Source organism: Flectobacillus roseus (assembly GCF_030056595.1).
Lineage (GTDB): Bacteria > Bacteroidota > Bacteroidia > Cytophagales > Spirosomataceae > Flectobacillus > Flectobacillus roseus.
In genome coordinates this window covers 1-115,343 of the sequence record NZ_JASHIF010000010.1, presented here as the reverse complement: position 1 = coordinate 115,343, position 115,343 = coordinate 1, and the positions used below count along the sequence as shown (strand labels likewise).

The following is a 115,343-nucleotide window of genomic DNA, read 5'->3' as shown; positions in this document are numbered from 1 at the left end:
TTTAATACTTTGAGATAAAGAAGCATTGCTATGCAAAAGCGTCTCCACCGCAAAATCACCTTCGTTTAACTCTGGAATAAACTCACCACCCAACGAACTGAATAGCAATAAACTACCCGCAAACATCGCCACTGCCGAACCAACTACCACTGCTTTGTGGTGCAATACCCAGCGAATAATAGGAGCGTAGAATCTGTATAAAAAATTGATAATTTTATCAGAAATAGTCTCTTTCAAATTGACTTTTTTACTCAATAACAAAGATGACATCATGGGGACATAGGTCAACGATAAAATCAAGGCCCCGACTATAGCAAAACCAACCGTTTGCGCCATGGGCTTAAACATTTTTCCTTCAATACCCGTCAAGGCTAATATCGGGAAATACACAATCAAAATGATAATCTCACCAAAAGCTGCTGATTTTCGGATATTTACTGCTGAATGATATACTTCATCATTCATCTCTTGTTGTGTCAATGTAAGTGTATGATTTCCTGCCTTTTGGGCTCGTTCGTGTAAATGATGAATAATGGCTTCGACAATAATCACAGCACCATCCACAATTAACCCAAAGTCGATAGCTCCTAATGACATCAAGTTGGCAGATACCCCAAAGAGGTTCATCATACTAAATGAAAACAGCAAACACAATGGAATCACAGAGGCTACCACAAGGCCAGCACGAAGATTTCCTAGGAGTAAAACCAATACAAAAATGACAATCAAACCACCTTCTACCAAGTTTTTCTCCACAGTACCTATCGCCTTATCAATCAACTTACTACGATCCAAAAAAGGTTGAATGGTAATACCTTCTGGAAGTGATTTTTGAATTTCTTTGATTCTGGCTTTTACGTCTTGAGTTACGACCTGAGCCGAAGCGCCTTTGAGTAACAATACCACCGCACCAACAGCCTCACCTTCGCCATTGCGAGTCATTGCCCCGTAGCGCACAGCGTGTCCAAACTGCACAGAAGCCACATCTTTGACCAACACAGGCAGCCCTCCGCGATTAGCTACTACGATATTACCGATATCTTCGACATTTTTCACCATCCCTTCCGAGCGGATAAAATAGGCATCTGTTCCTTTTTCGATATAGCTACCTCCAGAGTTCGAATTATTATCTTGCAGGGCAGTAAAGAGCTCATTTAAAGTAACATTAGCCGCACTAAGACGTTCTGGATTAATAGCCACTTCGTACTGTTTCAGATTTCCTCCAAAAGAACTAACTTCTACAACTCCTTTGATACCAAGCAATTGTCTTTTTACAATCCAGTCTTGAATTGTACGAAGTTCGGTGAGAGAATAGTTGTTTTTAAATTTTGAATCAACTGCTAGCGTATATTGATAAAACTCTCCAAGTCCTGTTGTGATAGGTGCTAGTTCGGGACGCCCAGCACCTGCAATCAGATTGGGCTCCGCTTCCTTAAGCTTTTCAGTTACCTGTTGACGAGCTTTTTCAATAGGTACATCGTCTTCAAATACTACAGTAATAATCGACAAGCCCATTCTCGAAAAAGAGCGAATTTCCTTCGTATTCGGAACGGTTCTTAAGGAGATTTCTAGTGGAATAGTGATAAATTTTTCAACCTCAGTAGCAGGTAAAGCGGGAGATTGAGTGATTACCTGCACTTGGTTAGATGTAATATCTGGCAGGGCATCTACGGTAAGCTGAGTCAAGGAAATTCCACCCCAAGCAATTAAGCTCAAGACAAATAATCCAATAATCAGCTTTTGATTTATGCTGAATCGAATTAATGAATCTATCATTAGTTTATTAAAATAAAGGTAGTGAGGCTGGTTATTGAGCTGATTGGTGATGGAGCGATTGAGTGAGATTATAATCGTTTATGAATCTCTCAAAACATCAATACAAGTAGGAGGGCTGTGTGGTGATTTGAATCGTTGAAACTCATTATTACACTCAAACTTATAGTCATGCTGATTATTGAGAACAGAGTAAATACATGAGATTTTTAAAATCCATTTACGTATTTAACCACAAAATGCTCAATAGCAAATCACTCATTCACTTTCTCTCAATAAAGAGCCGAGAATGTTAATTTTAAATAAAAGGAAGATATTCGATTAGAATCGGGGTGGATTGAGTAGCGACGAGGCTAATAGGAAGTCGTAAAGGTTTTGCCAAACAAAGTTTGGACCAACAAAACCCTTAATAATAGGCTTAAATTTCAGCGAAATTTGCTGAAAAAAGGATGGCAAAAAGGCATGAACCGCCTGAGAGTCCAGACTAGGCAAGTGTGAATGTGAATGTTTAGCAGTTTTGGTATGATTTGAGGCTGCTGAATAGTGCATTGCTAAAAAGCTCAAAAAGCTCATATTGCTTTTTTCGGTCTTACAATGCCACTGGTAATGCTTCACTAACTCGCCTATTTTTGCCAACTGCAAAGTATCCACCTTTGGAAAAAGACTTCCCAAAAGGATAGTGACACTTAGAAATATGGCAATAATTTGTTTCATGAAACAAAGGTAGTTGTTAAATCCAATCTAAAAGTATTTCGCTATAAAAACTTTTCCAGATTGGATTATTTTTATTTTTTGATTGGAGCAAATTAAGACTAAAAAGTTTAATCTTATTACTCATTTTTATAAAAATGTTGAAAAATAGATACTCAAATGCCCTTCCTCATGCATTTTTAATCAAAATATAACAATTTTCCACAAAAGTTATCCACATTTTAAACTTGTCCACTGTGGAAAAGCCCCTAATTGTGGATAAGTCTTTTTTAGCCGATTTTATGTCAAACGTCCTAAATTTGGCTAATTATTTATAACGATTCTAAGGTACGTTTTCTATTCAGGAGTTTAATCTTGTAGAAATAAATAAGCCCCTTGCAAAACAAAATGTTTTACAAGGGGCTATTATATCAACAGTTCATGACTACATTGCTTTCAAACGAGCAATCGTCTCCTCCAATGCCTTAATCTTCGACTCAGCATCGGCTAACTTTTGGCGTTCTTTTTCTACAACATCAGGTTTGGCATTGTTGACAAATCTTTCGTTTGACAATTTTGCTTCCACTGATTTTTTGAATCCTAAGTTATATTCTAACTCTTTAGTAGCATTTGCTAATTCTGCTTCTACGTCTAGTTCTCCTTCGAGACTAATAAAGAATTCATCAGCTTTTAATACAAAAGAAATAGCGTTTTCAACATTGCTAGATACATATTCTATTGCAAAGGTATTTGCGAGCTTCACGATGATTGATTCTAGTTGCTTATAACGAGCTACATCTTCGGTTTTAATCGCCAATGGCAATCCCGTTTTTGGTGAAATTTGTTTTGTATTACGCGTCTCACGAACTTTTGAAACAATACCAAACAAGATTTCAAAATCAGCCAATACTTGTGTATCGATTTCGCCAGCTACTGGATAAGCCGCACGGCAAATACTTTCACCTTCTTGACGCTCTGCAATTGCTTGCCAGATTTCTTCGGTAATAAATGGCATATATGGATGAGCCAAAGCCATCAATTTTTCAAAAATCCCGATAGTCGCATCATATGTAGCTTGGTCGATTGGTGAACCAAAAGCAGGTTTGATAATTTCGAGGTATTGTCCACAGAAATCATCCCAAATCAAGTTATAAATCGATAACAAGGCATCCGAAATACGGAATTTGCTAAAATGGTCTTGAACTTCAAGTACAACCTGACTAATTTTTGAGTTAAACCATTTGATTGCTAATACATTACCTGCTGGTTGTTCGGCATCGGCAATTTCCCAACCTTTTACCAAACGGAATGCATTCCATACTTTATTACAGAAGTTACGTCCTTGTTCGCACAATTTATCATCAAACAACAAGTCGTTACCTGCAGGAGCCGAGAATAATAAGCCCGAACGAACGCCATCGGCACCGTACTGCGCAATCAAATCTAATGGGTCTGGGGAGTTACCCAATGATTTTGACATTTTGCGACCTTGCTTATCACGTACAATACCCGTCAAATACACGTTACGGAATGGCAGTTCTTCTCTCCACTCATAACCTGCGATAATCATACGAGCTACCCAGAAGAATAAAATATCTGGACCTGTTACCAAATCATTGGTAGGGTAGTAGTATTTAATATCTTCATTTTCAGGATTTTCGATACCATCAAATACCGAAATTGGCCACAACCAAGACGAGAACCAAGTATCTAGTACGTCTGGGTCTTGTGTCAAATCTTCTTCGGTCAAGGCAAATAACTGCAATTCGTGTTGAGCTTTGCGTAAAGCTTCACGCTTATTTTTAGCAACGATTACAGTACCATCTTGCAAATAGAAAGCTGGGATTTGTTGTCCCCACCAAAGCTGACGGCTAATACACCAATCATGAACATTTTCCATCCATGAGCGGTAGGTATTTTTGAATTTTGAAGGATACAACTTAATGTTGTCATTCATTACGTTTTCGAGTGCAGGTTTTGAAATGTCTTCCATTTTCAAGAACCATTGCAACGACAATTTTGGCTCGATTACAGCACCAGTACGTTCTGAAGTTTTAACGATTGATTTATATTCTTCAACTTTTACTAAAAATCCTGCTTCTTCTAAGTCTTTTACGATATTGCGACGAGCAGCAAAACGGTCTTGACCAACATATAAAACTGCCTTTTCATTCAAGAAACCAGCGTCATCCAAAATATCGATAACAGGTAATTTATGCTTCAAGCCTAATTCATAGTCATTCAAATCGTGTGCAGGTGTTACTTTCAAACAACCTGTACCAAAATCCATTGCTACGTATTCGTCGGTAATGACAGGGATAGCACGACCCAGCAATGGAATCTCTACTGATTTTCCGTGATAAGCTACATAGCGCTCATCGTTTGGATTCACACAGATAGCAGTATCGGCCATGATGGTTTCTGGACGCGTAGTTGCAATCGTCAAAAACTCACCATCAGCACCAACTACTGGATATTTGATATGGAAAAGTTTTGCCTGAACATCTTTCTCGATTACCTCTTCGTCTGAAAGAGCTGTTTTACCTTGTGGATCCCAGTTTACCATACGAACGCCACGATAAATTTGTCCTTTTCCGTACAAACGAACGAACGTATCGATTACGGCTTCGTACAAAGATGGCTCCATAGTAAAGCGAGTTCTATCCCAGTCACAAGAAGCACCTAGCTTTTTCAATTGATCAAGGATAATACCGCCGTATTTATCTTTCCATTCGTGAGCATATTCCAAAAACTCCTCACGAGTAATATCTTTTTTCTCGATACCTCTCTCTTTCAACATTGCCACGACTTTAGCTTCTGTTGCGATTGAAGCGTGGTCAGTACCAGGCACCCAACAAGCCTCCTTACCTTCCATACGAGCCTTACGAATAAGGACGTCTTGGATGGTATTATTCAACATGTGTCCCATGTGCAAAACGCCTGTGACGTTTGGTGGTGGAATGACTATCGAATAAGGTTCTTTATCAGGATTAGGCTTGGATGCAAATAGCTTGTTGTCAAGCCAATATTGATACCATTTGGCTTCAATTTCTTGTGGAGTGTACGTTTTTGAAATCATATTTTTATGAATCTATTGTATTGGGCAAAATGCTTCAGCCTTCGATTACATGGTTTTGGAATAAAATTTATGAATACCAAAAGCTTAGATTATCTTGCCTAACAAATTTTAGTTTGCAAAGATAGGGATTTTGACGCAATGGCAGGCTAATAAAGTGATTTTCAAGCGTACGCTTTTTGTAAATCTGCGTGTATCTTCGCCAAACAATTACATTTCTTTATTGGTTAAACCTTTAGATTTTAACCAGACATCTACTCAAAATTATGTTACTCAAACTTGGATTGTTCTTCGGCACGTTTTTCTTTATGGAGGGATTTGCATGGTTTACTCATAAATATATCATGCACGGAATCATGTGGAACTGGCATGAATCGCATCATGTGCATCACAATGAAGTACTTGAAAAAAATGATTTGTTTTCAGTTGTATTCGGGCTTATTTCTACCGTTACCATTGTGGTAGGGGATTTAGTACCAGAGTTGTGGTTTTTGTTCTGGATAGGGCTGGGCGTGGCACTTTATGGTACATTTTACTTTATTTTTCATGATATTATCGTACATCGTCGTATCAAAATCAAGTACATTGCCAAGAGTAAATACATGAAAAGAATTATGCGAGCACACTTTATTCACCACAAAGTACATACACGCGATGGGGCAGAAGCATTCGGTTTTTTGTATGCTCCCAAAAAATACGAAGGAGGAAAGGAAAGAATCTGATTGAGTGCGGAGTGCGGAGTTGTGAGTGCGGAGTTTAATAGAATTTTCTCAAACATGAATCATTCCAAATCTAATGACAAGTGCTTAGAACTTCTATTTGAATTTTACTTGTAGAGACGCAATACTTTGCGTCTAAATCGGTAGGATTTTGAATGATAATATCAACAAAAGTCATTAAAAAGCGGTCGAAAATTATTTTTTCGACCGCTTTTTAATATCATTATGCTAGAGTTAACTTGGCTTGGGAAGCAAGCCTTGCGTATCTACAGTTAGCACAAAATTTTACCATAATCATTCATGCACTCAATTTAGAGATAACATACCATGAAATAGATTAGATTACATTCAGAAATCCTACATCAGAAATCCGAAATTGATAATTTCAGCATCCACTTTGTGCCTTTGCTCCTTGACACTTTGTGCCTTTTAAAATTTTACTCCAACAAAAGCAACAACATTTCGGCTGCTTGCCAAGCATTGGTAGGGGCAATTCGTAAATCAACCAAAGTTTGGTCAATGATACCGAGCGATTCGTATTTTAATTCATTTACCTCTGCTTCCCAAGTCAAAGGATATTCACGAGCTGAGATTGGACCTTTATTTTGTTTGAAAAAATGGTCTTCCGCCCACACATATTGTGGCGAGTTCAAGGCTAGGTTATCATCTACCTGATCTCCTTTCACATAGTCTTTCTGAAAATCCCACCAAATCAAGGAAGAGTAAGAGTCATATTGTGAGGGAATTTTGTATTTATCAGGCAATTGCATCTCTTTCAAGCCAAATTTCAACCATTTTGTCTGATAAACAGCGTGTGGAAGCATATCGGCAGTACGCCCTTCGATAAACCCTCCTTTGTCGAAGTTATCAACCTCGTCCAAAATTTTCGTTACTAAGGAATGTTTTTTATCAGCCACTGTCGAAAGCATATATAATACCTGCCCTAGGTTGTCAGCCTCGGCATAGCCAGCATTGTTATTACGGTCAAAAGGCGTATTCAAGCCTTTAATCCAAGCTTCTACCAAAGGTAAATTATTGGTCTTTTTTAGCGCCATTGTAATAATTGCCGCGCTTTTAAACCAAGGTTTGGTATAAACAATCGTATTCACTAAAGGTTTTCCATCCTGAATATTTACCAATAATTCATGATGCAATGTTCTTAATACAGAAGGGAATTTCTTATCGCTAAAAGTTGGTAATGTAATAGGACTTTCGGCAAGAATAATCTGAAGGTTATTCTCATACACATAAACACCTGTTTCATCTTCTTGAATATCGACAGCACGTCCATCTTGCAACTCCAAATGAACCAAATATTCCGAAGGTACAATCAAGGTAGATTTTACTTTCCAGCGGCGAATCACACGTTTATCGCTTAGTGAGATAATTCGTCCGTCTTTGTAAAACATTTTGGCACGATTGCCCATACCAAAAAAGAAAAACTTAGCATCTGGAAGATTACGTTTTTTGGGGTGCTCTTTTCTAAAGCCTAATAATTCCTCACGATAGGTCTGAAGGGCTTTTTCGGCTTTGGATTGTGTATATAACTGCGCATGACTGTAATGAATATCAAGCAGATACAGGAGGCTAGTGATTAAGAGTATATAATGTTTCATGGCTTATTGATAGCATTAAAACATCAAATTTAGAGAATTTAAGGACATGAATTCCATATTACCGATTTTTCGATGTAGATACAGAGGTTGAATAAGTACTAATACTTAGTACTATTGAGTGGTTTGTGATTTAGTGGATGTGATATTTCGGGTTTGGGATTTTTGATTTTGGAAATATGAAAACCCACCTTTATTACTTCCCAAAAGTAGGTTACACGTCCGAAATCCTACATCCCAAATCCGAAACTATTGATATGCTTTAGATTCTTTCAATATTGTCTTCTGGCACTAAAGGAAGATTATGAAATTTGAGATAGAGCTGTGCCAATACAATCACATCTTCTTGACAATATCTAGCAATTTTAGGAAGGTCTTTTTCAATATAGTAGGTGTGATTTACCAAATCGCCACTCAGTTCTACTTTGCTGCTTGGGATATTGAAAATTGCTGCTAGTAAATCTAAGGAAGTATAATTTTTCTTGTCTCCAAACTTCCAAAGCTCTAAAGTATCCAAATGCGGTATTTCCCAAGGCTTTTTACCTGCTAGCTGTAAGGCTTTAGGAATATTCACTCCATTGACCAACATTCGTCTGCATAGGTACGGATAATCAAACTCTTTGCCATTATGAGCACAAAGCATAAGGCTATTGCCTTTGTATTTGGACTCAATCAGCGAAGTAAATTGTGTTAAAAGCTCTGTCTCTGAGTCGGCAGTGAGCGTTTTTACCTTGAAGCAAAGCTGATTATCATCGTCCCAATGAAAAAAGCCTAAACCAATTGCAATCACCTTACCAAACTCGGCATAAATCCCAGCTCGTTCAAAATACAATTTTCCCTCATCATATTGGTGGGGATTTTGCATATAACTTGCCTTTTTTGACCAAAATTCTTGCATACGTGTAGGCACTTCGTCCCAACTACCGTAAGCAGAAACAGTTTCGATGTCAATAAATAAGAGATTTTTTGCGATTTTAGCTAAGTCGAGCATACAGATATTGGTTATAGTGTAGGAAAATATTGAGGCTGTTAGCGAAGCACTTACAGCCCATATTGATTATTCATGCAAAACTCCTTCTAAACCCAATTGGGCAATTGGGATGAGGTTTTCTTCACGGATACTTTCAGGAACAAAGATAAACTTTTTATCAAAAATCTGATTTCCAATATAATAGCTCACCCAATATTCGTTGTTAATATGAAAAACTTCAGGCGAAATAGGCTCTATTTTCACAATTTCTTCTCCTGCAACTTCTTTAAAAAAATAACGTAATGAGGCAGTTTTGATTTTGTTCCCGTCGACATCTACACCATAACCGCTAGATGTAACAAACACTGTATCGATTGGGTGTTTCAGACGATTAATTAAATATACATCCCAAAGGACATTTCCAAGTTCATCCTGACGACGTGCAACAGCCACTTTTACGCCATCGACGGTAGGATGGATGATATCTTTTTTCATAAATGCTTTTGTGTGGTTGGCTGTTTTTAGACAGCTATTAAAACCTAATTTTGCTCAATTTCAAATTCAAATATATCTTTCAAATGCCCTAACATACGACTTTCTACTTCAGCCATTTCTATCTCGCGACCTACTTCTAAGGCAATAGAAGTCACAGCTTTGTCGTCGATGCCACATGGCACAATATGAGAGAAATAGCTCAAGTCGGTGTTTACATTCAATGCAAAACCGTGCATAGTTACCCAGCGACTAGCTTTTACGCCCATTGCACAGATTTTTCGAGGATTTTTTTGTTCGACATAATCAATCCACACGCCTGTAAGCCCATCTATTCGCCCTGCTTCGATACCATAATCTGCACAAGTACGAATCACGGCTTCTTCCATAAAACGCATGTATCGATGAATATCAGTAAAGAAATTTTCTAAATCAAAAATCGGATAACCCACCAACTGACCGTAACCATGATAGGTAATGTCGCCTCCTCTGTTGATTTTAAAATACTGGGCATGATACTTCTCCAAGCCTTCGTCGTCCAACAATAAATGTTCTGGCTTTCCACTTTTCCCTAGCGTATATACATGCGGATGCTGGCAAAACAAAAGATAGTTAGGCGTCGCCTTGGGAGTTTCCTCAGGGCTAATTTTACGGTTTTGTAGTTTAATCTCGACTATTTCAGCATGGAGTTTTTCTTGATAATCCCAAGCTTCTTGGTAATCTATTACTCCTAAACTCTGAAACTTTACTTTTTTATGCTGTTCCATTTTTCACAACACTGTTCTTTCTAGTGCCAAAGAAATTTAAAGTAAAAAATATTTATTTTCTTATCAAACAACAAACCCTAGTAGATAATTCAATGGCCGAACACCTAGACACTGGTCGCGAAGCAGAAGACTTGGCAGCGTCCTATTTAATCGACAAAGGCTACGAAATTGTAGCCCGAAATTACCGTTATGGTCATGCCGAAGTGGATTTAATTATCCGAAAAGGCATTTTTTTAGTCTTTGTTGAGGTAAAATCCCGCAAGAATGTCAAATTCGGAATGCCCGAAGCAGCCGTTAGTAAACTCAAAGTTTCGCTAGTAAAACGTGCCGCTGATTTTTATGTTTACAAAACCAATTGGCACAAACAAATACGATTTGATGTCATTTCGATTGTTTTTCGCTCAGATGGTTTCGAAATCAAGCACTTTGAAGATGCCTTTTATTAGATGTTAGCAAAAGGAGCAAAGCGTATTTACAAAACTTTGCTTTGTTCCTTTTGGTTAGGTTTAAGCTATTTTTCCAAGATAAAAATCATTCTTGGCGATGTTTCTATATCAAAAGCATTGAGGTGATAATCCCCAAAAATTTGTTTGAGTTTTAGTCCCGCCGCAGAGAAGTAATGTTGAAAATCCGTCAGTGAAATAGCCTGTACTTTTTCATGAAAGTGATACTCATGACCCTCATCCTTAAAATCTATATCTTTGATGATAAAGCCATCTTGTAAGGTTTTAGTTATCTCAAAACGAATACCGTCAATTTCTTTTACCTGAAAAGGTAGCAATTGTCTTTTCACGTATTCTGTATTGAAAAAATCCATTACAAAAATACCTCCTTTGCGCAGGTTGCGAGCTGCCGCCTGAAATGCCTTGATATTCTCGTCGTGATTTTCGAGATACCCAAAACTTGTAAATAGGTTTAGGATAAAATCGAAATATCTTTCTTCAAAAACTTCACGCATATCGTGCACAAAAAAATGAAGATGTGCATTTTCGTAAATTTTAGCAAAAGCAATACTCTGTGGAGATAAGTCAACGCCTGTTACCTCAAACCCTTTTTGATTGAGATAAATAGCGTGACGCCCCTTACCACAGGCCAAATCCATAATATGATGTTCTGGCTGAATTTGTAAATACGATGATAGTTGGTCCATAAAAAGCTGAGCTTCCTTGTCATCACGTTCTTTGTACAGAATGTGATAATAAGGGGAATCAAACCACGAGCTAAACCATTCTTTCGTCATCATTGTAAATGTTTGTTACTGGTGAATAGTTATCTGCTATCGGGAAAATTGATAAAATTCCTATGATAACGTCATTACTATTTTACTTAAGTATTAATGCAAACTAAAATTGCATTAATACGCTCTAGGCTATAAGCCGTAGGCATTAGGCAAGCACAACATATTGCTTATGGCATATAGCTTAATGCCTATTGCGAGAAAAATTTATTTAATTTTTGAGCTTTGGGCTTTCAGGTATGGGCATTCGGCAAAAACATATCTATCGTTACTAAAAACATTTTAACACTCTTTGCCTAGTGCCTGTTGCCTTGTGCCTAATACAAAAAATATAATTCTGCGCAAAACCTTAAGATTGTTGAGTAATTAACCTGAAGCTATTTTTACAATCTTAAAGCGTCATGATTGGTCAAGAAATCTTGGTAAGCCAAACCAATTCCCTCTTCTAATTCAATTTTATGTTTCCAACCATAACTATGTAGTTTTGACACATCCATCAATTTGCGTGGTGTACCATCTGGTTTGGAGGTATCCCATACTAATTCACCTTCAAAACCTACTACATTTTTTACGGTATTGGCCAATTCTTTGATGGTTACGTCGGTACCAGTTCCGATATTTACCAACTCACGTTCGTTGTAATTTTCCATCAAATATAAACACGCTTCTGCCAAATCGTCAGCGTGTAAGAACTCGCGCATTGGCGAGCCTGTACCCCAAAGTGTTACGTTAGGAGCGCCATTGATTTTTGCCTCATGAAATTTACGAATCATTGCAGGCAATACGTGAGAGTTTTGCAAGTCGTAATTATCATTTGGACCATACAAATTGGTAGGCATTGCCGAAATAAAATTACAGCCATACTGATTGCGATATTCCTCACACATTTTGATACCTGCAATTTTGGCAATAGCATAAGGCTCATTGGTATATTCTAAGTAGCCACTCAACAAATATTCTTCTTTCAGAGGCTGAGGAGCCAATTTTGGATAAATACACGAAGAACCCAAAAACATCAATTTCGTAACCTTGTTCACATAAGCACTGTGAATCACATTGTTCTGAATCGACAGGTTTTCGTACAAGAAATCGGCACGATAAGTGTTATTAGCTACGATACCGCCCACTTTGGCAGCAGCAAGGAATACATAGTCAGGTTTTTCGGCAGCAAAAAAATCAGCGACTGCCTGTTGGTTGCGTAAGTCTAATTCTTTAGACGTACGAAGCAGAAAATTGGTATATCCTGCTTTTTGTAATGCTCGTAAAATGGCAGAACCCACCATTCCACGATGTCCTGCTACATAGATTTTTGCGTCTTTTTCCACGGGTTAATTGATTATTGATGTTCTGGAAAACAGAATCATTTCCAGCGATTTATATCTTAAATAACATTTTTTTGTAAAACAAAAGTTTACAAATATCTCTTAAATTCAGGAGTTCTACTAGAAGGCTTTCTGTTGAAATTTGGATAACAAGATTTCTCTTCCTTCTTTTGTTTAAAAATAAATAAGCAATTTTTTCGTTTGCAAAAGTAATAGATTAGCCTTTGACTACGTGCTACCCATGAGAAGTTTATCCTTTCCCTCTACTTTTATCTCATTGATTTCCATCTTACTACTTCATAGTACTGTAACTTGTATTGCCCAACAAAAAGACGAATTTAAGTCGAGTAGTAAGCCCAAAACCGATACTACTGCTCGCAAAAAGGGTATTTTGGGTGGACTGATTCAGACAGATGTGCTCGATAATATCAAGAATGCGAAGAAGACTATTTCGGATGTAAAAGACGATATAAAAAATAATAAAGAAAAAGCCGAAGAGTTTTCGACTGACTTGAGCAGTGACCTTGGTCTGAAAGTAAAGAAAGACGCCAAGAAAAGTAAAAAAGTCAAAAAAGCTCCCAAAGATGAGTATTCAGGAATCAAGTTTGAACGCCGTATTGGCGAATATGGTACAGGAAACCGATTTACGGTGGAAGAAATCAATGTACTAAGAAACCCAGACGAAGCTACTCCAAGCATTTACGCCAAAGAAATTTGGTGGTATGACCCCAAACTACGTCGTATTACTAACACCCCACGCAAAGACTTAGATTATGGCGAAGTATGTCATGGTCCTTTCAAGAAATATATCAATGATGAATTAGTAGAAGAAGGATTTTTTTATGTTGGGGTAAAAGATGGACGTTGGGAAACTTACAACCAAGAGTATATTCTTTTGTCAAAAGATAAATACAAAAATGGCTTTCCAGCAGAATCCCATTTTTCGTATTATGACAAAGAACAAAAGAAATTAAAAGAAGTAATACCTGTAAAATTTGGAAAAGTAACGGGTGAATATCGTGCTTTTTACGATGGCGGACAGCTCAAAGAAGAAGGAAAATTTGAAGATAGCATTAAAGTGGGTCGTTGGAGAGAATATCATCAATTTGGTGCTATGGGTCGTCTGAAAAAAGAAACGATGTATCCCAAAGATAAATTCGAAAAAGGCGAGGCAGTTGTTCTTCAAGAAAGAGATAACACTGGCAAATTGATTTATGAAGCACCAAAACAGCAAAAACGTAAGGTTGAGGATGACGATAATTAGCGTATAGTATTTTGAGTTTTGACTGTAGCGTTAAAAATATTTTTTGAGCCTAAGGGGTATCCCTTAGGCTTTTTGTATTTTATCCTGACAGCATAGCGTTGAAATAGGTTATAATTCTATTTGTAAAAGATTACCTTCAGCTAAGAATACTAAATTGCAGATAGGCTGTTAAATTGCTATTCAAATGATTTTAGGATGTCAAAATATGGAAACCATATTTTACCTCTGCATATTTCGTTACATAAAACAAGCTCATGGAAAATCTTCAGCAACATATTGATTCTATTATGCAAAAAGCCGCTGAGGCTTTTAAAATATATCGTAAAGTTTCGGGAAAAGAGAAAGCTCTATTTCTCAGAACTATAGCACAAAACATCTTGGATTTGGGTGATAGTTTAATCCAAATAGCCCATCAAGAAACCAATATCTCAGAAGCTCGACTCATTGGTGAGCGCACACGAACTTGTTTTCAGCTCGAAACCAATGCTCGTTTGTTAGAGGAAGGTTCGTGGGTTGAGGCTCGTATTGATACAGCTTTACCCGATCGTCAGCCGATGCCTCGTCCAGATATTCGCAAAATGTTGATTCCGATTGGACCTGTAGTTGTTTTTGGCGCCAGCAATTTTCCTTTTGCTTATTCTACGGCTGGCGGCGATACCGCTTCGGCTTTGGCTGCTGGTTGTCCAGTTGTGGTAAAAGGTCATCCAGCACACGCAAAAACCTCCGAAATGGTCACAGAAGCTGTTTTAAAAGCTGTTTCAGCTTGTGGTTTGCCAGATGGTACATTTGCACACGTGGCAGGTCACAGTTTTGAAGTTGGTCGCGCATTGGTATTACACCCTGTAACCAAAGCAGTCGGATTTACGGGGTCGCTCAATGGAGGAAAGGCTCTTTTTGATTTAGCCAACCAACGTCCCGAGCCGATTCCTGTATTTTCAGAAATGGGTAGTATCAATCCAGTGGTGTTGATGCCTCAAAAACTCAATGCTGAAGCCTCACAGGTGGCTATTACGTATGCCAATTCGATTACTTTGGGCATGGGGCAGTTCTGTACCAATCCTGGGCTAATTTTGGCAATAGATAATCCCGATTTGGATACTTTTATCGAATCGCTTAGCCAAGCCGTTGAACAAGTAGCGCCAGCCGCTATGCTCAATGCAGGTATTTATCAAAATTTTGAAGGAAAAAGAACTGTAGCTTTATCGCAAGAAGGTGTCAAAACAGAGGTAGAGTCTTTAATTGAAAAGACAGGCATCATTCAGGCTATTCCAACAATAGCCTCAGTGTCGAGTAGTATATTTTTAGAAAATCCTACTTTACATCAAGAAGTATTTGGGCCTTATTCATTGATTGTAAAATGTACCGATTTAGATAACTTATTGCAGGTAATCGAACATTTAGAAGGTCAACTGACCGCTACCTTGATAGCGACTGAGGAAGAGTTACAAGAGAATCCAGCCATTATTGAAACACTGAGAAATATCTGTGGTCGGTTGATTTTTAATGGTGTGCCTACGGGTGTGGAAGTATGTTATGCTATGCAACACGGAGGACCTTTTCCTGCCACAACCGATGCTCGTTTTGGGGCGGTTGGTCCCGACGCTATCAAACGTTGGGTGCGACCAGCAAGTTTTCAAAATTTTCCAGAAAACCTATTACCAGCCGAACTGCAAAGTCAAAATCCGTTGAATATCTGGAGAATTGTCAATGATGAATGGACGAAATAGATATTAGTGCTGAATTATATTTAAGTTTTGTGTTTTAGGGACAAGGCAACAGGCACAAGGCAAAGAGTGTTGAAATGTTTTTTAGTAACAATAGATATGTTTTTGCCGAATGCCCAAAGCTGAAAGCCAAAGGCTCAAAATTAAATTTTATTTTACCTACTGAATTTACTGAAATTAATTACCAACTATCAATAACAATGAAAAAACGTCTGATTACCTCTCTGCTTTTAGGTCTTTCATGTATGACTTTTGGACAAAAAAAGAGTGATACAAAAGAATGGGAGCAACTATTTAATGGAAAAAACTTAGATGGCTGGGACATCAAAATCCGCCATTATGACTTAAACGACAACTTTGCCAATACGTTTCGAGTAAAAGACGGAAAACTGGTTGTGTCGTATGATGGTTACGACAAGTTTGATGAAAAATTTGGTCATATTTTCTACAAAAAGAAATTCTCCAATTACATCATCGCGACTGAGTATCGTTTTGTAGGCGAGCAAGCGCCAGAAGGACCAGGATGGGCCTATCGTAATAGCGGTATTATGCTTCACTGTCAGCCAGCTGCATCGATGGGTAAAGACCAAGATTTCCCCATTTCGATTGAAGTACAATTGCTAGGTGGCTCAGGTAAAGGCGAACGCACTACGTGTAACCTTTGTACACCAGGTACCAATGTAGAAATGAATGGCAAGTTATTTACGCCACACTGTATCAACTCCAAATCAAAAACATACGATGGAGACCAATGGGTAAGAGCCGAAGTGATGGTGTTGGGTGATTCATTAGTGAGACATTATGTCAATGGAGAAATGGTTTTGGAATATCAAAAACCACAAGTAGGAGGGGGCAATGTAGATGCTTATAACCCTGCCTTCAAACCTGATGGAAAATTATTGAACGAAGGATATATTTCACTCCAAAGCGAAAGCCATCCTGTAGAGTTCCGCAAAGTTGAAGTGTTACAACTAGAAGGGTGTATGGATCCTAAGGCATTGAATTATAAGTCTTATTTTATCAAATCTTTACCTAATACGTGCAAATACGCTAAGAAAAAAGGGAAAAAGTGATAAAGTAATAGTGACAAAGTATTAAAGGGACAAAGGCACAAAGTGTAGAATATATTTTCACTTTGTGCCTTTGTCTCTTTATGCCTTTGTTACTCTCTAAGCTATTTCTTCTTTTCTCTGAGTGATTTTGCGATTTTTACGGCTGTCATAATCAGTACTGCAAAAACTAATAAACCAACTACACCCCAAATCCAATCTATGGTATTTTTTAGGATTACTAGGAAAACTATGGCAAAAAGGAATATCGTCGCTACTTCGTTATAAAGTCTTAATTGAAAACTGGTAAAGCGAAATTTTCCTTCTCGAAGTTCAAAAATGATTTTTCGGCAAAGAAAATGGTAAATCAAAAGTCCTATTACAAAGCTTAATTTAAGATGTAACCAGCCATGTTGTGCGAAACTATCCCACCAAGACCAATATACCAACGTTGCACCCGAAATAAGGGTTAACCACATAGCGGGAACCATGATGGCATTGAACAAAACCTTTTCCATCTTCTTGAACTGCTCTTGGATAATATCTCGTTCGAATTCAGGCTTTGTATTGGCTTCGGTATGATAAACAAATAAGCGTGGCAAATAGAATAATCCAGCAAACCAGCTCACTACAAAAATGATATGTATGGCTTTGATATGGTTATAATCCATTTCTGACTAGCGTTTGTATGATTTGAATAAACTCAACCATTTCATCTGTAAAACACCAAAAATCGCCTCCTTAAAGATATTTGCAGACATTTTTGATTCTCCTTTAGTTCGGTCGGTAAAAATAATTGGAACTTCTTCGATTTTGAAGCCATATTTCCAAGTAGTAAACTTCATTTCTACCTGAAAGGCATACCCCACAAAACGAATTTTATCAAGATTGATAGTTTTTAAAACGGTATCACGATAGCATTTGAATCCTGCGGTAACATCCATGATGGGCATTTGGGTAATGAAACGTACATAATATCCTGCAAAATAAGACATCAAAACACGTCCCATCGGCCAGTTTACGACATTGACACCTTTGATATAACGAGAACCAATCGCCAAATCTGCTCCTCCCGTTGCGCATGCATCGTACAAGCGAACTAAATCATCTGGATTATGTGAAAAATCGGCATCCATTTCAAAAATATATTCAAAACCACGAGCCAAAGCATATTTGAACCCATGGATATAGGCGGTTCCTAGTCCTAACTTACCTTTTCGTTCTTGCAAATGAAGTCTTTCACCATATTGCACCTGTAATTCTTTTACCTTGAGTGCAGTCCCATCAGGAGAACCATCATCCACAATTAACAAATCAAACCTTGGTTCCAGACTCATTACTTTGTGAATAATAGCTTCAATATTTTCAATTTCGTTGTACGTTGGGATAATAACGATACGGTTGTTCATTGATAAAACGATTTTTATGGCTCTTTCTCAAATCTCTAGAGCGCTAAGTTTTTGTATTAGTAGAATAGATTTAACGCTAAAATAAGTCCAAATGTATTGTTTCTCTTCAATGTTACTAAAACTTATTTTAAGTACTTTTTAAAAGGTGTTTGAAAATCTTGTGCATTGACACCAGCTTATAATACCATTTTTAGATTGGCTTTTTGACAGTATCAGGCTTTGATGTACGCTGTTTCTTTAGATAACGTTCATTTTTAGCTTCTAAATCTTTCACAACTTTTTCATACATAGCTTTAAATTGCTCTGGTCGAGCCACATAATATTTAAAGCTTGCACGGTAAATAGCCGTATCAATACTGTATTTCTTAAAAATTTCTTTTTCTAGTACCTGATAGACAACCAACGCCGAATCAGCGCTGCCCATGTGTAAATTATTCACTTGGTTTTCAGCGATATGTACCTCTTCCAAAAGGGTTATCATCTTGTCTTCTGGAATCAAATTATCGGGTTTATCGGATGCACTACATGCCGATAAAAGCCCTATCAGTAGAAGAATTCTTGCTCTCACATTTCAAAATTACAGGGATTTTAGGTAGTTTTAAAGCAATTCTTGGATAATTAGGAATTATTAACACTTTTATCTACAAGTACTTGGTTCACTTTATAAAAGTGTGAACTCCTTTCAGCATTTCGAGTTATTTCACTTAATCAGAAATAATTTCATCTACTCAGAAGGCTATGAACCCACAGGCTTTTTTAGCGAAATTACATAAATTTGAAATTCGTATTCGCAAAGCGGTTACTTCCCAAATGCGAGGTAACTTCAACTCTGTGTTTAAAGGTTCTGGACTAGAATTCAGCGACTTACGCTTATATCAATATGGCGACGACGTTCGACTCATCGACTGGAATACCACCGCTAAAGGGCACGGAACTTTTGTCAAAATCTTCAAAGAAGAAAAAGAACAAACCGTTTTCTTTATGGTCGACGTGAGCGCTTCGCAAGATGTAGGGCGTTCTGATCGTTCAAAATTAGATACCGCCAAGGAAATTTGTGGCGTTCTTACACTATCTGCCATCAAAGAAGCTAGTCATGTAGGATTGCTGTGTTTTTCGGACCAAAAAGAAAAGTACATCAAACCTGCCAACACGCTCAAACATGGCTACAGAACGATTTTGGAGCTATTCAAACTCAAACCTGAGTCTGCTGGAACCAACCTCAAGAAAATGATTTTGTTTGGGTTGGAAGTTCTCAAGCGCCGTAGTCTTATTTTTATCGTATCAGACTTTATTGATACTGGCTACGAGGAAAACCTTAAGGCACTTGCTCGAAAACATGATTTGGTGGTAATTCATTTGTATGATCAGCGGGAAACTAATTTACCGAGATTAGGCATTATTCCTGTTTTTGATACTGAAAGCAGAAAAACCATATGGGTCAATGCATCCTCTAGCTGGTTTAGAAATCGAATGAAAAACCTTTTTGAAGATAACTCCAAAACACTAGAACAACTTTGTAAGCAAAATAAAGCCAATTATTTATCTATTGATGCCTCAGAAGACTATGTAAATAAGCTCATCAAGTTATTTAAAGTGAGAAAAAAATAAGTAGGCAAAACTGTTATGAAGCTATTATCCTCTCCAAATATCTATCGTTATGCCAAGCAATTTGGTATGATATGGGCTTTGTTTTTAGCTCATACATCAGCTTGGACGCAGGTAAAAGGTAAATTTATAGAGGATAGTATTGGCATTGGTATTCCTGTCAAATATGTTTTAAGCTTTAAGCATCCAGAAAAATTTGATGTTTTCTTTCCTGATTCTACCTACAACTTTGCGCCATTCGAGCTAGTCAAGAGAGAATATACTCCAACTGTTACTCAAAAAGGCATTAGTCTCGACAGTGTAATTTATACCTTGATTTCGTTTGAAGTAAAACCTGTTCAAAAACTTCAATTACCTGTTTATATCCGCACTACTAGCGACTGTACCAAGGTAATGCCACTGGAAGATTCGGTTTACTTTCAATCCATGATTCCAACCAAAGCCCCAATAGATACCTTACGCCTCAAAATGGATTCTCAGCCGATTCATTTGACGCAACAAGCCAATTACCCTTTAACAATTATGGTTTTTATGGGCTTGGGAGCATTTGGTATGATTATTTTTTGGTTGTTTGGGAAACCCATCAAACGGCAAATTAAGCTTTTCCAATTTCGCAGAAGATTCGACGAGTACCAACGTGTTTTTCAGCGACTTAGCAAAGACACCAATGAACTCAATCGAAGGTTAGAAAACGTAGAAAAAGCACTAGTACTTTGGAAAAAATACATCGAACGTCTCGAAGAAAAGCCCTTTACCACATTTACGACCAAAGAAATTCTCGATAATATCAAAGATGCTCGTTTGCCAGAAGCTCTTCGAGAAATTGACGCAACAATTTATGGAGGTAACTTTTCCAAAAAAACAGTTTCATCATTAGCCATTTTACAAGAACTAGCCGAAGGTCTTTACCGCGAGCATCGCCAAGACCTTATCGATAGTCCAGTTTAATGTTGGCTTGATTTCTTTCAATTCGACATTCATTTCTCAGCAATTAGTAGCACATGGAGGCTTGGTATTCAAAATATTGGTTTAGTATTCAAACCCTTTCATCCTTTGAATGGGCACAACCGTTTTATCTATATTGTATCCCTGCCATACCTTTTTTGTTTATTATTCGTAACTGGATTGTTGGCAACAATGTCCAAAAACTCAACGTAGCATTCCCTGCACAGCAATTTCGCTCTAGCTGGATAAGTGCCTTACGTTTTGTGCCTGGGTTATTACTTGTTTTGAGTATTATGTTAATTTTAGTAGCCCTAGCTCGTCCTCAAAGGGCTATTTCTACGCAGGAAGAAGTTTCGGAAGGTATCGACATCATGTTGGCATTGGATATTTCTGCTTCAATGGAGGCTACTGATATTCCTCCTAGTAGATTGGTGGTTGCCAAAAAAGTTGCCAAAAAGTTTATCGAAGGGCGTTTTCAGGATAGAATTGGCATGGTCATTTTTGCGGGAGAACCTTTTTCTCTTTGTCCCCTCACCAATGATTATGATATGCTCAAAGATTATATCGATGAAATACATCCTTCCTTGATAGCAACCTCAGGTACTGCGCTGGGCAATGCATTGGGTATGTGTATCAACCGAATGAGAGAAATTACCTCTAAATCAAAAGTGATTATTTTGCTTTCAGATGGAGACAACACTGCTGGAAATCTCGACCCTGCACTTTCGGCACAAATGGCACGTGCATTTGGCATGAAGCTATACACGATTGCTGTGGGCTCAAACAAAATCAATACCGAAAAAGTAGATGAAAGTGCTCTCAGGAATATTGCTTCAATTGGTAATGGTAAATTTTTCCGAGCGACCGATGCGCGTTCTTTGGAGAATATTTTTAAAGAAATCAATCGTTTAGAAAAAGTAGAAATCAAGCAGAATCGATATAAGAATCTACGTGATTTCTACCATAATTATCTTCGTTGGGCAATTATGTTATTATTGCTCTCTTTTGCGTGTAAAAACACTTTTATGGGTAATATTTTGGAAGATTAAGGCCCTAATCTTATTCCAACAACGCTATTACATCATCTTTGCTTAGCGATTTTACAAAGTGTTCCTCAGTCGTAATAAGCTCCGAAGCGAGTTTTTGTTTATTTTGTTGTAATGACAAAATCTTTTCTTCCACTGAATTTTTGGTAATAAACTTATAAGTAAATACCGTTTTTACTTGTCCAATGCGGTGAGCTCTATCTACTGCTTGCGCCTCGATAGCTGGGTTCCACCAAGGGTCCAAAATAAACACATAATCCGCCGCAGTAAGGTTGAGTCCCAAACCGCCCGCTTTTAAAGAAATCAAGAAGATTTTTACGTCATCATTTTCTTGAAACAATTGTACCTGAGCTTGACGATCATAGGTACTTCCATCCAAATACGCATAGCGACGTTTTTCGTTGTCTAGTCGCTCTCTAAACAAATCCAAGTGTTTTACAAATTGACTAAATATTAACACTTTGTGTCCTTCCTCTAAGACTGTTTCGAGTTTTTCTAATACATCATCTAATTTGCCCGAATCGCCATCGTACTCATGATCGGTGAGACGTGGGTGATTGGCTATTTGACGAAGTTTGGTCAAACCTTGCAAAACTACCATTTGTGATTTTGCCATCCCTTCGGTATCTATATGCTCCAAGATAAGATTACGATAATAGGATTTTGCCTCTTCGTATTCTTTTTCCTGTAATTCTGTCATTTTTGCATAATGGATACTTTCGATTTTGGGTGGTAGTTCGGTAGCCACTTGCGATTTATGCCTTCTCAGCATAAAGGGCTTGATAATCGAATAAAGGCGCTGTATCTTGAGTTCATCGCTTTTCTTTTCAATTGGAATTTGAAATTCGTTTTTGAAAAAATGTTGCGTACCCAACAATCCAGGGTTTACAAAGGTCATTTGCGACCACAAATCCATGGTACTATTTTCGAGCGGTGTACCAGTCAACACCAACCTGTGTCGAGTATTCAACTGCATGACAGCTTTGGTAATAAACGATGAAGGGTTTTTGATAGACTGAGATTCATCTAAAATAGCATAATGGAAACGATAATTTTTGAGTATATCTATATCAATCCGTACGATGCCATACGAAGTTAAAATCACGTCATAATTGTCAAATTGCTCAATATTTTTATCGCGATATGTTCCCGTATAGGTCAAAACTTTGAGTTCTGGGGCAAATTTGCGTGCTTCTGCCTCCCAGTTATAAATCAGAGAAGTAGGCATGACTAACAACGATGGACTGGCGACACCACTTTCTTTTTGAGATTGTAAAAGTGCTAAAGTTTGAACGGTTTTCCCCAAACCCATATCATCCGCCAAACAACCACCAAAGTTGTAATCATTTAAAAAACGCATCCAATCATAACCCGCTTTTTGGTAGGGGCGAAGATTTCCTGCAAAACCCTTTGGAACTGAATATTCTTGAATTTCTTCAAAATCGCGTAGCTTTTGCAGTTTTCGACTCATGATTGTTGTCGCCAGCGAATCACGTTCCATATCTTGCACCAAAGACAAATGATGCTTTTTCAGGATAAAACCATCATTGTGATGATGCTCAACGAATGCAAATAGCTCTGAATATTGCGTAAACCAAACCTCAGGAATGACTGCAATTTCGCCATTGGGTAAAGCAAATTCTTTCTTTCGCTGAAGAATCAAATTACGGAGTTTTAAGAATGGTATTTCAAAATCTCCAAATTTTACCAAAGTATGAATATCAAACCAGTCGTTGCCTTCAGTGATAGTAACCTCGATTTTAGAATAACCCAAAAAGTATTTCTTTCCGTCGGATTCTACCTGTTGAGAGATTTCAAAACCCGCTTCGATTAGCTGTGGGTAACTAGCTTGTAGCCAAGAAAAAGCTTCCGTTTTGGGTAAAAGTATTTTGCCATTCTTGAGGCTCATGTTCAAATTTTGTAACACTTTTAGCTTCTCTTTCTCGAGGGGCAAATCTCTTTTTACTTTATGGAAAATATAATCATCACCCTTTTTTTCCATACTTACATTGGACGATGCCGAGAAACTATCGAATCGAAAGGTATATTTTCCGTACTGAAAAGCTAGACTCAAAACAACTTGTGTTTCGCTGGTATCTTCTTCTGTCGCACTTGAATCGCTATCCACAAGCACCAGTTGACTTTTCGTTTTTTGTTCTGAAATACTCAACACAGGCACACAACGATAGTTTTCGGAATGAATCTCAAATCCTTTTGCATATACATCAAACATCGTAATGATTGATGTTACGAATTTTCGATAGTAATCCTCTTCAATACTTTTCGGAATAACAATGAACTTTTTGTTGAGAAAAGGACGTAGCTTTTTGCCATCCACGTCTTTTTCAAAATGGTATAATCTGTTTTCCAAAATCATCCACGCAGGCTCTTCGCAAACGATAAAGGCATTTTTGTACTGAAAATCTACTTTCTGTCCTGCATATTTAATCGTTGGAAAATAGTGTGTATTGTCCACATTGCGCATAAAATGAAATAAAACTGTTGCCTTTTCTGGCAGTACTTCCACTTTTTGCCACACAGGATTACCATCACTTCCCATAATGAAAAGCTGCTTATTGAGCAACAAAGGCATGATTTCGGCTTTGACACGCTCGTTATAATCGGTAATTAACTCTTGAAGTGCTTTATCTCCTTTTTGGACGTCATACGTTTTTAGGAAAAAATCTACAATAGTCCGCTTTTTGGTTCCCCCAAATTTTTTGAAGATAGCATCCTGCTGAATCGAGTCGATAAGTTTGACCAACTTAAAGTCATTTTCATCAGGCTGATATTCGGTAAGACCTTCGCAAAATTCACGGATATTTTTAGTAGATATATTTTGATTCAGTAAAGTAAGTTCGCCTTTGGCGTCCAATTGTACTACAAAAGCCTCAAATAAATATCCAAGATACTCATGACTCAGTATCGTATAGATAATTTGAAAAGGCTGTGTTGTAGAAACTTTCATACGATTTACAAGTTGTTTAAGTCCTTGAGGACTCTCAAAGACATCTGTTAATGTTATAAACTTTAAGCTGATTGGCTCTCAGTAAGGAAGACGAAACCTATCAAACTCATTTTAGTAGATTCGGAGGCGAATAGCTACAATCAATCTTTAAACTTTGGGCAGTTGATGAAAATTTTGGCTATTAGGTTTGTTGGTATTTCAAATGACTATTGACAGCCATGTAATTCTTTTATTAACATTTAGAAAGCTTTCAAAAGCAGTGTATTAAACTCAAAATGATTAAATTCTGAATTTGTCTGAATAGTAAATATAAATAAAATCAATTAAATAGCACGATTTATAGCACTAATTTGAGTTTATGGAAATATTTTTTTGTATTCTAAAAAATCAGTCACCATTGCCACAAAAAACAAATTCCTGTAAAAGAAATTCTTTTACAGGAATTTGGGTACTCACCTTCTTAAGTTATACGCAATGTTTATCTACTCTTACGACGTAATTTTTTGGTTTCTGATATCAGCTTTTTAGCTTCGTCATGCTGGCTAGATTTACGTTCGGAATCGTCCAATACTTCCTTGAAATAATCAATCGCCTTGTCATAATCTTTTTCCATAGAAGCAATTTTACCTAAAGTCAGTTTCGACGAAAGATAATACCCAGATTTTGTAGAATTGGTTAAAGTAGCAAAATCAATGGTTTTTTGGTAATATTTCTTTGCTTCCGCATAATCACGGTTATAATTGAAGGCATAATACCCCAAAATATAGCTTGCATAGCGTCCGCTTACACCTTCATAGCCAGGGTAGTGCTCCTCGATTTTTTGTAAAATACTTTTGGCTTCTTTTTCTGCTTCTGCCACACGACCTGCTACAAATGCCGAACGAGCATGAAAACGATGAAAGAATGGATTATCAGGATAGGTCTCATGGGTATATTTCGACAACTCATAAGCCTTTTCATTCATATTTTCCATGCCATAAATCTGAAGCAAGAAATAACGTGCTTCGGTACGCGTATAAAAGGCATTATAGCTTACTTTTTCTAGCTGACCAATACCTTTTGGCTTATCGCCTTTTGGAAATAACCAAAGCACTGGGCGAAGCAAAGGGTAATTATCTTTGACATACTGGAAGTAATAATTATACAAACCATCGCCAAACATCAATTCTGGGCTAAAGTCAGAGAAGCTCCTTGATTTATCTAGATATTTTAAGGCATTTTTGGCCGCCAAAGTTGCCTTTGTCCAATGTTTACGCTCTGAATGCAAACGACCTTTAAAAGCATACGCTGCTGCCATAAAGAAGGCAGCTTCGGGGTTTTCGGTATCATCCCAAATCACTTCTGCTTTTCTGATACTTTCGTCCATATATTCCAAACACTTTTCGTCGTAGAGTACGTTGTCGGTGTTAGGCACAATTTTCCACCATTCCATCAAGCCCAACAAAAAATCAGGTAGAGGATGATTAGGATGTTTGATTTTCAAATAATTAAATTCTCTTTCTGCTTCGTAAAATTTAAAATTATACATGTGATTGATGGCCGTGGTAGCCTCAATCTGCACCTCTGTAGTCAGCAAAAGCATTCCTTTCGAACGCTCTTGTTCGGCTTTTTCGGTATCTTTCCACCATTGAGCTTGGCTCGTATTGATGACCAATAATACACTACACAAAAAAGCAATTAGGGACTTCATCGTATTCACTTGGCTTGGTTGATTGAGTTGGTTTATTTTTCGGATTCAAAATTATCACACTTTTGAAGATATATCGTCCTGTTATCCACAATTAGTCGGTGAATATTGGAATTAACCTTCCTTAGGCATACAACAATCAGTGGGAGGCTTGCAAGCTACTCAAGTAGTTAACGTAAATCTTATTTGAAATATTAAAAACTAATTAAAAAATTTCTTCAAAATCTTGAATATTGCCTGATAGACAGTAATTTCACTTTTTGATTTATTCTATTATAACGAGACCAATCCGATGAAACCAATCATCCAACTTCACGACAAACAGTTCGAAATTTTTATTAAGCAAGAAATCATTGAGGATAAAATACGCCAAATGGCACAAGAAATCAATAAAGATTATGAAGGCAAATGTCCGATTTTCTTAGCGATTTTGAATGGATCTTTTCTATTTGCTGCCGAGCTCATGAAGTCTGTATCTATCGATTGTGAAATCACGTTCTTGCGTGTTTCATCTTATCACTCGACCACTTCGACAGGGAAAATAACAGAAGTATTAGGTTTAAAAGAGGACATCACCGATCGTGATGTAATTATTCTTGAAGATATTATCGATACAGGGCTTACTATGGCGAAAATACAGGAACAACTATTAGGTAAAAATCCGAAATCTCTAAAAGTTGCTTCTTTATTCCAAAAACCAGAAGCACTCAAAACTCCGATTGACATAGCCTATTTGGGCTTTGAGCTTGAAAATCGTTTTGTATTAGGTTATGGACTAGACTACGATGGTTTAGGAAGAAATTTACCAGATTTGTACGTTTTACATGAAGCGTAATAAGCTTATCAGGTAATTTTCCATAGATATTTAGTGGGTTGTGAATTGTGAATTAGTGATTTTATAAAATTTGTGTTTTAGCATGAGAGACACAAATCATTAGTCTCTATGTGTAAAATTCAAATAGAAATATTCACTAATTCACAATTCACTCATTCACAATTCACTAACTCACCATTACCTACGCAATCATATCAAATCCACAGTATGGTACCAATGCTTTTGGAATACGAATACCTTCTGGTGTTTGGTTATTTTCGAGAATAGCTGCCAAGATACGTGGTAAAGCCAATGCCGAACCATTAAGCGTATGCAACAACTGAGACTTTCCTTCAGTTTTCATACGAAGTTTCAAACGGTTAGCTTGATATGTTTCGAAGTTTGATACAGAACTTACTTCTAACCAACGTTTTTGTGCACCAGAGAATACCTCCATATCGTACGTCAAAGCAGATGTGAAGCTCATATCGCCACCACAAAGACGAAGCACACGGTATGGCAATTCTAACTTTTGCAACAAACCTTGTACGTGCAATGACATTTCTTCCAAAGCCGCATAAGAATTTTCAGGCTTTTCGATACGTACAATTTCTACTTTATCGAATTGGTGCAAACGGTTTAGTCCACGAACGTGAGCGCCCCAAGAACCCGCCTCACGACGGAAACATGGTGTATAACCAGCATTTTTAACAGGCAATTCTGCCTCTTGCAAAATTACATCACGATACAAGTTGGTAATAGGCACCTCAGCCGTTGGAATCAAATACAAATCATCTACAGTTGCATGATACATTTGTCCATCCTTATCAGGTAATTGACCAGTACCAAAGCCAGAATCCTTGTTAATCAAGATAGGAGGTTGTACTTCGGCGTAACCCGCAGCAATAGCTTCGTCCAAGAAAAAGTTAATCAACGCACGTTGGATACGAGCACCTTTTCCTTTATACACTGGAAAACCAGCCCCTGTGATTTTATTTCCTAATTCAAAGTCAATAATATCGTATTTCTTAATCAAGTCCCAGTGAGCCAAAGCATCTTCAGCAAGTGTTGGGATAGAGCCATTTTCGAGAATTACTTCATTTTCTTCTGGAGTTTTACCCTCTGGAACACTGCTATGTGGTAAGTTTGGCAAAGTTACCTGTACCTCATAAAGCTCAGATTCGATAGATTTTAACGTCTCATCCAACTCTTTAGAGCGAGCTTTCAAGGTAGAAGTTTCAGCTTTAGCAGCTTCCGCTTCCTCTTTTTTTCCAGCTTTCATCAAACCACCAATCTCTTTGGCCAAAGCATTTGACTTAGCAAGAGTGGAGTCTAGCTCATTTTGGGTTTCGCGACGCTTATCATCCAACGCGATGATTTGTTCAACGGCTTCTTCAGCATTTTTAAAATGCTTCTTTTTCAAGCCAGTAATAGTGGCTTCTTTGTTTTCCTTGATTTGTTGAATTTGTAACATGGATTCTATTTATCTATCGAGCTTTGCCATCAATCGCTCTATATCGTGTTTAATTTTTTGAGCCTCCGCAAGGTATTATTATCTATTAAGTAATAGTTAAGTCTACAAGGGTAATTGCTGATTTACTAAGTTCTTTTGCAAAGATAAAAAAAATAGCCGTGCGTAAGCTTCTGACGACACGGCTATTAGTATTTATTGCTTTTTATCACTTAGGGCGCTGAGAAAATGCTTTTCATAGCATCTTCATATAAAAAACAACGCTCGTTTAGTGCATTTAGCGCTTCTGCCTTGTGCTTGCCGTGAATCAACAAGGAGATATTGTGCTCGGAAGCACCGTAGGATATCATACGAATTGGGATGTTTTTCATGGCATCCAATACTTTCAAGGCAATACCTTCTTTGTCTGCCGAGAAGTTACCTACGATACAAACGATAGTTTGATCGTTGTCGCATTCTTCTAGGTCAGCAAATTGTCTTAATTCTGCCATGATTTCTTCCAAGTGTTCATCGTTGTCGATTGTTACCGATACCGATACCTCAGAAGTAGTAATCATATCCACTGGAGTTTTGTATTTCTCGAATACTTCAAATACTCTACGCAAGAAACCGTAAGCATTCAACATACGAGTAGAGTGGATATAGATAGCCGTAAGGTTATCTTTCGCTGCGATAGCTTTGATTTCACGATCAGAAGTTTTGTCCGCAATCAAAGTACCATAAGCTGAAGGTTCCATCGTATTTTTCAAACGAACAGGAACACCTTTCAATTTAGCTGGAGTAATCGTACTTGGGTGCAAAATTTTAGCACCAAAATAGGCTAATTCAGCAGCTTCTTCGAATGTCAACTCACGAATTGGGAATGTTTTTTTCACAATACGTGGGTCATTGTTGTGCATACCATCGATGTCTGTCCAGATTTGAACTTCATCAGCTACGATAGCGCCACCAATCAATGAAGCGGTATAATCAGAACCTCCACGCTTAAGGTTATCTACTTCGCCACGTGGGTTACGGCAGATAAATCCTTGAGTGATGAAGACTTGTTTACCCTCTAATTGAGAAAGGATAGAGCTCAATTTTTCTTCTGTAAACTTCAATACAGGCTCATTATCCGCATCGATTAACATAAAATCTAATGCTGGCAACAATACTGCGTTAACACCTTCTTCACGCAAGTATGCTTCGAACATTTGAGTTGAAAGCAATTCACCTTCAGCAACGATTTCTTTTTCTTGTTTTACGCTAAAAGGTTTGATGCTTACCAACGAGCGAATGAATGAAAACTCTTTATCAATGATTGCTTTACCTTCTGCGTATCCAGCAGGAGTTTTGTAAAGTTCTTTGATAAATGTTTCATAATGTGCGTACAACTCTTCGATTTTTTGAGTTGCCTCTGCATCATTATTCGCCTTTAATGATTCTCCAATCGAAATCAAGGCGTTTGTTGTTCCCGAAAGAGCTGACAATACCACGATTTTACGTGTGCTATCTTCGGTAATCAAATTTCTAATCGAGTGCATTCGCTCGGGCTTCCCAACAGAAGTTCCCCCAAATTTCCAAACTTGCATTGTTATTGTGAATTATTGATTTTCTGGTTATTATATGCTTGAGATTGTCGTGGTAATGGGTAAAACCTTTTCCCATTTATTTTTTACTCTTAAAACTTCAACATTTTAACTGCTGTAATAGCAGCTTCGTCACCTTTGTTACCATGAATACCACCCGCACGATCAAGGGCTTGTTGCTCGGTATTTGGCGTTAACACACCAAACACAACAGGTTTGTCGTATTTCAAACTTACATTGGTAAGTCCTTGTGCTACAGCATGGTTGATGTAATCGTTGTGTTTGGTTTCACCTTGGATTACACAACCAATACAAATAACAGCATCGATATCCTCACGTTGTGCCATTTTTTGTGCTCCATAACTTAGTTCATAACTTCCTGGTACTGTAACACGTAAGATATTATCCTCTTGTGCACCATAAGTTAAAAGTGTTTTGTGAGCGCCATCTGCCAATGCATTGGTAACTTCTTCGTTCCATTCTGCTACAACGATAGCAAATTTTTTTTCTGTAATATCTGGTAAATTATCTGTCGAAAATATACTGAGATTTTTGTGGGCCGATGACATTTTAGAATTGTTTTGTAAAAGTTATAACAAAAAAGGGACAAGAACTTAAGCTCTTATCCCTTCTGATGTAATCAATATTTTGATTTATTTCTTATTCAGAGACAGAGCCTTCTAACACCGCCTTGTATTTCTTGGCGTTGATATATTCAGCTGACTCTGCGTACTTCTCTACGATTTCGTTGTAAACATCCAAAGCTTCCTTGTTTTGCTTGTTTGCCTCGTAAGCAGCAGCCAACTTCATCAAATATGATGGAGTAAAGAATTTGTTTGCTTTGTATTCAGAAGCCTTTTTGTAATAGTCAATAGCATCGCCGAAAGATTTTTTCTCAGCGTAAGCATCTCCAATTAAAGAGTATGCACGAGCTTGAACCAATAAATCTGAGCTACTGAATGACTTTAAGTGATCGATAGCAGCATCATATTTACCTTCTTTCAACTCTGCAACACCTGCATAAAAATTAGCCAAGTTACCAGCATGTCCGCCGAACTCATTCGCTAATTTAGAAAACTCTTGTGCTGCTACTTTGTTTGAATCAGCTTCAAACTTGTAAACAGCATTAAACATTTTCGCTTGAGCTGCTTCATCTTGAGTAGCAACATAATATTTATAACCGAAATAGCCAATCACTGCTACAATAATCGCACCAGCTACACCAGAAACTAAACCTTTATTTTTTTCTACGGCTTGTTGTACTTTTTCGATGTCGTGTCCTAATTCTTGCTTCAATCCTTCTGGACTCTCCAAAAATTCAAGGTTTTTGTGTTCTTCTTTTTTTGCCATTGGGGTTTTGTAATTATTCGTTTAGGGTTGTTTACCAAATTGGATGAAATGTATTAATAAACAACTTTCTATGTAATTTTGTATTTAGTTGGTAAATGAACCTTTTCCTCTTCAAAGTACTTCTTTTCATCTACCAATTTGACCTTTGTAGGCTAGGAAAAATTTGGACTGCAAAATTATGAATTCTATTGGAATTTTAAAGGTTTTTCTGTAATCTTTTGGGGCATAGCCTAAAAACTGCTTTTTTTTCGCCTTTTCAAGCCCTTTTTTTTCATAAAATCCGTTAAAACTCCTTCTTTATGAATGCCTTATAAAACAGCTTTAGCGATTTCTTAGCCAAGATTCTGGATTCTGTTTGGCATTGTTTTTCCAAACCTGAAATTTGATTTCTGAAGTACCATCGCCATCAGTTGCTACTTGTCCTATTTTTTGACTTGACGATACACTTTGTCCTTCGCGCACGGTAACATTAGATAATTTGCCATATACCGTAAAGTAATCGCCGTGCTGAATAGCTACAATAGTATTCACACCTTGAATATTTACTACTGAACGTACAATTCCGTCATAAACAGCATATACAGAGTTTCCTGAATTAGTTTGAATATCAACTCCGTCGTTGTTAAGTTTAACACCTCTCAAAACAGGGTGATTATGTACTCCAAAACGATCAGAAATAAAGCCACTCTGCACTGGCCATGGCATTCGGCCCTTTAACTGAGAGAAAGAGGTAGCCACTTTTCGTTCCTCTGGACTTAGCTCGATGGTTTTGGAACTAGCCTTACTTTCAGTATTGGCGCTATGGGTATCTTTTTCTCTATTCTTGATTCGTTGTTGCGAACGCTTTATTTCTCTCTCTACCATCTGAGCAATCATATTCTCCAGCTTTTCGACAGCTCTCTTATTGGCATCAAGTTGTTCTTTTAACTGTTGTTCTTTTTGGCTTAGCTCTGCCACTACGCCAGTTTGCTTTACCTTCAAATCTTCAAGATTTTGCGTTTCTTGAATTTTTTCTTTCAACAAATTGGCCTGTTCTTGCTTTTTCTGAAGAATCTTTAGCTGCTCTAAACGTAGTTCTTCTCTTACACTTTCAATCAAAGTTGCTTGTCGTATTCTGGATTCAGAATATTGACGAAGATATTTGTATCTCTTGACAAGCTTATTGAATGAGGGAGCCGAAAACAAAAAGCTCAACTGATTATACTTGTTACTTACTTTGGCAGCATTAAAAACCATTTTGGCGTACTCTTGCTTGAGTTTTTCCAAATTGCCAGAAAGCTGACCACTTTCACGAGTTAATTCACTTACTTCCATATCCAAAAGTTCTTGGTTTTCGGTAAGCAAGTTGATTTGTTTACTCTGTTTATTGATACGTTCGCCCAAGGCGTTGAGTTTGCCAACACTAACCTCCTTTTTTTGCTCAGTTTTAGCAATAATTGCATTCAGCTCATTGATTTTACGAATGTTGGCCTGCTTTTCTGCTTCGAGTTTAGCTCGATTGATTTTCTTGCGCTTGGTTTGTTGCGCATAAGTAGGAGTGAGGTATAACCCCAAGAAAACAACAAACAGTCCTGTGAATACTCTCAGGGCTGCCTTCATTCGGTAGATATGTTGCACTTGTGCTATAATGGCTTTAGGTATTTATGGAATTTTGGAAAACTAAATTTACCAGGTCCATTTCACACTATCAGAAAGTATATCAGTTAATCGTATATCTGTTATTTGAATAAAAATCTGTTACAGATATGCCTTTAAATGAATTTTCCTGTTGCTAAAATAAGTAAAAAAGAGCTTGTCAGTAATAAACTAACCTCAGCATTTACTTACTTAAGGATTTGATTCAATAGTGTTAGTGATATGGGTAAACTAGGATTATCAGTAATATGTTGAATTCGTCAAAAATGCAAGATAAGCTTTAAAGACAATATTGCTTAAAGCTTATCTTATTAAGTTTTAGTTTTTCTTCAAAAGCTTTTCTGGCACTTTGAAAGGAAACTGTAAAGGTTCGTCTAACAGCTCGACTTTGGTATGCTTGATATTGATTACTGTCTGATAAATTTTCTGGTCTTTCTCTGATTTATACTCAACTGTAATCAGATTTGAAAGTGGGAAAATTGTATTATTCAGTGCAGTAAAGTCTGCAAAATCCATTTCGAGTTTGGTATTGGTAACATCTTGCGTTACTAATAGCTTTTTGAGCTTTTTATCCTGACCAATGTAATTATCAATTTGTACTTTGCCTTCGCGTTGTTTGAGCAAAAAGTATTCATTTTCACGAATAACTCTTGATTTATTTTTCTTGAAAGGACGGTTTCCAACAATCAATGCCTGAAGAATATCAAAGGTCAAATTGAATTTGAATTTCTCTGAAAAATGGTCATATCTGTACACATTGTACGAGCCTTCGTACTTGTTGTGAATTTTTACAGAATCCTTGGTAAAAACGGCCGTAGCTATTGACACAGGAAGACCTGGGACAGATACGTTCAACCAAATCACGCTATCCTTTTTAGCACGAATGTCCATATTGACCGTCTGGTTTACATCTGTACTTTTAATACCTACTTTGGCTTTTCCTTTAAGATATTTAAAATCTACTTCGTCAACGCTTACCTTTTCTATTTCAGCATCTTCTGTTTTAGCAGCATTATCCACACTTACTTTCGATGAGTCTGTTGTGGGAGCTACTACAACATTAGAAGTTTCTTTTTTTAAGGAGTCTGTGGTTGTTGAAACAAGTTCAGGAGATTTATTAATTGCTGGTTTTTTACAAGAAGCAATACCCAACATCAATACGACACCTCCAATGATTAGTTTATTCATTTGTCTGTTATCAATAAAGCAATTAAACCTGTGGCTTTAATTTATGCTTGTTGTGAATTATTCTATTAGCTTTTGTTGCGAAATTTTTTGATCAAGATTATGGCTTGTTCCTCCAATAGCTTTTGCCTTTTTCCATTGCTCTACAGCTTTGGAAACTTCGCCTAATTGAAAAAGTACATCTCCATAATGTTCAACGACTGTTCCACTTTTATTGACGTTATTTTCGACAGCTTTTTCTAAGTAAATTTTCGCTTTGGCAAAGTCTTTCATTTCGTACAATACCCAAGCGTATGTATCCAAATAGGTTCCATTGTTAGGATGGCGTTCAACCAATCTATTGGCCATTTGTGCTGCCTTTTCAAGTTTTACTTTTCTCAAAGACAAGAAATAGCTGTAATTATTAAGCACATGATCGTTGTCTGGATCTTCTTTCAAGGCAGCTTCGTATGCCTCATCCGATTTTTCATGTTTGCCAATACTATTGTAAGTATCGCCTAATTGCGCAAATATATGTTGTGCCAACTCATATCCCTCAGGTGCCAATCGCTTAGCCTCTTCGAGCGCTTCAATCGCTTTTTCGTTGTTACGTTTACGATAATGTGCTGAGCCATTCAAATACCAAAAAATGGACTGATTAGGAAACACTTCGATAGCCTCCTCCGAGTGTACGATAGCACTATCTATTTGATTCAAATCAAAGTCTAACTGAATGATTCGCCCCCAAACTTCATTGACAGAAGGATCTAAGTGAGCTGCTTTTACATATTCGTTACGTGCTTCGGCAACTTCTCCTTTTTGAAACAACAAATCTCCATAAATCGCATGAGATTTGGGATCTTTGGGATTAGCTACAATCAAAGACTTTACTAAGTTGAATGCCATTTGTTTCGACTTTTCATCCTTCATCATCGAAACGTAACTCATAAGAATACGAGCTTTGGCATTAACATCCAAGTTAGGATCTGCAAAAGCCAATTCTAACTCTTTGTTGCACTTATCCATATCGCCCTTCTCTTGGTACAACTGCGCCAACATTACGTGCGCTTGCGCATTGCCAGGATTCATTTTCAGAATCTTTTCGAGATAGGGGATAGCTTGGTCATTTCTTTTGTTGGCTATCAATAACTCAGCTTGGTCTATGATATAATCTATTTCTTCAGGGTCGGAAGCAATTAGCTTTTCTCCTTCCTTGATAGCTTCATCTACTTTTCCTACTTTTAATAAAACAGCTTGTTTTTGGCGAGAAAGTTCTTCGCTAATTCCTAATACTTTTTCGGCTCTATCAAATGCCTTCACGGCATCGTCCAAACGATTATCGAAGATATATAAAGCGCCCTGTTGCAAATAGTATTCTGGGTTGTTTGGAAACAGATTTACCAATTTTTGATACACAGTTTGTGCTTCAGAAAATTGTTTATTTTTGACATATAAATCTGCTAAAAGCTCATTATAACTGGCATTACTAGGATCTAACTCTATTGCTTTTTGTATATATCCTATGGCTTTATCCTCAGCCTCCAACTTACGATATACTTTCCCCAAAGCATAAAGAACACCACTATTTTTGGGAGTTATCGACAATGCTTTTTCCAAAGGAGCAATCGCTTTGTCGTAATCTTCCATCATGAAGTACTTCATCCCATCAGTAAAATGCCCCTCTGCCTCCAATTGTTGGGCAGGGGTAATTTCAATCTTTTTGGTAGAGGCATCTTTCTTTTGAGCAAATCCTACCTGATGGCTCATGACAAACACAGCCCCCACAAGGATAGTATTTCTTAATGTAATATGCATATTGTTTGGGTAGTACATTCGGTGGTTCTGTGGTGGCAAATAAAGCACGACAGGGAATCTTTTTCAAAGTTACTAAAATAATTTTCAAGTCCTTGAAATCAAAGCAATTCGCTAAATCATTCGGTATTTTATGGCTTTAGACTTGTTAGCTATTGGCTTCTCTTTTGCTGTAAAATTATCTGAGTATAGTTTAGGGCAATAACGTAGAATTACAAATATCTGGTATAAAAACGTTTGGCTTTGAGCAATCGGTTCTCACTTTAGACAACTCCAATACTCAAAGCCAATCATTTATTTATACTTTTTTTGCGGGGTTACCAAATACCGTTTCTTTGGCTTTTACGTCTTCAATTACGACAGAACCAGCGCCAATTCTAGCGCTTTTGCCAATTTTTACGCCACCTACAATTGTTACACCTGTTCCAATAAAGGCATTGTCCTCGATTACTGCTCCTGCACCAATGACAGTTCCTGCTCCGATTTGAACAAAATCGCCAACCTTTGCATCAACATCGACCAGTACTCTACTGTGTAAAATATTATGGTTCCCAATTTCAGCTCTTGGGTTGATAATTGCACCTGCTGCAATCAAATTACCATGACCAATTGATGCCGTTGAAGCAATAATAGACTGGTCATGAATGGCATTGACAGGCTGTACTTTGCGCACATCATGAAGCATCTCTACGATATTTTTGCGCACCTTTGTTTCGTCAATTGCTACAAAAGCTTCACATTTTTTACCAATCAATTTGGTGTATCCCTCATCGTCGGGCGACCCTAATACTGTAATATCATCTATTTCGGTATTGTGTAACTTCTCGTTATCGTCCAAAAAAGCATATACTACGACATTGTTTCTCTTAAAAATATCAAGTGCTACTGCGCCCAAGCCGCTTGCACCAATAATAATCACTGGATTTTCCATTTGTTTGATTGAATTAGACTGTCTTTAGACTTTTGGAGCTTATTGAATCACTCCATTTTTTATCACATATTTTACTTCGTCATTTTTCAACAAAGTAAAATCGGCTTTCATTCCTAAACTAATTTCTTTTTTTGCTTGTATTGTCAATCCTTTTCCATCGATTTCCTCTGTTCCAAAAAAGACCGACATATCTCCGATTTCTTCGACGGTGCTTGTATTGACAAAGCCATCACCCCCACTAACGGGTTCTTCGCCACGATTGATAGCAATATCTGCGACATAACTTACTTTACCTTTTTGAATAGTTACATTTCTGATAATTAAATCAAAAATCGCCTTTCCATTTACGGGCAAAGCATCATAAGTCTCGGTAGTTTCGTTGACGTAGGACTTTGTAGCAACCGAATTTAAGGCGGACAAAATAGAAATATAATTTAGCTTTCGAATATATTGTTTTTCAGGATCGTTTTTAAACCCTCCAGATTCGATAAGGATGAGCGAAGTTCCCCATTTTTGGATATTATCACCAAAAGCTCTTGGTTCAAAATCTGACGGCCATTTGCCCACACAATTGGGTAAATACTGTTGCAAACCACGATTCATCTGCACAATTACTTGCATAGCCTTTTTGCGAACATCGTTTACTTCTTGAGCCTCGTTGTAAGCCGTTGCCAAAAAGGACATCGTTGCCAAATTGCCCGTCTGACCAGCCGAATACCTGCGGTCTTTGTCATGAAGATTAAAACCAAAATCAGGTTTTAAGGTTTTGACTAAATTTTTCAGTAAACGACCTTCAGGTGTTTGTAAAGCCAAAGCATCACGGTTCATATCTATACCCAAAGCTGTGTATCTCGACCATGCCTCAGCACCGTCAGGATTGAGCATTGGCACAAAATAAAAAGTACATTTTTCGAGTAATGTCTTTTTAAAATCTGAATATGCGGGAGTATCCTTTCCTAAAAAATTGAAAATATCCATCAAGGCCATCGTAGCAGTAGCTTCATTGCCGTGCATCTGCGACCATAAAAGCACTTTGGTAGGTCCATTTCCTACTTTAACTTGATAAATAGCTCGTCCTTCGGTTGATTTTTCAGCAATTTGGACATCAAACAAAGGATTAGACTTTAGTTTTTCTAATAAATTTACCAAAGTAGCATGCCCAAAACGACGTTTGGTAATTGCTTTTTCTTGAAACTGCTCATAAGAATCAAACAGATTTTTCTGTAATTCTTGTGCATTTATCTGGGTAAGTTGTGTCATTAAAATAATTACCAGTATTAAAAAATTTCGCATGAGACGATGGAGGAACAAAAGGGGTTTAATCTAAATTTACCCATTTATTCTCTGAACCAAAACATCTCTGATAAAATCACTTTAGTATTTCTCTAAAAAAACTCATTAATTTCTTTCATCGGAGCCTTATTTCCTCCAACAATCTGAGAAGCATAAATACCCACATGTCCAGAAAATAAATACGCTGTAATACATGCAATAGCAATAAATACAGCCGATTCGGCGCCAAAAAGTTCGATACCCATGAGTGTACACGCCAATGGCGTATTAGATGCGCCCGAAAATACTCCTACAAAACCCATCGCTGCCAACAAACTCAAAGGTAAAGGAATTATCGTAGAAAGTGTATTTCCTAAAGTTGCCCCTATATAAAACAAAGGCGTTACTTCACCGCCTTTAAATCCCGAACCTAGCGTTAGAGAAGTAAAAAAAGTTTTTCCCAGAAAATCATACCAATTAACGGTCTTTTGAAATGCTTCTACAATCACGGGAACTCCCAGACCGCTATATCGCTCTGCTTTGAAACCAATCAAAAGAATCGCCACCAGCACACCTCCAATTACAGCACGAAGGGGAGGACAGGATAATTTTTGCTTGAAAAAATTCCCCCAAGCATGTGTCATTTGGGCAAATATCAAACCCATTAGTCCAAAAATCGCTCCTGCCAACATTGCCCATACGAGTGAGGTTGGTATCAAAGGCGTTTGTTCGCTCACAACATAATGTGTGTGTCCCACATGCCAAACCGACTGACAAACATAGTCTGCTACAATTGCACCCAATAAACTTGGTAAAATAGCCTCGTAGCGCATTTTGCCAATAATGGCCACTTCCAAGGCAAAGACTGTTCCCGCCAAGGGTGTTCCAAATACTGAGGCAAAACCTGCACTGATACCCACAATGAGTATGATTTTTCTATCAAAATGAGTGGTATCTCTTTTAAACCCTAGTTTTCCAGTAAGTTTAGAACCCCAGAGATACAAGTTATCCGCCAATGCTCCACCCATTTGGACAGCGGTACCTTCACGACCTGCCGACCCTCCAAATAAATGCGTGATAACGGTTGTGACCAATATTAAAGGCATCATAAGTAGAGGAATCGTTTGAGTCGATTTTTGTAATTCCTCTATTAATTGGTTATTTCCTTTGGCAACCGAAGCTCCCCAATAATGATAAAGTCCACCTACAACCAAACCAGCCAATGGCAATAGCCAGATAAGCCATGTATGGCTTTCACGATAATGCGTAGCCCAATCTAATGCAACCAGAAAAAAAGCGGATGCACTCCCTACGACAAAACCGACCACGATACATATCAATAGCCACTTGATGACAAACTGAAGTGAAACAAGTTGTAAATTCATATTGCAAAGTTAAGTTGTTGATTCAAAACAGCCAATTTTCCCTAAATCGCCTTATCGCTTTTAAAGATTTAGTATATTTGAACAGCTATGCCATTCAACCACCGATCGTAGAAACAAAGCTCGTCTGATTTTTAATTTTTTAATTTCTATGAAAACACTTCGACTTGAAGAGGTGACTCCTTCTAAACTTCATTTTGAACTCAATACCATGCAGTGGCTAGAAGAACACCGTTCTGAGCAGTCCAACGAAATGCACAAGCACGATTACTATGTGATTATTTGGGTAAAAGAAGGCACAGGAACACATACCGTTGATTTTCAACAATTCGAATTACATCCTCAAACATTTTGGTTTCTTTCTCCAGGTCAAGCGCACGCTTTTCATTTTCAATCGCCTCCTAGTGGGTATGTTATTTCGTTCGATAGTGATTTTTTCTTTACTTATGAAAATAATAGAGAACTCCTGATTGACACTGGACTTTTCCACAATACCTTTCAATTTAAGCCTTTTGCGTTAGATAACTCTCTTACTTTTGGTTTAGAAAACATACTTCAAAACATTCAGGCTGAATACCAAAATCGTGATGGTATTTATCAAGAAGATATGCTAAGAAGCTTAATCAAAATGTTTTTGATACAATGTGCACGATTATTTTCGAGTCAATTAGCTCCGACACACGACGAATCTTCAAAATCTGTTTGTTTGGTCAGACGATTTCAGGATTTGGTAGAACTTCGTTTTAGTCAAAAAAACAAAGTTGCTGATTATGCCGATCAATTGAGTGTTACACCAAGCCATTTGAATGATACTGTCAAAAAAGTGACGGGACAACCAGCCTCCGAACATATCAAGCAACGTGTGATTCTGGAAATTAAACGCAAAGCCAATTTTGGGATGGTATCAGCCAAAGAAATTGCCTTCGATTTGGGCTTCGAAGATGAAGCACACTTTTCTAAATACTTCAAAAACTATACAGGACAAACCTTTTCTGAGTACAAAAAACAGCTTGCCAGCCACTCAAAACGCTAATTTTTTTGATAATCCGTAAAATCGACAAGTTTATCCGTAAATTATATATCATAACATTTAATGTATATACATAGATTTGCATTATCAAATTAAAACAAACAACATTTAAACATACAAAGTCATGGCAACTAACACTTGGGCAATCGACCCTTCACACTCAGAAATCCAGTTCAAAGTAAAACACTTAGTAATCACTACCGTAACAGGTCATTTTGAAGAATTTTCAGGTGCAGTAGAAGCAGAAGAAGGATTTGAAAATGCAAGCATTTCATTCGAAGCTAATACAGCCTCTATCAATACAAAAAGCGAACAACGTGACGGTCACTTAAAAAGCGCTGACTTTTTCGATGTTGAGCAATTCCCAACTTTATCATTCAAATCTACTTCATTTGTAAAAGATGGTAGCGATTTTGAATTGAAAGGTGATTTGACTATCAAAGGAGTAACACTTCCAGTTACCTTGGATGTTGACTTCGAAGGTGTTGCTACTGACCCTTGGGGTAATGTAAAAGCTGGTTTTGAAGTAACAGGTAAAATCAACCGTAAAGATTTCGGTTTGACTTGGAACGCTATTACTGAAGCTGGTAGTGCATTGGTAAGTGAAGAAGTAAAATTAGTAGCTAACATTCAGTTGGTGAAACAAGCGTAATATAGACAAAGAGAGGTTTTTAGCTTTTGGTTTTCTATCTCTCTATGTAATACATTTTATCAATTAGGTTTTCAGCATACTTTCTTGTTTTACAAAAACACTACGCTGAAAACCTATACCCAGAAAGGAGTTTCTGATGAAACCGCTTAAAAAAACCCTCCATCTTGCAGATACAAGAGGAAAAGCCGATCATGGTTGGCTCAAAGCAAAACATACCTTTTCGTTCTCAAACTATCATGACCCTTCTCGCGTCCATTTTGGAGCCTTGCGAGTACTAAACGATGATTATATCGCAGGAGGAATGGGCTTTGGAATGCACCCACATGATAACATGGAAATCATCACGATTCCGACTAGTGGGGTAGTGGCACACAAAGATAGCTTTGGTAATTATGGAACTATAACGGCGGGCGAAATTCAAGTAATGAGTGCCGGAACAGGTATTTATCATTCAGAGTTCAACCATCAACAAAACGAGCCTTTGACTTTATTTCAGATTTGGTTATTTCCTAATCAAGAAAATGTCAAACCTCGTTATGCTCAGCAATCTTTTGATGTAGTGGCTCGTCACAATCGTTTTCAAACGGTAGTGGCCCCAGCCAACGACCAACAAGAGGACGCTCTTTGGATTTACCAAGATGCTTATTTTAGCATTGGTAATTTTGAAGCAGGGCAGGATTTTTCTTATCAAATAAAACGCCCAGGCAATGGCTTATATGTATTTGTGATAGAAGGAGAAGTGCAAGTTGCCGAGGAAAATTTGAAGTCAAGAGATGGATTGGGATTGGAAAATCTCCAAGAAGCACATTTCAAAACCACCACGGGAGTAGAACTGTTGCTGATGGAAGTTCCAGAATAGCTTATGGCTCGGAGCTGTCAGCTTTTAGTTTAGTTTTTTATCCATTCATGGATTTGTGATAAAGTAAAAAGCCTTAGTATTTTGATATACTAAGGCTTTTTTGTTTTACTATTGTTTTATCTTAAAATACTAACCATTTTTCTTGTGCTCGCATTACCTGCTCTATAATGTCACGCACAGCACCACGACCACCATTATGAGGTGAAACATATTGAGAAACGCCCAAAATCTCTTCGCAAGCGTCTGCTGGACAAGTAGCATATAGGTTTTCTCTTGACATTACCTGATAATCGGGAATATCATCGCCCATATATAAAATCTCATCTTCCGAAATCCCAGAATCTTCGAGCCATTGTATGTAAATTTCTAGCTTACTTTTTCCACCCGAACCCATGAATACATCTTGGATTTTGAGATTTTGTAATCTTTTACGTACACCCTCGTGTTTGCCACCAGTAATCACACAGATATGATAACCTGCCTGAATAGCTCTTTCCAACGCATAGCCATCACGAATATAAAAAGTACGGTAATGTTCTCCTGTTTCTAGCACATGAACAGAACCGTCGGTCATTACGCCATCTATATCGAATACGAATGTGGTTATTTTTTGTAATTTTTGAGCGTCAATCATATTGTATTTTTATCAATAATATCTTCAGTAATACTTTCGTAAATCTTTTTATAACCAGAATTGTCCTTTAAAGCTCCCATTTGTCGCTGTATAATCTTTTGATCGTTACGTCTTGCAGGACCTGTTTGTACGGCAAAGATATCTTCCGACTCCAAAGCTTTTCTCAAGGTTTCTTTGATGAGAGGTTCTAATAATTTAAACTCTAAATCATTCTTTTTCATCAAATCCTGTGCAATTCCCCAGAGGTGATTTGTAAAATTACAAGCGTAAACGGCAGCTAAATGTATGCTCTTCCTCTCCTCTGAATTTACAGCATAAGTAACGTCAGAAATGGATTGCGCGAGAGTTATCAACAAGTTTTCCACATCTAAATTACTGGATTCCAGACATATAGGAATTTCAGAAAAATTCACGTGGAACATTTTTGTAAAAGTTTGTAAAGGATAGAACACTCCTGTACGTATAGTCTCATCCAAATATACGTCTACCAACTCTTGCAATTCATTGAGTGTTTTTGAGCCAGAAGTATGCACCAAAATAGCACCAGATGGAAGTGATAAATTACGAATAACTTCCTCCATTGCATCATCTGATACACAAAGGAAGAATATCTCAGAATTAGAATCCAAAAAATCTAAACCTCGATGTACTTGCGCATTGTACAATTGTTGCGTAAGTGCACGAGCATTAGATGGATTTCGACTGTAAACCGTCTCAATATCGTAATTAGCTGTTTCGAGTGCTTGAGAAAGATGCCATGCCACATTGCCAGCTCCAATGAATGATATTTTCACCTGCTTGTAAAGAATAAATGATTAACTGTATCTAACAAAGATAAGGCTATTCAATAGAATTTTATGATAAATAAGTTATGGAACGGTATTTTATCGATTTAAATACTATTCAGTGGTCACTGCGAAAGGATCAATTGAAAAATTAAAGTAGTTGCTGCATGGTATTTTGGCTTCAGTATAAATTACATTTTCAGAAAATACTTTAGCAAAGCGCTGGAAAGGAATATTTTGGCAAAACTAAAAGCAGATAGAAAAGCTTATAAAAGAGAAAAGAGAGTAACCATTGCTGATTACTCTCTTTAGAAGTGGTACCGGGGACGGGAATCGAACCCGTACGAGCGTTGCGGCTCACAGGATTTTAAGTCCTGCGTGTCTACCAGTTCCACCACCCTGGCTTCAGTCAATTTACACCGACCTACTAAACTTAAAAAGCACCAGATTGGTGCTTTAAAGTGGAGCGAAAGACGGGGTTCGAACCCGCGACCTCAACCTTGGCAAGGTTGCGCTCTACCAGCTGAGCTACTTTCGCATTTTCTTTTTGTTATCAACGTTACTTTGTCGCTGAATTGTGATGCAAAATTAGGGGGTATAATTTTACTATGCAAGTGTTTGATGAAAAAAAATTTAACTTTTTTTTAAATTATTTGATAATGTTTCCGTAATTTACTGATTATCATTTTCTTGCAAAACCACTAATTTCTTAACTTTTTTTCAAAAAAATCAGGATAAAAAAGGCATTCAAGCAAATTCCGCCCAAAAAATTCAATATCATGGTATTTTTAAAGTTTGCGAATGCTTCATTTTTCAAAACTTTAATAAACCATAAGTTGAAAAAAAGTAAAACTGGAGATAAAATCAGCAAGTAAATAAGAAAAATAGGAAATCCCATCATCATTTTTCCTGCAAAAAAGAAGTAAAAGCCAACAGTAACTAAAGAGAAAATCCCTGCTGTGAACAAAAATGTTCCTCTAATACCCAATAGTCTACTTATTGTCAAATCTCCGCGTTTTGCATCTTCTTCATGCTGATACACTTGTGTCATTGGATAAAAACCTAAAAGATTACAAGTACTCAAGACTGCTGGTAAAAGGTTATTTGAAGAAAATAATTCTGACCAAGTCAATTGTCCCGCTGATTGTAATACTAACAAATAGGTAAAACCTCCTTGAAACACGCCGACTGTCAACCAACTGATAATTGGATATTTTTTTAAGCGAACTTTATCATAAGAATAGGCTTTGGAAACTGTGCTGTACAAGAATAAGCCCAGTGCCAAAATCCAAGAATCGAAAACCCAAGCTGAAATAATGGCTGCAATATCAAGGCTCCAAGCGGTGTAATACAAGTCCTTGGTTACGGGTGGGGGATTCTCTAAACCACCAATGGAAGACTCATCTTTATCATAAAAGCTATTGTAGGCGTTTGAGGCAGGATATATCAGCAAATGCAAAAGAATAAAGACTAAAATGGCTTTATCGGTATGTAGAGTAGATGATTGGCTAAGTGCAAACCAAAATACTGGCATTAAAAAAAATGAGAAGGGAATTCTCAAATGCAGTAACGTACTTTTCATGAGTTTGAAGGTTAAAATTGTATATTGAATCTGCCTCGATGAGACAGATTCAATGTGAGAGAATCAAAACCTTCATACTTAAAATCAAGGGATAACCTTTTTCCAAAGCTGACGGCTATAATAACGGGTAAAACTCCACCCTTTACGCTGTAATTCCAATGGTAAATACGCAAAAGACTCTTTTACAGAACGTGCATCATAAAACAAATCATCGTCGGTAAGCACAACACCTTGGTACTGTTGCGATGATTTAACTGTCAAATCTGCAAAAGGAAGTTCTTTTACGAACGAAACTACTTTCTTGCTTAATTGTTCTTTCAACAGCCATTCAGCCCAATAGTTTTTTGAAATATGAGGCTGAGGAGAATATAATCCCTCCGAAACTCGACGAGCATATTCTAAATAATGTTTTAATAATTTAGGTCCTTCATGCGTGGCATCATCTACTTTCAATTGCTCAGGAGCAATACTCGTAATGACATACACACGCTCTCTGGCACGCGTTACAGCAACATTTAGTCGGTTTTCACCTCCAGACATATTCAAGGTCCCAAAGTTCATCGTAAAACGCCCTGTAGCATCAGGAGCATAACCTACCGAGAAAATAATAATATCTCTTTCGTCGCCTTGAACATTTTCTATGTTCTTGACAAAAATAGGCTCTTGTCCATTTTTAGTCAATTTCTCTTGAGCATGCAAATGCTGCTCTAGCAAATCTTGAATATAAACTTGCTGACGATAATTGAAAGTTACGATTCCAATGGATTTATCGGGTGTATTTGCCCGTAATTCTTTTACTAAGGTCAAAATAACATCAGCTTCAACGGCATTACAATGATTATTCCAAATACCTTCTGATACTTGAATATACTCAATTGAGGAGTCACTATCATTCATATCCTCAAATCTTGGTAAAAGCTGAAGAGAGTTCTGATAAAAATGTTGATTTGAAAAATCTATCAAATCTAGCGAACGACTTCGATAATGCCCACGCAACTGCATTTGTGGTAAAAATTGACATCCTAAATCCAAGAACGAATCGACTTCTAAAGCAGGAATATCTTCATCCTCATCATCAAAACGGATACGATACAAATCGGAGGGTTGTAGTTGTTTCGAATCCCCAGCAATTACTGTTTGTTTTCCTCTAAAAATCGAAGGAATTCCCTGTTCTGCGTAACACTGAGAGGCTTCATCAAAAATGACTAAATCAAACATAACAGGATGATATCCAGTGGAGTTTTTCTCCGAAATAGCCAAATTATGAGTCGTCAAAGGAAAAATTGCCGAAACTGTCTCTGGTGAAGCCAACCAGCAAGGAATCAGATTGAATACTTCATCTGAAAGCTCTGCAATAAGTTTTCGGATAGACCAAATCTTACGTTTTTTCGAAACCTGATGCTTCAAATCACGATATGTAGTAACATTTTGAAGCCTATTGACTTCTATCGACTGGTACGTTTTTTCACGGAGTTTGAGTTGCAAAATCTCCTTACTAAGCTGCTGCTTTTGCTCAATGGATTTTTGCAAATCTTCTTCTAATTGTTGCAACTTGAGTGTGCTAGCACCTCGTAAAATAGGGTAACGCTGCTCTATCGCCTCAATCCAAGCTAGTTTTAAATTATTGGTAAATAATTCGATAGGCGAATCTTCGAGATTCGCCTCTTTTTCTAGCAAACTAATTAAGTCCATTTCCCTAGAAGAAAAGGAGCGATGGATTTCGTCTGCTTCGAGCATCAAATCAAAATGCTCGTCAAGATAAGCGATGATATCGCTCGCTTCGGACGCTTTAATATTCGCCAACATCTCTAACTGAGATTCACTCAAATAAGGTTGTGAATAGACATGCGTCTCAGCGTACCCTTCAAGCGATGCGTGTATATCTTCTAAAAGATTTTTTACCGATTCGTAATCAAATGATGAAATATCAACTAACAAACTTAAGTGCGTTTCTTGCCAAACCATATCTGTCTGAATCGCCTTGTGCATCATCTCAAAATGGCGTTCAAACCATCGAAAGCCCTTGCCTAGCCAGATAGGACGTTCTGAGGAAATATTACCTTGAGATTTTACCCAAAATAGATGCCCAAACTCTGTCCACCATTCCTCAAGTTGAATACGGTTTTGAATACGCATTTGTAAGCGTCTCAAATCATCGGCAGACATCGTGAGCCCATTGGCTACGACCACGTCTTGTATATCCTTTTTTTGTTTAGAGAAAAGTGACCAAACCATTCCTCCAATCGCATTAGATTTGGCATCTAGTGCCTCAATTAACTTATGTAAAAATGGTTTTAATGCCGAAGAATCCAACGTGATTTCGATGCCTTCTACGCCAAATATTGCTTTGATTTGCTCAAAAAGCTGCGAAAACTCTAAGGCTCGCAATGAGTGTTTTTGTTGTTTTCGATACTTTAGCGCATCAAAATAGCTATTTGAGGTCAAAATAGCGCTAATACTTTTCAGTTCGTCTCTTTCCTGAATAAGATTCTGCAAATCATCATATTGGATTTTTGACTCTAATAAGCTTTCAAGTTCTTGAAATACCGTTTGAGTAGCTTTAAAAGTCTTAGAAAAAAGCTCTTGCCAGTGTTTTACATCAGAAAAAGTCAGGCTATTGAATCGCTTTCTTTTATTCCAAAAATTCTTCCCAATCGAATCATGACGAAATAGACGGGTATATTGACAATATTTTTGAAAACGAGTCAAAAAGTCGTCTAACTGGTCAAAACGATAGTCTTGATAAAAATTGCTTAAATCAACATAGGGGGCATCCGGCTGGCTAGTGAGATATAATTCTTTGACCGAAACACCGCATAAGGAAGTATCAAACAAGGCCGTTTTGAAAGAATCCAACTCCTCTACAATTTTGTCGATCCGACGAGATTCTTGGTCAAAACTACGTTCCAAAAAGATACTATCTAAACTATAATTATGCTTTTTGTAAGCGTCTATTTGCTCTACTTGGTGCAAAATTTGACTGTACAGCGCTTTTCTGTCATTCTTAAAATCGTGAACACTTCCTACAAATTGTTCCATCCCAATTTGACGCAAACGTTCATAAACCACATCGAGCGCAGCACGTTTCTGCGACACAACCAAAACCGATTTGCCGCGTGCAGTAAAGTCAGCGACCAAGTTGCATATCAACTGTGACTTGCCTGTGCCTGGAGGGCCTTGCACCACAAGCGATTTCCCAATCTTTACTTCCCGAATAATTTCTTCCTGTGAAGCATCTATCGCCAGCGGAGTTAATAGCTTCTCTTCTCGGATTTTAGTGGGCTGAATCATACTTAGGCTAGGGTGTAGCCACTGTGCCTCACCTTCACGGAATAATCCAGTAATATTGTTTTGAGATTCTTCTATCAAAAAATCATAATCTGGCACTAAAAACGATCCTGCTTGTGGAAATATTCCAAGCACTGCCTGAGGATATAATTTTAGTTCGCCGTTTTTCTCCATTTGCTCTAAATCAGCCTTGGTACTTTTTTCAAAATACTGTAATTGATTTGTAAAAAGCTCTTGATTAAAATTGACATTTAGTGGCGAAACCTTCAGTAATTCATAGAGTTGTGTTCTAAACTCAAGCGAGGTTTTCGAAAAATCTTCAAAGGTATATTCTAAAAAATTATCGAAAATTTTAATCTCATTGAAGTGCGAATAGGCTAGCAAAAAACTACGATTAAAGGTCACAGGCTCTTCTCGGCGCTGTAAATGCCATTTAATTCCAGAACCAGTATCTGTACTCGAATTGAGCGACAAACGTTGTGCTTTTTGCGTAAGCGTAACTGGGAAAAATAATAATGGACAGCGTACTACAGTGCCGTCCATCAGCTTCCCTTTTACCATCGGATACCCAACATATAAATCTTTGGCTCCACGCTCTTCTTCAATAAATTTTTCGGTACGAGAAATCTTCTTTAGTCTTTTGCTTACCTCGTTAACTTTTACATTTCGAGGGTCGAGCGTATCACACAGAGAAATAGCATTTTTTTGAGCAATAAGCTGCTCAATTAACATAAACGATGGTTGATTATGTAAAAAATCAAGTTCGTGTAAGTCTATAAATTGCTCATTGGGGAGATTTAATAATAGCAAAGACTTATTCTTGGCGCTTAGGTTGGTTAAGCGTTTTGCGTAAGCTTTTAGTATGGTTTGTAAGGAATAATCTATCACGTACAAAATATTTTTAAAGAGTCGTACGACTCCGAAAATTCAAATGAATAATTAACAGGAAAAGATAGGCAATGGTAAACTTTGCAAAGTACTATTTTTGTCAATAAACTAATCTACAAGTTGTTACAAAAATTTACTTACTATACTCGTACTCAAATACGCTTCTAGTGATTCGTAAAAGGGCAAAAAAACACAAAGATAAAGGAATTGGCAACAAGCGAGAGATAAATATAAGTTTGGCCTTGATTTTGTTTAAAATTTAGTAAAATCTTAAATTGCCAAACTTTTAGTCATACCAATATATACCACTTGTAATCTTCGAGCATATTAATAGCTCCATTTCTTTTCACTGTATTGATTTTCAGGTATTTTTGCGACTATTTTTACTTTAAATTTGACTCAATTATTGATTCATAGAAAATTGATTAAAAATGTATAACAACAAAAAAGTTATCGTTGTAATGCCAGCCTATAAGGCTTCGTTGACACTTGAACGAACATATCGAGAAATACCCTTCGACCTTGTCGATGAGGTAATTTTAGTAGATGACCACAGCCCTGACAATACCGTAGATGTAGCTAAATCACTGGGAATCAAACATGTAATTCGCCATGACAAAAACAAAGGCTACGGTGGTAATCAAAAAACTTGTTACAACAAAGCATTGGAGTTAGGCGGTGACATTGTTATTATGTTACACCCAGACTATCAATATACGCCGATGTTGCTTACTGCGATGATTTCTATCATCGGTAATGAGTTATATCCAGTAGTATTTGGTTCACGTATCTTAGGCATGGGTGCACTCAAAGGAGGCATGCCTATGTACAAATACATTGCTAACAGATTTCTAACATTTTTCCAAAACGTTTTGTTAGGTCAAAAGCTTTCTGAATACCATACAGGCTACCGTGCGTTCTCAAGAACAGTTTTAGAGAAAGTACCATTTGAACTTTGCGACGACGACTTTGTATTTGATAACGAAATGGTTGCTCAAATCTTTTGGCATGGATTTGAGATTGCAGAAGTAACCTGTCCAACCAAATATTTTGAAGAGGCTTCTTCTATCAATTTTATGAGAAGTTCTAAATATGGACTCGGCGTACTTCGCGTTTCTGTATTGTACCGTTTAGCCAAGTGGGGCATCAAATGGAATATTCTAGGATAATGAAACATGCTATTATCATTGGTGCTACTGGCTTAGTCGGTAGCACACTTACTCATCAGCTTCTTCAAGATGATTACTTCTCAAAAGTAACCCTATTAGTTCGCAAGCCTCTCCCTATTACACATCCTAAATTAGAACAAGTCATTTTTGATTTTGAGCATCCAGATACTAGCAAAGTAAAAGGAGATGTGTTATTCTGTGCGATGGGGACAACTCTCAAGAAAGCAGGCAGTAAGGGAGCTCAATATTTGATTGACTGCGAATATCCATACCGAGTTGGTCAGATAGCACACTCAAATGGAATCGAAAATTATATCCTTGTATCCTCAATAGGAGCAGATGCCAATTCTTCAAGTTTTTATTTAAGAACCAAAGGAGAACTAGAACAAAAACTTAGTGCGTTAGGATTCTCTAAGCTCGTGAGTGTTCGACCATCATTAATTTTAGGAAATCGAGGAGAGTTTCGTTTTGGTGAGAAATTGGGCGTTGTATTAGATAGTATACTAAGTCCACTGATGATAGGTCCATTGAAGAAATATAGGGGAGTCCATGTAGACAAAATAGTAAGGATGTTGATAAAGGTATCGAAAGAAAGTTTTCCAGACAAAACTACCTCCATCGAGTCCGACGCGATATATGCATTATAAAGCAAAAAGGATGCTTGTTAAACAAGCATCCTTTTTTATGGGTAAAATCGTTATTAAGCTTCAGCAGGAATAACTTCTACGAAAGAACGACCTTTGAAACCTTTTTTGAATTGTACAGTACCACTAACCAAAGCAAACAAAGTATGGTCTTTACCGATACCTACGTTTTTGCCAGGATTGTGAGCAGTACCTCTCTGACGGATGATGATATTACCAGCAATAGCAGGTTGACCACCGTAGATTTTAACGCCTAAGCGTTTGCTATGTGACTCACGGCCGTTCTTCGAACTACCCGCACCTTTCTTGTGTGCCATTTTTTTGTAATGTTTTTACGTTAAGTTATGAATAATACGACCTAAACCAGAAGTCTTTCAACTAATAACTTAAGACTAAATTAGAATGTAATACCTTCGATTAAAACTTTAGTCAAGTCTTGACGGTGACCGTTTTGTTTTTGATAGCCTTTACGACGTTTCTTTTTGAAAACGATAACTTTTTCGCCACGAACGTGAGCCAAAATTTTACCTGATACAGTTGCACCTTCAACGATTGGAGCACCTACTTTAATATCTCCATCATTGTCAACAAGAAGAACCTTGTCGAAAACTAGTGCAGCGCCTTCCTCACCCGCTAAACGATGCGTGTAAAGGTAACGGTCTTTCTCAACTTTAAATTGCTGACCAGCGATTTCTACGATTGCGTACATTGTATTGTATTTTTAAACTAACTAGCTATAATTCAAGCAAATGGATTTTCTGAAGCTAATTAGAGGGTTTGACAAATCCCATTTGCCCCTAAAAGGGATGCAAATTTAACAAGAGATTTTGAATTTTCGAAATCTTATAACGACTTTTTTAGAAATATAATCAACTAACAATCAAAACCTTAGACTATCAGAGAGATGCACTGCCATTTTGCTATTTTTTTTGCTGTTCTATTCATTAAAAAAATGACCATTTAGTAAATATTTTTCTTTTGACCGTACCATTTTAAACAATCCCACGTTTAAAGGTAAAATACTCAATCAAAAATGAACTAAGTCTTTTATTATTACGTATTTGCATTGTAATTAAAGCACAATTTACCTACTCTTTTTCACGCATGTAGCACTTCTCATATCCATTCACAACCAGTCAGATTTTTCAATTCTGGTAATTATCTTGTAGTAATTATTTATTTGTCTGGCATTTTGTACTATTTTGTGCGCTCTTTAATACACTATCTAAAATGAAATCAGTCATTCATCATATCATCAAAAAAGCCCTTTTCGCCAAATCTTTATTCATTATCATTACTCTGTTGGCTACTATTGGCTCTATTAATGCCCAATCTGGTTATAACATTGGGCAAACCGTTAGCGATTTTCAACTAAAAAATATTGATGGTCGCATGTTATCCTTGAGCGACAATCGCAATGTAAAAGGATATATTGTGGTGTTTACTTGCAATCACTGTCCATTCTCAAAGGCTTACGACTCAAGAGTTGTAGATTTGCACAATAAATTTGCCTCTAAAGGATACCCAGTGATTGCTATTAATCCAAACGACCCAAATGCTTACGAAGAAGATTCATTTGCCAATATGCGCCTGACAGCTCCAAGTAAAGGTTTTACATTTCCGTATTTGCAAGATGAAACTCAAGAGGTAGCCAAAGCTTTTGGGGCAACCAGAACACCTTCGTGCTTCGTACTCAAAAAAGAAGGAGATAGATTTACGGTTCAATATATAGGGGCGATCGACGACAATTCACAAGACGCCAGCGCGGTGAACAAAAAATTTGTAGAAGATGCTGTCAACAATCTGTTGAGCGGACGACCAGTGATGGTAAATAATACCAAAGCTGTTGGTTGTGCTATTAAATGGAAGAGCTTCTAATACAGGAAATTAGATACAAAAAAGAGGACATTGCTTAGCGATGCCCTCTTTTTTGTATCTAACCAACGAGAAAATGTATATTTTTTTGAGTTTTATTCCCACAAAACCCAAAAAGTCCTATTATACATTGGGGATTTTATAAATAACTTTCACTAACTTTGTAGGCACAACAACCGTATTGGGAACAGGAAAGGATGGAATTTGAAGCTTTACCCGAAAGAAGAAAAAATCAATTGATGGCGTTTAACCGCCTCTTAACAATCATGGATGAGTTGAGAGAGCAGTGTCCTTGGGATAAAAAACAAACCATTGATTCATTGCGTCACTTGACGATTGAAGAAACCTACGAACTTTCGGATGCCATTGTAGAAGGAGATATGCTCGAAATCCAAAAGGAAATCGGCGATATTATGCTTCACATGGTATTTTACTCAAAAATTGCTTCAGAAACCAATACTTTTGATATTGCTGATGTATTGAATGGTCTTTGTGAAAAATTGATTTTCCGTCATCCACATATTTATGGTGATGTAAAAGCTGAAACCGAGGAGCAAGTCAAACAGAATTGGGAAGCACTTAAGATGAAAGAAGGTAACAAGTCTGTATTGGCTGGTGTACCAAAATCGCTTCCAGCCTTAGTAAAGGCTATGCGTATTCAAGAAAAGGCTCGTGGAGCTGGCTTCGACTGGGAAGAAAAAGAACAGGTTTGGGAGAAAGTCGAAGAAGAAATGCAGGAATTCAAAGCTGAGTTTAATGTAGTTGAAAAATCAGCCATCGATACCGAAAAGGCCGAAGCTGAATTTGGAGATTTATTGTTTTCTCTAGTCAATTACGCAAGATTTGTCAACATCAATGTTGAATCCGCTTTAGAAAGAACTAATAAAAAGTTCATCAAGCGATTCCAGCATATTGAATCAAGAGCAAAAGAACAAGGTAAAACCTTACAAGATATGACCCTAGCCGAAATGGATGTGTATTGGGAAGAGGCGAAAAGGCTGTAATTGAACAAACAACGTTCAAGTCAAAGATTCAAAATTTAATTTTGAGAGTGAAACCAGAAACCCGTTAGCTTGTAGCCTTCGGGTTTTTATTTTTTATAATGCACCCGAAATCTTAAAGACCCAAGCATATTCACTTGGATTGACGTCAGGCGTAAGAGCAGGAGGTGTTATAGTTAGTATGTTTCCTTTTTTCTGAACTTTAATAGCTCCGTTGTATCCCAACATACTTACTGTACCACCCGAAACACCTTCGATAGTAACAGGTGTATTTTTCCATTGAGTTAATAGCACATATAAATCTTTATTTTTCTTAGTAAAGAAAACCTTAGTTTCTGGAGTAACCTTGGGTGATTTTTCCCATTTACGAGTACCATAAATAGCATCTCCGTTAATTTTCAACCATTTTCCTATATCTGCCAAACGCTGTTGCATAATCACAGGAATACGTCCATCGGCTGTTGGACCTACATTTAGTAACAAGTTTCCTCCACGAGCTACTTTGTCAATAAGAATATCTATTAACTGCTTTGACGAGGAATAATCTTCTAAATTTTCATTTCTATTATAGCCAAAAGAAGAGCCAATACCTCTACACTCTTCCCAAGGATGGGCTATTTCCATGCTGCTCGAATTAGCATCATGTACCAGATCATATTCGGTAGTATAAATTCCTCCGTGTTTGCTACGTGTTTCTTTTCCCCAGCGGTCATTTACTACGACCTCAGCCTTTGATGGAGAGTCGTTATAGAGCCATGCCAAAAACTCAGTACTTTTCCATTTTTCTGAAGGATGATCCCATTCGCCATCAGTCCACAAAATATCTGGCGTATAGCGTGTCACCAAATCCTTCATTTGCGGAATCATGTGAGCAGTAACATAAGTATCCACATCCTTTTTGTATAAAGGGTTAAACCATTCGTACAAAGAATAATAAAAACCCATGCGCAAGCCTTTGCCTTTTACAGCCTTGGTCAAATCACCTGCAATATCACGATGCGGATTCAAATCAACAGCATTCCAATTCCAAGCCTGAGCGCTTGGCCAAAGCGTATATCCTTCGTGGTGCTTGGAAGTGAGCACGACATATTTGGCACCAGCATTTTCAAAAATATTTGCCCAATCACTAGGGTCATACATTTCGCAAGTAAACCCTTTGGCAAAATCTTGATACTTAAAATCTTTACCAAAAGCTTTTTCATGAAAGGCTAGGGTAGAAGCATACCCAGGTCTTTTGGAATTAGTTAAGGTTTGCCAATACCATTCTGAGTATCGGTCGTAGATGCCAACATTATTTTTGGCGGTTGGTCCCCAAGCAGGCACAGAGAATAATCCCCAGTGAATAAAGATCCCGAATTTGGCATCTTCAAACCAGTTGGGAATAGGACGCGAGTCTATAGATGCCCAATTGGCTTGGTATTGTTGAGCACTCGATGTGGATAAACCAAGAAGTCCTCCACAAAGCACTGTTAAACAAGTTTTTAAAAAATTTCTTTTCATAGTATAAGGGAATTGGTTTTATTCAGAAAAGTACAAAATACCCATTAATACTCTGTTGGGTTTTGAGTGATAGGTGTATTAAATATTTGGGATTACAAGTCCGAAACCAAAGCGTTTTCTTTAGGGTTATTATTGAATGGGAACTATATTTTAGGAGATTCGATTGGCTCATTATTAGATTACACTTAATTTTATAAACAAAAAATCAAGCGGAATGGAATTTCAACTTTGTTCAGAATATCAGCCTACTGGCGACCAGCCAAAAGCCATTGCTCAGTTGGTAGAAGGAATACAAAATGGAGAGCAAGCTCAAACGCTATTAGGGGTAACTGGTTCTGGGAAAACATTTACTGTAGCTAATACTATTGCTCAAATCAATAGACCTACGCTGATATTGAGTCATAACAAAACTTTAGCAGCTCAACTTTATGGGGAGTTCAAACAGTTTTTTCCTAATAACGCAGTTGAATATTTCATTTCCTACTACGACTATTATCAGCCCGAAGCCTATATCGCTACCACTAATACTTACATAGAAAAAGACCTTGCTATCAACGAAGAAATTGACAAGTTACGTCTTTCGACTACCTCGTCTTTAATGTCGGGGCGACGAGACATTATCGTAATTGCATCGGTATCTTGTATATATGGTATGGGAAACCCAGAAGAGTACCGAAAAAGTATTTTACGAATTGGGGTAGGGGAAATTATTTCTCGAAATCAATTTTTATTTAGACTTGTTGAAATCCTTTACTCCAGAACTGAAGCCGAATTTCAAAGAGGTAATTTTCGAGTAAAAGGAGATACGGTGGATATCTATGTACCTTATGCTGATTTTGGCTATCGTATTATTTTCTTCGGTGACGAAATTGAAGCTATTCAACGCATTGATCCTATTTCTGGAAAAAAATTATCTGAAGAAAAAATGGTGGCTATCTTTCCCGCTAACTTATTTGTTACGGGCAGAGATGTATTGATGAGAGCCATCAACGAAATACAAGACGACCTTGTCGGGCAAATCAAGTATTTTGAAGCAGAAGGTCGAACATCTGAGGCAGAGCGCATCAAACAGCGAACGGAGTTTGATATGGAAATGATGCGAGAATTAGGCTATTGTTCGGGTATCGAAAATTACTCAAGATATTTTGACAGAAGACAAGCAGGACAACGTCCATTCTGTTTATTAGACTTTTTCCCTGAAGACTTTTTATTGGTAGTAGATGAAAGTCACGTAACTATCCCTCAAATCAGGGCGATGTGGGGAGGCGACCGCTCAAGAAAAGAGTCTTTGGTGGACTACGGTTTCCGTTTGCCAAGTGCGATGGACAACCGCCCATTAACCTTCCAAGAGTTTGAAGATATTAGCGGACAAAGCATTTTTGTAAGTGCCACCCCTGCCGATTACGAGCTCCGTCGTTCGGAAGGTGTTGTCGTTGAACAAATCATCAGACCAACAGGCTTGCTCGACCCTGAAATAGAAGTACGACCAAGTTTGAATCAAATTGATGATTTATTGGAAGAAGTACATATTAGAATAGCACGAGAAGAAAGAGTATTGATTACGACTCTTACCAAGCGTATGGCCGAAGAACTTTCGAAATACATGGAACGTGTAGGAGTTAAGTGTCGCTATATTCACTCAGAAGTAAAAACCTTAGAACGCGTTGAAATTTTAAGAGAGTTACGACTTGGGGTATTTGACGTATTGGTCGGAGTAAACCTTTTACGTGAAGGCTTGGATTTACCAGAAGTTTCGCTGGTTGCCATTATGGATGCCGACAAAGAAGGTTTCTTACGGGATATTCGCTCATTAATCCAAACTATTGGACGTGCGGCTAGAAATGACCAAGGGAAAGTACTTATGTATGCCGACCGTATTACGGGTTCTATGCAAAAAGCTATCGAAGAAACCAATCGACGCAGAGCTATCCAAATGGAGTATAACTTCGAGCATGGTATCACGCCAAAAACAATCCTTCGCTCGAAACAGGCCATTATTGAACAAACATCCATTGCCGATGTGATGGGTAAGACAACGAAGACCAACTACTACGTCGAACCACAAGATGTACAAATGGCTGCAGACCCAGTTTTGGCTTATATGTCTAAACCAGAAATTGAAGCACAAATCAAGAAAGTACAAAATGACATGGACAAGGCCGCCAAAGAACTTGACTTTGTGGCAGCCGCTCGCCTAAGAGACGAAATGTTTGGATTGAAGAAATTGTTGGAAGGAAAATAAATAGAGTGCGGAGTTTTGAGTTTTCTTTTGTCCTTACCTAAAAAACTCTATTGACGGACTATATCATCTGGAAGTAAATTTTCATATAAAAAAACACCCCATGTACAAAGTTTACGGAATACCGAATTGTGATACGGTAAAAAAAGCCCTTACTTGGCTTAAGGAACATGATATTCCTTTTGAATTCCATAATTTCAAAAAAGAAGGAATTTCACAGGAAAAATTAGAGGCTTGGTTAGAAAAATATCCTTGGGAAACGCTTGTGAATAAAGCAGGAACAACTTGGAAAAAACTAGACGAAAGTCAAAAAGCAACAGATACTGCTTCGGCTATCCAATTGATGATGGAACAAACTTCGGTAATCAAGCGTCCTGTTTTGGAAAAAGAGGAGATTATTTCGGTAGGTTTCAAACCTGAATTATATAAAGGTATCTTTCAATCATAAAACGATTTGTTGAGAAAAAAATAAAAAAGCCCCAATAGCTTTACTCACGTAAAACTATTAGGGCTTTTATCATACAAGATGATTATTCCACTGGGAATGGATATTCGTCTACATACACATCTTTGTATGCTTCAGAAGCATCTGGCCAAGGAGACTCTTCTGCAAATTTAACAGACTCTTCAACTCTTGCCTTGATTTTAGCATCGATAGCCGCTAAATCTTCTTCTGTAGCAAATTCGTTTTCTAAGATGGCTTGTCTAACTTGCTCGATTGGGTCACGCATTTTGTATGCCTCAACTTCCTCTTTAGTACGGTACTTCTGGGGGTCAGACATAGAGTGACCTCTATAACGGTAAGTTTTGAATTCTAAGAATGTTGGTCCTTCACCTGCACGAGCACGCTCAGCTGCACGAGAAACTGCCTCATGAACTGCTTCTACACTCATCGCATCAACTGGCTCAGATGGCATATCATACGCTTCACCAATTGTGTAAAGATCTGTAACGTTTGACGTACGAGTAACCGAAGTACCCATAGCGTATCCGTTGTTTTCAACAACAAAAATCGCTGGCAACTTCCAAGTCATAGCCATGTTGAAGGCTTCGTGCAAAGCACCCTGACGAACTGCACCGTCACCGAAGTAACAGATACAAACATTACCAGTTTTGTTATATTTTTCAGCAAATGCCAAACCCGCTCCAAGAGGAATTTGAGCACCTACGATACCATGACCACCTACAAAACCCACTGATTTATCGAAAATGTGCATTGATCCACCTTTACCTTTCGAAATACCAGTAGCTTTTCCGAACATTTCCGCCATGATAGTGTTAGGGTCTGAACCTAATGCCAATGGAATACCGTGATCACGGTAAGCTGTTATATATTTGTCGCCTTTACGAAGTGCCGACGCTGCTCCTGAAGAACAAGCCTCTTGTCCGATGTAAAGGTGGCAAAAACCACGAATCTTTTGTTGACCATACAATTGACCAGTACGTTCTTCAAATTTACGTTGAAGCATCATTGACTCGTACCATTCCATGTAGGTCTCTTTCGAGTATTTTACTTTGTTTTCAGCTTTCTTTGCCATTTTTCAAAATGAGTGAATGAGTGATTAACTTGCGTTGAATCTTACGATTAAGTAAATGAGGGAATAAAATAAACGTCTTATTCGCTCTTGCTCACCTGGAACTGCTATCCCATTGTGGGCCACATAGGATTTTGTAATCCCCCGAAACAGGCGTTAATTTGCAATGCGAAATTAGTACAAAACCAAGAACCGACCAAAAAAATATCACAATAGACTCTTGATTATTAGTTATAAACAACTTTATTAGCTATTTACCTGACAGGTATCAGAACTAAAGTACAAATCTAAACAGCTTTGCATTGGATATTGTTCAGCGTTCGGCACGATATCATTTCGCCTCAAGCAATATGTCTTTGGCATTTTGCTCGTTTTATAAAGTCAATTACCTAAGCTTTCTTACTCATCCAAATATGTATTTACAACGTATCAGTCTCACAAACTTCAAAAGCTACGACTTTGGCGATTTTAAGTTTTCTCATCGTGTAAACTGTATTGTGGGTGAAAATGGTAGTGGTAAAACCAATTTGCTTGATGCTATTTATTTTTTGGCATTAACCAAAAGTTCAGTTAGCACACAAGATGCCTTGTGCGTTACTCACGAAGCTGATTTTATGATGATTGATGGGCTATTTGTTGGTGGAGAAAAAGGGGATGTGCAAATAACCTGTTCTTTTCAAAAAGGTCAAAAAAAGGCCGTGCTCCACGATAAAAAACCTTATGAGAAAATTTCAGAACATATAGGACTCTATCCTGTCGTGTTGATTTCACCCAATGATACAGATATTGTAAGAGATGGGAGTGAGGAAAGAAGAAAGTTTTTTGATGGCGTTATCTCTCAAATCGATCGTGAGTATCTTGAAACGCTTATTAAATACAATAAGGTTTTATTACAAAGAAATGCTTTGCTAAAACAGTTTGCAGAAAAAAACTATTTTGATGCTGATTTATTAGATATCTACTCTGAACCAATTATCGAATGTGGAATTGAGTTACAGAAAAAAAGAGCAGTGTTTTTGTCGAAATTTACCCCAATCTTCCAAAAACATTATGCTAATCTTTCAGAAAGTAGGGAGGACGTACGACTCGTTTATGAAACCGACGTAGACGCTGACACTTTCAGAAATGATTTTACCAAAAATCGTCAACGAGATTTGGCGGCACAAAGAACAACCTTAGGGATTCATAAAGATGACTTTTCTTTCGAAATCAATGCTTTCCCACTCAAAAAATACGGTTCGCAAGGTCAACAAAAATCTTATGTAATTGCGCTTAAATTAGCCCAATTTGAGCTTTTGGCACTTGAAAAGGGATTTCAACCGATATTATTACTCGATGATATTTTTGACAAGCTTGATGACAGACGTATTCAGCAGTTGATCAATATGATGGTAGATGGAACCTTTCAGCAGGTTTTTTTGACAGATGCCAGACCTGAAAGAACACAACAGCTATTAAGTCATTTGACAGTAGAGGTACTTTATTTTGATGTGACTCAAGGAAAATAAAAAAGCTGTATGCTTCGAGTAAGATATACCTCCGAGCTTATATCTTGTCTCATGTCGCACACAGCTTTTTTATTAGCAATATATATTTTGAGCGTTTACTATTTCTCCAAAAACTTCACACCACCATAATTTGAGTGAATGACAATTTTGGTTCCTGTACCTTTGCCGATTTTACCTTTATAATTCTTTTGAGGAATGAATCCCATTCGTTTTTGAGAATTTTCATCATCTGGATTTACCGTAAGCGTACACTTATCTGATGGGTATTTGAAATTGGCATAGTTCACCGTAACATCAAAGTCGGCATTGCAGTCTGAAGTCACAGGTAATTTTACAGTCGTATAATTACATTTCAAATCTAGGGACTTCAACGAATTTGGTAATTCACGAAGCTCTAATCCATCTGAATAGCTAATGTAAATTTTGCCATTTTCTTTAATCGTACCGATTTTTCCGTTAGAATACTGAAGATTTCCCTCAATGGTATTGACTTGATCCAGAACCACAGAGCCAAACATATTGGCAAGTTTGATAATATTAGCTTTATCAATATTCAATTTAGAATAAGAAATTTTCAACTCTGCTTCGTCTAATTGCTTGATATTAGCTTTTCCATACTGAACATTGATATTTTTTTCATTGCCAGAAAGTCGGTCACTTACAAAGTTTCCATAAGAAGTAACGATTGACAAAGGAGCTGAAAATTCTGGAACATTCGTATTACCATATCTATTCGACACCATCAGTGGATTATTCTTTGGCATATATACCTGATAGTTGACTTCTACGCCTTGCTTCTCATTGTCAGAGTCTTTGCTGCTGCTTTTAAAAGATAACTTATCCCACCAATCTCCATTATTTTCAGAGGTTATATTGGTTCGTAAGGTAATTTTGTTTTTTACACGAACTTCTGCAATATCTACTCCATCTACATACGCCTGAGCTTTTTCTTCGGTACTGCCGTGTCCTACAATATTGATTTCTATTTTTATTTCATTACGATTCCATAGCTCAACATTTACGTGACCGTGCTGATTATTAATTTGTAACAAATCCTTCGGTTCAACAGAATATACCTTGGTAATCAACTTCTTTTTTTCGACCAAAGCTACAGATTCTCCTTTTTCGACTGAGGCTGCCTCCTGGCAACTAACTGTTGTATTGTTATTAGAATTAACAGTTACGGTAATAGTTCTACTATTTTTATTGCTGGCATATACATTGCCATTAGCAGAGGCCGTAACTCGCATTTGCTGTGCCATACTCGGGGATATAATCAACACCCCGTACATGACAACCACTACCTTAAATAGTTTGCATATTTTTTCCATGGCCTTGTTTTGCTTCTTTTACACGTTGAATGATTGATAATTGTTGATTCAAAATATCTAATTGTAATTGTAAATTTTGAATCATAGCTTTTACTAACTCTTCTTGATTGGGCGTTTGGGGCAGTTCCGCCTTCAAGCTTTGATAGTCTTTGTTGAGACGTTCGATTTCTGATGAAAATTCTTGATACAAAGCAGGTTCGTTATCGGCAATTTGTCGGATTTCATCCCTCTTTGTTTCTATTAAGCTAGCGTAATGTACCATTTGCTTTTTGTACTGATCGCCAACTTGGCTCACGATTATGTCCGAATTGCTCGAAGGTTGATTGGCATACCATAATCCTAATGCTCCAATAATTACAGCCACACTAGCAGCAACGCGCCAATAACGCTGAATCTTAGGAAAAAATGGAATAATGGTATTTTTCTCTACTGGTTGAACCAATGTGGTATCGTTAGGTAATTTTGCTTCTAATTTTTCCCACAAATCCAATGATGGCTCAAGATTTTCAAATTCATCTCGATGGTCTCTAACAAACCTTTCTAAACGATTTGATGCTTTTTTTGACTGATTCATAAGACTATGACATATCTTTTGTTGAAAATAAACTCGACAATCAATTATGCCTTTTTAAGTATTTCTAATAAACGTTTTTTGGCTCTTATATACTGAGTTCTTGAAGTGGATTCTGCTACTTGCAAAATTTCCGCAATTTCTTCATGGTCGTATCCTTCAAAAAGATACAAGCTTAGAACCGTTCTAAAGCCATCGGGAAGCTGATGCATCGCGCGCTGCACCTTAGTTACTTCCCATTCTATTTCCTCGTCATCAAATTGCTCGTCCTCAAAATCATCAGGTACACCATCGATGTCCTGAAAGGCAACTTTACGCTGCCTGAGCTGATTGAGAGCCCGATTGATTACAATTTGTTTGAGCCAAGCGCCAAAGGTACTTGTTTGACGAAACTCATGAATTTTGATAAATGCGTCCAAAAATGCCTCTTGCAGTACATCTTCGGCCTCGCCGACATGATTCAGTATTCGGACAGCCACGTTGAACATAGACTTTGAGTAGAGACGATAAATCTCATACTGAGCCTTGCGTTCGCCCCTGCGACAAGCCTCCACCAAATGAACATTTCTGTCTATGTATAGCGTTTGTTCCAGCGTATTAAATTGTTATTCGTGAATAAACTTAGTTGGTTGGTTAATCGTCAATCTTCGATAGTCTTAGAGGCTTATTTGCGAATAACAATTAACTGAATTTCATACCAATGAAACAGATCGGTAAACTAATGTTGCATGAGAATTAAAAAAATATGATTTTTTTGCAGCATGGAATCTTAACTTTCAAGCAATAATAACCTAGAAGCTAGCTATTGCATTAGTTTTTTTTGATTCTATCTAAATTTTCAACAACCAACCGTCTGATTTTTAACAGAATACAAAGAAAGAGTTTCTGATTAAACTTTGCCTTCTTTTATTCGAAATATCATTGTCAATGAATCAAATTATAAAAAATGCCCAATATTGGGTCGAAAAGTTTAAGATGCTCGAACATCCAGAGGGTGGCTACTTTGCCGAAACTTATCGCTCGACCGAAAGTATTCCTCAGGAAGCTTTACCAGAAAGATTTAAAGGAAAAAGAGTTTTCTCGACAGGTATTTATTTTTTACTAGAAAATCATCATTTCTCTGCTTTCCATAGGATAGAAGCTGACGAGATTTGGCATTTTTATGCAGGTGGCTCTCTTGATGTATTTATGATTAGTCCAGATGGTCAACTCAACATTATTCATTTGGGTAATAATCCCGACGAAGGACAAGTATTTCAGGCGGTAGTTCCAGCAGGATATTGGTTTGCGTCAAAACCCCAAAAAGAATCGGCTTACTCATTAGTTGGCTGTACAGTGGCACCAGGTTTTGATTTTGAAGGATTTGAGCTAGCTGAGCGAGCTAGTTTGCAAGCGCTATTTCCTCAGCATACTCATTTAATTGAAAGTTTAACACGGTAAAAAAGTATTTTGGTTTGGCCAAACATGAGTCATTCCTAATTTAGTGATTTAGCGACTGAATGAATGAGTGATTAATTTTAAATTTATATTCTGTCAGTAGAGACGCAATGATTGCGTCTTAAGCCAAGTCATATCTAGCATAGTAGCATCAAAAAAAGGGGTCGAAAAATATTTCTCGACCCCTTTTTTGATAAAAACGTGGAGAATAATCCCAATCCTAAAAATTCGGGATGACTCATGTTTTACTTTATAGTTAAATGACTAACGAGTAGCCGTCATTTCTTGCTTTGGCATATATCCATAAGCTACCAATTTGTATTCATCAAATATACTGCGAGTAATAGCTTTTAATTCACGCTCTTCTACCAGTTTGTTAGGCTTGATAAAACCCGAAGCCATTCCGAGCCAAACAGACTTATTCAAGTTTTCGTCAATCATTTGAATCATCAAAGTCCCACCGTTGAGTGTGATTCTACGAGTGGCATACTCAGATTTTTCTTCCTCTACTTTACGACTGTCCTTAATTTTTAGTTTAGTTTCAAAAACCGAGCATACCACTACAATATCAGGAGATTTGCTGGTACGCACAAAACCACGAGCCTCCATCTGATTTTCAACTTCATCTTGAATGGCACGTTCGGTTTCTTCTGACAGTTTTGCTTCACTTTGCCCAATAACAATCTGGTAAGTCTGATTGAGATTATTTACCATCAAATGATCATTATTAGCACGAACAGCAAATTTCTGATTGCTACACGACATAGTTATCGTTGCAAGTAGTAATAAAAAGAATAATTGTTTCATCTTGCTATTGGGTTAATGGTCCAACATTTTATTATAGTCATATACCTTAGGAGGTATTGGCGATTGTGTTTCAAACACTCTTTTGCCATCATGACTTAATGATAATATTACAAAAATTTAACAATTATTTAATATTAAATTTTGAAGAAAATTGAAATAACAGGAACCGAAGTGAAAAGTGCCGAACGTAGTATGGATTTTGAAAAACTAAGATGAGTCATTCCGAATTGTAGGATAGGAATTATTCTTCAAGTTTTCATCAAAAAAGCGGTTGAAAAATATTTTCCAACCGCTTTTTTGATACTAAAATACTAGATATGACTCATTTTAAGTTAGTACTCAACATAAAACTTAAGATTGTGCCTTAAGCTTTCAGGTATCGGCTTTCGGCGGTGGGCTTTGGGAAAAATGCATGTCTGTGGTCATTTAACACTCTTTGCCTTCTGCCTGTTGCCTTGTCCCTAAAATAAAAAACTTAAACCTTATTTTGCACTAATATTTGACTGATATTACTTACTTGGAGCCAACACCATAGCTGTAACAGGTTGGTTGGTTAAGTAGTTTTTTGCAAAGATTTTATAATTGTCAAAAATTTGTCGTGTTGCCGAGCGAAGCGCTTTTTCATCTATATCATTGGTTTTCTCTTCGGCAATCCCCGCAGCGTAGCCCATCCAAATAGGGCGATTAGAATCATTTTCGACAAACTGTAATAATAGCGTTCCTTTTCTGAGTTTAATTCGTTTAAGTTCTTCGCTCATATTTTCTTTTCCCAAACCTCTAAAAGAGCGTTGAAGAACTGACAAATTGACTTCTGTTGGAAATAGTGCATAAAATACAATCAAATTTGGACGCTCTTTGGTGTCTTGATACCCTCTGAGTCGCATCTGAGTATCAATCTCATCAATTACAGCATCGAACCTGTAGGTGGTATCGACAAGTGTGAGCTGTTTTTCGATACAAGTAAAAGATTCATAGTTTGGTTTAAAAACCTCATCTTCAATTTCTCGATGACAAGCCGTACCAATTTGAAAGTCGTGGCGATTGCACGCACTCAAAATAAACATAGCAGAAATAGCGATGAAATAAACTTTCCTCATAATTCTCAAAATTTAGCGTGATTACGGAGTGCATAATCACATTTGAAATATAACAAACAGACTAAACAATTTTTATAACCATTTGACTATTAGATTGTTTCAAAAAAGAATTACTAGCAAAAAACAGGAATAGGAATTTAATGAGGCAGATAGGTGTTTTGAGTATAAATAAAATTCAAGAAAATGAATCAAGAAAAATCGAAAATCCGTATAGATGTAGTATCAGATGTAGCTTGCCCATGGTGTTACATCGGAAAACGTAGAATTGAACAGGCTATTGAAAATACGCAAATTTCTGATAATGTGCAAATTATCTATCATCCTTTTCAGTTAGACCCCTCTATTCCCAACGAAGGGGTTGACTTTAATACATACGCAGAAAATCGCTTTGGGGATGGTTATTTACAAAAATTTACACAAGTCGAAAATGCAGGTAAATCAGTAGGACTTGATTTTGAGTTTGAAGCTTTACCAAAAGCGATCAATACATTCCATTTGCATCGCTTTTTGACGATTGCTGCTATGGAAGGCAAGCAAGCCGAACTTAAAGAACTTTTTCTAAAAGCTTATTTTGTAGATCGTATCGATTTGAGCAAAAAGGAGGAATTAATCAATATCCTGAGCCAAATAGGTTGGTCAGAAGATAAAACATTAGCACTTCTTAATTCTGATGAGGCTACCGATAGTGTAAAAGAAGAAATGCACTATTTCAGACAACATGGGGTAGGAGGAGTTCCTTTTTACATTTTTAATAAAAAGTATGCGCTATCAGGAGCTCAACCGAGCGAAGTATTTGAACAAGTATTACAACAAATCTTGCAAGAAGAAGGAATTACAGTTCAGGGTGAAAGTAATAGCTGTGATATCGAAACGGGTGAGTGCTAATTAATCTCTCCTCAATAATATCCAATTTGACATAAGTGTCTAATAATCTTTACAAAAGGAATATTTTTGATTTGCCATACAAAGTTTGACATCATCAGGTCAGATTATTAGCAAATCCGAAGTATTCCTTTTTTATTTGTAAAACAAACCTATCTTAATAGCTTTCCTAAATACGCTAATCACCCGATTTAACTATTCTTTCAATTAGTACCATTATTGAATGAGACGAATTACTTTTTGTTGTTTACTAGTGTCCTCGCTCACGAGTTATGCACAATCAAAAGTTGATAGTGTGTTATCCACTACCTATAGGACTTTTACGGGCAAAATAGGTTCAACGTCATTTAGAGATGACTTTATTAGCCCATTAAGGTATGATTTGCCTGCAATTGGGTTAGAATTTCAACAACAACTTCAAAAAAAACAAAAGTTATCCACATTGTTATCCACAATGTCTTTAGGCATTCCTTCTCGTATAAATACCTTAAAAGTCGCTACAGCAGAATTCAATATCTACTTTGCCAAGCAGTATGATGTGCTTCATTCAGCTAATGCCCATTTATATTTAGGAGGGTTTACTGGGCTCAATATTGCCACAAGATTTTCGGATATTTATAACCTTGGATACGGGAATAATGAGGTATCGGTAGACGCTGGTTTGCGAGCTGGAGTGGCCCTAAGTTATTGGAAATCAATACGTATCTTTCATAGAAAAGTACAATTCAGAAACTTTTTTATGATGCCTCTAATCAGTGTACTAGGGCGTTCAGGATACGCACATGATGCTTACTTCAAAGAAGAATTATGGAAGTACTTGGGTGACTACATATACGTTGGGAGTATCAATAAGTATTTCTTTTTCACCAATAGGGCTACAGTATATTTTGGAGAAAAGGAATGTTCCAACGCCAAACACGCTAACCGAAAATCCGCTTGGCGTGTCGGTATTGAGTGGAGCTTTAGGCATTATACAGCTCCTTCAGAATTATCACTTGGAAATACGTCTTTGACGGTTGGTAAAGTAATTATATTTTAATTTTCTATGAAAAAATTCATTCTATTAATACTATTGGGATTCACATTTTTGAGTTGTGAAAAACTCTTTATTTCTCCAAACCCACCCAATACTCCTACCGAAAACTTTGATTTATTGTGGAAAACGGTCAGAGATAAATATTGTTATTTTGAACTAAAGGGAATTAATTGGCAGAGTATTTATGACAAATACAGACCAAAAGTAAATGACCAACTAACTCAAGAAGCCTTTTTTACTATTGTTAGTCAGATGATGAATGAGCTTCGGGATGGTCATGTCAATCTACAAATTCCTAATACCCGCTATAGTTATACCTATTATTCGTCTTTGGGCTTACTGAGAGGTTATGCCCACAATTTTAATGATAGTATTTTAACCAATCAATATCTCAAATTCGGTTATGGGCAAAAAGTAAGAAGTAGTATTTTTAATGAAAACATAGGTTATATCTATTATGGCAGTTTTTCGACTACTTTAGATGAAAATGAGTGGAATAGTATTCTCAATAAAATGATTATCACCAAAGGTTTGATTATTGATATTAGAGATAACAATGGTGGCTCAGTAGAAAATATTAAGCGCCTTATGCAGCATTTTGTTTCCCAAAAAACCCTTATCGGATACACCAGAAGCAAAAATAGCGCAACTCCTAACGATTTTAAAGATTATACGCCTGTCTATGTGGAACCCAGTGGTTCATTTTATGGGAAAAAAATCATCATACTAACAAATAGACGGGTGTTTAGTGCCGCCAATATGTTTGCATCGGCTATGTCAGAGCAAAAAAAAGTGACTTTAGTTGGTGACATTACGGGAGGAGGAGGAGCGGGACCTATCGGTGGTGAATTACCTAATGGCTGGTTATACCGCTTTTCGGCAGTGGCTTTTTCAAATACCCAAAAGGAGGATATTGAAAACGGTATCAAACCTGATTATCGAGTAAACATTACCACAAAGGATGAAACTGCTAAAATTGATACAATCTTAGAGAAAGCGATAGCGCTCTTGAATTGAGTGAGTTGAGATCGAGTGATGAGTGATTGTTATTTATCACAATCACTCATTTGCTCAAGTACTAAATATATTTCATCAATATTATCAACAATATATCCTGATAACTGATACACTGTTAACAAATAACAAAAACCTTACATATTTACTAAAGCATTACCTCTTAGCACAGGTAAAACATCATATAAATCATGTTGTAAACAGTAAGCAATATCTTTTTGAATACCTAATCTTTGCAAACGACGAACGTGTGATGAAGATGCTACATAAGACAATAAGTCATCTTTTGCATTTTGATATTGACGTAAGGCCATTAACGCAGAATCCTCTTCAATCATAAACGACTCTTTCAATCGCTCTACTAAAGCTCCAGCGAATAAGGTATCTTCCAAGTTTGGCTTACCTTTCCAACCAGCACATAAAATCAATACATCATACTGCTGGTCCTTAAGATAGGTTGCCAAAGCACCTAGGTTAAGGAATGAGCCAACCATTACTTTCACCGCAGATTTTGATTTGGTAATAGCCAAAGTCCCATTGGTGGTTGTCACACAAATTGTTGCATCTTTCACTTTATCGACCATATAACTAAATGGCGAGTTATCGAAATCAAAGCCTTCTGGTGTTTTTCCGTCACGCTCAGCAGCGGCCAAATAGCCTTGTTGTTGATAAGCAACACATTCGTCAATGGTAGCAACAGGGATGATAGACCCCACACCGTTGGCAAATGCTGTTGTCATACAAGATGTAGCTCTGAAAACATCCACAACCACAACGATTGAGTTTTCGATATTATGAAGATGTAATAATTCTGGCGTTAAACAAACATCAATGGTTTTCATGATTGGACAAAATGTTTCGAGCAAAAAGCCCTAAGACTTCTTGCTCGAAAAGGTTAAGTTTCTGACTTGATATTATTATTATGCTTTAGGCTGTAAGCTATATGCATTAGGCAAAAGAGTTCCTGTTATTCTATTAAAAACAATTGTAAACTTTTTGCCTTATGCTTACAGCTTATTACCTAGAACGTAATTACTTATTTAAGAAATGGCAATTTTACCACTTGAGCTTTCAAATATTTGTTGCGGATGTTGATATAAATTTCTGTACCTAATTTACTGAACTCCTTAGCTACATAACCTAATCCGATACCTTTATTCAATGATGGCGACTGAGTTCCTGAAGTAACTTCACCGATGATATTACCTGTTGCATCCATAATTTCATAGTGCTGGCGAGGAATACCACGATCTACCATTTCAAATGCTACCAATTTCTTGGTTGGACCATTTTCTTTGATTTGTTTGTGGAAAGCCGAGTTCACAAATTCTTTGTTGAACTTTGTAATCCAGCCCAAACCAGCTTCGATAGGAGAGGTTGTATCATCAATATCGTTGCCATACAAACAGTAGCCCATTTCAGTACGCAAAGTATCACGTGCACCTAAGCCTACTGGCACGATACCAAATTCTGCTCCTGCTGCAAAAATAGCATCCCACATGATTTTGGCATCCTCATTTTTTACATATACCTCCATACCACCTGCACCAGTATAACCTGTTGTGGCAATTAGTACATTTTCGATACCTGCTACTGTACCTTCTTTGAAAGTATAGTACTCCATAGAACCAAGATCAAGGTCAGTCAATTTTTGCATGGTAGCTACCCCTTTCGGCCCTTGAACAGCAAATAGACTGATTCCATCACTAATATTTTGCATCTCTACATCAAAAGTATTGTGGCTCTGCATCCAGTTCCAATCCTTTTCGATGTTAGAAGCATTTACTACCACAAAGTATTCGTTTTCCGAACGGCGGTAAATCAACAAATCGTCTACGATACCACCTTTGTCATTTGGCAAGCAAGAATATTGCACTTTGCCATCATACAAAGCAGCTACGTCATTTGAGGTAACATACTGTAAAAATTCAGTCGCACGCTCGCCCTTTACCACAAATTCACCCATGTGAGATACATCAAATACCCCAACTGAGTTACGAACAGCAAGGTGTTCTTGAATCAAGTTGGTATATAAAACTGGCATTGAATATCCTGCAAAAGGTACCATTTTAGCTCCTAATGCGACATGTACATCATTGAGAAATACGAGTTTTAATTGTTCTGTTTGTTCCATTTGGTAGTTGGTTGAAAAAGATGCACAAAGGTACAGAAAGTATCTATATCCATCGAGTGTCAAAAGCAAGGCTTTTGCATTTATCCACAAAAAAATCCCAAAAAACACAAATCTGCATTTTTTGGGATCATCAAAATGCTCCGAAAAGCACTATTCTTGATACAAAGCTGTCAAAACTGTTTGACCAACAGCTTTCAACGTATTTTTATCAATTACATTCATATTATCATTATGAGTATGATGATATGAGCCAAAAGTTTTAGGATCATTTGGTCGAAGCTCCACAATATCAATCATTTGAATTTTACCAATATCGTTCACAAAAGCATGGTCGTCGGTTAATGCACCACCATCGGCATCAATAAATAAATTGCCATATCCTAGTCTTGAGGCTATATCCCAAATACTTCTTGTTAAGATAGGAGCATATTGCATTGATAATCCTTCATGTGGAAAAACAGCGCCTTTTGCACCAACCATATCTAACAAGATACCATAATAGGCTTGATAATTTGGCACGTGCTTGTTGGCTGCCCAATATTGTGAGCCTAAGCACCACCATACCTGATTACCAGAATCGCCACGATATTCGTTTGGCTCACCATTGTCTTCGGCATCAAACAAGATAAAGTCAATTCCAACATTAGGTTTGTTTTGGGCATCTTTAATAGCTCTTGCAATTTCTAACAAAACGCCTACACCACTTGCACCATCATTGGCTCCGTCGATTGGCTTATCCTTATCTTTAGTGTCTTTATCTGCAATAGGTCTTGTATCCCAGTGTGCTGCCAATAAGATTCTTTTGGCTGCTCCAGGGTTATAAGTTCCAATGATATTTACAGCATTGAGCTTTTTGCCATCGTAAGTTGTTGCCACAAAGTTTTGATTGATTACCTGACATCCATAAGCTTTCAATTGGTCGGCTAACCATGCTGCACAAGCTTTGTGAGACTTTGTATTAGGAACTCTTGGACCAAATTCAACTTGCTTTTCGACAAACTTATAAGCAGAATCGGCATTGAAGGTAGCGGCTGGTAACAGCCCTTGATCGGCTGTTGGGGCTTGGGTACTTGCTTGCTCGGTTGTTGAACTAGATTTTTCTTGACAAGATTTGAGATAAACTCCTACGCCAGAAAAAACAAATATGCCTAGCAAAACAAGAGCGATTTTAGACGTTTTCATATACATATAAATAAGGCACCTTTGCAGATGCCTTGGAGGAAATTTTATTTTTGAAATATATTGGCTATTTCAGCTAATCCCAAAATCTTCATGGTGAGCTCACCGCTTGGCGAATAGCTTGGATTAGATGAGGCAAAAAGTTGCTCGACTAAAGTATTCATTTCTTGGTTTGATAAACGAGACATGCCAAATCTTCCTGCCGAACGTTTTGCCATCGATCTAGCTAAGTTTTCAACTCTGTCGAGATGCAACTCCGATTCGTTGCGCTTGAATTGCTCCAATAAACCTTCAATCAAAGCTTGTTCATTTTCATCGGGCGAATCTGCAGGGATACCATTAACAATAAATGAGTCATGACCAATTACGCTTAAATCAAAACCAAGGTTACGAACTTCATCTTGGATTTCGACTAATAAATGAAAATCCGCAGGAGTTAACTTAATTGTTGATGGAAAAAGTAGTTGCTGCGATGTTCCATTATTTTTCTGAAGATATTGTACAAATTTCTCATACAAAATACGCTCATAAGCTGCACGCTGATCAATCAATAACATTCCTGATTTTACCTGAGAAATAATGTATCGGTTGTGAATCTGGAAAGTTGTCGCATCTGAATCCTGCGAACTGCGTAATGGACGAGACTCTAACAAATCATTGGCTTTGCTTTTGAGCGTGAAAGGCTGAGACTCGGGATAATCTTCCTCATTTCTAAAATTAAATGATGATTGTTCTACTCTTTTTTGCTCAAAACTTTCAACGGTATTGTCTAGTCCTTCATACAATTTGTTCCAATTTGAAAGATTACTTTTTTCACGAGGTGACATTTCGGGCTTTGCAAAAGGTCTTTCGCTGTCAAAATCAGCTTGATTCATTTTGCTCGGAACAGCCGTTGATGTTGGCGTAGGAGCATTATTAAAGCTAAAAAACTGATTAGAGTAATTGATATTGGTATCAAAGTCGAGTGATGGCGCCAAATTATGCTGGCTCATCGATTTGCGTACAGCGGCTTGCACGATGGCATAAACAGTACGTTCATCATCAAATTTGATTTCTGTTTTAGTAGGGTGTACGTTTATATCAATATGGACAGGGTCTATCTCAATAAATAAAACATAAAAAGGATGAGAGCCTTCGGGCATTAATCCTTCGAACGCCGACATCACAGCGTGATTGAGATAACTGTTTTTGATAAAACGATTATTGGCAAAGAAAAACTGCTCGCCACGAGTTTTCTTGGCAAACTGCGGTTTTCCCACAAATCCACGAACTGTGACAAATGATGTTTCTTCCTCGCAAGGCGCTAATTGCTCACGATAGCTTTTGCCAAACAAATCCACAATACGGCGACTTAATTTGCCAGAAGGCAGATTATAAATCTCGGCATCGTTATGATACAATGAAAAAGCAATATCTGGATTTGACAAAGCCACACGCTGAAACTCGTCGATGATATGACGCATTTCAACAGGATTGGACTTTAGGAAATTACGACGAGCGGGAACATTGTAGAAAAGGTTTTTGACCAAAAGGTTGGTGCCTTCAGGTGTCGAAATAGCCTCTTGTGCTTTTAGCTCAGACGCTTCAATTCTTACCATCGTACCTAGTTCATCTGTGCTACGTCGGGTTTTTAGTTCTACCTGAGATACCGCCGCAATTGAGGCCATAGCTTCGCCTCTAAATCCCATAGTACGGATTTTAAACAAATCGTCGGAAGTACGGATTTTGGAAGTAGCGTGGCGCTCAAAGCACATTCGAGCATCGGTTTCGGACATACCTTTACCGTTGTCGATAACCTGAATGAGGGTTTTGCCAGCCTCTCTCACAATCAATTGAATCTGAGTGGCTTCGGCATCTATAGAATTCTCTAACAACTCCTTCACCACAGAAGAAGGTCTTTGAACTACCTCCCCAGCAGCAATCTGGTTCGCAATCGAATCAGGAAGCAGTTGAATTATATCTAACATTTGTATCAGCTAAATTTTTAGGGTTTGAAAACTCATGTCTTCAAAACATTCATTTTCTACAATCACTCTACTAAGTTCGGCATTATCGGAGGGATTCCCAACAAAAAAACGACATTTGAACTCGGAGTACTTATAAATTAGGTATCTTTTTTCAGGAAAAAAACTTTACAAAAATACGATAAAATCTCATTTTTTGACAGAAAAGATTCTCATTAACAATACATTAACTTGATTGAGTACCCTTTATAAACACAAGAAAAACACCTTTATCAAATACAAATTTTAGTTTATTATTCAGTAAATGTTCATCTCTCTTGTCATTCTTCCTTCAATTAGTCTATAGTCTCATTATCAGATTCTTCCGTAGGATTTTTACCTAAAATCAAATTTTTGAAAGAAAGCATTGGCAATTATCAAACTTTCCAAACTAATTTTGGACATCCTTTGTTATAACAACCATAATAGCTAATCAAACTAAACAGGCATCATGTTAAAATCTCAGATATTTATTTATACAGAATCAACCCCAAACCCTAATTCAATGAAGTTTGTGTTGAACTTTGAATTGGCACCAGAAGGTGCTTCTTTCGATTATGCAACACCTTCAGAAGCAATTTCGGAAGAGAAAAACTCTCCTTTAGCGGTTGAGTTATTCGGTTTTGATTTTGTAAAAAGAGTATTTATTTCTTCCAACTTTGTGACTGTAACCAAGGATGAAGAAACTAAATGGGAAGATGAATTATTCAATTTGAAGCAGTTTTTGAAAAAATTCTTCGAGGATAAAAAAGAAGTTTTTGCTCAATCAACCATAAAAGCACACGAAACAAATCCTTCGGGCGAGCCTGATTCGGATACTGTTATCAAAATCAAAGCTGTTCTTGACCAATACGTGCGTCCTGCCGTTGAATCAGACGGTGGCGCTATTAGTTTCCACTCATTCAACGAAGGTACAGTGAAGGTATTACTTCAAGGTTCTTGCTCAGGGTGTCCTTCTTCAACGATGACGTTGAAGGCTGGTATCGAAAACCTTTTGACAAGAATGGTTCCTGACGTAAAAGAAGTAGTAGCTGAAGGAGTCTAGTAATTGTGGAGTTTTGAGTGCGGAGTTTTGAATGATCAAGGCTCGTAGAGACGAAATACTTTACGTCTATTACTGAGTCAGACATAAGTCATCCCGAATTTCGGAATTGAGATTATTCGCCAAGCTTTCATCAAAAAAGGCGTTCGAAATTAGTTTTTCGAACGCCTTTTTTATACCTCCATGCTAGATTTCATTTGTATTGAGACGTAATCATTGCGTCTCTACTGCTAGGGAACAAATTTTAACATAATCACTCATTCATTAAATCACTCAATTAGGAATGACTCATGCCTATTTTGATAATCGTCTCAAAGTGAAATTTAACACATTTTCAAATCTTCAAATTGACACATCTTCAAATTAGCCCCTATTTCTCTCCATCACTTTTATAAATACTAATTGGTTTTTCGAGTTCTAGTGCTAAAACTGTCATATAAGTATCATTTACTTTTGCAGGAACATCCATGAATACAATCCCTGGCACATTACCCCAAGTCATTTTGCTTTGTACTTGATGAGTTAGTTCGTGATTTGTTCCCACAACCCTAATTTTATTGATTTTATTATTCAACCCCTTCAACATGACTTGCCCTGAAGATTGTGGTTGTAAAAACAAATACAAAGTAGTTGAATCTTTAGACAACGTTGTAGGTCCATAAAAATGCCCTGCTTCGATACCTGCAATAGTTCCAAAAACAGCCTCCTCGTGTTTCTTATTCCATTTTCCTAGTTCTTTCAAAATATGAACTTGTTCGGCAGGAATAGTACCGTCCTCTTTAGGCCCAATATCAAATAGGTAAACCCCACCATTGCTAATCACATCCGCAAAGATTGAAATAACCTGAAAAGGAGTTTTGTAATTGGTATCATCAGGGTGATATCCCCAATTGAGATTAGACGTCATACAAGCTTCCCAGTAAGGAAATTTCTTTGGTCGGGTAGGAGGGATAGTTTGTTCGTAAGTTTCATAATGTCCAAAATCTAAGAGTCGGTCGTTGGCAATTGCCCAAGGTTGAGCTTTTAGTATTTTATCTTTGATTTTTTCAGATTCCCATTCCTTCGAACTATGTTCCCATTCGCCATCAAACCACCAAAGATCTGGATTATAGTTTGCCAATAGTTCATCTATTTGGTTATGTGCAAAGGTTTTGAAGCGTCCCCAGCGAGCCAAATCATCTTGCATTTTATATCGATTACTATCTCTCAGTATAGCGGGGTAATCAGGGTGACTCCAATCAATTAAAGAAAAGTAGGCTCCTTTTTTAATACCTTGTTTTTCTAGAGCTGTAAAAAATGGCTTTATCAAATCTCTTTTGGCTGGAGTGTTTTTTACGGCACTAAAATGTTTTTCTTTAGTTGGCCAAAGTGCCACACCATCATGATGCTTGGTGGTAATAACAGCATATCTTGCGCCACTTTCTTTAATTAAAGCTGCCCATTCTTCAGGATTATATTTACTTGCTGTAAATCCATTGAGCTGATCCATATAGTCTTTATAGGATATTTTGTGGTTGTGAAAGCTCCAACTTTCGTCGACTCCTTTTACAGAATAGATACCCCAGTGGATGAAAACTCCTAATTTGCCATCCTGAAACCATTGCATTCGTTCCTGCAAAGAGTTGGGAGAGGTGCTTTTCTGAGCCTGTAGATTGAAGCTCAACCAACAGAGTGTTGATAAAATTGTTAATAATCTTTTCATAGAAATAAACTAGTTAATGATTGAAAATTGAGTGCTAGCATGCCAAGAATACCGTGTGAATTTCTTAAAAAATCTTATAGTCATAGTCCTTCTTTGCAAGTCTCCTATATTTAAGTATAACTTTGCTATTTAATAATCAACATCTTGTTATACACAGTCATCAGTCCATGGTCGAAAAACGTTGGAATTATAAAAAATTACCATCTTCAGAAATAGTAGATACCCTATCAAAAGAATTAGGTGTTAGTTATGAAATTGCTACCTTGCTAGGTCAGCGAGGCGTTGGTACATTCGATGAAGCTAAGCATTTTTTTCGTCCTAGCTTATCTGATTTACACGACCCGTACTTGATGGCAGACATGACCATCGCAGTTGAACGATTGAGTAAAGCCGTTGAGCAAAATGAGAAAATACTAATATATGGTGATTATGATGTAGATGGTACTACTTCTGTTGCTATGTTTTATGGATTTTTGCAAAAGTATATTCATCAGAATATTGAATTTTATATTCCCGATCGTTATGCCGAAGGCTACGGTGTTTCGCAAAAAGGGATTGAATATGCCGCCGAAAATGGTTTTGCCCTCATCGTAAGCCTCGACTGTGGAATCAAATCTATTGATAAGGTAGCTTGGGCAAAAGAACATGGCGTAGATTTTATTATATGCGATCACCACCGACCAGGCGACGAGTTGCCAGATGCGGTAGCGGTACTAGACCCCAAACGTGAAGACTGTCTATATCCCTTCAAGGAATTAACAGGTTGTGGCGTGGGCTTCAAGCTTTTGCAAGCCTACTGTCAGGTAAAAGATATAGATGTCAATTTATTGCTGCCTTATTTGGATTTAGTCGTGACGAGTATTAGTTGTGATATTGTGCCAATTGTGGGTGAAAACCGAGTTTTGGCTTTTTATGGTTTACAACAACTCAATACCTATCCAAGAACTGGACTAAAAGCGTTGATTAAATCCGCTTCGCTGGAAGGCAAAATGGATATTACCAAAGTAGTATTTGGGTTAGGTCCAAGAATCAACGCAGCAGGAAGAATTCGCCATGCGTACGATGCTGTTGACCTAATGTTATCTGAGGACGAACAAAAAGCTGAGGAATTTGCCCGTGTGATTGGTCAACATAATACCGACCGCAAAGGACTTGATTCATCGATTACGGCCGAGGCGTTGGAAATGATTGCCCAAAATAGTGATTTGGTTGCGGCCAAAAGCACGGTGTTATTCAATGAAGCTTGGCATAAAGGTGTAATCGGAATTGTAGCAAGTAGATGTATCGAAAAATATCATCGTCCTACCATTATTTTGACAGAATCTCATGGCAATGCTGCTGGTTCGGCTCGCTCAGTGCCAGGGTTTGATGTTTATGACGCCATTGAAGAATGTTCGGAGCATTTGATTCAATTTGGTGGACACACTTTTGCGGCTGGTCTTACGTTAGAGCTAAACCAAATTGAAAATTTTAGAAGAAAGTTTGAAGAAGTTGTTTCTCGAAAAATCTTACAAGAACAACTGTCTCCACTAATAGAAATAGACTTGGCATTGCCATTATCGGCTATTACCGACAAGTTTCATCGTATTATGAGTCAAATGTCGCCATTTGGTCCTCAAAATATGACACCTGTTTTTGTCAGTCATAAGGTACAACTGTATGGTGCTCCGATCAAAATGAAGGAAAAGCATCTGAAGTTTCAAGCATTTCAAGAAGGTTCAGCGGCTTTTACCTGTGTTGGTTTTGGCATGGTGGAAGACTTTTTTGATAAATTATTAGAAGTTCAAACTTGCTCTATTTGTTATACCATCGAAATCAATGAGTGGCAGGGTAAAAAGAGTTTTCAACTTATGTTGAAAGATATTAAGTTTGAATAACTAAAAGCACAGATGCTTTCAGTTTGTGTTTGTTTCTAAATATCGTATTCTATTTTAATTCATAGATAAAAACGGCAGGGTTATTTCAAAGGATTTTGCCACAGCAATTATGCTACTAAGAACAGAAAATCTTGTAAAGAAATATGGTCAGCGCTTGGTCAACAACAATGTAAGCTACCAAGTAGAACAAGGCGAAATTGTAGGTTTGCTCGGTCCTAATGGTGCTGGTAAAACGACTTCGTTTTACATGGCAACAGGTTTGGTAAAGCCTAATTCTGGAAAAGTATATCTCGATGATTTGGATGTGACTAACTTGCCCATGTACAAGCGTGCACGTTTGGGAATTGGCTATTTGGCTCAAGAAGCATCTGTTTTCAGAACGCTATCGGTTGAAGAAAATATATTAGCAGTATTGGAATTAACTAGCCTGTCTAAAAAAGAGCAAAAAGAAAAAACAGAGCAATTACTGGAAGAATTTTCATTGACTCATGTTCGCAAAAACCTTGGACAAGTACTATCTGGAGGCGAGCGTCGTCGTACCGAAATTGCCCGTGCCTTGGCGGTTGACCCAAAATTCATTTTGTTAGATGAGCCTTTCGCAGGAGTTGACCCTATTGCTGTAGAGGAAATTCAAGGTATCGTAGCCAAGCTCAAATATCGCAATATTGGTATCCTTATTACCGACCACAACGTAGACGAAACATTATCGATTACTGACCGTGCTTATTTGTTATTTGAAGGAAAGATTCTAAAATCAGGTACACCCGAAGACCTTGCTTCTGATGAACAAGTGCGTCGCTTGTATCTTGGTAAACACTTTGAATTAAAGCGCAAAATCTAGTGCAATATCTCTTTGAGAACAGCCAAAGATTTTATCTCTCCAAAAGTCTCTAAATGTATTTTGTACCAGTGTAATAGGATCTCTACCATTTCATTTCTCGAATGACGATCTATTCTCGGTACTTCTCCATATTCCAAACCCCAAAGGAGTTGAAGCCCAGCTTTAGCTCCTTTGGTTAAAGGGTATCCGTACAAGCTCAATTCCTCTTCCATCTCTTCAAGTGTTTCAGGCAAAAAACCTAAATACGCTGTCATTGACAATAAAAACTGAATATGAAAGCACTCAAAGTGCTTATCGGCACCGTCTAGCCACAATATCGATTGCTCTACAAATTCGAACAGTTGTTCATTCGGGGTTTCTTCCCTTAGCGTTTTGGTCAAAATCTCAGTGACAAAAATCGCTACCGATGATTTGGCTATCTCATAAGGAATAGATTCGAATGGATGATTACATTTGATTTCAGCAATACGATGAATATCCTTCCCTTCCTTATGATATATCACAAGGTCGAGTAAAGTGAGTGGCTGAAAAAGTGCTATTTTGTTTTTGGCTCTTGCACTCCTTACCCCATTCTCAATGTACGATTGTATACCAAACTCTTTGGTATAGATTTTGGCAATAATCGAGCTTTCTTTATACTTCACATAGTTGATGACGATTCCTTGAGTTTTACTTAGCATGACATTATTCTTCTCTTCTCCACTTCAATTTTTCGACAGGTATTTTTTGTTCTATCTGCTCCCGCAAAATATCCATTATCTCTTCAACTGGCATATTGGGGTCAAATTGAATTGGCTCTTTGAATGTAACCGAAAGCGTTGTATTACGTTTTTTAAATAAAAGTCCTTTTTTGTCAAAGGCTCTTCTAAAACCGTTGATTACCACAGGAACCACAATGGGATTGTGCGCTTTTATCAAGTGCGCGGTTCCTTTACGAAGAGGAGCGTAAGGCGTAGTTGTTCCTTGCGGAAAACTCACTACCCAGCCGTATTTTAAACCTAATCCTACCTTATCGTTTGCAGCAGTATCCAATTCTCTTTTTACGTCATGTCCTTTGGCTCTCCACGAGCGATTTACTAAAATAGCTCCTGCTTGTGAGAATATTCTCGGCAGCAAACCTCCTTCCTTCATCGTCTCTGAGGCGGCCACATAAAATAGGCGTGATCTAGGTGCCAATAAGTAAATGGGAAAGTTTATAGAATTTTTGAAGCCCCATTTGATACTAAAAAAAACATGATACAAGCAAATCACATCCATGAAATAAGTTTGGTGATTTGACAAGAATAGGACCCCCGTTTGTGGCAAATTTTCGAGGTGTTCTGTCCCACTAATTTTGGTTTTATTATAAACTCTCAATCTTCCGTAAGTTATCCAGCCTAAAGTAAACATGATGATTCTTTTCAGAAACATCGAATTACCAAAAGGGTCTCTCTCCACAATTCCAAAGACATCAAACATGGATAAAAAATTTCGGATATGTAATTTCATTGCTAGCAGTTTTAGTGTCTTAGACGGTATTTCTGTCTAAGAAATAGTTTGGTTTTTGAGTCGTTTTAGACAATACTTAATTGGTCGAAGATATACATTTTTTTACAAATAATATCAATCACTATTTTGGCTCTCGCCATACCTAACCTGTGTTTATAAATAGTTTAGCCTATCTCATTTTATGAAGAAATTACCAGAAGTAATACTATTCGAACGTTCAATCAAACTATTATATTCTTTATTTTTTATTCAAACAAGCGCTATAATTTGTTTCTATGGTTAGTATATACTCGCCAAATTTGTGTTGTAGGTTTTAGCTTAATTTGCAATCATTACCTAAAAGACAATAAATTAACTAAAAGGATAATATAAGTTTTATTTATCCTTTTAGTTAAACAACCGAACGTTCAATCAAAAATTAAACAATTGATAATCAAAATATTAGCACTCATTAAATTTCAAAATAACCATTCTATTCATTTTCTTGTTTACTTTAATGAAGGATAATTTTACTTCATTTTGGCATTACAACCTTTATTTTTATTGTAAAAACCTAAACTAATGAACATACTAATCACTGGAGGAACTGGGCTTGTGGGCACACGGCTTACTGAGCTCCTCACCGAACAAGGTCATTCGGTTTGGCATCTGAGTCGCAAAGCTCAACAGAGAGGAAACGTAAAAACTTTCGTTTGGGATATAGACAAAGGAATCATTGATGAGGAGGCTCTTCGCGGAGCTGACTATATCATCCACTTGGCAGGTGCAGGGATTGCAGATGAACGTTGGACACCAGAACGCAAAAAAGAAATCATTGATTCTCGAACAAAATCAATGGCGCTGATTGCGCAAAAACTCCAAATGATTCCACACAAAATTCAAGGGTTTGTATCAGCATCAGGGATTGGATTTTACGGCGCAGATACAGGGAGTGCTATCATTACCGAAGAGTCTCAAGCAGGCAATGACTTCGTTTCCGAGTGTTGTATTCTTTGGGAAAAAGCCGCTGACCAAATAGCAAATCTTGGTATCAGAACGACCAAACTCCGCATTGGTATCGTACTAGCAGAGAAAGGAGGAGCACTGCCCAAAATGGCTCTGCCAACCAAATTTGGCTTTGGATCACCACTTGGTACAGGCGAACAATTTCTGTCATGGATACATATTGATGACCTTTGCAGACTCTTTATCCATGCACTATTTACCCCTACTGTTCAAGGTGTTTTCAATGCAGTTGCAGACAATCCTATCAACAACCGAACGTTCAATCAGATTTTGGCAAGCGTATTGAATCGCCCGTTATGGCTACCAAATGTTCCGTCTTTCGTACTAAAAATCATTTTTGGAGAAATGGCTTCTATTGTACTTGGAGGTAATAAAGTACTCAACAATAAGGTCAAACAGGAAACTTCTTTTACATTTTTGTATGATGACCCAGAAGCGGCTTTACGTGATATTTTCAAAAAATAGCTATCATGAGAGTTTAAAAACTGTTATTTTGTGGGACTTTATTCAACAATAAACATTTTTTTGAACACTCTGAACATGAAAAATATCTTGGTGTATTGCGGAGCATCTGTTGGCTTCGATGAGATTTATAAAAATACAGCTGTTGCCGCTGGCAAGCTTTTAGTAGAAAAAAACAAAACGCTTGTTTACGGTGCCGGTAGCGTTGGTATTATGGGAATAATCGCCGATGCAGTACTTGAAAATGGGGGAGAGGTGATTGGCGTAATTCCTTCTTTTATGGAAAAATTTGAGGTTCAGCATAAAGGCCTTACTCAAATTCATATCGTGGAAACTATGCACCAGCGCAAGCAATTGATGGCTGAAATTTCAGATGCAGTGGTAGCATTGCCAGGCGGCTGGGGAACGCTCGATGAGCTTTTTGAAATACTTACTTGGAAACAATTAGGACTTCACCAAATGCCTGTTGGCCTGCTCAATGTTAATGGTTTTTATGACCCCTTGATCGAAATGATTCATAAAATGGTGAAAGAAGGTTTCTTAAAGCAAACCAATTTGGATATGTTGATGATTGATGACAACCTTGAAAGCCTCATCAATCGTATGGAACAAGCTGAATATCCAGATTTCCCTGTTGGTAAATGGGTGAATAAAGCCTAACAATACAGGGACAGCTTTGTTCGTTTGCCTATGATATAAACCCTTTAATATTGGCTATTTTCATGAAAACCTATACTTCGTTGGCTATCGTTTTGTTGTGTATCCCATCTGCATTCTTGATGGCACAAAACAAACCCGAAAACCTTGGTACTGCCATTAATACCGAATATTCAGAATTGGGACCCGTTATGTCTCCTGATGGTAAAACACTTTTTTTTGGACGCAAAAATCACCCTCAAAACAAGTACGGTGTTAATGGTTCTGAGCAGATAGCTGGCTCCCAAGATATTTGGTTTTCAGAAAATACGATGGGTGCATGGACACCTGCTAGACGTATGTCCGAAAACCTCAACAGAGACCAATACAATAGTATTCTGAGTATATCTCCCGATGGGCAAACTATTCTCATGAAGGGTGCTTATTTGAATGGACAATACGAAACACGAGGTTTTTCTATCGCCAAAAAACTTGAAGGAGGCTGGGGACTTCCGCGCAAATTAGAAATTCCTAAATACGAAAAATTAAGCAGAGGTAAAAACGAACATGGCTTCTTGTCTGCCGATGGAAAGGTTTTATTAATGGCCTTTTCAGAAAAGAAAAACTCTGATGAAGATGATATCTATGCTTCTTTTTTAGAAGATGATGGAACTTGGTCTGAACCCATGAATTTGGGTGATGATATCAACACCAACTTTACCGAAACAACACCTTTTTTGGCTGCCGATGGTAAAACTTTGTATTTCTCTAGTAACAGAGAAGGTGGAAAAGGTAGCAATGACATCTATGTTTGTAAACGTAAAGACGAAACTTGGGTCAACTGGACAGAGCCTCAAAACATCGGCGAACCTATCAATACCGATGAATATGATGCCTATTACACGATTCCAGCCTCTGGCGATTATGCTTATTTTATTTCTGGAAAAAGCTCTCTTGGTAAAAAGGATATTTTTCGTTTAAAACTAGACGCCTCCGCTACTTCGCCAATCCAAGCGGGTAACGACCCAGTTGTCGCAACCAATAAGCCTTCTAGTAAAAACACCAAAAATCAACCCGCACCCGATGCTACCAAATCAGAACCTGTTGTCCTAGTAGCAGGGAAAGTGATTGATAGCAAAACAGGGAAAGTACCTAAAAACGCCAAAGTCATTTATGAAGATTTGACCACTGGAAAAGAATTAGGTCAAGCCAGTCCAGACCCGCTGACTGGTATTTACAAAATCGTATTGCCTTACGGTAAAAACTATGGTATTACAACCAAAATCGATGGTTTTGTAGGGACTTCTCAGAATATTGATTTGAGTAAAATTTCAGGAAAATACCTTGAAATAGAAGGAAAAGATATTACCGTTGCCCCAATCGAAGCTGGTACGAAGATAACGATGAACAACATTTTCTTCGAATTTGGTAAAGCTTCCTTACAGCCTGAATCAACTCCTGAATTGAAGCGTATCGCTGAGTTTATCAAAAAGAACAAAATCAATGTTGAAATCAGTGGGCATACTGATAATGTGGGTAGCGATGAGGTCAATAACCGACTCTCGCAAGAGCGTGCAGATGTAGTGCGTAACCAACTCATCGCTTTTGGTGTAACTCCTGAGCGAATTATAGCAAAAGGATATGGCAAAAATCGCCCTAAGGTAGCCAACGATACTCCAGAAAATCAGGCGACTAATAGACGTGTAGAGTTTGAGATTTTGAAGAATTAAAAACTATTTACTCTTTTTTACAGTTATTTTTGTAAAATGATTGCCACAAAGGCTCAAATATTCGGTATTTGAGCCTTTGTGGCTAATTGTGTTTTTCAGAACTGAAAAACTCTTACCTTACGATAAAAACAGACTCTAGCTTTTTTTCAACCATGCTTGTTAAAGATTTCCTGAAGCTCTACCGTGAAGATGGCGTTGTGCAAACTATTTCGGAGCAAACCAAAAACCGAGAAAAGTATCCTCATATTCAATTAAAAGGGCTTTCTGGTAGTCTTGATGCCGTTATTGCCTCAGCAATACATCAACTGAACCCCAAACAAGACCATTTATTCATCCTTGAAGACCGTGAAGAGGCGGCATATTTCCTCAACGACCTCCAAAGTTTACTGGGCGAAGAAGTTCCTATGCTTTTTCCAATGTCCTACAAAAAGGCCTATCAATACCAAGATATTGACAATGCCAATGTATTGATGAGAGCAGAGGTTTTGAGTAAAATCAACAATAATACCAATACAGGACAAATCATTGTTTCGTATCCTGAAGCACTTTTCGAGAAAGTTATCAACAAGCGTTCTTTGATGAAAAATACGCTTACTGTGTCTTTGAACGAACAGTTGGATACAAACTTTTTGGCAGAGGTTTTATTAAGTTATGATTTTGAAAAAACTGATTTTGTATACGAAGCAGGGCAGTTTTCTATTCGTGGAGGTATTGTAGATGTTTTTAGTTTTTCGAACGAACTCCCTTATCGTATTGACCTCTTTGGCAACGAAGTCGAAAGTATCCGTACTTTCGACCCAGATTCACAACTTTCGATTGAATCAGTTTCCAAAATCAATATCATTCCCGACGTTCAAACCAAACTAATTCAGGAAACTCGTGAGCCTTTCTTTCAATTTTTATCGCCCGATACACGCCTTTGGTTTAAGGATGTTGAACATGCTTTAGAAATTGTGGAAAAATGCTTTGAAAAAGTAGAGCAAAGTCTACAAGAAATCTTAGCAAAAAGTGGAGGAATTCAAGTTGTATCTGACCCTAATCAACTGTTTGAAAGTCGCCGTAGTTTTTTACAGTTAGTCAAAGGATTTGGCTCTATTGAATTTGGAAGAAGGTTTTATTTTAAAGATAAAACCGAAAAACTGACCTATCAAGCCAAATCTCAACCTTCGTTCAACAAAGACTTTAAACGTTTGGCAGATAATCTTCGGGAATATCAAGGCTTTTATTTTACGAATATTATCACTTCCGAATCACAGCGTCAATTAGAACGACTGACCACGATTTTTGAAGAAATCGACTCCAATGTGCGCTTTCAGCCTATTACTATTGGACTTCGCGAAGGATTTATTGATGAGCAAAACAAAATTGTTTGTTATACCGACCATCAGATATTTGATAGATTTCACCGTTTTAAAGAGAAAAGTAAATACTCTAAATCAAAAGCCCTTACGCTCAAAGAGCTCAGAACCTTGCAAGTAGGCGATTATGTGACCCATGTCGATTACGGAATTGGGCGTTTTGCAGGCCTTGATAAAGTAACAGTCGGAGAATCTGAGCAAGAAGCTATCCGTTTGATTTTTAGAGACAACGACGTATTGATGGTCTCTATTCACTCTTTGCACAAAATTTCAAAATTTTCGGGTAAAGAAGGTGGGCCTCCAACAATGTCAAAATTAGGTTCGCCAGAATGGGAGAATAAGAAATCACGCATCAAGAAACAAGTTCAGGATATTGCCAAAGAGCTTATTGCTCTTTATGCACAGCGTCGTTTGGCGCAGGGATATGCTTTTTCAAGAGATAGCTTCCTACAAGCCGAATTGGAATCTTCGTTTATCTATGAAGATACCCCAGATCAGGCAAAAGCCACAGCTGATGTAAAAGCTGATATGGAAAAACCAAACCCTATGGATAGGCTAGTTTGTGGTGATGTGGGTTTTGGAAAGACCGAAGTGGCTATTCGCGCGGCATTCAAAGCTGTTGCAGACTCCAAACAAGTGGCGATTTTGGTTCCAACTACGGTATTGGCCATGCAACATTTCCGTACTTTCCGTGATCGATTAGAAAATTTTCCTTGTCGTGTCGAATATATCAACCGTTTTAAGTCAACACAGCAAATTAAAGAAACGCTAAAACGTGTTGCAAATGGCGAAACCGACATCTTGATTGGTACGCACCGCATTGTGAATAAAGACGTTTCTTTTAAGAATTTAGGCTTAATGATTATTGATGAAGAGCAAAAATTTGGGGTAAAGGTTAAAGACCGCCTCAAAGAAATGCGCGTCAATATCGATGTGCTAACGCTTACGGCTACCCCAATTCCTCGTACTTTACATTTTTCACTAATGGGTGCTAGGGATTTATCGGTAATTGCTACGCCTCCTCCAAATAGACAGCCAGTAACTACAGAACTGCATGTATTTAGTGACCAGTTGATTCGGGATGCGGTGAGTTATGAGTTGAAACGTGGCGGGCAAGTCTATTTTGTACACAACCGAGTGGCAGAGCTTGAAAGTATTGGAAATACGATTCTGCGCATGGTTCCAGATGCCAAAATAGGAGTCGCACACGGACAAATGGAGGGCGACAAACTCGAAAAGGTGATGATGAACTTTATTGAAGGTCATTATGATGTCCTTGTTTCTACAAATATCATCGAGTCGGGAATTGATATACCGAACGCAAACACGATTATTATCAACCATGCCAATCATTTTGGACTTTCTGATTTGCACCAAATGCGAGGTAGGGTAGGGCGTTCGAACAAGAAAGCATTTTGCTATTTGTTAACCCCTGCACTTTCTCTATTGACTACAGATGCTCGTAAGCGCCTTAGCTCTTTGGAAGAATTCTCTGATTTGGGCGATGGATTCAAAGTAGCTATGCGAGATTTGGATATTCGTGGCGCAGGAAATTTGCTTGGTGCAGAACAAAGTGGCTTTATTAATGATTTAGGATACGAAATGTATCATAAAATACTCGACGAAGCAGTTCAAGAACTAAAAGAAAACGAATTTAGAGCCTTATTTGAAAATGATTTGGCCGAATCTGCCAACAAATTAAAAGTAGATTGTCAGATTGAGACCGACATGCACGTACTTATCCCAGAAAATTACGTAACCTCTATTTCTGAAAGATTATCGCTTTATACCCAACTCGATGATATGAAATCGGAAGAAGAGTTAAAGAATTTTCAAAGAGCTATTAACGACCGCTTTGGGCCAATTCCGCCAGAAGTGAAGGATATGATAGAAATCGTGCGAGTTCGTTGGAAAGCAGAAGTTTTAGGAATTGAAAAAATTATGCTAAAAAATAATAACCTGCGTTGTTTCTTCGTTTCCTCACAGAACGAAAGGTATTATAAATCAAGTGTTTTTGGCAAGATTCTTGATTATGTGAAAGTCAACCCTAAAAAATGTTCGCTCAAAGAAGCGAAAGGGCGGTTAATCCTTAGCTTTGATAAAGTCACTTCTATTGACGAACTTCAAACAATTCTGACTGACATATACTCTCGAGGATAGTTTTTTGGAAGTATTTTCCCAAACATCGTTCAAAAGCGCAAACAAATTGGGTCGCTTCAGCGCTTTTTATACCAAAAACACTAATTTTGTGTTTAATCAATAACTCGATTTTAGTATTAAATATTTATACAACGACAATCCAAGTATTTAAGAAATGAAGTTGTCTATCAAATCAGTAGCTGTTTTATTACTAGGGTTAGCCCTTGTGAGCAGTTGCAAAAGCAAAAAGCCGAATAGTGTTAAGCTAGGTAAAAACAGTACTGCTACTGGTATTACCTACAACAAAAAAGGAGGATTCCAAGTTGATAAAAAATTCAAAGGCCAACCTACAGGTCCTAACCTCGTGTTTATCGAAGGTGGACGCTTTACGATGGGTGCTCTTGAAGAAGATGTTATCAACACTCGTGACAACTTGGAAAGAACCGTTTCTGTGCAGTCATTCTATATGGATGAGACAGAAATTGCCAATGTTCACTATCTCGAATACCTCAATGCTATTCAAAAAGACTCTTCACAAGAGTTTTATGAATCTGCTCTTCCAGATACATTGGTTTGGAAAGACGAATTAGCGTTCAACGACTCTTATGTTGAGCAATATCTTCGTTATCCAGGCTTCCGTATGTATCCTTTGGTAGGTGTTTCTTGGACTCAAGCGACAGACTATTGTACTTGGCGTACCGCGGCGGTTAACAACGACTTAGCCATGAAAAACCAAAAAGGCAAGAAGTCTACTACCAAAAGAAAGGGAAAAGCTGCTGGTGCTGAAGTAAAAGCCGCACCTGCATTCTCTGCTGGTCAACGCCTTCCAATCGAATCAGGAATTGTATTACCTGCCTACCGTCTTCCAACAGAAGCTGAGTGGGAATATGCTGCAAAAGCTATGATTGGAACGCAATACGAAGATGAAAACCAAGTAAATCAACGTATTTACCCTTGGGATGGTCCTTCAATGCGTACAGCTAGAGGCAAACATAAAGGTGAAATGTTAGCAAACTTCAAACGTGGTCGTGGTGACTATGCTGGTATTGCTGGTAAGAGTAACGATAAAGCCATTATCACAACTGAAGTTTATTATTATCCAGCAAACGATTTTGGTTTGTACCAAATGGCTGGTAACGTAAATGAATGGGTATTTGACTTGTATCGCCCACTTTCTTACGAAGACATGAACGACTTGAACCCTATTCGTAGAAATGATTTCATGGATAATGCTAAAAACTACGATAGAAAAAATAACAACTCTTTAATTGACAACCATTCAAGAGTTTACAAAGGTGGTTCATGGGCAGATGTAGCTTATTGGTTAGCTCCAGGTACTCGTAGATTCCTAGACCAAGATTCGTCAACATCGACTATCGGATTTAGATGTGCGATGATTCGTGCTGGTACTAATAAATAAGAATATTCATTTTGAAAAGGGCTTAAAATTTCGATTTTAAGCCCTTTTTTTATTGTTCGGCACATGCAAGCACCATAATAGAGATTTCTTTCGGATTTACTGCCTTTATAGCCTCAAAACACGACCCTATTGTGGCACCCGTAGTCAAAGTATCATCCACAATAACGATTCTTTTATTTTCAAGTATTTCAGGAGTTATCACCTCAAAGAGTTTTTCTACATTCTCGAAACGTTCCATACGCTTTTTTCTTACTTGTGATTCCGTTGCTCTTACGCGTTGAACAGCGTTTTCCAACACAATACCTCCCAAACTTTCTGCGAGTCCTTCTGCAATACATGTTGCCTGATTGTAGCCCCGCTCTAATTGTCGTTTTTTATGCAAAGGAATAGGAATATATACATCAAAAGTATTTGCCAAACCTACTTCATTGAGATCGGCTCCAAACCATCTTCCAAGCATTTGACCTAGTTCTTGATTGCCTCCATATTTGATGGCATGCATGATATGTTGAACATTACTGGCTTTCTTGAATTTGAGATAGGCAAATTGATGTTGGGGCATAATTCTACCTGCAAAACGATTTTCCAAAACATGATAAAGCCCTTTGTGAGAGTCAGTTTTGGGTAAATCAAACATGCAGTCGGTACAAAGATGTTTTTCTTGGGCTACCAGTGGCTCCTTGCAAGCCACGCATACGTCAGGAAAAAGCAATTGTAGAAATGCTTTGAACATGTTAGGTGTCATCGGTGTTGAGTATTAGGTGTAATAGACTTTGCGCTTTTTATTAGTAAATTAGCGTTCTTTTAAATGAATTAACGATTTTTTTCAGAAACAAACAATACCATTATGAGCTTAGTCACAGAATTTAACGACTACAGAGCTAAAATGAACGAAAAAATTTTAGCTGGTGATAATAAAGTAATCAAACGTATTTTCAATTTAGATACCAATACTTACGCAGAGGGTGCATTATCAGAAAAAACTAAAGAGATGATGGGCTTAGCTTGTTCTATGGTTTTGCGTTGCGACGATTGTGTCAAATATCATTTGGGCAAATGCTTTGAGTTCGGCGTAACGGATGCTGAAGTTCAAGAAATTTTCTCAGTAGCTACTTTGATCGGCGGAACAATCGTTGTTCCTCATTTACGCCGTGCTGTTGAGTATTGGGAAGCTTTACAACAAGAACAATAAACAGAAAAACGGTTCTGACATAAATCAAACCGTATTTTCTCAATACCATGGATATAGAATTAGAAAACCTGTCTCAAGAATGGGATATTCTTCTGGATAAACTAGAAAGAATGATGGAAAAACGTCCTTCTGATCTTAATTCAGTGCTTTTTTTAATCGGAGTACAAGAGCTAGGGAAAGGACATCGTTTTTTTACCAAAGAAGAAAAACAAGACTTGATGCACATTGCCATTTGTAAAGTGCTTAGTTTTTCTGGGATATACGAACTAGAAGGTACCGACCAAGATGGCTGGCCACATTGGAAACTGGTTCAACCTTTGCCTTTTGTGAATCTATTGGAACAAGAAAAGCTTTTAAAGGCTCATGTAATTGAGTATTTCGAAAAAGAGGTTTTTAATAGTTAAGGTATTAGGCAAAAGGCATCAGGCAAATAGGTTAGAAATAGCTAAAGCCTTAATTCACAGAATACCCAAAGCCCAATATTTTAATTTTACCTACTATAGGCATTAAGCTATTTGTTGTGAGCACAAGATAAAAGTATTTCTCAGGTAACCATGAATATGCTTTTATCTTGTGCTTTTGGCTTATAGCCTATCTATTCTGTTCCAACCAATTTACTATATGCAAGCAAATTAATCTGAGGAATAGTAGCATTATAGGTTTGATTGATGGCTTTTATTACTTCGTTGGCAATGACTGCTTGACCAATAGCTGTAGGATAAATCCCATCTGCTGAAAAGAAATTTCCTCTTGTTCCTCCATCAATTTTAAATCCATCGGCTGAGATATATTGGTTGAGGTGGATTTGATGATAAATTTTCTCTAAATCTACAATTGCCAATCCTTTCTCTTTTGCCAAAGCCCTAATTCTGTCGTTATACTGTTTTATAAACTGGGTATTATTGTTCAATATCTGTGTATTCAAGAAGGTGGAAGTGGGCAATACGGTAAACACATCATCGCCCTTTTTAAGATTTCTGAACAAAATATCTACTGTTTGGCTTGGGATAAACAACATATCTGTTGAATTGCCATTAATAGAAATACTTTTTGCCTTAGTTTTTAATTCTTCCAGTGAATACCAGTTAAAATATGCCAAATCAGTGATAATTGGCCAAGTAAAGACTACTCCTTTGTCCGCTTTCGCCTTTTCATACAACATTTCAATTGTTTTTTCTAATATTTTGGGACCATTCGTGTACCTTTCATACCCATAAGAACTGAGAGCATTTCCATTATTTTTAATGAGCGAAATCAACATATCACTATCATCTTCCAATAGATAAAAGTTAATAGGCTGTTTTAATATTTGTTCTCTTAATGATACTGATTTATCGTCAATTCCATCGGGTAAGATGCGACTAGCAAAAACACCACCAACACTCCATCTATTTCCAAGTAAATCAAGCGTTTCGGTATTAACTACTCTGCTTGCAATGGTAAGTCCACCATTTTCGGGTAACCCGTAGTTTTGCGCTGAATTACCTTGATATTTAGTCAATATTGGAGGCGTACCAGCTTTTACCGTTGTTACATTATTTTTTACTTCCTTCCAAGTAGGATAGGAGGAACCATCATCTACAAGGGCTAAATATCCTGTTCCATTTGCCTCTGAAGCAGAAAACAAAGGGCTTTGAAAATTATTCATTCCCATTTGCCATGCTACAAGATTGGGAAACGATGTCATTTGTCCAACTCGATACAATCCCCCATTGCGAACGCCAGCCGTCAAGCCACCACCCATAGCAATCAAATTTAGCTTTTCGCCATTATTGACGATAGTGCCTAGGTTAGGAGTATTATTTCCTTGAAAAAAGGCAGAAATATCTACATTGGAAGTAACAGAGCTTTCTCCCTTGATAAAGTAAGATTTATCAGAAAATGGATATAATGGCGGTAATAAAGTCTCATTACCTGTCGTACTAGGAGGATTGACCACTGGAGGTGCTGGCTGAACCTCAACTTGCGGAGGTAATACTTCGGATGAACAACTTGCTAAAATAGCGATGGTCAATAAAGGTAGAAATCTAATGATCTTTTTCATAGTCGGTGTTTTAAGATGTAAGCACTTGTTTTGTAACTCTTTAATAGTCACAGTTTAATGTAACTAATAGGTATGAAAGAAATGTTGGGTAATACAATTGGGATGAAAAGTGCTTTCTGCATGGAGTAGTACTCTAGGATGTAGCCAAAAATTATCAGAAAAGCATCATGTATGCAAATGTATGCAAAATAGCAACCCTTAGTTTGTTTATTTCCTACTTAGAATATAATAAAATTTCAGTCTTCATTTTCCTCCCAAAAACTATCCTTTCCAGCATAGAATATTGAGGCTTTGCCATGATTTAAGGTTATCTTTGAGATAAAATGTTTGTTAAATCAGCATATTCAACAACAATATCCTTTTTGTTTTATGAAAATCATTACCTACAACGTCAACGGAATTCGTTCGGCTATTTCTAAAGGCTTTATTGAGTGGCTTCAGGCTGCCAATCCAGATATGATTTGCTTGCAAGAATTAAAAGCAGAAGAGCATCAAATAGAAAAGCAACTTCTCACAGATTTGGGATATCATTTATATTGGTATTCTGCTCAGAAAAAAGGCTATTCGGGTGTAGCAATCTTTACCAAAGTTTTACCCAAACATGTAGAATATGGCTGTGGCATAGCAGCTTATGACAATGAAGGACGTGTCATTCGTACTGATTTTGAAGATTTTTCGTTAATGTCTGTATATATGCCATCAGGTTCGAGTGGCGACGAGCGACAAGGATTCAAGTTTCAATGGCTCGATGATTTTCAAGGATATATTAATGATTTGAAAGTACAAATTCCGAATCTTATTGTTTCTGGCGATTATAACATTTGTCATCAACCAATAGATATCCACAATCCCAAATCCAATGCCAATAGTTCTGGTTTTTTACCTGAAGAACGTGAGTGGATGGGGCAGTTTTTAGCCAGTGGGTTTATCGATACCTTCCGTCATTTCAATTCAGAGCCTCATCATTACACTTGGTGGAGCTTTAGGGCAGGAGCGAGGGCCAAGAACTTAGGCTGGCGTATCGATTATCATTGCGCTACTTTACCATTGAAAGACCGTTTAACTCGTGCCTATATTTTACCCGAAGCCAAACATTCAGACCATTGTCCGTCTGTAGTGGAGTTAGATTAAGAATTCTCCACAGAAAGTTATCCACATTTTATAAATTTGTGGATAACTTTCTGTGGAATACTTACCAATTTCCATTTCAGCATGATTATTGGACTTATAATCGTCATATAATCCGCAAAATGATTTTATTACTATGACAAATTCTCCTATTGCCGCACTTTCGTCACGCATTGAAGAATATAAACGAAAGTTTTACCTCAACCGATTAGTCAAAGGATCTATCTTTTCTTTGGCTGTTATTTTGTCTGCCTATCTGGTATTCAACACCTTAGAATATTTTGGACATTTCGGCTCATTTTTCCGTGGAGTACTTTTCTTCGGTTTTATTCTCGCATTTGGGTTATCCACATTTTTCTGGGTAATCAAGCCATTGCTATTTCTTTATGGAAAAAGAACTCCCTTGAGTGATGAAATTGCCGCTAATCAAATCGGTAAATTCTTTCCTGAAGTATCAGATAAATTACTCAATACTCTACAGCTCTCAAAAGCATTGAGTCATGAACAAAATGAATTATTGATGGCCTCTATTGCTCAAAAATCGCAGCAATTAGCCATTATTCGTTTTGCCGACGCCATCAAAATTGATCATAACAAACGATACCTCAAATATATGGCAGTACCAGCTGTCGTAATTTTTGGCTTGTTGCTAATGTATCCTGCCTTCTTTTCAAAGAGTACTGAACGCATTGTCAACTTCAAAAACGAGTACCAAGAAGAAGCCCCTTTTAGCTTTGAACTAGGAAACAAAAATTTGAAAGCGTTCAAAAATGAAGACTTCACGGTAAATCTGGCGCTTCGTGGCAACACCATTCCTGATGCAGTTTATGTGTTGGTCAATGATAGAAAAATGAAAATGGAATCAATTGACAGCCGTCATTATTCTTTTACTTTTTCTAAATTACAAGACAATACAGATTTCACTTTCGAAGCAGCTGGCTTTAAATCTGGCAACTATGAGATAGAAGTTGTGAATAAACCAACCCTTGGGTTCTTCAATGTAACACTTCATTATCCTGCATATTTAAACAAACCTGATGAGCAACTTCAAAATATGGGTAATATCACAGTACCTGAAGGCACGCTTATCGATTGGAATTTTACAGTTACAGATACCGATTCCATTATCTTGGCTTTTGATGGAGATAAAAAGAGATATTTTGCCGAAAAGAAAATACTCGGTGGGGGATATGACTTCAGATTAAAAGCAACGCGCTCAAGTGCCTATCAAGTTTCTCTCAAAAATCAATATTCAACCTCAAATCAAGGGATTGATTTTAACCTGAATGTTATTCCTGACAAATATCCACAAATCAGCCTTGAGCAATACAAAGATTCCACCCTTTACAACTATATGGTTTTGGGAGGAAGTATTGCAGATGACTACGGTTTAAGTCGTCTGGCTGTATTCTATAAAATTTTGCGTGATGGAAAGCCTAATAACGGCAATTATCGCAGTTTCAATATTCCTGTAAACAAAACGCAATCAATCCAAGGATTTTATCAACAATGGGCCATGGATAGCCTTAAATTGAATCCTTCGGACAAAGTCGAGTACTATGTTCAAGTTTGGGATAATGATGGCGTAAATGGCGCTAAATCGACTCGTTCGCAATTATTGAATTATACTATTCCGAGTAAAAATGACATCAATAAGGAAATCGACAATTCTATTGATAAAACTGAGGCTCAGCTAGATAAAACACTCGAAAAAGCCCAAAAGCTTCGCAAAGAATTAGCTGCGCTCGAAAATCGTTTGAAAAATAAGAAAGACCTAGATTTTCAAGATAAAAAGCTCATCGAAGAAATTGCCAAGAAAAAAGAAGACTTGATGATTGAAATCAAAAAGCTTCAAGAGCAAAATCAAAATCTAACAGATAAGCAACAGCGATTCAATGAGCAAAAGCCTGAAATGCAACAAAAAATGGAAGCATTACAGAAAATGATGAATCAATTGATGGATCCTGAGACGCAAAAGCTTTACGAAGAATTGAAAAAAATGTTAGAAAAGAATCCAGAAGACAATCATATCAATGAGCAGATGGATAAACTTCGAAACAAAGAGCGTAATACTGAAAAGGAGCTTGAGCGTATGCAAAACCTTTTCAAGAAACTTCAGGTAGAACAAAAACTCGATAAAGCCATCAAAGAGCTTGAAAAGCAAGCCGAAAAGCAAGAAAACTTAGCTGAGAAAAACGAAGACCTTAGTAAAAAGCCTCAAAGTCAAGATAAATCTCAACAAACAGAGGACTTGAAAAAAGAGCAAGAAAAACTTAGCAAAGAGTTTGATGATGTGAAAAAGGACTTGAAAGATGCTGATAAGCTTAACAACGAGGTCAAAAATTCAGATCCGCTCGAGTTAGATAAACAACAGCAAGAAGATATCTCGGAAGACCAGAAAGATTCTCAGCAGAAGATGGACAAAGGCGATAACAAGTCTGCCGCAGCAAAACAAAAGAAAGCTGCAAAGAATATGAAAAGTATGGCTCAGAAGCTTGCACAGATGAAACAACAAGCTGAGATGAAAGAAAATGAGGAGAATATTGAAACACTTCGTGAAATATTAGAAAACCTCGTTAAACTCTCTTTTGACCAAGAACAACTCATGAAGGACTTTAGAGGAATTATGCCTTCTGATCCAAGATTTGTGAAGTTATCGCAGGAACAAATCAAATTGCAGGACGATGCCAAAGTAATCGAAGACAGTTTATACACCCTTTCTAAACGAGTGTTGCAAATTGAAACTTTTGTAACCAGAGAAATGGGTAATATGAAAACCTATATGGGTGAATCTGTTAAGCTTATTAAAGACCGTAAAATGGCGATGACTGCTTCCAAGCAACAATTTGCCATGACATCGATGAATAATTTAGCTCTTTTGTTGTCTGACGTTCAAAAGCAAATGCAGCAAAATCAACAAATGATGATGGCTGGCTCAGGAAGTGGAAAAGGTAAGAATAAAGGCAACCAAAAAGGAATGGGACAAAGTCAAAAAGATTTGAACCAGAAAATGCAACAAACGCTTCAAAAAGGTTCGCAAAGCAAAGGTGGTATGTCTGAGGATTTGGCAAAGCTAGCTCGAGAACAAGCCCAAATTAGAAAGATGTTGCAGGATATGATGGATAACCAAAAAGGTACAGAGATTGGGAAAAAGCTAGGAGATGAAGTAAAAGACCTTTTAAAGAAAATGGAAGAAACCGAAACTGATTTAGTCAACAAACGACTTAATCCTGATTTAATAAAACGTCAACAAGAACTTCTTACACGTTTGTTAGAATCAGAGAAAGCGTTAAAAGAGCAAGAAGAAGACCAAAAACGTAAAGCTGAATCGGCTAAGAACTACGAACGGAAAGTTCCTCCTCAGTTTCAGCAATATGTAAAGGATAAGCAAAAACAAACGGAATTGCTAAAAACAGTTCCTGCTAACCTTAATCCTTATTACAAACAACAAGTTGATTACTATTTCAAAAAGATTCAATAAAAAAAGGCCAGCGTTTGCTGGCCTTTTTTTATTCTACAAACTTTATTTCGACTCTTCGATTTACAGCTCGTTCACTTTCGCTTCCCATTTTCACTAGCGGTTTTGTACCTCCATATCCTTTGGTATTGATTCGTGTTGGACTTACCCCGTACTTTATCAGATAATCTCTACAAGTATTTACTCGTTCGATTGAAAGTTTAAAATTATCCTCAGCATCTCCAGATACATCCGTATGTCCCTCAAGAAGAATTTTTAACTGCTTATTCTTCAAAAGAATCATCACTAATTCATCTAATTCTTGATAGGAAGCCGTTTGTAGTTCTGACAATCCCAACTTGAATAATATTTTTTCGAGTCTAATACTTTCTTTTTTTGTGGCTGCATCAAGTATTTCCTTTTCTCTTTTTTCATTGATGATAATCCTTGGCTTTTTATTTTCCTTAGCGTTACATCCCGCAATATCTGTTACAATGCCAAATCTGAGCGTATCTATCTTTGTTACTTTAGGTCTATACTCACCATCCTTAAATATCGTGATACCATCTCTCATGACAAACATCGAAACATTTTGTTGTTTATCATTGGTAAACTCATACCAGTCGTTTACAGTAATTGTATTGAAAAAGCCTTCCATATTTTTTGTTTCAAACAAATAAGGTTTGCCTTCTATATTTACCTTATAACTCGTATTCTTCTTATTCTCTTTGATTAAAACCTCAGACTTTTCATTGACATAAAAGTTGCATCCTTCCAAGCAAGTAATTTTATTTCCTCCATCAATTCGATCTTTCGAGTTCCATAACACTTCTACATCGTTGTATCTTAAATCTATCCTTACCATGTATTTCATGGTAGTGGTGGCGAAGTATACTCTACCAAGAGCGTCTGTTCCTCCCGAAATCCACCCTCCATCATTGTGGGAAGGAAGTTTCCATTTAGTGTATTTCCCTGATTTTGTTGATGGGCTAAACTCATAAACGGGTAATGAGATATCCTTATCGGCTTCTACAGCCAAAATCTTATTGTTAAATGTTTTGGTGATGGCATTACAACGAAAGGGTAGGAGGGCTGTCATTTCAGCCTTGTCTGAGTAATTATCAGTTGTACCTAATGACATTATTACCCCAGGCAGGGTTACAACATAAATAATCTTATCACAGTTATTGGGTAGTGGCACATCAAAATCTCGATCATCTCGTCTGAGATTATCCTTCTGTGCCAAGGCTGTACTTATGTGAAAGAGTAATACAAGGAGTATCAGCAAATGTTGGCGTTTCATAAACTTAAATAACTACTTTTCAGAAAAATCTAATATACAAAGTATCCTTCTAATTGTTTGATTTTCACTACGTCAAATTTATGTAGTATCTTTGTAGGCTTTTGCATCAAAGCTCGTACCAAATCGCTTTTACAAACAGCAAATCTTTTGCCTCTCCAATAATAATTTTTCCAAGGTAAATATTTATTGACATGATTACTTTCTTTAATGAGGATATCTCATTCAATTTAAAACATAAATTAAAGACCAAATCTTGGTTGAAAAAAGTAGCTGAATTAGAGGGATTTAGAATGGGTAATCTCAACTATATCTTTTGCTCAGACAACTATCTTCATCAAATAAATGTTGAGTATCTAGACCACGATACACTGACTGATATCATTACCTTCGATAACTCTGAGGAAGAGCAAACTATTGAAGGTGACATTTTTGTAAGCGTGGAACGCGTTCAAGATAATGCGAAAGATTTGAGCGTACCATTCGATGATGAGATTCTTAGAGTACTAGCGCACGGACTTCTTCACTTGTGTGGTTATGATGACCATACCGACGAAGAAGAAGCAGAAATGAGAGTTATCGAATCCAAGTATATTCAGCTATTCCGTACAGACTTTAGCAAATAGGTAGTTTTGAAAAAAGTCTCCACGTGGAACATTTGTAAAAAATCACTATCTCGATTTTCACGTTTCACAAAACATACACATTCCACATTTTGATTTTATTTTAACAAAACGTCAGTAAATAAAATCTTAAAAGGAAAATTTATACCAATCAGTAAGACAAACAATTAGTAAACAACATAAATAAGATGCACAGTAACTATGATATAATAGTAGTTGGAGCTGGACATGCAGGATGCGAAGCTGCACATGCTGCCGCAACTATGGGTTCTAAAGTGCTACTAATTACCATGAATATGAATACGATTGCACAAATGTCATGTAACCCTGCAATGGGTGGTGTGGCAAAAGGACAAATCGTAAGGGAGGTAGATGCACTTGGTGGTATGTCAGGAATTATCTCTGACAAAACCATGATTCAATTTAGAATGCTGAATCGCTCTAAAGGTCCTGCTATGTGGTCGCCACGTTGCCAATCAGACCGTATGCGATTCGCTGAAGAGTGGAGATTAGCACTTGAAAGAAATTTGAATATAGATTTCTGGCAAGAAATGGTTTCAGGATTAATAGTGGAAAATAACCAAGTAGTTGGAGTAAAAACTCAACTTGGGATAGAATTCCGAGCAAAATCGGTGGTACTTACCAATGGAACATTCTTAAATGGCTTAATCCATATTGGCGAAAAAAACTTTGGAGGCGGTAGAACTGCCGAGGGAAAAGCCACAGGTATTACTGAGCAATTAGTGGAACTTGGCTTTGAAGCTGGTCGTATGAAAACAGGTACTCCACCAAGAGTTGATGCTCGTAGTTTGGATTTTTCTAAAATGGAAGAACAAAAAGGAGACGAAAATCCTGCTAAATTTTCCTATTTAGATACAGAGCCATTAAAAGAGCAAAGAAGCTGTTGGATTACCTATACTAATCAAGAAGTTCATGATGTCTTAAAAACAGGTTTTGAAAAATCTCCAATGTTTGCTGGACGTATCAAAGGACTAGGTCCAAGATATTGTCCATCCGTAGAAGATAAAATTAACCGTTTTGCCGAAAAAGAACGCCACCAAATTTTTGTAGAACCAGAAGGCTGGAATACAGTGGAGGTTTATGTAAATGGTTTCTCAACATCATTGCCAGAAGATGTACAATATGCTGCCTTGAAAAAAATTCCAGGTTTTGAGAATGTAAGAATGTTCCGTCCAGGCTATGCTATCGAGTATGATTATTTCCCTCCAACACAGCTAAAACAAACTTTAGAGACAAAATTGATTGATAATTTATTTTTTGCTGGTCAAATCAATGGAACAACAGGTTATGAAGAAGCAGCGTGTCAGGGCTTGATGGCAGGTATCAATGCCCACCAAAAAGCACATGATAAAGAAGAGTTCGTACTTTCTCGCTCGGAGGCTTACATTGGTGTGCTAATCGACGACCTTATCAATAAAGGTACAGAAGAACCATACCGCATGTTTACATCAAGAGCTGAATACAGAACTTTACTTCGTCAAGATAATGCTGATATTCGATTGACGGAAAGAGGATATAATATTGGATTAGCTTCAGATGAACGTTTACAAAAGGTAAAAGCAAAGAAAGAAACAACGGCACAACTTGTAAACGAGCTAAAACATAAAAAAGTAAAACCTGCAGAAGTTAACGAAAAACTGGAAGCCATCGGAACAGCTCCGCTCAAAGAGGGTACTTCATTATTGAATCTCTTGAGACGTCCGAACGTAACACTTGCAGAAATTAAAAATTTAAGTGATGAGATTTCTGAATACTTAGATCAGTATACAGAGGAAACGCTAGAACAAGCCGAAATCAATATAAAATACGAAAGCTATATTGAGAAGGAACAACAGATGGTAGACAAGATGCAAAAACTAGAAGATTTGGCCATTCCAGCAGATTTTGATTATGGCAAACTTTCAGCAATCTCAATTGAGGGAAGACAAAAGTTAAGTAAAATCAGACCAGCAACAATCGGACAAGCCTCTAGAATAAGCGGTGTATCAGCATCAGATATTTCTGTACTAATGGTGTTCATGGGAAGATAAGTTGACGAAACTTGCTTAACATTTATACGCTTTAATTATACAATTAACAAAAGCCACTGTTTCCACGGTGGCTTTTGTTTTTAAAACAGATTTAGATTTTGTTCCAAGAATATAAAAGAAAATAAGAATCACGATCAAATTACATTCTTCCATTTATGAGGAGAAAAATATAGTTCAACACATTTTAGCCTCATCAATTAATCCTACCCAAAGTATAAATAGACTTTTAGTATATTTGTTGTATCAACATAATCCAGAATACGATGCAAGAATTACTAGAGAAGTGTCCAGTTTGTCAGCATACCAAAACCCAAAAATATATTACCTGTGAAGACTTCACTGTAAGTCATGAAAAATTTGATATTGTATCTTGTCAAAAATGTGGCTTCAAATTTACCAATCCAAGACCGACAGCCAACACCATTGGAAAGTACTATCAATCCGAAAACTACATTTCGCATAGTAATACTTCGAAGGGAATCATTTCAAAAATCTACCACCAAGTAAGAAAAATAACGCTTCAACAAAAAGTAGATTTAATCAATAGTCTCAACGGAGGAAAACAAGGGAGCCTACTCGATATCGGCTGTGGAACAGGAATGTTTTTGAATGCCGCAAAATCAAATGGATGGAAAGTTGCAGGAGTAGAGCCAAGCGATGGTGCTCGAACAATGGCAGAAGAAATAAATCAAATTTCTATTCCTTCAGAAATTCTTGGCTCGTATGAGAACCAACAATTTGACATCATCACAATGTGGCATGTGCTGGAGCATGTTCATTTACTGAACGAAACAGTAGAATTCTTAAAAGAAAAATCAACCCAAAAAGGGAAGGTAATTATTGCAGTTCCGAACCATGAATCTAAGGACGCACAAATCTATCAAGAGCACTGGGCAGCTTATGATGTGCCAAGACACTTGTATCATTTTTCGAGAAATAGCATTCAGCAGCTTTTCGAAAATCATGGATTCAAATTGAAAGAGCATTTGCCGATGAAATTTGATTCGTTCTATGTAAGTATGCTGTCGACAAAATACCAACAAGGAAATACCAACTACGTAGAATCATTTTTGAGTGGGCTTAAATCGAATAGGGTAGGAGCGAAGCAAAACAATAATTACTCAAGCATCATCTATATCTTCGAGAAAAAGTAGTTTTCCACGTCATATTCTCTAATTTTCCCACAGATTTAATACTTATTAACATATTTATCAACATCCCTCAGTGATTATATATTGCTGAGGGATTATTTTTGTTGATAATTATAAGTACTAAATACCTTATAAATAAACAATTTCAATATAATAGCAAAAGTTATACACATACGATTCTATTATCAACAAAGTTTTCAACATATTCACATGAAAGTAATTAACATAGTCTTGATAACTTTTCTAGGATTTCTATTCATAGAGGCGTTATTTAGTTGTGCACAGGTTGTAGCTCCTACAGGAGGTAAAAAAGACACCCTGGCACCCAAATTAGTAATGAGTATTCCAGCAAATCAGTCTAAAAACTATAAAGGAAAAAGTATTGAGATTCAGTTTGATGAGTATATCAATGTGGATAACCTTCAACAGCAACTATTAATAACACCAAGCACAGAGCCCTTTTTCACTACAAAGGCAATGCCCAAAGGAGTACGAATCACGTTTGAAGACTCTTTTCAGCCAAATACGACCTATAGTTTCAATTTTAGAGAGGCCATCAAAGACATAACTGAAAGAAACCCAGCCAAAAACGTAAGAATTGTATTTAGTACTGGTGGGATAATCGATTCATTATCTATAGAAGGAAATGTAGAAGATATTGTCGAGAATAAGGGCTTGTTGGACGCAACTGTCGGAGTATACAGATATTCGGATACACTGAAAATCAATAAAATGAAACCCTACTATTTTACAAAAACAGATAGTACAGGAAATTTCAAAATTGAAAACGTAGCAGCGGGTAAGTACAGAATCTATGCCATTACCGATGTTAATAGTAATCTCCTATATGATGAAACAAAAGAAAAAATTGGCTTTATAACTGATACACTGGAACTTAATAAAAGTATTGGTGGACTAAAAATCAAGGTAGCCAAGGCAGATAACTCACCAGTAAAAGTGAGTAAAACACGCACAACCTCCAACTATTACTTTATCGAACTGAATAAAGGTGCTAAGAAAATTGACATCAAGTTTGAAAATCCTCAGGATAGCATTCCTTATCAACTTGTGGAAAAGAATATGATACGTGTGTATAACTTGAAAAAAGTTAGTCAAGATACCATTAAGATTGCATTGACCGTGACAGACTCACTAGATCGGAAGTTCGATTTCAAGCAAAAAATCAAGTTCAAAGCAAGAGGAAAAAAAGAAGATTCGTTTGTAGAAGAGTTCAGATATGAGGTAAGTCCACAGAATAATCAACAAGCTGATTTAAAAGAAGTTGGATATACCATCAAATTCAGTAAACCAATAGGTACATTCGATTGGAAAAAGATTAAAATTTTGAACGATACCCTCAAAAAGGTAGATATTCTAGAAAAGCATTTTACATGGAATGTGGATAAGACAGAAGTATTGTTGAAAATCCCTGAAGCACCAAAACCAAAGGAGTTTTTGGCCCTTGAGATTCCCGTAAATACTTTTCAGTCGATAGAAGGTGATACCAACAAGATTGTCAAGCAGCTTAATCCGCTTCGAGATCCTGAAAATTATGGTTTGATAGAAGGACAAATCAACAATCCACAAGGAAAACAATGTATTGTGCAGATCTTAAATGATAAAAAAGAAGTTGTACGAGAACTTATCCACACTAAAACAGGGAAATACACATTCGATTTCTTGACACCGGGGGTGTATTTGATACGATTAATTGTGGATACAAACAAAAACGGACGTTGGGATGCTGCAATTGTGGATAAAAACACCCCAGCAGAAGAAATTTTGCACATCAAAGACAAGATTAAGCTCAAACAGAACTTCGAACTATCAGGTTTTGACTTCAAAATTGAGGATAAATAGACGAATTGTGGATAAGTGCTCTTTTTCGGTGTAAGACTGTATAAATTCTGTGGATAAATACCCCTATTTTGGGTACAAAAATTGTGGAAAGATTTGGAGCGTTTGTGGAAAGAAAATGAGCCCAAATATCAACGTGCATAACTTCATGAGTTATACCATAGAAAAACGCCATTTATCCCCGAACAAACACACCCTTGAAAAAGCTCAATTTATCCACACAAGTAACCTGTGGATAAGTGGCTTTTTTTGTTAATTAGCTGATAAACAATATTTTAATTGTATATAAATTAAATATTAAGTGTGTATAAAATTAAGGTTATTCACATCTTCTTGTGAAAATCTTTTTTCACGAAAGTAATCCACAAATCCACAGCATAATAAGCATAATAGATATTCTTTCTTTTTAAAAAATTAAAAAAATAAATACTATATATATTATGTTGTGTTGAAAACTGAAATGAATGTCAAATCTTTAACGCCTAAAATATGAAAAGTGAAGTGTGTGTGTTAAATCGTCCTTTTTCCAAATTTCTTTTCTTTGCCTTTATCCTGTTCATGGGAATATCACAGGCAAGTGGACAAGATGTAGAATTGGGTATTGAATATGTAAAAGCTGGGGAATACGAAAAAGCTAAAAGCATTTTTCAAAAGTTGGCTAAGAATAAAGACATCGCTGGAAGTATTCATAAACCTTATCTTCAGACATTGTACAAATTGAAAGAAGTCGATGAAGCGGAGAAGTTTTTGAAAAAGCAAATTAAGTGGTCTGATGGAAATCCGTTTTATCTACTCGATTATGCACATTTGTTAGAGGAACAAAAGAAAAAAGAAGAAGCAGATAAACTCTATAATCAGATACTCGAAAAATGTAAAGTTACAGATGAGTTAACGCTTAAAATGGTAAACGAATTGAGCAATTATCAACAGTATGATTGGGCTATTAACTTGATTGAGAAAAACAGGCTTTATTTTAAGGATATCAGCAAGTTTCCTCTTCAGGTAGGTAGATTGTACAAACTCGCTGGAAAACCTCAAGAAATGCTTGAGGAATACCTAAATTTTGGACGTGATATAGAAAACCGAGAAATACTTCAAGGGATGCTCCAAGATGAACTTAGAGACGAAAACGATCAAGCGCTTTTAGAAAAGGTTTTGTACGCTAAAGTTCAGAAGTTTCCTGAAGATTCTTATTTCGTCGAAATGTTGATTTGGCATCTTACCCAAAAGAAAGAATTCTTCAAAGCATTTGTCCAAGCAAGGGCGTTAGACAAACGATTTAAGCGTGAAGGTGCCCAAGTAGCCGATTTGGGTTTTGTGGCGTACCAGAACAAAGATTTCAGTAGTGCAGGAAAAGTATTTGAATATTTGGTCAAGGAATATCCAAAGCATCAAAATTATCCGTTCTGGAGAAGAGTGTTGATCAATTCGAAAGAAGAGGTTGTAAAAAACACTTATCCTGTTAATCAGAGTGATATTAGAATCTTGATTCAAGAGTATACTAAACTTCTGAACGAATTGGGGATAAATCAAAGGACACTTGAGGCATTAAGGAGTAAAGGTCTTTTGTACGGCTTTTATCTAAACGAAAAAGATACTGCCGTAGCTGTGTTGGAAAGTGCAATAAAGTTATCCACAGGCAATAGGGAGTTTGTGGATAAGTGCAAACTCGACCTTGGCGATATCTATGTGTTGAAATCAGAACCTTGGGAAGCTACCTTACTTTATTCACAGGTGGAGAAATCAGAAAAGGATAGTCCGATGGGATATGAAGCCAAACTTCGAAACGCTAAATTGTCTTATTACAAAGGCGATTTTGAATTGGCAAAGGATGTGTTAGATATTCTAAAACAGGCTACTACTCGCGAAATTGCCAATGATGCCATGAATTTAAGTCTTCTTATTCAAGACAATACAGGTATCGATACTACCGACCAAGCTTTAAAAGACTATGCCAATGTAGAACTGATGCTTTTTCAACATAGAAATGAAGAAGCTATGGCTGAAATGAAAAATTTGGTAATAAAACATAAAGGACATCCTCTCGAAGATGAATTTATGTATCTAATGGCAACTACATATTTGAAAGAAGGAAAGGTAGATGAGGCCATAGAAAAATTGGAAAAAATTGTGGAAAAGTTTCCAACAGACATACTAGGAGACGATGCTCTGTATATTTTGGCAAAGACTTATCAAGAAAAGAAAAATCAGCCTTCAAAGGCAATGAAGCTATATCAGGAATTACTCACAAAATACCCTGGTAGTATTTATGGTGCTGAAGCTCGAAAGAGATTTAGAAATTTGAGAGGTGATACAATAAATTAAATAAAAATCACGTAATTAGGAGGTTCGTATACACATACGAACCTCTTTTTTTTCCTCAAAAAACTTCCTAGAACCTAGTTTAATATCTTATCCACAATGAAGACATTTTATACACAATGTTGTGCATTCCTACTCGGAATAACAGTTTCCACTGGTGTTTGTGGACAAAACCGAACTATATCAACACCACTATTTATTTGTCATTATTACGGTAAAAAAATTAATGAAAGCGATTTATGCAATTCAGTAATGGGATATGGAAGTAGTCGGGCAGAAAGAGAGGTAAAAAAGATTACAGAATTGATGCACCTATCAAGAAATCCATTTCAAATGATGGAATGTCCCAATACCGATAATTGTTATGCTACACTAATGGAAGGTGTGCCCTATATTATATATGATAGAAGTTTCTTGCAGCGAGTTCACAAAGTAACTCAGAAAGACTGGGCTGCTATTTCTATTCTTGCTCACGAGGTTGGGCATTTGGTCTATTATCATCCGACTAGTCAAAAGGGAAGCCAGCATCAAAAAGAACTGGAGGCAGATGAATTTTCGGGCGCAACGCTCTACAAGATGGGCGCAACCCTTGATGAAGCTCAACTTGCTATGCAGTATTTTCAAGAAGAAGTGTGGACAACTACACACCCGCCACGTTCACAACGTATGAAAGCAATCGCAAAAGGATGGCTTGAAGAAAAACAGAAAGAGGAAAAAAATGTGGTAGCTTATCAAAATAAAGAAGTTAATACTTCCGATCAAATTGTTACAGATGATGAAGAAACAATATCTTCAACCACAACACCAACTTATCCACAATTAGAGACGAAAAAAGTAGATTCAAATGTCGAGGTTGGAAAATATGGTTGTGTTGAAGGCGATTGCATCAATGGATACGGATACTTTATCCACAAAACCCAAGGAAGTTATAAAGGAATGTGGAAAGATGGGATAAGAGAAGGTATTGGTGTACAATTCAAAGCAGATGGTAATAAACTATTTGAGGGTATGTATGAAAGTGGCAAACGAAGTGGAAATGGCATATATTACTTTTCTAATAACATTTATTTAGAAGCGGTATTTGAAAACGACTTTCCCACAAAAGAAGGGCGACTTATCAATCAGTCTGGAGCTCAGCCACGCGAGTTAAATTATGTACAATCAAATGGTGAAATAAGCTCCATGAAAATACCAAAATAACGCATACAAAAAGGATAGGGCTTTTTTACCTATCCTTTTTATTTTTTATAAGCTTTTGTAAATAATAAGATTAAGTGAAAAAATATTAAAAAAATTATGCATGCATACTATTTTTAATTTCTACAACCTATTATCTTTGAGAAAATGAATTGTGCTTAATCTTGTTTAAATTGTATTAAAAAAAGATTGGTGTCTCATCAATAAGCAAGCTATCGAATATGAACAATCACCAAACCGCAACACGAGTTTTTGACCTATTAGAAACTAGTGTTAAACCACTGAATAAAGAGGACGTTTTTGCTTGTAAAATCCAAGGTAATTGGAGAAAATATAGTGCACAAGAGGTTATAGATACCGTAAATAAAGTAAGTCTTGGTCTATTAAAACTAGGAGTGAAACGTGATGATAAAATTGCACTCATTTCTAATAATAGACCTGAGTGGAATTTTGTTGAGCTAGGAATTCAGCAAATTGGTGCTGTGTCGGTTCCGATGTACCCAACTATTACAATTGAAGATTACAATTATATCTTCGCTGATGCTGGCATCAAATTGATATTTGTTTCTGATGAAGGTTTACTGAAAAAGTCTACAGAAGCAAGTAAAGGACTCAACTCGGTGGAGGCCATATATACATTCGATCAAATTGCTGGCGCTAAGCATTGGACAGAGATATTAGACCTAGCAAATGGTAATGACGTTGATACATTAGAACCCTATAAAGCAGCTGTTCAACCTGATGATTTGTTGACGTTGATTTATACATCAGGTACGACAGGAAAGCCTAAAGGCGTAATGTTAACGCATAATAACATTATTTCCAATGTAGAAGGGCTTATAAAAGGAAAACACCTCGAGTTAGAAGAGGGTGATAGAGCCTTGAGCTTTTTGCCATTATGTCATATCTACGAACGTACTGATGTTTATGTCTATTTTCGATATGGCGTTTCTATTTATTATGCGGAAAGCATGGATACCATTGCAGATAATCTCAAGGAAGTTAAACCTCATGTTTTTGCAACAGTTCCAAGATTATTGGAAAAAGTATATGATAAAATAGTGGCTAAAGGTTATGAGCTAACTGGAGTCAAAAAATCATTATTTTTCTGGGCATTAAATCTTGGACTAAAGTACGACCCCATGAAAGAAATGGGCTTGATGTATGATATCCAGCTTAAAGTTGCCAGAAAATTGATTTTTAGTAAATGGCAAGAAGCTTTGGGAGGAAATATCAAGTTTGTCGCTTCAGGTTCTGCTGCTTTACAACCTCGGCTATCTAGAATATTTTGGGCAGCTGGTATTCCTATTGCCGAAGGCTATGGCCTTACTGAAACATCACCAGTGATAGCTTCGAGTATTATTACCGACTTCAGAATTGGCTGTGTGGGTTCTGTTTTACCAAATGTCCAAGTAAAAATAGCCGAAGATGGTGAAATTTTGGTAAAAGGACCAAGTATCATGAAAGGCTATTATAACAAACCAGAATTAACTAACGAAGTAATTGACTCAGAGGGCTGGTTTCATACGGGCGATATTGGAGAGTTTTCAGAAGGAAAGTATTTAAAAATTACAGATAGAAAGAAAGAAATCTTCAAAACCTCTGGAGGAAAATATGTTGCCCCACAATTGTTAGAGAATAAATTGAAGGAATCAATCTTCGTAGAACAGGCAATTGTAGTAGGCGAAGGTGAAAAGTTTCCATCGGCATTACTCGTTCCTGAATTTAATGCTTTAAAAGAATGGTGTGTTCGTCATGAAGTTCCGTGTGGCTCAAATGACGAAATGGTAAAACAACCAAAGGTTTTAGAGAAGTTTGATGAGGAAGTAAAACATTTGATGAATAGTGTTGCTAAATACGAACAGGTAAAGAAAGTAGTATTGCTAACAAAACTATTCTCTATCGATAGTGGCGAACTTACTCCAACACTCAAATTGAGACGAAAGGTTATTCATTCGAAATACCAACAAGAAATTTTATCGATGTATGAATAAAAAAAGGATGCCTAATTGGGCATCCTTTTTAATTATAATTGCAATAAATAGTTTTTAAAATCACTAAACTCTGTACTCATCGGAATAGCCACTTTCTCTTTAGACAATAAAGCCGAAAGACGTTCAGGAACTGGTACAGTTGTTCCTAATGTGCCTTCTACTACATCTAAAAACTTCGCATAATGAGCCGTTGACAACAATACACCTGTTACATCTTCACCTAATTCTGCCATATATGAGCTTAATCCACGATAAGCCACAGCCGTATGAGGACACATAATATAACCCGTTTTGTCATACACATCCTTCATCGTTACTCTAGTATCATCGTCATTACTAAAATCACCAGCAATATGTTTAACTACTTCTTCGTAAGCATCACCAGCCAACAACTGCATACGGATAAAATTAGAGGGATTACCCACATCCATAGCATTCGAAATAGTTTCTTGTGAAGGACGAGGCTCGTAAACGCCACTTGCCAAGTAATTCGGAACAATGTTATTGATATTGGTGGCCGCAACAAACATTTTTACTGGCAAGCCCATTCGCTGTGCAATAAGCCCAGCCGAAAGATTACCAAAGTTGCCGCTTGGCACACAGAACACCACTGGCTTATCCACACCCGCTTTTTTCAACTGTGCATAAGCATTGAAATAATAAAACGATTGAGGAATCAATCGGCTAATATTAATAGAGTTTGCTGACGCCAAATTGTATTTAGATGAAAGTTCTTTATCCAAAAAGGCTTGCTTCACCAAGCTTTGACAATCATCAAATGTACCATCTACTTCCAAGGCAGTAACATTTCCCCCTAAGGTCGTCAATTGCTTTTCTTGAATATCTGATACTTTTCCGGTAGGATACAAAATTGTAACCTTGATACCAGGGGTATTATAAAATCCTTGTGCTACAGCTCCTCCCGTATCGCCAGAAGTTGCCACAAGAATGTGAATATCTTGATGAGATTTTTGTAAGAAATAGGACATCAATGCTGCCATAAATCTAGCACCAAAATCCTTGAATGCCATAGACGGCCCATGGAACAATTCAAGCACATATTTATTAGGTTCAATGCCAACCAATGGAGCTTCAAAGTTGATTGAACGTTCGATGATACCTTTTAAATCACTTTCTGGTACATCGTTACCCAATAATGCCTTTGCTACTTCAAATGCTATTTCCGAAATACTTAAATCACCAATCGTGTCAAAGAAGCTTTGGGGTAATGTCGGTATTTCATAAGGCATATACAATCCATTATCAGGAGGAAGTCCTCTAAATACGGCCTCTTCCAACGATACATCTGGACTTGCATGCTTGGTACTATAAAGTATCATATTCTCGTTTTTTGGTTAAATCGTTGCTAACTTCTTTGAAGACAGAGTACTCCTTTAGATGTTGGCAATTGAAATTGATGGACAATTTGTGTTACAAAATTATTTTAAACATTATATAATTCAGCATCTTGACACTAGAAAGTCTTGAAGAAACTTCAAAATGTCTATCCAATTGCATAACTTTCAGTTAAATCTTTACCTAAAACATGTTCTGCCTTATGAAAAAGCAATGGATGCAATGGATTCAGTATGCCTTTGGGTATAATCGTACCGAAGCAAAAGGGTTTATTCTATTACTGATGTTATTATTCACCTATCTTTCTATTCATTTATATGTATGGTTATCGCCAAGCAAAGTTTCGATAGCTTTGACTCAAAGCCAGCTCAATCAAAATACAGTGTTAGTGTCATTGATTGAAACTGCTGAAAATCCTCCTAATCGTTTTAAAAGTTTTGAGAAAAAAGAAGAGGAGGCTCATCCTGTTGTCCCAATGCGACTTCATTCATTTGACCCTAATGTAGCAAGTGTTGAAGAATTTGAAGAATTAGGCATGCCACAGTGGCTTGCCAAAAGAATAGATCGTTTTAAAAGCAAAGGAGGAAAGTTTTTCAAGAAAGAAGATTTGCTCAAGATTTATGATTTCCCAGAACCACTTTATCAAAAATTGATACCATATATTACAATATCAGCTCCTCAAAACGATAAATTTGCCAAACGTTCATTCATTCTTCAAGAAAAAACGCCCAAGACACCTGCAAAATTTGATTTGAACACCGTAGATACCACAAGATTGATACAATTGAAAGGTATAGGCAGCAAATTGGCAGCTCGTATTGTCAAGTATCGAGATATACTTGGCAACTTCGTAAGCACTTCACAGATACGAGAGGTATATGGACTAGATTCATTAGTAGTAGAAGAAATCCTCAGATATGGATACATAAATAACCCTCAAGTTCGAAAAATTAATGTTAATGAATCTTCATTCGAACAAATGAAACATCCCTATCTAAAACCATACATAGCCAAAGCCATTGTTAACTTCCGAAATCAGCATGGAAAATTTCAGTCTATTCAAGATTTAAAAGCCATTAAACTTCTAACGCCTGATATAATCCAAAAGCTAGAACCTTATTTAGCGTTCTAGCATTATTCCTTTATAAATACTTAGTTATGCTAGGGTTGGAGGAACCAAAACAACTCCGTAACTTTGAATTGTGTAATTTAAATACTTCATCAAATGTCCATAGGATTTTTTAATGTACCAACTCCCAAAAACGAACCTATATTAGGATATGCTCCTAATAGTAAAGAAAGAGTTTCTTTGAAAGCAAAGCTTGCTGAAATGAAATCTCAAGTAATCGAGGTTCCTATGTTTATCGGTTCTGAAGAACTTAAAGAAGGAAAGAAACTTCCTTTAACAAGTCCACATGACCACCAACATGTTTTGGGATATTACTATGAGGGTGATGCGTCTCATGTCAACAAAGCAATTGACTCATCCTTGGCTGCACGTGAAAAATGGGCTAATATGTCTTGGGAACATCGTGTATCAATTTTCTTGAAAGCGGCTGACTTGTCTGCTTCAAAATATCGTATGGAACTAAATGCCGCTACGATGTTAGGACAATCAAAAAATGCTTTTCAAGCAGAAATTGACTCGGCTTGTGAGTGGATCGACTTTTTGAGATTTAACGCTCATTTTGCTACTCAAATTTATGCACAACAGCCAGAATCTTCTGAGTACGTTTGGAACAGATCTGAATACAGACCTCTTGAAGGTTTTGTTTTTGCCGTAACTCCATTCAACTTTACGGCTATTGCAGGAAACCTTCCAGCTTCGGCAGCCTTGATGGGTAACGTTGTCGTATGGAAACCTTCTCCAACTCAGATTTATTCAGCTTATGTTTTGATGAAAATCTTAAAAGAAGCAGGTCTTCCAGATGGCGTTATTAACCTTATATATACAGACGGTCCTTTAACAGGAGACATCGCTTTCCGCCATCCTGAGTTTGCAGGTGTTCACTTTACTGGTTCTACTAAAGTATTCCAACATATTTGGAAAACAATTGGAGAAAATATCCATATATATAAATCGTATCCAAGAATTGTAGGTGAAACAGGTGGAAAAGACTTTGTTGTTGCCCATTCTTCTGCAGATCCGAAAGCACTAGCGGTTGGTTTGTTGAGAGGAGCATTCGAGTTCCAAGGACAAAAATGTTCTGCGGCTTCTCGTGCCTATATTCCAAAATCATTATGGGAATCTACTTGGGAGTATTTCTCAAAAGATTTAGCTGAATTGAAAATGGGTAGTGTAGAGGATTTCTCAAACTTTATAACGGCAGTCATTGATGAGAAAGCTTTCGATAAAATTGCCTCTTATATAGAGCTCGCTAAAAATAGTGATACCGCTAAAGTAATTGCTGGTGGAAGCTATGATAAGTCAAAAGGTTATTTTATTCAACCAACAGTTATCCTGACTGAAGATCCTAAGTTTACCACTATGACTGAAGAAATCTTCGGACCTGTTCTTACGATTTATTTATATGAAGACGAACAGTTTGAGGAAACATTGCATTTAGTAGATACCACCTCTCCTTATGCCTTGACTGGTGCCATCTTCTCACAAGATCGTTATGCCATCGAGTTAGCTACCAAAAAGCTTACAAATGCTGCGGGTAATTTCTATATTAACGATAAGCCAACAGGTGCGGTAGTGGGGCAACAACCATTTGGTGGAGGTCGCGCCTCTGGTACTAATGATAAGGCAGGTTCTTCATTAAACTTATTACGTTGGGTTTCTCCAAGAACAATCAAGGAAAACTTTGTATCACCAACAGATTATAAGTACCCATTCTTGGCAGAATAAGGATACTCGGAAATATTTTAAATGAAATCCTCATCTTTTCAACAAGGTGAGGATTTTTTATTTTGTATTATTGGTGGTTATTTTTGTAACTAAAGTAGTCATGTTTAGATTGATTCATTTGAGTGTTTTATACTAGGAAAAAAACTTTCAATAGTATGATTCTACTAATCAGTGACTTACAAAAAACTTTGAAAAATAGTGTTAAAAAGATTTGGATGGTTGGGAATAAAGTGGGAATTTTGCACTCCCAAACGACGGGAAAGGAGTTGTAGCGTAGGAGAGAGGATGTGAGTTGCGAAAATAAATTTAAAAAAATATTTTCAAAAACATTTGGAAGTTAAAAATAAAGCAACTAATTTTGCACTCCCAAACAACGGGAAGCGGTTAAATCGAAAGAGATTTGACAACAATTTTTGAGATAATGTATTGACGATAAGTTGGTTAATTATTTTGAGAAAAAGAGTTCTTTGAAAAGCTGGTAAGAAAAGATAAAAGAAAATACGACATTCTAAGATAGGTTGTGATGTTATAATTCTTTAGAATAAGACAGAACAACATTTCATTTAAAATATTTACAATGGAGAGTTTGATCCTGGCTCAGGATGAACGCTAGCGGCAGGCCTAATACATGCAAGTCGAACGGTGTAGCAATACACAGTGGCGCACGGGTGCGTAACACGTA

92 protein-coding genes, 2 tRNA genes and 1 rRNA gene (1 of these 95 running past the window's edge) are annotated in these 115,343 nt (G+C 37.2%); 45 read left to right on the top strand and 50 right to left on the bottom strand.

Annotated elements, in window-relative coordinates:
- The 3 genes from QM524_RS13015 to QM524_RS13005 all read right to left on the bottom strand — a co-directional run.
- Positions 1-1,776: the start of a CusA/CzcA family heavy metal efflux RND transporter gene (locus QM524_RS13015; RefSeq protein ID WP_283344934.1), read on the bottom strand. 2,553 nt of this gene lie to the left of the window's left edge; 1,776 of the gene's 4,329 nt are visible here — the first part of the coding sequence; its start codon is at positions 1,774-1,776; its stop codon lies beyond the left edge, outside the window.
- Between the two features lie 318 nt (positions 1,777-2,094).
- Positions 2,095-2,487, bottom strand: coding sequence for a hypothetical protein (locus QM524_RS13010; protein WP_095160976.1), 393 nt, complete (start codon positions 2,485-2,487; stop codon positions 2,095-2,097).
- Between the two features lie 421 nt (positions 2,488-2,908).
- Positions 2,909-5,542 carry a valine--tRNA ligase gene (locus tag QM524_RS13005; RefSeq protein ID WP_283344933.1) on the bottom strand — a complete coding sequence of 878 codons (2,634 nt, stop codon included), beginning with the start codon at positions 5,540-5,542 and terminating at the stop codon, positions 2,909-2,911.
- 263 nt (positions 5,543-5,805) lie between these two features.
- Between QM524_RS13005 and QM524_RS13000 the strand changes: the two genes are divergently transcribed.
- A complete protein-coding gene (locus QM524_RS13000) occupies positions 5,806-6,261 on the top strand; it encodes a sterol desaturase family protein (RefSeq protein ID WP_283344932.1) in 456 nt (151 codons plus the stop codon).
- A gap of 434 nt (positions 6,262-6,695) precedes the next feature.
- On the opposite strand, the gene QM524_RS12995 is transcribed toward QM524_RS13000, so the two are convergent.
- The 4 genes from QM524_RS12995 to lipB all read right to left on the bottom strand — a co-directional run bounded on the left by QM524_RS12995 (position 6,696) and on the right by lipB (position 10,100).
- The gene (locus QM524_RS12995; RefSeq protein ID WP_283344931.1) at positions 6,696-7,874 is read right to left on the bottom strand and encodes a hypothetical protein; all 1,179 of its coding nucleotides are present in this window, start codon (positions 7,872-7,874) and stop codon (positions 6,696-6,698) included.
- Positions 7,875-8,133: 259 nt separating this feature from the next.
- Complete coding sequence (locus QM524_RS12990) at positions 8,134-8,862, bottom strand: 3'-5' exonuclease (RefSeq protein ID WP_283344930.1); 729 nt, start codon at positions 8,860-8,862, stop codon at positions 8,134-8,136.
- A 66-nt stretch (positions 8,863-8,928) separates the two neighbouring features.
- A complete protein-coding gene (locus tag QM524_RS12985) occupies positions 8,929-9,336 on the bottom strand; it encodes a hypothetical protein (RefSeq protein WP_166579282.1) in 408 nt (135 codons plus the stop codon).
- A gap of 44 nt (positions 9,337-9,380) precedes the next feature.
- On the bottom strand, positions 9,381-10,100 hold the full coding sequence (gene lipB / locus QM524_RS12980) for a lipoyl(octanoyl) transferase LipB (RefSeq protein ID WP_095160970.1): 720 nt from the start codon (positions 10,098-10,100) through the stop codon (positions 9,381-9,383).
- 23 nt (positions 10,101-10,123) lie between these two features.
- Here lipB and QM524_RS12975 point away from each other — a divergent pair, with 23 nt between their 5' ends.
- Complete coding sequence (locus QM524_RS12975; RefSeq protein WP_310586451.1) at positions 10,124-10,546, top strand: YraN family protein; 423 nt, start codon at positions 10,124-10,126, stop codon at positions 10,544-10,546.
- 65 nt (positions 10,547-10,611) lie between these two features.
- Here QM524_RS12975 and QM524_RS12970 read toward each other — a convergent pair whose 3' ends face one another.
- The gene (locus QM524_RS12970; RefSeq protein WP_283344929.1) at positions 10,612-11,343 is read right to left on the bottom strand and encodes an SAM-dependent methyltransferase; all 732 of its coding nucleotides are present in this window, start codon (positions 11,341-11,343) and stop codon (positions 10,612-10,614) included.
- Positions 11,344-11,720: 377 nt separating this feature from the next.
- Positions 11,721-12,662, bottom strand: a complete 942-nt coding sequence (gene fcl, locus QM524_RS12965) for a GDP-L-fucose synthase (RefSeq protein ID WP_166550921.1) — start codon at positions 12,660-12,662, stop codon at positions 11,721-11,723.
- A gap of 238 nt (positions 12,663-12,900) precedes the next feature.
- Here fcl and QM524_RS12960 point away from each other — a divergent pair, with 238 nt between their 5' ends.
- The 3 genes from QM524_RS12960 (at position 12,901) to QM524_RS12950 (ending at position 16,720) form a co-directional block, all read left to right on the top strand.
- Positions 12,901-13,923, top strand: a complete 1,023-nt coding sequence (locus QM524_RS12960) for a toxin-antitoxin system YwqK family antitoxin (RefSeq protein WP_283344928.1) — start codon at positions 12,901-12,903, stop codon at positions 13,921-13,923.
- 254 nt (positions 13,924-14,177) lie between these two features.
- Complete coding sequence (locus QM524_RS12955; RefSeq protein WP_283344927.1) at positions 14,178-15,650, top strand: aldehyde dehydrogenase (NADP(+)); 1,473 nt, start codon at positions 14,178-14,180, stop codon at positions 15,648-15,650.
- A 197-nt stretch (positions 15,651-15,847) separates the two neighbouring features.
- Positions 15,848-16,720 (top strand): 3-keto-disaccharide hydrolase, encoded by an 873-nt coding sequence (locus tag QM524_RS12950; protein WP_283326378.1) that lies wholly within the window; start codon positions 15,848-15,850, stop codon positions 16,718-16,720.
- Positions 16,721-16,821: 101 nt separating this feature from the next.
- On the opposite strand, the gene QM524_RS12945 is transcribed toward QM524_RS12950, so the two are convergent.
- From QM524_RS12945 to QM524_RS12935, 3 genes are all read right to left on the bottom strand, one after another.
- Positions 16,822-17,367, bottom strand: coding sequence for a CopD family protein (locus QM524_RS12945; protein WP_283344926.1), 546 nt, complete (start codon positions 17,365-17,367; stop codon positions 16,822-16,824).
- A 6-nt stretch (positions 17,368-17,373) separates the two neighbouring features.
- The gene (locus QM524_RS12940) at positions 17,374-18,105 is read right to left on the bottom strand and encodes a polyprenol monophosphomannose synthase (RefSeq protein ID WP_095160964.1); all 732 of its coding nucleotides are present in this window, start codon (positions 18,103-18,105) and stop codon (positions 17,374-17,376) included.
- 190 nt (positions 18,106-18,295) lie between these two features.
- Positions 18,296-18,673: a DUF4296 domain-containing protein gene (locus QM524_RS12935; protein ID WP_141234688.1), complete on the bottom strand. Its 378-nt coding sequence runs from the start codon at positions 18,671-18,673 to the stop codon at positions 18,296-18,298.
- A 170-nt stretch (positions 18,674-18,843) separates the two neighbouring features.
- Here QM524_RS12935 and QM524_RS12930 point away from each other — a divergent pair, with 170 nt between their 5' ends.
- From QM524_RS12930 to QM524_RS12920, 3 genes are read left to right on the top strand one after another with little or no spacing between them, the layout of a single operon-like run.
- A complete protein-coding gene (locus tag QM524_RS12930; protein ID WP_166580270.1) occupies positions 18,844-19,713 on the top strand; it encodes a DUF58 domain-containing protein in 870 nt (289 codons plus the stop codon).
- A 15-nt stretch (positions 19,714-19,728) separates the two neighbouring features.
- Complete coding sequence (locus tag QM524_RS12925; protein WP_283344925.1) at positions 19,729-20,658, top strand: hypothetical protein; 930 nt, start codon at positions 19,729-19,731, stop codon at positions 20,656-20,658.
- Positions 20,659-20,711: 53 nt separating this feature from the next.
- Positions 20,712-21,704: a VWA domain-containing protein gene (locus QM524_RS12920; protein WP_283344924.1), complete on the top strand. Its 993-nt coding sequence runs from the start codon at positions 20,712-20,714 to the stop codon at positions 21,702-21,704.
- Between the two features lie 10 nt (positions 21,705-21,714).
- Here the strand turns inward: QM524_RS12920 and QM524_RS12915 are convergent, their stop codons facing one another.
- The gene (locus tag QM524_RS12915) at positions 21,715-24,669 is read right to left on the bottom strand and encodes a DEAD/DEAH box helicase (protein WP_283344923.1); all 2,955 of its coding nucleotides are present in this window, start codon (positions 24,667-24,669) and stop codon (positions 21,715-21,717) included.
- A gap of 478 nt (positions 24,670-25,147) precedes the next feature.
- Positions 25,148-26,359, bottom strand: coding sequence for a tetratricopeptide repeat protein (locus tag QM524_RS12910; RefSeq protein WP_283344922.1), 1,212 nt, complete (start codon positions 26,357-26,359; stop codon positions 25,148-25,150).
- 289 nt (positions 26,360-26,648) lie between these two features.
- Here QM524_RS12910 and hpt point away from each other — a divergent pair, with 289 nt between their 5' ends.
- Positions 26,649-27,191 (top strand): hypoxanthine phosphoribosyltransferase, encoded by a 543-nt coding sequence (hpt, locus tag QM524_RS12905; RefSeq protein ID WP_310586450.1) that lies wholly within the window; start codon positions 26,649-26,651, stop codon positions 27,189-27,191.
- Positions 27,192-27,372: 181 nt separating this feature from the next.
- Here the strand turns inward: hpt and serS are convergent, their stop codons facing one another.
- From serS to QM524_RS12855, 10 genes are all read right to left on the bottom strand, one after another.
- The gene (gene serS / locus QM524_RS12900; protein ID WP_283344921.1) at positions 27,373-28,644 is read right to left on the bottom strand and encodes a serine--tRNA ligase; all 1,272 of its coding nucleotides are present in this window, start codon (positions 28,642-28,644) and stop codon (positions 27,373-27,375) included.
- 209 nt (positions 28,645-28,853) lie between these two features.
- Complete coding sequence (locus QM524_RS12895) at positions 28,854-30,212, bottom strand: aspartate kinase (RefSeq protein ID WP_283344920.1); 1,359 nt, start codon at positions 30,210-30,212, stop codon at positions 28,854-28,856.
- Positions 30,213-30,301: 89 nt separating this feature from the next.
- Positions 30,302-30,778, bottom strand: a complete 477-nt coding sequence (ribH, locus tag QM524_RS12890; protein WP_283344919.1) for a 6,7-dimethyl-8-ribityllumazine synthase — start codon at positions 30,776-30,778, stop codon at positions 30,302-30,304.
- A gap of 91 nt (positions 30,779-30,869) precedes the next feature.
- Positions 30,870-31,559 carry a tetratricopeptide repeat protein gene (locus QM524_RS12885; RefSeq protein ID WP_283344918.1) on the bottom strand — a complete coding sequence of 230 codons (690 nt, stop codon included), beginning with the start codon at positions 31,557-31,559 and terminating at the stop codon, positions 30,870-30,872.
- A gap of 321 nt (positions 31,560-31,880) precedes the next feature.
- A complete protein-coding gene (locus QM524_RS12880) occupies positions 31,881-33,158 on the bottom strand; it encodes a murein hydrolase activator EnvC family protein (protein ID WP_283344917.1) in 1,278 nt (425 codons plus the stop codon).
- Between the two features lie 354 nt (positions 33,159-33,512).
- A complete protein-coding gene (locus QM524_RS12875) occupies positions 33,513-34,382 on the bottom strand; it encodes a DUF4292 domain-containing protein (protein ID WP_283344916.1) in 870 nt (289 codons plus the stop codon).
- 57 nt (positions 34,383-34,439) lie between these two features.
- A complete protein-coding gene (locus tag QM524_RS12870; protein WP_283344915.1) occupies positions 34,440-36,173 on the bottom strand; it encodes a tetratricopeptide repeat protein in 1,734 nt (577 codons plus the stop codon).
- Between the two features lie 295 nt (positions 36,174-36,468).
- Positions 36,469-37,101, bottom strand: a complete 633-nt coding sequence (locus QM524_RS12865) for an acetyltransferase (protein ID WP_095160951.1) — start codon at positions 37,099-37,101, stop codon at positions 36,469-36,471.
- 39 nt (positions 37,102-37,140) lie between these two features.
- The gene (locus tag QM524_RS12860) at positions 37,141-38,361 is read right to left on the bottom strand and encodes a M14 family zinc carboxypeptidase (RefSeq protein WP_283344914.1); all 1,221 of its coding nucleotides are present in this window, start codon (positions 38,359-38,361) and stop codon (positions 37,141-37,143) included.
- Positions 38,362-38,486: 125 nt separating this feature from the next.
- Positions 38,487-39,758 (bottom strand): voltage-gated chloride channel family protein, encoded by a 1,272-nt coding sequence (locus QM524_RS12855; protein ID WP_283344913.1) that lies wholly within the window; start codon positions 39,756-39,758, stop codon positions 38,487-38,489.
- A gap of 148 nt (positions 39,759-39,906) precedes the next feature.
- On the opposite strand from QM524_RS12855, the gene QM524_RS12850 reads away from it, so the two are divergent.
- The 3 genes from QM524_RS12850 (at position 39,907) to QM524_RS12840 (ending at position 42,296) form a co-directional block, all read left to right on the top strand.
- Entirely contained in the window at positions 39,907-40,788 is an 882-nt protein-coding gene (locus QM524_RS12850) for a helix-turn-helix domain-containing protein (protein WP_283344912.1), read from the top strand.
- 121 nt (positions 40,789-40,909) lie between these two features.
- Positions 40,910-41,437, top strand: coding sequence for a YceI family protein (locus tag QM524_RS12845; RefSeq protein ID WP_095160946.1), 528 nt, complete (start codon positions 40,910-40,912; stop codon positions 41,435-41,437).
- 136 nt (positions 41,438-41,573) lie between these two features.
- A complete protein-coding gene (locus QM524_RS12840; RefSeq protein ID WP_283344911.1) occupies positions 41,574-42,296 on the top strand; it encodes a pirin family protein in 723 nt (240 codons plus the stop codon).
- 121 nt (positions 42,297-42,417) lie between these two features.
- On the opposite strand, the gene QM524_RS12835 is transcribed toward QM524_RS12840, so the two are convergent.
- The 6 genes from QM524_RS12835 to QM524_RS12810 all read right to left on the bottom strand — a co-directional run bounded on the left by QM524_RS12835 (position 42,418) and on the right by QM524_RS12810 (position 49,473).
- Positions 42,418-42,930 (bottom strand): KdsC family phosphatase, encoded by a 513-nt coding sequence (locus QM524_RS12835; protein ID WP_166578262.1) that lies wholly within the window; start codon positions 42,928-42,930, stop codon positions 42,418-42,420.
- The gene (locus tag QM524_RS12830; protein ID WP_283344910.1) at positions 42,927-43,724 is read right to left on the bottom strand and encodes a Rossmann-like and DUF2520 domain-containing protein; all 798 of its coding nucleotides are present in this window, start codon (positions 43,722-43,724) and stop codon (positions 42,927-42,929) included. Before QM524_RS12830 ends, QM524_RS12835 begins: the two co-directional genes overlap by 4 nt.
- A 306-nt stretch (positions 43,725-44,030) precedes the next feature.
- Positions 44,031-44,119, bottom strand: a tRNA-Leu gene (locus tag QM524_RS12825).
- A 58-nt stretch (positions 44,120-44,177) separates the two neighbouring features.
- Positions 44,178-44,253 (bottom strand) — tRNA-Gly (locus tag QM524_RS12820).
- Between the two features lie 171 nt (positions 44,254-44,424).
- Entirely contained in the window at positions 44,425-45,297 is an 873-nt protein-coding gene (locus QM524_RS12815; RefSeq protein ID WP_283344909.1) for a UbiA family prenyltransferase, read from the bottom strand.
- Between the two features lie 84 nt (positions 45,298-45,381).
- Positions 45,382-49,473 carry an AAA domain-containing protein gene (locus QM524_RS12810; protein WP_283344908.1) on the bottom strand — a complete coding sequence of 1,364 codons (4,092 nt, stop codon included), beginning with the start codon at positions 49,471-49,473 and terminating at the stop codon, positions 45,382-45,384.
- Between the two features lie 431 nt (positions 49,474-49,904).
- Here QM524_RS12810 and QM524_RS12805 point away from each other — a divergent pair, with 431 nt between their 5' ends.
- Together QM524_RS12805 and QM524_RS12800 are read left to right on the top strand one after the other, a co-directional pair.
- Entirely contained in the window at positions 49,905-50,642 is a 738-nt protein-coding gene (locus QM524_RS12805; RefSeq protein WP_283344907.1) for a glycosyltransferase family 2 protein, read from the top strand.
- On the top strand, positions 50,642-51,289 hold the full coding sequence (locus QM524_RS12800) for an NAD(P)H-binding protein (protein ID WP_283344906.1): 648 nt from the start codon (positions 50,642-50,644) through the stop codon (positions 51,287-51,289). Before QM524_RS12805 ends, QM524_RS12800 begins: the two co-directional genes overlap by 1 nt.
- A gap of 53 nt (positions 51,290-51,342) precedes the next feature.
- Here the strand turns inward: QM524_RS12800 and rpmA are convergent, their stop codons facing one another.
- The gene (gene rpmA / locus QM524_RS12795) at positions 51,343-51,603 is read right to left on the bottom strand and encodes a 50S ribosomal protein L27 (RefSeq protein ID WP_095160939.1); all 261 of its coding nucleotides are present in this window, start codon (positions 51,601-51,603) and stop codon (positions 51,343-51,345) included.
- Between the two features lie 80 nt (positions 51,604-51,683).
- A complete protein-coding gene (gene rplU, locus QM524_RS12790) occupies positions 51,684-51,995 on the bottom strand; it encodes a 50S ribosomal protein L21 (RefSeq protein ID WP_095160938.1) in 312 nt (103 codons plus the stop codon).
- 521 nt (positions 51,996-52,516) lie between these two features.
- On the opposite strand from rplU, the gene QM524_RS12785 reads away from it, so the two are divergent.
- Both QM524_RS12785 and mazG read left to right on the top strand, forming a co-directional pair.
- Positions 52,517-53,164, top strand: a complete 648-nt coding sequence (locus tag QM524_RS12785; RefSeq protein ID WP_283344905.1) for a thioredoxin family protein — start codon at positions 52,517-52,519, stop codon at positions 53,162-53,164.
- Positions 53,165-53,358: 194 nt separating this feature from the next.
- Positions 53,359-54,165, top strand: a complete 807-nt coding sequence (gene mazG, locus QM524_RS12780; RefSeq protein ID WP_283344904.1) for a nucleoside triphosphate pyrophosphohydrolase — start codon at positions 53,359-53,361, stop codon at positions 54,163-54,165.
- Positions 54,166-54,258: 93 nt separating this feature from the next.
- Here the strand turns inward: mazG and QM524_RS12775 are convergent, their stop codons facing one another.
- The gene (locus tag QM524_RS12775) at positions 54,259-55,662 is read right to left on the bottom strand and encodes an alpha-L-fucosidase (protein ID WP_283344903.1); all 1,404 of its coding nucleotides are present in this window, start codon (positions 55,660-55,662) and stop codon (positions 54,259-54,261) included.
- A gap of 214 nt (positions 55,663-55,876) precedes the next feature.
- Here QM524_RS12775 and uvrB point away from each other — a divergent pair, with 214 nt between their 5' ends.
- Positions 55,877-57,904: an excinuclease ABC subunit UvrB gene (uvrB, locus tag QM524_RS12770; protein ID WP_095160935.1), complete on the top strand. Its 2,028-nt coding sequence runs from the start codon at positions 55,877-55,879 to the stop codon at positions 57,902-57,904.
- A gap of 100 nt (positions 57,905-58,004) precedes the next feature.
- Complete coding sequence (locus QM524_RS12765; protein WP_166578270.1) at positions 58,005-58,349, top strand: arsenate reductase; 345 nt, start codon at positions 58,005-58,007, stop codon at positions 58,347-58,349.
- Between the two features lie 82 nt (positions 58,350-58,431).
- Here QM524_RS12765 and pdhA read toward each other — a convergent pair whose 3' ends face one another.
- Positions 58,432-59,439 (bottom strand): pyruvate dehydrogenase (acetyl-transferring) E1 component subunit alpha, encoded by a 1,008-nt coding sequence (gene pdhA / locus QM524_RS12760; RefSeq protein WP_166550958.1) that lies wholly within the window; start codon positions 59,437-59,439, stop codon positions 58,432-58,434.
- Between the two features lie 410 nt (positions 59,440-59,849).
- Here pdhA and recF point away from each other — a divergent pair, with 410 nt between their 5' ends.
- Positions 59,850-60,944, top strand: a complete 1,095-nt coding sequence (gene recF, locus QM524_RS12755; protein WP_283344902.1) for a DNA replication/repair protein RecF — start codon at positions 59,850-59,852, stop codon at positions 60,942-60,944.
- Positions 60,945-61,042: 98 nt separating this feature from the next.
- Here the strand turns inward: recF and QM524_RS12750 are convergent, their stop codons facing one another.
- Genes QM524_RS12750 through QM524_RS12740 form a run of 3 tightly spaced genes read right to left on the bottom strand, consistent with a single transcriptional unit; the run spans position 61,043 to position 63,439 of the window.
- Complete coding sequence (locus QM524_RS12750; RefSeq protein ID WP_283344901.1) at positions 61,043-62,275, bottom strand: hypothetical protein; 1,233 nt, start codon at positions 62,273-62,275, stop codon at positions 61,043-61,045.
- The gene (locus tag QM524_RS12745) at positions 62,250-62,849 is read right to left on the bottom strand and encodes a hypothetical protein (RefSeq protein ID WP_283344900.1); all 600 of its coding nucleotides are present in this window, start codon (positions 62,847-62,849) and stop codon (positions 62,250-62,252) included. The genes QM524_RS12750 and QM524_RS12745 overlap by 26 nt, the downstream gene beginning before the upstream one ends.
- A 44-nt stretch (positions 62,850-62,893) precedes the next feature.
- The gene (locus tag QM524_RS12740; protein WP_095160929.1) at positions 62,894-63,439 is read right to left on the bottom strand and encodes an RNA polymerase sigma factor; all 546 of its coding nucleotides are present in this window, start codon (positions 63,437-63,439) and stop codon (positions 62,894-62,896) included.
- A 334-nt stretch (positions 63,440-63,773) separates the two neighbouring features.
- Between QM524_RS12740 and QM524_RS12735 the strand changes: the two genes are divergently transcribed.
- Positions 63,774-64,286, top strand: a complete 513-nt coding sequence (locus QM524_RS12735; protein WP_283344899.1) for a cupin domain-containing protein — start codon at positions 63,774-63,776, stop codon at positions 64,284-64,286.
- A 261-nt stretch (positions 64,287-64,547) separates the two neighbouring features.
- Here the strand turns inward: QM524_RS12735 and QM524_RS12730 are convergent, their stop codons facing one another.
- Complete coding sequence (locus tag QM524_RS12730; protein WP_095160927.1) at positions 64,548-65,090, bottom strand: DUF4136 domain-containing protein; 543 nt, start codon at positions 65,088-65,090, stop codon at positions 64,548-64,550.
- A 509-nt stretch (positions 65,091-65,599) separates the two neighbouring features.
- Positions 65,600-66,187 carry a DUF4136 domain-containing protein gene (locus tag QM524_RS12725; protein ID WP_095163559.1) on the bottom strand — a complete coding sequence of 196 codons (588 nt, stop codon included), beginning with the start codon at positions 66,185-66,187 and terminating at the stop codon, positions 65,600-65,602.
- 183 nt (positions 66,188-66,370) lie between these two features.
- On the opposite strand from QM524_RS12725, the gene QM524_RS12720 reads away from it, so the two are divergent.
- From QM524_RS12720 to QM524_RS12710, 3 genes are all read left to right on the top strand, one after another.
- Positions 66,371-67,072, top strand: a complete 702-nt coding sequence (locus QM524_RS12720; protein WP_283344898.1) for a DsbA family oxidoreductase — start codon at positions 66,371-66,373, stop codon at positions 67,070-67,072.
- 451 nt (positions 67,073-67,523) lie between these two features.
- Complete coding sequence (locus tag QM524_RS12715) at positions 67,524-68,108, top strand: hypothetical protein (RefSeq protein WP_283344897.1); 585 nt, start codon at positions 67,524-67,526, stop codon at positions 68,106-68,108.
- 6 nt (positions 68,109-68,114) lie between these two features.
- Positions 68,115-69,122, top strand: coding sequence for a S41 family peptidase (locus tag QM524_RS12710; protein WP_283344896.1), 1,008 nt, complete (start codon positions 68,115-68,117; stop codon positions 69,120-69,122).
- A gap of 134 nt (positions 69,123-69,256) precedes the next feature.
- On the opposite strand, the gene QM524_RS12705 is transcribed toward QM524_RS12710, so the two are convergent.
- From QM524_RS12705 to mutL, 4 genes are all read right to left on the bottom strand, one after another.
- Positions 69,257-69,961, bottom strand: coding sequence for a 2-phosphosulfolactate phosphatase (locus QM524_RS12705; RefSeq protein WP_283344895.1), 705 nt, complete (start codon positions 69,959-69,961; stop codon positions 69,257-69,259).
- 194 nt (positions 69,962-70,155) lie between these two features.
- A complete protein-coding gene (gene gcvT / locus QM524_RS12700) occupies positions 70,156-71,253 on the bottom strand; it encodes a glycine cleavage system aminomethyltransferase GcvT (RefSeq protein WP_095163561.1) in 1,098 nt (365 codons plus the stop codon).
- Positions 71,254-71,403: 150 nt separating this feature from the next.
- Complete coding sequence (locus tag QM524_RS12695; protein WP_166578278.1) at positions 71,404-72,435, bottom strand: M28 family peptidase; 1,032 nt, start codon at positions 72,433-72,435, stop codon at positions 71,404-71,406.
- 44 nt (positions 72,436-72,479) lie between these two features.
- A complete protein-coding gene (gene mutL / locus QM524_RS12690) occupies positions 72,480-74,399 on the bottom strand; it encodes a DNA mismatch repair endonuclease MutL (RefSeq protein WP_283344894.1) in 1,920 nt (639 codons plus the stop codon).
- A gap of 487 nt (positions 74,400-74,886) precedes the next feature.
- On the opposite strand from mutL, the gene QM524_RS12685 reads away from it, so the two are divergent.
- Positions 74,887-75,480 carry a NifU family protein gene (locus QM524_RS12685; protein WP_095163552.1) on the top strand — a complete coding sequence of 198 codons (594 nt, stop codon included), beginning with the start codon at positions 74,887-74,889 and terminating at the stop codon, positions 75,478-75,480.
- Positions 75,481-75,847: 367 nt separating this feature from the next.
- Here the strand turns inward: QM524_RS12685 and QM524_RS12680 are convergent, their stop codons facing one another.
- The gene (locus tag QM524_RS12680) at positions 75,848-77,179 is read right to left on the bottom strand and encodes an alpha-L-fucosidase (RefSeq protein WP_283344893.1); all 1,332 of its coding nucleotides are present in this window, start codon (positions 77,177-77,179) and stop codon (positions 75,848-75,850) included.
- Between the two features lie 167 nt (positions 77,180-77,346).
- On the opposite strand from QM524_RS12680, the gene recJ reads away from it, so the two are divergent.
- Both recJ and lptB read left to right on the top strand, forming a co-directional pair.
- Positions 77,347-79,056: a single-stranded-DNA-specific exonuclease RecJ gene (gene recJ, locus QM524_RS12675; RefSeq protein WP_283344892.1), complete on the top strand. Its 1,710-nt coding sequence runs from the start codon at positions 77,347-77,349 to the stop codon at positions 79,054-79,056.
- Between the two features lie 109 nt (positions 79,057-79,165).
- Entirely contained in the window at positions 79,166-79,897 is a 732-nt protein-coding gene (gene lptB, locus QM524_RS12670; RefSeq protein ID WP_095163549.1) for an LPS export ABC transporter ATP-binding protein, read from the top strand.
- On the opposite strand, the gene recO is transcribed toward lptB, so the two are convergent.
- Complete coding sequence (gene recO, locus QM524_RS12665; protein ID WP_283344891.1) at positions 79,894-80,577, bottom strand: DNA repair protein RecO; 684 nt, start codon at positions 80,575-80,577, stop codon at positions 79,894-79,896. The two genes, lptB and recO, sit on opposite strands and share 4 nt — an antisense overlap.
- Positions 80,578-80,581: 4 nt before the next feature.
- A complete protein-coding gene (locus QM524_RS12660) occupies positions 80,582-81,385 on the bottom strand; it encodes a lysophospholipid acyltransferase family protein (RefSeq protein WP_283344890.1) in 804 nt (267 codons plus the stop codon).
- A 561-nt stretch (positions 81,386-81,946) separates the two neighbouring features.
- Here QM524_RS12660 and QM524_RS12655 point away from each other — a divergent pair.
- The 5 genes from QM524_RS12655 to gldJ all read left to right on the top strand — a co-directional run bounded on the left by QM524_RS12655 (position 81,947) and on the right by gldJ (position 90,135).
- On the top strand, positions 81,947-82,855 hold the full coding sequence (locus tag QM524_RS12655) for a TIGR01777 family oxidoreductase (protein ID WP_283344889.1): 909 nt from the start codon (positions 81,947-81,949) through the stop codon (positions 82,853-82,855).
- A gap of 75 nt (positions 82,856-82,930) precedes the next feature.
- Positions 82,931-83,512 carry an LOG family protein gene (locus tag QM524_RS12650; protein WP_283344888.1) on the top strand — a complete coding sequence of 194 codons (582 nt, stop codon included), beginning with the start codon at positions 82,931-82,933 and terminating at the stop codon, positions 83,510-83,512.
- 62 nt (positions 83,513-83,574) lie between these two features.
- The gene (locus QM524_RS12645) at positions 83,575-85,218 is read left to right on the top strand and encodes an OmpA family protein (protein WP_283344887.1); all 1,644 of its coding nucleotides are present in this window, start codon (positions 83,575-83,577) and stop codon (positions 85,216-85,218) included.
- Positions 85,219-85,370: 152 nt separating this feature from the next.
- Positions 85,371-88,736, top strand: coding sequence for a transcription-repair coupling factor (mfd, locus tag QM524_RS12640; protein WP_283344886.1), 3,366 nt, complete (start codon positions 85,371-85,373; stop codon positions 88,734-88,736).
- Between the two features lie 154 nt (positions 88,737-88,890).
- On the top strand, positions 88,891-90,135 hold the full coding sequence (gene gldJ / locus QM524_RS12635) for a gliding motility lipoprotein GldJ (protein ID WP_095163542.1): 1,245 nt from the start codon (positions 88,891-88,893) through the stop codon (positions 90,133-90,135).
- A 49-nt stretch (positions 90,136-90,184) separates the two neighbouring features.
- Here the strand turns inward: gldJ and QM524_RS12630 are convergent, their stop codons facing one another.
- Positions 90,185-90,868: a ComF family protein gene (locus tag QM524_RS12630; protein WP_283344885.1), complete on the bottom strand. Its 684-nt coding sequence runs from the start codon at positions 90,866-90,868 to the stop codon at positions 90,185-90,187.
- A 114-nt stretch (positions 90,869-90,982) separates the two neighbouring features.
- On the opposite strand from QM524_RS12630, the gene QM524_RS12625 reads away from it, so the two are divergent.
- Entirely contained in the window at positions 90,983-91,327 is a 345-nt protein-coding gene (locus QM524_RS12625) for a carboxymuconolactone decarboxylase family protein (RefSeq protein ID WP_283344884.1), read from the top strand.
- A 47-nt stretch (positions 91,328-91,374) separates the two neighbouring features.
- A complete protein-coding gene (locus tag QM524_RS12620; protein WP_095163539.1) occupies positions 91,375-91,731 on the top strand; it encodes a hypothetical protein in 357 nt (118 codons plus the stop codon).
- Positions 91,732-91,922: 191 nt separating this feature from the next.
- On the opposite strand, the gene QM524_RS12615 is transcribed toward QM524_RS12620, so the two are convergent.
- A complete protein-coding gene (locus QM524_RS12615; RefSeq protein ID WP_283344883.1) occupies positions 91,923-93,371 on the bottom strand; it encodes an SGNH/GDSL hydrolase family protein in 1,449 nt (482 codons plus the stop codon).
- 369 nt (positions 93,372-93,740) lie between these two features.
- Between QM524_RS12615 and QM524_RS12610 the strand changes: the two genes are divergently transcribed.
- The gene (locus tag QM524_RS12610) at positions 93,741-94,502 is read left to right on the top strand and encodes an exodeoxyribonuclease III (RefSeq protein ID WP_283344882.1); all 762 of its coding nucleotides are present in this window, start codon (positions 93,741-93,743) and stop codon (positions 94,500-94,502) included.
- A gap of 133 nt (positions 94,503-94,635) precedes the next feature.
- Positions 94,636-97,980: a DUF4175 family protein gene (locus tag QM524_RS12605; RefSeq protein ID WP_283344881.1), complete on the top strand. Its 3,345-nt coding sequence runs from the start codon at positions 94,636-94,638 to the stop codon at positions 97,978-97,980.
- Positions 97,981-98,008: 28 nt separating this feature from the next.
- Here the strand turns inward: QM524_RS12605 and QM524_RS12600 are convergent, their stop codons facing one another.
- Complete coding sequence (locus tag QM524_RS12600) at positions 98,009-99,259, bottom strand: OmpA family protein (RefSeq protein WP_283344880.1); 1,251 nt, start codon at positions 99,257-99,259, stop codon at positions 98,009-98,011.
- Between the two features lie 191 nt (positions 99,260-99,450).
- Here QM524_RS12600 and ybeY point away from each other — a divergent pair, with 191 nt between their 5' ends.
- The 7 genes from ybeY to QM524_RS12565 all read left to right on the top strand — a co-directional run bounded on the left by ybeY (position 99,451) and on the right by QM524_RS12565 (position 110,451).
- Entirely contained in the window at positions 99,451-99,882 is a 432-nt protein-coding gene (gene ybeY / locus QM524_RS12595; protein WP_166578291.1) for an rRNA maturation RNase YbeY, read from the top strand.
- A 185-nt stretch (positions 99,883-100,067) separates the two neighbouring features.
- Positions 100,068-101,930 carry a tRNA uridine-5-carboxymethylaminomethyl(34) synthesis enzyme MnmG gene (gene mnmG, locus QM524_RS12590; protein WP_283344879.1) on the top strand — a complete coding sequence of 621 codons (1,863 nt, stop codon included), beginning with the start codon at positions 100,068-100,070 and terminating at the stop codon, positions 101,928-101,930.
- A 263-nt stretch (positions 101,931-102,193) separates the two neighbouring features.
- Positions 102,194-103,084, top strand: coding sequence for a methyltransferase domain-containing protein (locus QM524_RS12585; RefSeq protein ID WP_283344878.1), 891 nt, complete (start codon positions 102,194-102,196; stop codon positions 103,082-103,084).
- A 207-nt stretch (positions 103,085-103,291) separates the two neighbouring features.
- Complete coding sequence (locus tag QM524_RS12580; RefSeq protein ID WP_283344877.1) at positions 103,292-104,941, top strand: Ig-like domain-containing domain; 1,650 nt, start codon at positions 103,292-103,294, stop codon at positions 104,939-104,941.
- Positions 104,942-105,427: 486 nt separating this feature from the next.
- Positions 105,428-107,263, top strand: a complete 1,836-nt coding sequence (locus QM524_RS12575; protein WP_095168537.1) for a tetratricopeptide repeat protein — start codon at positions 105,428-105,430, stop codon at positions 107,261-107,263.
- 96 nt (positions 107,264-107,359) lie between these two features.
- Entirely contained in the window at positions 107,360-108,460 is a 1,101-nt protein-coding gene (locus QM524_RS12570; protein WP_283344876.1) for a M48 family metalloprotease, read from the top strand.
- 218 nt (positions 108,461-108,678) lie between these two features.
- Entirely contained in the window at positions 108,679-110,451 is a 1,773-nt protein-coding gene (locus QM524_RS12565; RefSeq protein ID WP_283344875.1) for an AMP-dependent synthetase/ligase, read from the top strand.
- Positions 110,452-110,483: 32 nt separating this feature from the next.
- On the opposite strand, the gene thrC is transcribed toward QM524_RS12565, so the two are convergent.
- On the bottom strand, positions 110,484-111,791 hold the full coding sequence (gene thrC / locus QM524_RS12560) for a threonine synthase (RefSeq protein WP_095168543.1): 1,308 nt from the start codon (positions 111,789-111,791) through the stop codon (positions 110,484-110,486).
- 218 nt (positions 111,792-112,009) lie between these two features.
- On the opposite strand from thrC, the gene QM524_RS12555 reads away from it, so the two are divergent.
- The 3 genes from QM524_RS12555 to QM524_RS12545 all read left to right on the top strand — a co-directional run.
- Entirely contained in the window at positions 112,010-112,939 is a 930-nt protein-coding gene (locus tag QM524_RS12555) for a helix-hairpin-helix domain-containing protein (RefSeq protein WP_283344874.1), read from the top strand.
- A 93-nt stretch (positions 112,940-113,032) separates the two neighbouring features.
- A complete protein-coding gene (gene pruA / locus QM524_RS12550) occupies positions 113,033-114,661 on the top strand; it encodes an L-glutamate gamma-semialdehyde dehydrogenase (protein ID WP_283344873.1) in 1,629 nt (542 codons plus the stop codon).
- Between the two features lie 574 nt (positions 114,662-115,235).
- Positions 115,236-115,343: ribosomal RNA gene (locus tag QM524_RS12545) — 16S ribosomal RNA — on the top strand; the annotation flags it as partial.

Bases quoted from the DNA above. Each gene is read 5' to 3' on its own strand.
- QM524_RS12710 (WP_283344896.1), top strand. From the start codon at position 68,115: ATGAAAAAATTCATTCTATTAATACTATTGGGATTCACATTTTTGAGT.
- QM524_RS12600 (WP_283344880.1), bottom strand. From the start codon at position 99,259: ATGAAACGCCAACATTTGCTGATACTCCTTGTATTACTCTTTCACATA.
- pdhA (WP_166550958.1), bottom strand. From the start codon at position 59,439: ATGGCAAAGAAAGCTGAAAACAAAGTAAAATACTCGAAAGAGACCTAC.
- QM524_RS12940 (WP_095160964.1), bottom strand. From the start codon at position 18,105: ATGAACAACCGTATCGTTATTATCCCAACGTACAACGAAATTGAAAAT.
- QM524_RS12605 (WP_283344881.1), top strand. From the start codon at position 94,636: ATGACAAATTCTCCTATTGCCGCACTTTCGTCACGCATTGAAGAATAT.
- QM524_RS12615 (WP_283344883.1), bottom strand. From the start codon at position 93,371: ATGAAAAAGATCATTAGATTTCTACCTTTATTGACCATCGCTATTTTA.
- QM524_RS12880 (WP_283344917.1), bottom strand. From the start codon at position 33,158: ATGAAGGCAGCCCTGAGAGTATTCACAGGACTGTTTGTTGTTTTCTTG.
- QM524_RS13005 (WP_283344933.1), bottom strand. From the start codon at position 5,542: ATGATTTCAAAAACGTACACTCCACAAGAAATTGAAGCCAAATGGTAT.
- QM524_RS12840 (WP_283344911.1), top strand. From the start codon at position 41,574: ATGAAACCGCTTAAAAAAACCCTCCATCTTGCAGATACAAGAGGAAAA.
- QM524_RS12785 (WP_283344905.1), top strand. From the start codon at position 52,517: ATGAAATCAGTCATTCATCATATCATCAAAAAAGCCCTTTTCGCCAAA.
- QM524_RS12715 (WP_283344897.1), top strand. From the start codon at position 67,524: ATGTCTTTAGGCATTCCTTCTCGTATAAATACCTTAAAAGTCGCTACA.
- serS (WP_283344921.1), bottom strand. From the start codon at position 28,644: ATGTTACAAATTCAACAAATCAAGGAAAACAAAGAAGCCACTATTACT.
- rpmA (WP_095160939.1), bottom strand. From the start codon at position 51,603: ATGGCACACAAGAAAGGTGCGGGTAGTTCGAAGAACGGCCGTGAGTCA.
- rplU (WP_095160938.1), bottom strand. From the start codon at position 51,995: ATGTACGCAATCGTAGAAATCGCTGGTCAGCAATTTAAAGTTGAGAAA.
- mfd (WP_283344886.1), top strand. From the start codon at position 85,371: ATGCTTGTTAAAGATTTCCTGAAGCTCTACCGTGAAGATGGCGTTGTG.
- QM524_RS12695 (WP_166578278.1), bottom strand. From the start codon at position 72,435: ATGAAAACGTCTAAAATCGCTCTTGTTTTGCTAGGCATATTTGTTTTT.
- QM524_RS12845 (WP_095160946.1), top strand. From the start codon at position 40,910: ATGGCAACTAACACTTGGGCAATCGACCCTTCACACTCAGAAATCCAG.
- QM524_RS12720 (WP_283344898.1), top strand. From the start codon at position 66,371: ATGAATCAAGAAAAATCGAAAATCCGTATAGATGTAGTATCAGATGTA.
- QM524_RS12995 (WP_283344931.1), bottom strand. From the start codon at position 7,874: ATGAAACATTATATACTCTTAATCACTAGCCTCCTGTATCTGCTTGAT.
- QM524_RS12915 (WP_283344923.1), bottom strand. From the start codon at position 24,669: ATGAAAGTTTCTACAACACAGCCTTTTCAAATTATCTATACGATACTG.
- QM524_RS12800 (WP_283344906.1), top strand. From the start codon at position 50,642: ATGAAACATGCTATTATCATTGGTGCTACTGGCTTAGTCGGTAGCACA.
- QM524_RS12885 (WP_283344918.1), bottom strand. From the start codon at position 31,559: ATGGCAAAAAAAGAAGAACACAAAAACCTTGAATTTTTGGAGAGTCCA.
- QM524_RS12805 (WP_283344907.1), top strand. From the start codon at position 49,905: ATGTATAACAACAAAAAAGTTATCGTTGTAATGCCAGCCTATAAGGCT.
- mazG (WP_283344904.1), top strand. From the start codon at position 53,359: ATGGAATTTGAAGCTTTACCCGAAAGAAGAAAAAATCAATTGATGGCG.
- lptB (WP_095163549.1), top strand. From the start codon at position 79,166: ATGCTACTAAGAACAGAAAATCTTGTAAAGAAATATGGTCAGCGCTTG.
- QM524_RS12660 (WP_283344890.1), bottom strand. From the start codon at position 81,385: ATGAAATTACATATCCGAAATTTTTTATCCATGTTTGATGTCTTTGGA.
- QM524_RS12925 (WP_283344925.1), top strand. From the start codon at position 19,729: ATGAAGCTATTATCCTCTCCAAATATCTATCGTTATGCCAAGCAATTT.
- QM524_RS12955 (WP_283344927.1), top strand. From the start codon at position 14,178: ATGGAAAATCTTCAGCAACATATTGATTCTATTATGCAAAAAGCCGCT.
- QM524_RS12930 (WP_166580270.1), top strand. From the start codon at position 18,844: ATGAACCCACAGGCTTTTTTAGCGAAATTACATAAATTTGAAATTCGT.
- QM524_RS12570 (WP_283344876.1), top strand. From the start codon at position 107,360: ATGAAGACATTTTATACACAATGTTGTGCATTCCTACTCGGAATAACA.
- pruA (WP_283344873.1), top strand. From the start codon at position 113,033: ATGTCCATAGGATTTTTTAATGTACCAACTCCCAAAAACGAACCTATA.
- QM524_RS12990 (WP_283344930.1), bottom strand. From the start codon at position 8,862: ATGCTCGACTTAGCTAAAATCGCAAAAAATCTCTTATTTATTGACATC.
- QM524_RS12775 (WP_283344903.1), bottom strand. From the start codon at position 55,662: ATGAAAAGAAATTTTTTAAAAACTTGTTTAACAGTGCTTTGTGGAGGA.
- recF (WP_283344902.1), top strand. From the start codon at position 59,850: ATGTATTTACAACGTATCAGTCTCACAAACTTCAAAAGCTACGACTTT.
- QM524_RS12985 (WP_166579282.1), bottom strand. From the start codon at position 9,336: ATGAAAAAAGATATCATCCATCCTACCGTCGATGGCGTAAAAGTGGCT.
- QM524_RS12585 (WP_283344878.1), top strand. From the start codon at position 102,194: ATGCAAGAATTACTAGAGAAGTGTCCAGTTTGTCAGCATACCAAAACC.
- QM524_RS12950 (WP_283326378.1), top strand. From the start codon at position 15,848: ATGAAAAAACGTCTGATTACCTCTCTGCTTTTAGGTCTTTCATGTATG.
- QM524_RS12970 (WP_283344929.1), bottom strand. From the start codon at position 11,343: ATGATGACGAAAGAATGGTTTAGCTCGTGGTTTGATTCCCCTTATTAT.
- QM524_RS12875 (WP_283344916.1), bottom strand. From the start codon at position 34,382: ATGAATAAACTAATCATTGGAGGTGTCGTATTGATGTTGGGTATTGCT.
- QM524_RS12855 (WP_283344913.1), bottom strand. From the start codon at position 39,758: ATGAATTTACAACTTGTTTCACTTCAGTTTGTCATCAAGTGGCTATTG.
- QM524_RS12580 (WP_283344877.1), top strand. From the start codon at position 103,292: ATGAAAGTAATTAACATAGTCTTGATAACTTTTCTAGGATTTCTATTC.
- mutL (WP_283344894.1), bottom strand. From the start codon at position 74,399: ATGTTAGATATAATTCAACTGCTTCCTGATTCGATTGCGAACCAGATT.
- QM524_RS12870 (WP_283344915.1), bottom strand. From the start codon at position 36,173: ATGCATATTACATTAAGAAATACTATCCTTGTGGGGGCTGTGTTTGTC.
- QM524_RS12610 (WP_283344882.1), top strand. From the start codon at position 93,741: ATGAAAATCATTACCTACAACGTCAACGGAATTCGTTCGGCTATTTCT.
- QM524_RS12895 (WP_283344920.1), bottom strand. From the start codon at position 30,212: ATGCAAGTTTGGAAATTTGGGGGAACTTCTGTTGGGAAGCCCGAGCGA.
- QM524_RS12625 (WP_283344884.1), top strand. From the start codon at position 90,983: ATGAGCTTAGTCACAGAATTTAACGACTACAGAGCTAAAATGAACGAA.
- QM524_RS12850 (WP_283344912.1), top strand. From the start codon at position 39,907: ATGAAAACACTTCGACTTGAAGAGGTGACTCCTTCTAAACTTCATTTT.
- recJ (WP_283344892.1), top strand. From the start codon at position 77,347: ATGGTCGAAAAACGTTGGAATTATAAAAAATTACCATCTTCAGAAATA.
- gldJ (WP_095163542.1), top strand. From the start codon at position 88,891: ATGAAGTTGTCTATCAAATCAGTAGCTGTTTTATTACTAGGGTTAGCC.
- QM524_RS12730 (WP_095160927.1), bottom strand. From the start codon at position 65,090: ATGAAACAATTATTCTTTTTATTACTACTTGCAACGATAACTATGTCG.
- QM524_RS12960 (WP_283344928.1), top strand. From the start codon at position 12,901: ATGAGAAGTTTATCCTTTCCCTCTACTTTTATCTCATTGATTTCCATC.
- QM524_RS13000 (WP_283344932.1), top strand. From the start codon at position 5,806: ATGTTACTCAAACTTGGATTGTTCTTCGGCACGTTTTTCTTTATGGAG.
- QM524_RS12745 (WP_283344900.1), bottom strand. From the start codon at position 62,849: ATGAATCAGTCAAAAAAAGCATCAAATCGTTTAGAAAGGTTTGTTAGA.
- QM524_RS12865 (WP_095160951.1), bottom strand. From the start codon at position 37,101: ATGGAAAATCCAGTGATTATTATTGGTGCAAGCGGCTTGGGCGCAGTA.
- QM524_RS12575 (WP_095168537.1), top strand. From the start codon at position 105,428: ATGAAAAGTGAAGTGTGTGTGTTAAATCGTCCTTTTTCCAAATTTCTT.
- QM524_RS12735 (WP_283344899.1), top strand. From the start codon at position 63,774: ATGAATCAAATTATAAAAAATGCCCAATATTGGGTCGAAAAGTTTAAG.
- QM524_RS12750 (WP_283344901.1), bottom strand. From the start codon at position 62,275: ATGGAAAAAATATGCAAACTATTTAAGGTAGTGGTTGTCATGTACGGG.
- mnmG (WP_283344879.1), top strand. From the start codon at position 100,068: ATGCACAGTAACTATGATATAATAGTAGTTGGAGCTGGACATGCAGGA.
- thrC (WP_095168543.1), bottom strand. From the start codon at position 111,791: ATGATACTTTATAGTACCAAGCATGCAAGTCCAGATGTATCGTTGGAA.
- QM524_RS12565 (WP_283344875.1), top strand. From the start codon at position 108,679: ATGAACAATCACCAAACCGCAACACGAGTTTTTGACCTATTAGAAACT.
- ybeY (WP_166578291.1), top strand. From the start codon at position 99,451: ATGATTACTTTCTTTAATGAGGATATCTCATTCAATTTAAAACATAAA.
- QM524_RS12765 (WP_166578270.1), top strand. From the start codon at position 58,005: ATGTACAAAGTTTACGGAATACCGAATTGTGATACGGTAAAAAAAGCC.
- QM524_RS12835 (WP_166578262.1), bottom strand. From the start codon at position 42,930: ATGATTGACGCTCAAAAATTACAAAAAATAACCACATTCGTATTCGAT.
- QM524_RS12910 (WP_283344922.1), bottom strand. From the start codon at position 26,359: ATGAAGTCCCTAATTGCTTTTTTGTGTAGTGTATTATTGGTCATCAAT.
- QM524_RS12680 (WP_283344893.1), bottom strand. From the start codon at position 77,179: ATGAAAAGATTATTAACAATTTTATCAACACTCTGTTGGTTGAGCTTC.
- QM524_RS12725 (WP_095163559.1), bottom strand. From the start codon at position 66,187: ATGAGGAAAGTTTATTTCATCGCTATTTCTGCTATGTTTATTTTGAGT.
- QM524_RS12860 (WP_283344914.1), bottom strand. From the start codon at position 38,361: ATGACACAACTTACCCAGATAAATGCACAAGAATTACAGAAAAATCTG.
- lipB (WP_095160970.1), bottom strand. From the start codon at position 10,100: ATGGAACAGCATAAAAAAGTAAAGTTTCAGAGTTTAGGAGTAATAGAT.
- QM524_RS12645 (WP_283344887.1), top strand. From the start codon at position 83,575: ATGAAAACCTATACTTCGTTGGCTATCGTTTTGTTGTGTATCCCATCT.
- QM524_RS12620 (WP_095163539.1), top strand. From the start codon at position 91,375: ATGGATATAGAATTAGAAAACCTGTCTCAAGAATGGGATATTCTTCTG.
- QM524_RS12705 (WP_283344895.1), bottom strand. From the start codon at position 69,961: ATGAAAACCATTGATGTTTGTTTAACGCCAGAATTATTACATCTTCAT.
- QM524_RS12685 (WP_095163552.1), top strand. From the start codon at position 74,887: ATGTTAAAATCTCAGATATTTATTTATACAGAATCAACCCCAAACCCT.
- QM524_RS13010 (WP_095160976.1), bottom strand. From the start codon at position 2,487: ATGAAACAAATTATTGCCATATTTCTAAGTGTCACTATCCTTTTGGGA.
- QM524_RS12815 (WP_283344909.1), bottom strand. From the start codon at position 45,297: ATGAAAAGTACGTTACTGCATTTGAGAATTCCCTTCTCATTTTTTTTA.
- ribH (WP_283344919.1), bottom strand. From the start codon at position 30,778: ATGTCATCGGCCCACAAAAATCTCAGTATATTTTCGACAGATAATTTA.
- QM524_RS12630 (WP_283344885.1), bottom strand. From the start codon at position 90,868: ATGTTCAAAGCATTTCTACAATTGCTTTTTCCTGACGTATGCGTGGCT.
- QM524_RS12945 (WP_283344926.1), bottom strand. From the start codon at position 17,367: ATGGATTATAACCATATCAAAGCCATACATATCATTTTTGTAGTGAGC.
- QM524_RS12655 (WP_283344889.1), top strand. From the start codon at position 81,947: ATGAACATACTAATCACTGGAGGAACTGGGCTTGTGGGCACACGGCTT.
- gcvT (WP_095163561.1), bottom strand. From the start codon at position 71,253: ATGGAACAAACAGAACAATTAAAACTCGTATTTCTCAATGATGTACAT.
- QM524_RS12920 (WP_283344924.1), top strand. From the start codon at position 20,712: ATGGAGGCTTGGTATTCAAAATATTGGTTTAGTATTCAAACCCTTTCA.
- recO (WP_283344891.1), bottom strand. From the start codon at position 80,577: ATGCTAAGTAAAACTCAAGGAATCGTCATCAACTATGTGAAGTATAAA.
- QM524_RS12555 (WP_283344874.1), top strand. From the start codon at position 112,010: ATGAAAAAGCAATGGATGCAATGGATTCAGTATGCCTTTGGGTATAAT.
- QM524_RS12650 (WP_283344888.1), top strand. From the start codon at position 82,931: ATGAAAAATATCTTGGTGTATTGCGGAGCATCTGTTGGCTTCGATGAG.
- hpt (WP_310586450.1), top strand. From the start codon at position 26,649: ATGAAACCAATCATCCAACTTCACGACAAACAGTTCGAAATTTTTATT.
- uvrB (WP_095160935.1), top strand. From the start codon at position 55,877: ATGGAATTTCAACTTTGTTCAGAATATCAGCCTACTGGCGACCAGCCA.